Origin of the sequence: Halomonas pelophila (genome assembly GCF_040196315.1) — a bacterium.
GTDB lineage: Bacteria > Pseudomonadota > Gammaproteobacteria > Pseudomonadales > Halomonadaceae > Halomonas > Halomonas pelophila.
In genome coordinates this window covers 113,423-198,783 of sequence record NZ_JBEGCI010000008.1, presented here as the reverse complement: position 1 = coordinate 198,783, position 85,361 = coordinate 113,423, and the positions used below count along the sequence as shown (strand labels likewise).

Annotated in this window: 77 protein-coding genes and 1 pseudogene (1 of these 78 cut by a window edge); 41 read left to right on the top strand and 37 right to left on the bottom strand. The window is 68.4% G+C overall.

The features are described from left to right. On the top strand, window positions 1-439 hold a 439-nt coding region (locus ABE957_RS11050), incomplete at its 5' end, for a transposase (protein ID WP_349758747.1). A 150-nt stretch (window positions 440-589) separates the two neighbouring features. Further along, the gene (locus ABE957_RS11045) at window positions 590-1,273 is read left to right on the top strand and encodes a TetR/AcrR family transcriptional regulator (protein ID WP_349758746.1); all 684 of its coding nucleotides are present in this window, start codon (window positions 590-592) and stop codon (window positions 1,271-1,273) included. On the opposite strand, the gene ABE957_RS11040 is transcribed toward ABE957_RS11045, so the two are convergent. Beyond that, window positions 1,260-2,636 carry an NCS2 family permease gene (locus ABE957_RS11040; RefSeq protein ID WP_349758745.1) on the bottom strand — a complete coding sequence of 459 codons (1,377 nt, stop codon included), beginning with the start codon at window positions 2,634-2,636 and terminating at the stop codon, window positions 1,260-1,262. The two genes, ABE957_RS11045 and ABE957_RS11040, sit on opposite strands and share 14 nt — an antisense overlap. A 216-nt stretch (window positions 2,637-2,852) precedes the next feature. Between ABE957_RS11040 and hrpB the strand changes: the two genes are divergently transcribed. Then, window positions 2,853-5,396: an ATP-dependent helicase HrpB gene (gene hrpB / locus ABE957_RS11035; protein WP_349758744.1), complete on the top strand. Its 2,544-nt coding sequence runs from the start codon at window positions 2,853-2,855 to the stop codon at window positions 5,394-5,396. 31 nt (window positions 5,397-5,427) lie between these two features. Here hrpB and ABE957_RS11030 read toward each other — a convergent pair whose 3' ends face one another. After that, entirely contained in the window at window positions 5,428-8,253 is a 2,826-nt protein-coding gene (locus ABE957_RS11030; protein WP_349758743.1) for an HAD-IC family P-type ATPase, read from the bottom strand. Window positions 8,254-8,425: 172 nt separating this feature from the next. Between ABE957_RS11030 and ABE957_RS11025 the strand changes: the two genes are divergently transcribed. The 3 genes from ABE957_RS11025 to ABE957_RS11015 all read left to right on the top strand — a co-directional run bounded on the left by ABE957_RS11025 (window position 8,426) and on the right by ABE957_RS11015 (window position 10,765). After that, a complete protein-coding gene (locus tag ABE957_RS11025) occupies window positions 8,426-8,905 on the top strand; it encodes a YchJ family protein (RefSeq protein ID WP_349758742.1) in 480 nt (159 codons plus the stop codon). Between the two features lie 136 nt (window positions 8,906-9,041). Beyond that, complete coding sequence (gene rluF / locus ABE957_RS11020) at window positions 9,042-10,121, top strand: 23S rRNA pseudouridine(2604) synthase RluF (RefSeq protein WP_349758741.1); 1,080 nt, start codon at window positions 9,042-9,044, stop codon at window positions 10,119-10,121. 44 nt (window positions 10,122-10,165) lie between these two features. Continuing rightward, a complete protein-coding gene (locus tag ABE957_RS11015) occupies window positions 10,166-10,765 on the top strand; it encodes a DUF938 domain-containing protein (RefSeq protein WP_349758740.1) in 600 nt (199 codons plus the stop codon). Between the two features lie 34 nt (window positions 10,766-10,799). Here the strand turns inward: ABE957_RS11015 and ABE957_RS11010 are convergent, their stop codons facing one another. The 8 genes from ABE957_RS11010 to ABE957_RS10975 all read right to left on the bottom strand — a co-directional run bounded on the left by ABE957_RS11010 (window position 10,800) and on the right by ABE957_RS10975 (window position 16,087). Then, the gene (locus ABE957_RS11010) at window positions 10,800-10,991 is read right to left on the bottom strand and encodes a YgdI/YgdR family lipoprotein (RefSeq protein WP_349758739.1); all 192 of its coding nucleotides are present in this window, start codon (window positions 10,989-10,991) and stop codon (window positions 10,800-10,802) included. A gap of 37 nt (window positions 10,992-11,028) precedes the next feature. Further along, on the bottom strand, window positions 11,029-12,288 hold the full coding sequence (locus tag ABE957_RS11005) for a TRAP transporter large permease (RefSeq protein ID WP_349758738.1): 1,260 nt from the start codon (window positions 12,286-12,288) through the stop codon (window positions 11,029-11,031). Further along, window positions 12,285-12,851: a TRAP transporter small permease gene (locus tag ABE957_RS11000; RefSeq protein WP_349758737.1), complete on the bottom strand. Its 567-nt coding sequence runs from the start codon at window positions 12,849-12,851 to the stop codon at window positions 12,285-12,287. The genes ABE957_RS11005 and ABE957_RS11000 overlap by 4 nt, the downstream gene beginning before the upstream one ends. Continuing rightward, a complete protein-coding gene (locus tag ABE957_RS10995; protein WP_349758736.1) occupies window positions 12,852-13,847 on the bottom strand; it encodes a TRAP transporter substrate-binding protein in 996 nt (331 codons plus the stop codon). Between the two features lie 82 nt (window positions 13,848-13,929). Continuing rightward, window positions 13,930-14,418, bottom strand: a complete 489-nt coding sequence (locus ABE957_RS10990; protein ID WP_349758735.1) for a GNAT family N-acetyltransferase — start codon at window positions 14,416-14,418, stop codon at window positions 13,930-13,932. A 28-nt stretch (window positions 14,419-14,446) separates the two neighbouring features. After that, window positions 14,447-15,292 (bottom strand): deoxyribonuclease IV, encoded by an 846-nt coding sequence (nfo, locus tag ABE957_RS10985; protein ID WP_349758734.1) that lies wholly within the window; start codon window positions 15,290-15,292, stop codon window positions 14,447-14,449. 116 nt (window positions 15,293-15,408) lie between these two features. Next, window positions 15,409-15,657 carry a DUF2188 domain-containing protein gene (locus ABE957_RS10980; RefSeq protein WP_349758733.1) on the bottom strand — a complete coding sequence of 83 codons (249 nt, stop codon included), beginning with the start codon at window positions 15,655-15,657 and terminating at the stop codon, window positions 15,409-15,411. 181 nt (window positions 15,658-15,838) lie between these two features. Next, entirely contained in the window at window positions 15,839-16,087 is a 249-nt protein-coding gene (locus ABE957_RS10975; RefSeq protein ID WP_349758732.1) for a hypothetical protein, read from the bottom strand. 184 nt (window positions 16,088-16,271) lie between these two features. Between ABE957_RS10975 and ABE957_RS10970 the strand changes: the two genes are divergently transcribed. Together ABE957_RS10970 and ABE957_RS10965 are read left to right on the top strand one after the other, a co-directional pair. Then, complete coding sequence (locus tag ABE957_RS10970; RefSeq protein WP_349758731.1) at window positions 16,272-17,234, top strand: GlxA family transcriptional regulator; 963 nt, start codon at window positions 16,272-16,274, stop codon at window positions 17,232-17,234. A 246-nt stretch (window positions 17,235-17,480) separates the two neighbouring features. Continuing rightward, window positions 17,481-17,768, top strand: a complete 288-nt coding sequence (locus ABE957_RS10965) for a hypothetical protein (protein ID WP_349758730.1) — start codon at window positions 17,481-17,483, stop codon at window positions 17,766-17,768. A gap of 97 nt (window positions 17,769-17,865) precedes the next feature. Here the strand turns inward: ABE957_RS10965 and ABE957_RS10960 are convergent, their stop codons facing one another. Further along, entirely contained in the window at window positions 17,866-18,750 is an 885-nt protein-coding gene (locus ABE957_RS10960; protein WP_349758729.1) for a LysR family transcriptional regulator, read from the bottom strand. A 105-nt stretch (window positions 18,751-18,855) separates the two neighbouring features. Here ABE957_RS10960 and ABE957_RS10955 point away from each other — a divergent pair, with 105 nt between their 5' ends. The 9 genes from ABE957_RS10955 to ABE957_RS10915 all read left to right on the top strand — a co-directional run bounded on the left by ABE957_RS10955 (window position 18,856) and on the right by ABE957_RS10915 (window position 27,165). Continuing rightward, a complete protein-coding gene (locus ABE957_RS10955; RefSeq protein WP_349758728.1) occupies window positions 18,856-19,737 on the top strand; it encodes a HalD/BesD family halogenase in 882 nt (293 codons plus the stop codon). Between the two features lie 77 nt (window positions 19,738-19,814). Next, on the top strand, window positions 19,815-21,098 hold the full coding sequence (locus tag ABE957_RS10950) for a M24 family metallopeptidase (RefSeq protein WP_349758727.1): 1,284 nt from the start codon (window positions 19,815-19,817) through the stop codon (window positions 21,096-21,098). A gap of 217 nt (window positions 21,099-21,315) precedes the next feature. Beyond that, window positions 21,316-22,803: a CoA-acylating methylmalonate-semialdehyde dehydrogenase gene (locus ABE957_RS10945; RefSeq protein WP_349758726.1), complete on the top strand. Its 1,488-nt coding sequence runs from the start codon at window positions 21,316-21,318 to the stop codon at window positions 22,801-22,803. Window positions 22,804-22,961: 158 nt separating this feature from the next. Next, a complete protein-coding gene (locus ABE957_RS10940) occupies window positions 22,962-23,378 on the top strand; it encodes a VOC family protein (RefSeq protein WP_349758725.1) in 417 nt (138 codons plus the stop codon). A 317-nt stretch (window positions 23,379-23,695) separates the two neighbouring features. Continuing rightward, window positions 23,696-23,992 (top strand): 4-fold beta flower protein, encoded by a 297-nt coding sequence (locus ABE957_RS10935; RefSeq protein WP_349758724.1) that lies wholly within the window; start codon window positions 23,696-23,698, stop codon window positions 23,990-23,992. A gap of 98 nt (window positions 23,993-24,090) precedes the next feature. Then, window positions 24,091-24,867 (top strand): hypothetical protein, encoded by a 777-nt coding sequence (locus tag ABE957_RS10930; protein ID WP_349758723.1) that lies wholly within the window; start codon window positions 24,091-24,093, stop codon window positions 24,865-24,867. 130 nt (window positions 24,868-24,997) lie between these two features. Further along, window positions 24,998-25,771: a hypothetical protein gene (locus tag ABE957_RS10925; RefSeq protein ID WP_349758722.1), complete on the top strand. Its 774-nt coding sequence runs from the start codon at window positions 24,998-25,000 to the stop codon at window positions 25,769-25,771. Between the two features lie 488 nt (window positions 25,772-26,259). Then, window positions 26,260-26,541: a hypothetical protein gene (locus ABE957_RS10920; RefSeq protein WP_349758721.1), complete on the top strand. Its 282-nt coding sequence runs from the start codon at window positions 26,260-26,262 to the stop codon at window positions 26,539-26,541. A gap of 147 nt (window positions 26,542-26,688) precedes the next feature. Next, on the top strand, window positions 26,689-27,165 hold the full coding sequence (locus ABE957_RS10915; RefSeq protein WP_349758720.1) for a YbhB/YbcL family Raf kinase inhibitor-like protein: 477 nt from the start codon (window positions 26,689-26,691) through the stop codon (window positions 27,163-27,165). 91 nt (window positions 27,166-27,256) lie between these two features. Here ABE957_RS10915 and ABE957_RS10910 read toward each other — a convergent pair whose 3' ends face one another. From ABE957_RS10910 to ABE957_RS10840, 15 genes are all read right to left on the bottom strand, one after another. Further along, entirely contained in the window at window positions 27,257-28,720 is a 1,464-nt protein-coding gene (locus ABE957_RS10910) for an alanine/glycine:cation symporter family protein (protein ID WP_349758719.1), read from the bottom strand. A 376-nt stretch (window positions 28,721-29,096) separates the two neighbouring features. Further along, the gene (locus tag ABE957_RS10905; RefSeq protein WP_349758718.1) at window positions 29,097-29,300 is read right to left on the bottom strand and encodes a putative motility protein; all 204 of its coding nucleotides are present in this window, start codon (window positions 29,298-29,300) and stop codon (window positions 29,097-29,099) included. Window positions 29,301-29,393: 93 nt separating this feature from the next. Next, on the bottom strand, window positions 29,394-30,236 hold the full coding sequence (locus ABE957_RS10900; RefSeq protein ID WP_349758717.1) for a nitrilase-related carbon-nitrogen hydrolase: 843 nt from the start codon (window positions 30,234-30,236) through the stop codon (window positions 29,394-29,396). A 147-nt stretch (window positions 30,237-30,383) separates the two neighbouring features. After that, window positions 30,384-31,268: a glycine betaine ABC transporter substrate-binding protein gene (locus ABE957_RS10895; protein WP_349758716.1), complete on the bottom strand. Its 885-nt coding sequence runs from the start codon at window positions 31,266-31,268 to the stop codon at window positions 30,384-30,386. 147 nt (window positions 31,269-31,415) lie between these two features. Beyond that, window positions 31,416-32,297, bottom strand: a complete 882-nt coding sequence (locus tag ABE957_RS10890) for a glycine betaine ABC transporter substrate-binding protein (RefSeq protein ID WP_349758715.1) — start codon at window positions 32,295-32,297, stop codon at window positions 31,416-31,418. 187 nt (window positions 32,298-32,484) lie between these two features. Further along, the gene (locus ABE957_RS10885; RefSeq protein ID WP_349758714.1) at window positions 32,485-33,216 is read right to left on the bottom strand and encodes an ABC transporter permease; all 732 of its coding nucleotides are present in this window, start codon (window positions 33,214-33,216) and stop codon (window positions 32,485-32,487) included. Window positions 33,217-33,220: 4 nt separating this feature from the next. Further along, the gene (locus ABE957_RS10880) at window positions 33,221-34,399 is read right to left on the bottom strand and encodes an ABC transporter ATP-binding protein (protein ID WP_349758713.1); all 1,179 of its coding nucleotides are present in this window, start codon (window positions 34,397-34,399) and stop codon (window positions 33,221-33,223) included. Window positions 34,400-34,491: 92 nt separating this feature from the next. Next, entirely contained in the window at window positions 34,492-35,157 is a 666-nt protein-coding gene (locus ABE957_RS10875) for an ABC transporter permease (RefSeq protein WP_349758712.1), read from the bottom strand. Between the two features lie 358 nt (window positions 35,158-35,515). After that, a complete protein-coding gene (locus ABE957_RS10870; RefSeq protein ID WP_349758711.1) occupies window positions 35,516-35,896 on the bottom strand; it encodes a DUF6482 family protein in 381 nt (126 codons plus the stop codon). A gap of 46 nt (window positions 35,897-35,942) precedes the next feature. Beyond that, entirely contained in the window at window positions 35,943-37,289 is a 1,347-nt protein-coding gene (locus tag ABE957_RS10865; RefSeq protein WP_349758710.1) for an MFS transporter, read from the bottom strand. Between the two features lie 5 nt (window positions 37,290-37,294). Further along, window positions 37,295-38,323, bottom strand: coding sequence for a 4-hydroxy-2-oxovalerate aldolase (gene dmpG, locus ABE957_RS10860; protein ID WP_349758709.1), 1,029 nt, complete (start codon window positions 38,321-38,323; stop codon window positions 37,295-37,297). A 10-nt stretch (window positions 38,324-38,333) separates the two neighbouring features. Further along, complete coding sequence (locus tag ABE957_RS10855; protein WP_349758708.1) at window positions 38,334-39,245, bottom strand: acetaldehyde dehydrogenase (acetylating); 912 nt, start codon at window positions 39,243-39,245, stop codon at window positions 38,334-38,336. Window positions 39,246-39,288: 43 nt separating this feature from the next. Continuing rightward, entirely contained in the window at window positions 39,289-40,077 is a 789-nt protein-coding gene (locus tag ABE957_RS10850; RefSeq protein ID WP_349758707.1) for a fumarylacetoacetate hydrolase family protein, read from the bottom strand. A gap of 18 nt (window positions 40,078-40,095) precedes the next feature. Continuing rightward, entirely contained in the window at window positions 40,096-40,872 is a 777-nt protein-coding gene (locus ABE957_RS10845; RefSeq protein WP_349758706.1) for a glucose 1-dehydrogenase, read from the bottom strand. Between the two features lie 2 nt (window positions 40,873-40,874). After that, window positions 40,875-41,891 (bottom strand): flavin reductase, encoded by a 1,017-nt coding sequence (locus ABE957_RS10840; protein WP_349758705.1) that lies wholly within the window; start codon window positions 41,889-41,891, stop codon window positions 40,875-40,877. A gap of 231 nt (window positions 41,892-42,122) precedes the next feature. On the opposite strand from ABE957_RS10840, the pseudogene ABE957_RS10835 reads away from it, so the two are divergent. Both ABE957_RS10835 and ABE957_RS10830 read left to right on the top strand, forming a co-directional pair. After that, window positions 42,123-43,559, top strand: a pseudogene (locus tag ABE957_RS10835) (coniferyl aldehyde dehydrogenase); the annotation flags it as partial. Then, on the top strand, window positions 43,556-44,338 hold the full coding sequence (locus ABE957_RS10830; RefSeq protein ID WP_349758704.1) for an enoyl-CoA hydratase/isomerase family protein: 783 nt from the start codon (window positions 43,556-43,558) through the stop codon (window positions 44,336-44,338). The pseudogene ABE957_RS10835 and the gene ABE957_RS10830, both read left to right, overlap by 4 nt. A 164-nt stretch (window positions 44,339-44,502) precedes the next feature. Here the strand turns inward: ABE957_RS10830 and ABE957_RS10825 are convergent, their stop codons facing one another. The 4 genes from ABE957_RS10825 to ABE957_RS10810 all read right to left on the bottom strand — a co-directional run bounded on the left by ABE957_RS10825 (window position 44,503) and on the right by ABE957_RS10810 (window position 50,680). After that, a complete protein-coding gene (locus ABE957_RS10825; protein ID WP_349758703.1) occupies window positions 44,503-46,098 on the bottom strand; it encodes a DUF1302 domain-containing protein in 1,596 nt (531 codons plus the stop codon). A 212-nt stretch (window positions 46,099-46,310) separates the two neighbouring features. Further along, window positions 46,311-47,705 (bottom strand): DUF1329 domain-containing protein, encoded by a 1,395-nt coding sequence (locus ABE957_RS10820; protein ID WP_349758702.1) that lies wholly within the window; start codon window positions 47,703-47,705, stop codon window positions 46,311-46,313. A 398-nt stretch (window positions 47,706-48,103) separates the two neighbouring features. After that, on the bottom strand, window positions 48,104-49,195 hold the full coding sequence (locus ABE957_RS10815) for an aromatic ring-hydroxylating dioxygenase subunit alpha (protein WP_349758701.1): 1,092 nt from the start codon (window positions 49,193-49,195) through the stop codon (window positions 48,104-48,106). 135 nt (window positions 49,196-49,330) lie between these two features. Continuing rightward, on the bottom strand, window positions 49,331-50,680 hold the full coding sequence (locus ABE957_RS10810; RefSeq protein ID WP_349758700.1) for a spinster family MFS transporter: 1,350 nt from the start codon (window positions 50,678-50,680) through the stop codon (window positions 49,331-49,333). Between the two features lie 205 nt (window positions 50,681-50,885). On the opposite strand from ABE957_RS10810, the gene ABE957_RS10805 reads away from it, so the two are divergent. The 5 genes from ABE957_RS10805 (at window position 50,886) to ABE957_RS10785 (ending at window position 58,144) form a co-directional block, all read left to right on the top strand. Beyond that, window positions 50,886-51,974, top strand: a complete 1,089-nt coding sequence (locus ABE957_RS10805) for an MBL fold metallo-hydrolase (RefSeq protein WP_349758699.1) — start codon at window positions 50,886-50,888, stop codon at window positions 51,972-51,974. A 44-nt stretch (window positions 51,975-52,018) separates the two neighbouring features. Next, window positions 52,019-53,752, top strand: coding sequence for a class I adenylate-forming enzyme family protein (locus ABE957_RS10800; RefSeq protein ID WP_349758698.1), 1,734 nt, complete (start codon window positions 52,019-52,021; stop codon window positions 53,750-53,752). 212 nt (window positions 53,753-53,964) lie between these two features. Beyond that, window positions 53,965-55,746 carry an FAD-binding protein gene (locus tag ABE957_RS10795; RefSeq protein ID WP_349758697.1) on the top strand — a complete coding sequence of 594 codons (1,782 nt, stop codon included), beginning with the start codon at window positions 53,965-53,967 and terminating at the stop codon, window positions 55,744-55,746. Then, window positions 55,743-56,501 carry a glucose 1-dehydrogenase gene (locus ABE957_RS10790; RefSeq protein WP_349758696.1) on the top strand — a complete coding sequence of 253 codons (759 nt, stop codon included), beginning with the start codon at window positions 55,743-55,745 and terminating at the stop codon, window positions 56,499-56,501. The genes ABE957_RS10795 and ABE957_RS10790 overlap by 4 nt, the downstream gene beginning before the upstream one ends. Before the next feature lie 26 nt (window positions 56,502-56,527). Next, window positions 56,528-58,144, top strand: a complete 1,617-nt coding sequence (locus ABE957_RS10785) for a FadD3 family acyl-CoA ligase (protein ID WP_349758695.1) — start codon at window positions 56,528-56,530, stop codon at window positions 58,142-58,144. Between the two features lie 158 nt (window positions 58,145-58,302). On the opposite strand, the gene ABE957_RS10780 is transcribed toward ABE957_RS10785, so the two are convergent. From ABE957_RS10780 to ABE957_RS10770, 3 genes are all read right to left on the bottom strand, one after another. Next, a complete protein-coding gene (locus tag ABE957_RS10780) occupies window positions 58,303-58,431 on the bottom strand; it encodes a hypothetical protein (protein WP_349758694.1) in 129 nt (42 codons plus the stop codon). Between the two features lie 127 nt (window positions 58,432-58,558). Continuing rightward, complete coding sequence (locus ABE957_RS10775) at window positions 58,559-60,955, bottom strand: efflux RND transporter permease subunit (RefSeq protein WP_349758693.1); 2,397 nt, start codon at window positions 60,953-60,955, stop codon at window positions 58,559-58,561. 2 nt (window positions 60,956-60,957) lie between these two features. After that, window positions 60,958-61,971, bottom strand: coding sequence for a WD40/YVTN/BNR-like repeat-containing protein (locus ABE957_RS10770; protein WP_349758692.1), 1,014 nt, complete (start codon window positions 61,969-61,971; stop codon window positions 60,958-60,960). 266 nt (window positions 61,972-62,237) lie between these two features. On the opposite strand from ABE957_RS10770, the gene ABE957_RS10765 reads away from it, so the two are divergent. The 6 genes from ABE957_RS10765 (at window position 62,238) to ABE957_RS10740 (ending at window position 68,737) form a co-directional block, all read left to right on the top strand. Continuing rightward, entirely contained in the window at window positions 62,238-63,437 is a 1,200-nt protein-coding gene (locus tag ABE957_RS10765; protein WP_349758691.1) for an acyl-CoA dehydrogenase family protein, read from the top strand. Between the two features lie 31 nt (window positions 63,438-63,468). Beyond that, on the top strand, window positions 63,469-64,506 hold the full coding sequence (locus ABE957_RS10760) for a 2Fe-2S iron-sulfur cluster-binding protein (protein WP_349758690.1): 1,038 nt from the start codon (window positions 63,469-63,471) through the stop codon (window positions 64,504-64,506). A gap of 125 nt (window positions 64,507-64,631) precedes the next feature. After that, the gene (locus ABE957_RS10755; protein ID WP_349758689.1) at window positions 64,632-65,402 is read left to right on the top strand and encodes an SDR family NAD(P)-dependent oxidoreductase; all 771 of its coding nucleotides are present in this window, start codon (window positions 64,632-64,634) and stop codon (window positions 65,400-65,402) included. 21 nt (window positions 65,403-65,423) lie between these two features. Continuing rightward, entirely contained in the window at window positions 65,424-66,521 is a 1,098-nt protein-coding gene (locus tag ABE957_RS10750) for an alkene reductase (protein WP_349758688.1), read from the top strand. 165 nt (window positions 66,522-66,686) lie between these two features. After that, a complete protein-coding gene (locus tag ABE957_RS10745; RefSeq protein ID WP_349758687.1) occupies window positions 66,687-67,799 on the top strand; it encodes a helix-turn-helix transcriptional regulator in 1,113 nt (370 codons plus the stop codon). Window positions 67,800-67,909: 110 nt separating this feature from the next. Continuing rightward, window positions 67,910-68,737, top strand: coding sequence for an SDR family NAD(P)-dependent oxidoreductase (locus ABE957_RS10740; RefSeq protein ID WP_349758686.1), 828 nt, complete (start codon window positions 67,910-67,912; stop codon window positions 68,735-68,737). 89 nt (window positions 68,738-68,826) lie between these two features. Here ABE957_RS10740 and ABE957_RS10735 read toward each other — a convergent pair whose 3' ends face one another. Together ABE957_RS10735 and ABE957_RS10730 are read right to left on the bottom strand one after the other, a co-directional pair. Continuing rightward, the gene (locus ABE957_RS10735) at window positions 68,827-69,582 is read right to left on the bottom strand and encodes an SDR family NAD(P)-dependent oxidoreductase (RefSeq protein WP_349758685.1); all 756 of its coding nucleotides are present in this window, start codon (window positions 69,580-69,582) and stop codon (window positions 68,827-68,829) included. A gap of 87 nt (window positions 69,583-69,669) precedes the next feature. Next, a complete protein-coding gene (locus ABE957_RS10730; RefSeq protein WP_349758684.1) occupies window positions 69,670-70,461 on the bottom strand; it encodes an enoyl-CoA hydratase in 792 nt (263 codons plus the stop codon). 145 nt (window positions 70,462-70,606) lie between these two features. Between ABE957_RS10730 and ABE957_RS10725 the strand changes: the two genes are divergently transcribed. From ABE957_RS10725 to ABE957_RS10680, 10 genes are all read left to right on the top strand, one after another. After that, on the top strand, window positions 70,607-71,389 hold the full coding sequence (locus ABE957_RS10725) for an SDR family oxidoreductase (protein ID WP_349758683.1): 783 nt from the start codon (window positions 70,607-70,609) through the stop codon (window positions 71,387-71,389). A 50-nt stretch (window positions 71,390-71,439) separates the two neighbouring features. Next, window positions 71,440-72,459 (top strand): OB-fold domain-containing protein, encoded by a 1,020-nt coding sequence (locus ABE957_RS10720; protein WP_349758682.1) that lies wholly within the window; start codon window positions 71,440-71,442, stop codon window positions 72,457-72,459. Between the two features lie 12 nt (window positions 72,460-72,471). Further along, window positions 72,472-73,605 (top strand): acyl-CoA dehydrogenase family protein, encoded by a 1,134-nt coding sequence (locus ABE957_RS10715; RefSeq protein WP_349758681.1) that lies wholly within the window; start codon window positions 72,472-72,474, stop codon window positions 73,603-73,605. After that, the gene (locus ABE957_RS10710; RefSeq protein ID WP_349758680.1) at window positions 73,577-74,017 is read left to right on the top strand and encodes a MaoC family dehydratase; all 441 of its coding nucleotides are present in this window, start codon (window positions 73,577-73,579) and stop codon (window positions 74,015-74,017) included. Before ABE957_RS10715 ends, ABE957_RS10710 begins: the two co-directional genes overlap by 29 nt. Continuing rightward, on the top strand, window positions 74,014-75,192 hold the full coding sequence (locus tag ABE957_RS10705) for a lipid-transfer protein (protein ID WP_349758678.1): 1,179 nt from the start codon (window positions 74,014-74,016) through the stop codon (window positions 75,190-75,192). The genes ABE957_RS10710 and ABE957_RS10705 overlap by 4 nt, the downstream gene beginning before the upstream one ends. 10 nt (window positions 75,193-75,202) lie before the next feature. Beyond that, window positions 75,203-76,369, top strand: a complete 1,167-nt coding sequence (locus ABE957_RS10700) for an acyl-CoA dehydrogenase family protein (protein WP_349758676.1) — start codon at window positions 75,203-75,205, stop codon at window positions 76,367-76,369. Window positions 76,370-76,525: 156 nt separating this feature from the next. Continuing rightward, window positions 76,526-78,043, top strand: coding sequence for an FAD-dependent oxidoreductase (locus ABE957_RS10695; RefSeq protein ID WP_349758674.1), 1,518 nt, complete (start codon window positions 76,526-76,528; stop codon window positions 78,041-78,043). A gap of 57 nt (window positions 78,044-78,100) precedes the next feature. After that, a complete protein-coding gene (locus ABE957_RS10690; RefSeq protein WP_349758673.1) occupies window positions 78,101-79,312 on the top strand; it encodes an acyl-CoA dehydrogenase family protein in 1,212 nt (403 codons plus the stop codon). Continuing rightward, on the top strand, window positions 79,309-80,448 hold the full coding sequence (locus ABE957_RS10685) for an acyl-CoA dehydrogenase family protein (RefSeq protein ID WP_349758672.1): 1,140 nt from the start codon (window positions 79,309-79,311) through the stop codon (window positions 80,446-80,448). Before ABE957_RS10690 ends, ABE957_RS10685 begins: the two co-directional genes overlap by 4 nt. 52 nt (window positions 80,449-80,500) lie before the next feature. Continuing rightward, window positions 80,501-81,583, top strand: coding sequence for a dienelactone hydrolase family protein (locus ABE957_RS10680; protein ID WP_349758671.1), 1,083 nt, complete (start codon window positions 80,501-80,503; stop codon window positions 81,581-81,583). 109 nt (window positions 81,584-81,692) lie between these two features. Here the strand turns inward: ABE957_RS10680 and ABE957_RS10675 are convergent, their stop codons facing one another. Both ABE957_RS10675 and ABE957_RS10670 read right to left on the bottom strand, forming a co-directional pair. Then, entirely contained in the window at window positions 81,693-83,828 is a 2,136-nt protein-coding gene (locus ABE957_RS10675; RefSeq protein WP_349758670.1) for an oxidoreductase, read from the bottom strand. A 135-nt stretch (window positions 83,829-83,963) separates the two neighbouring features. Beyond that, window positions 83,964-84,809, bottom strand: a complete 846-nt coding sequence (locus tag ABE957_RS10670) for an alpha/beta fold hydrolase (RefSeq protein ID WP_349758669.1) — start codon at window positions 84,807-84,809, stop codon at window positions 83,964-83,966. Window positions 84,810-85,252: 443 nt separating this feature from the next. On the opposite strand from ABE957_RS10670, the gene ABE957_RS10665 reads away from it, so the two are divergent. Beyond that, window positions 85,253-85,361, top strand: the beginning of a protein-coding gene (locus ABE957_RS10665; protein ID WP_349758668.1) for an SDR family NAD(P)-dependent oxidoreductase. The gene runs 626 nt beyond the window's last position; the window shows 109 of its 735 coding nt (coding positions 1-109); the start codon lies at window positions 85,253-85,255; its stop codon lies off the right edge, out of view.

Genomic DNA, 85,361 nt, shown 5'->3' with positions numbered 1-85,361 from the left:
CCTCCAGCAGGCGATAGAGGAGCACCTCGACCAACACGATCATCTGAAGCGTGACCGTCGGTTACTGGCCAGCATCCCCGGGATCGGTCCCTTGCTGTCCACTCGGCTGGTGGCTGCCCTGCGTAGTAGGGCGTTCAAGAGCGCTCGGCAGGCAGCAGCCTTCGTAGGCCTGGTGCCCATGCACCACGCTTCAGGCCACTCGGTCGAGAAGAAACCGCGCCTCACGAAGATGGGTAGCGCCAAACTGCGGCAGCAGCTCTACATGGGGGCTGTGGTGGCCCTACGGCACAACCCGGACATTGAAGTGCAGTACGCGAGATTACGCAGAGCGGGCAAGCCGACGATGACAGCCTTGGGGGCCGCTATGCGCAAATTGGTACATATTGCTTTCGGCGTCTTGAAGTCACAAACCGAATATCGGCCACAACCAACTCAATGAGGTTTGCGGCAGGTCAGGAGAGACGGTATCTCCTCGTCGACTTGCCTTCGCTCTTTCTCCGTTGACGGTATTTCATGCCGAATTGCCTTGTGGGGCGCCTCTCAGGCAAGCTCAGGGCCGAAACGTCCGTGTCGACAGCAGCGAGGGCCCATGGCCAAGGCAGAACACCCCAGCGAGCAGGAAGGCGGCGCCATCCGCCGGCGCAACGAGCAGGCGATCCTGGCGGCCGCGGAGCGGGTCTTCGCCCGGCACGGCTATCGGGGGGCGAGCCTTCAGGCGATCGCCGAGGAGGCGGGCCTGCCGAAGTCCAATGTCCTCTACTACATGGGCAGCAAGCGCGAGCTCTACGTTCGCCTGCTCGAGCGGATGATGGAGCGCTGGAACGTGATGCTCGATGATATCTCCGCGGAGGACGACCCGGCCGAGGTGCTCTCCGCCTTCATCCGCTCCAAGATGCAGATGTCGCGCCGTCACCCCGAGGGCTCGCGGCTCTTCGCCAGCGAGATCCTCGGCGGGGCGCCCTTTCTGCAGGAGTATCTGAGCGGCGAGCTGCGCGACTGGGTGCAGAGCCGCGCCGCGGTGTTTCGCGAGTGGGCCGACCGGGGCCTGATGGACCCGGTCGACCCGGTCTGGCTGATCTTCCTGATCTGGTCCTCGACCCAGCACTACGCCGACTTCGAGGCCCAGGTGCTGGGCATCACCGGCCGTGAGGCGCTCGACGACGACGACCTCGAGCACATCACTGACTTCCTGACTCGGGTGGTGATCAAGGGCTGCGGGGTGAAGCACCCCGCGGCCCGCGGCGAGGAGCCGGTGCCCCTCACTGGGCGGTGAGCAGCATCAGCACCGAGAGCGCCGCGGAGACCCACATCGCCGGCTTGATCTCGCCGATGCGTCCGGTCAGGGCCTTGATCAACACGAAGCTCATGAAGCCGAAGGCGATGCCGAGGGTGATCGAGTAGGTCAGCGGCATCAGGATGATGGCCAGGAAGGCCGGCAGGGCCTGATCGAAGTGGGCCCAGTCGATCTTGGCGATGGGCGCCATCATGAACAGCCCCACCAGCACCAGGGCCGGGGCGGTGGCGACGCCGGGCACCAGCGACAGCAGCGGTGACAGGAACAGGAAGGGCAGGAAGAGCAGGGCGATGACCACGGCCACCAGGCCCGTGCGTCCGCCCTGGGCCACGCCCGCGCCGGATTCGATGAAGGTCTGGGCGGCGCTGGTGCCGAGCGGCGCGGCGATCATCGAGGCGAAGGCATCCACCGTCATCGAACGCTTGAGGTTGCGTGGGTTGCCGTCCTTGTCCTTCAGATCCGCCGACTCCGACAGCGCCATGAAGCAGGAGAGCGCATCGAAGAAGTTGGTGAACAGCATCACGAAGATGAACGGCAGATAGGCCACCTTCAGGGCGCCTAGGATGTCGACCTGCATCACGGCGCCGAAGTCGGGCCAGGCGGCCAGGCCGTTCCAGGCCACCATCACCTCGTCGCCCCACAGCCGGCCCATGGGCGCGGCCATCAGCGTGGTCAGGGCGATGCCCATGATCAGGGCGCCGTTGAAGCGCAGGATCACGAACACCCCGGTGGCCACGAGGCCGAGGAAGAAGGTCGCGAGGCTCGCGTCCATGTGGCCCAGGGTGACCAGGGTGGCGTCGCTGCCGACGATGAAACCGGCGTTCTGCAGGCCGATGAAGGTGATGAAGAGCCCGATGCCGCAGGTGATGGCGTAGCGTAGCGACAGCGGGATGGCCTCGATGATCGCGCGGCGCACGTTGAACATCGCCAGCACGGCGAACATCACCCCGGACCAGAAGACGCAGCCCAGCGCCACCTGCCAGGTCAGGCCGGCGCCCAGCACCAGGGTGTAGGTGAAGAGCGCGTTCATGCCCATGCCCGGCGCCACCAGGATGGGATTACGGGCATAGAGCCCCATGGCCAGGCTGCTCATGAAACTGATCAGTACCGTGGCCGACAGCGCCGCGGTGAAGGGGATGCCGGCGTCCGAGAGCACGGCCGGGTTGACGACGATGATGTACATGCCGGCCAGGAAGGTGGCGATCCCGGCCAGGATCTCGGTCTTCAGCGTCGAGCCGCGGCGGCTGACGCCAAACCAGCGGTCGAGCAGCGGTAGCCCGTCGCTTGGGGATGAGGGCGCGTGAGGGCGCCCATCGGCGCGGGTGGTGGAGGTCTGTGGCATACCGAAACCTATTGTTGTTGTGGTCGGGGGCTTGTAGCTTACAATTCCTGACCTATCGGTCAGGTTGCGAGGATCCAGACTAGTGCCGGATAAGCTCGCCGGCAAGCCGGCCACACGAATCGACTTTCAACGACGCTCGCCCCCGCGTGAGGCCAGAGACCCCGGGGCCTGGGCGAACGAACAGACCAACGTGAACGAACCAACCAGAGTGAATGCATGACGCGCGTTGACGACCCTTCCCTAGCCGCCCTTCCCATCGACGCGCGGCTGGATGAGATCCGGGCTGCCCTGGCCGCCCAGTCGCGGGCGCTGCTGGTCGCCGATCCCGGCGCCGGCAAGACTACCCGGGTGCCGCTGGCGCTGCTGGACGCCGACTGGTGTCGTGGCGGCCGGCTGCTGCTGCTGGAGCCGCGGCGGGTGGCGGCGCGGCTGGCGGCCGGCTTCATGGCCGAATCGCTGGGCGAGCGGGTCGGCGAGACGGTCGGCTACCGGATGCGCGGCGAGAGCCGGGTGGGGCCGACCACCCGCCTCGAGGTGGTCACCCAGGGCGTGCTGACTCGCATGCTTCAGGAGGATCCCATGCTCGAAGGTGTCTCGGGCGTGATCTTCGACGAGTTCCACGAGCGCAGCCTGGAGGCCGACCTGGGGCTCGCCCTGACCCTCGATGCCCAGCAGGGCCTGCGCGACGACCTGCGCCTCTTGGTGATGTCGGCGACCCTGGACGTCGACGCCCTGCTGGGCGTGCTCGGCGAGGCCACGCCGGTGATCGACTGCCCAGGGCGCAGCTTTCCCGTCGAGACCCGCCATCGCCCGCTGCGCCCGCGCGAGGACGCCGCCCGCCAGCAGGCCGCGGCGGTCCTTGAGTCACTGGACGAGGCGCTGGATGAGACGCTCCCGGACAAAGACAAGTCGGGCGACGCCCTGGTGATCCTGCCCGGGGTAGGGGAGATCCGCCGCCTGGCCCGGGAGCTCGGGGCCCGGGCGCCGGGGCTTGCCGTCATGGAGCTGCACGGCCGCCTGCCGCTCGAGGCCCAGCGGCGCGCCCTGCGCCCGGATCCCGACGGCCGCCAACGGGTGGTGCTCGCCACCGCCATCGCCGAATCGAGCGTCACCGTGGACGGCGTGCGCCTGGTGATCGACGCGGGCCAGGAGCGGGTGCCGGTCTTCCAGCCGCGCACCGGACTGACTCGGCTGGAGACGCGCCGCGTCAATCGGGCCAGCGCCGACCAGCGCCGCGGCCGCGCCGGTCGCCAGGGCCCGGGGCGCTGCGTGCGGCTGTGGGCCGAGGAGCAGCCGCTGATCCCCCACGGCGAGCCGGAGATCCGACAGGCGGATCTCTCTCCGCTGGCCTTCGAGCTGGCCCGCTGGGGCATTACCGAGCCGGGCCAGCTTTCCTGGGTGGCGCCGCCGCCCGCCGGGGCACTGGCGGCGGGGCGCGCGCTGCTCGCGCGCCTCGGCGTGCTGGACGACGCCTCTCATCTCACCGCCCTGGGCCGCGCCTGCGTGCGCTGGCCTACCCATCCGCGCCTGGCGGTCATGCTGGAGCGCTCGGCCGAGCTCGAGGCCCGGCCGCTGGCCTGCGCCCTGGTGGCCGCCCTGGAGGGGCGCGACCTCGATCAGGAACGCGACCTGGAGCGGGCGCTGGCCACCCGGCTGGCTGCGCCGAAGGAACATCGCCAGTGGCATCAGGAGGCCCGGCGCCTGGCGCGCATCGCCGGAGTCGAGCTCTCTAAGGCGGGAGGCGGCGCGATCCGCCTGGCGCCGCTGGGCGAGCTCTTGGCGCTGGCCTACCCGGAGCGCATCGGCCAGCGCCTCGAGCCCGGGCGCTTTCGCCTGGCGGGCGGGACGCTGGCGACCCTGCCCGAGGCGCATCCGCTGGCCCATGCGCCCCTGCTGGTGGCCGCCGAGCTCGACGGCGAGGCGAGCGGCGCGCGCATCTTCCGCGCCGTGGCGCTCTCGCCCGAGCGGCTGGAGGCGCTCTACCCGCAGACTCGTGAATGGCGGGCGAGCCTCGAGTGGTCCGACGCCCAGGGCCGGATGCTCGGCGAGCAGGTGAGGGGGCTCGATGCGGTGGTGCTCGAGCGTCGGCCGCTTCACCGCCTGCCGCCGGAGGCCGTGCGTGCTGCACTGCTGGCGGCCCTGCGGCGTCGCGAGCGGCTGCCCTTCGACGACGAGGCCGAGCAGCTGCGCGGTCGGGTGGCGCTGCTGCGCCGACAGCTGAATCGCGACGCGTGCGATGAGGGGGGCAGCGAAGGGCAGGATGCCTGGCCGGACTGGTCGATGTCGGCGCTGCTCGAGACCCTGGAGGCGTGGCTCGGGCCCTATCTGGACGGTGTGAGTCGCCTCGAGGCGGTGGAGAAGCTGCCGCTGGCGCGCATTCTCACCGATTCGCTGGCCTGGCCGCTGCGCGCGCGCCTCGACGAGCTGGCGCCACTGCGCCTGGCGGTGCCCAGCGGCGCGAGCCACCGGCTGGACTACAGGCCGTGCCTGGAGGGCAAGCCCCCGGTGCTGGCGGTCAAGCTGCAGGAGTGCTTCGGCTGGCAGGGCTCGCCGCGCGTGGCCGACGGCCGCGAGCCGGTGCTACTGCACCTGCTCTCGCCGGCGCGTCGGCCGCTGCAGGTCACCGCCGACCTCGCAAGCTTCTGGGCCAATGGCTACCCGGAGGTGCGCCGCGAGATGCGCGGCCGCTACCCCAAGCACCCCTGGCCGGAGGATCCCCTCGCCGCCGAGGCGACGGCGCGAACCAAGCGGCGCAGCTGAACCCGGCACAGCTGAACCCTGCGCAAGCGACTCAGCGGGCCTCGGCGCGCTCATCTTTTTGCTTGTCTTTTTGTGCGTCTTTGCGGGCCGAGGCGCCGCTCTCATGACCGCTCTCATGACCGCGATCATCAAGGGCCTCGCGCCGACGATGCAGGCGGCGCCGCACTCCCTTCTCCAGCTCCACCGAGAGGAAGATCGCTACGGCGACGGCGAGGATCGCCAGCCAGTGGTCGAGCCCTAGGGCGGCGCTGCCGAACACCCGCTGCATGATCGGCAGGTAGGTCCAGCCGAGCTGCAGGACCATCACCAGGGCGATGGCGATCCACACCGGGCGGCTGCCGAAGAGCCCTTGAAGGGAGAAGCTGCTGCGGTGCATGAAGCGGCTGTTGATCAGGTAGGCCGCGCAGCCGGTGACCAGCATGTTGACGGCCGCGGCGCGGGCCAGCTCGATGCTCGTGCCCTGGCCGTTGAAGAGCCACGAGAAAACCCCGAACACCCCGAGCAGCAGCAGCACCGAGACGAACACCACCCGCCACAGCAGGAAGAGGTCGAGCAGCGGGGCGCTCGGGTCGCGAGGGCGTCGGCGCATCAAGTCACTCTCGCCCGGCTCGAAGGCCAGCGCCAGGCCGAGTGTCACCGCGACCACCATGTTGACCCACAGCGCCTGCAGCGGGGTGACCGGCAGCACGCTGCCGGCAAGTACCGCGATCAGGATCGCCAGGCCCTGGGCGCCGTTGGTGGGCAGCAGGAAGGTGATGGTCTTGCGGATGTTGTCGTAGACCTTACGGCCCTCGCGGATGGCGCCGACGATGGTGGCGAAGTTGTCGTCGGCCAGCACCATCTCGGCGGCCTCCTTGGCCGCCTCGGTGCCCTGGATGCCCATGGCCACGCCCACGTCGGCACGCTTGAGCGCCGGGCCGTCGTTGACGCCGTCGCCGGTCATGGCGCAGACGCCGCCGCGGGCCTGCATGGCGGTGACCAGGCGCAGTTTGTGCTCGGGGGAGGCGCGGGCATAGACGTCGACCTCGAGGATGACCTCCTCGAGCTCGGCGTCGGACATCGCCTCGATCTCCCGCCCGGAGAGCGCCCGCTCGGTGTGCAGGAAACCGAGCTGGCGGGCGATGGCCTGGGCAGTGACGGCATGATCGCCGGTCACCATCACCGGGCGGATGCCGGCGGCGAGGCAGTCCTTCACCGCGGCCACGGCCTCGTCCCGGGGCGGGTCCTGCAGCCCCACCAGCCCCAGCAGCACCAGGCCGTCCTCGGCATGCTCGTCGGCCAGCTCATCGACGCCCTCGGCCCGCTTCTCGGCCAGGGCCAGCACGCGAAGTCCCTGGGCCGACAGCGCGTGGAGATGCGCCTGCCACTCGTCGCGGTCCAGCGCGACGTCCCCGTCCGCGGTGCGCACCCGATGGCAGCGCTCCAGCAGGCGGTCCGGGGCGCCCTTGACCAGCAGCCGCGGCTCGCCGTCCATCGCGTGGAGGGTGGCCATGTACTGGCGCTCGGACTCGAAGGGGATGGCGTCATGGCGGTCGTGATGGCCGCGCAGTTCTCCGGCCTCGAGGCCGGCCTTGGCGGCGGCCACCACCAGGGCGCCCTCGGTGGGATCGCCGTGGATGCGCCACCGGCCTTCGTCCCGGGCGAGCTCGGCGTCGTTGCACAGCACGCCAACCTTGAGGAAGTGGCGCAGGGCCGGGGCGTCGTCGAGGTCGAGGGGTTCATCGAGCGCCTCGCCGTCTTGCACCCGGTGGAACGCGCCCTCGGGCGCGAAGCCGGTACCCTCGAGGCGAAACTCGCCCTCGGGCAGGCGGATCGCCCGTGCGGTCATCTCGTTGCGGGTCAGGGTGCCGGTCTTGTCGGAGAAAATGGTCGAGATCGAGCCCAGGGTCTCCACCGCGGGCAGGCGGCGGATGATGGCGTTCTTTCGCGCCATGGCCTGCACCCCTAGCGCCAGGCCGATGGTGACGATCGCCGGCATGCCCTCGGGGATGGCGGCCACGGCCAGCCCCACGGCGGCCATGAACATGTCGCCGAGGGGCTCGCCATGCACCAGCACCCCGAAGGCCGCGGTCAGCATCGCCATCACCGTGATGATCAGTCCCAGGGCGCGTCCGGCGCGGTCGAGCTGGCGCAGCAGCGGCGTTCTGAGCGTCTCGACCCCGCGCAGCAGCTCGGAGATGCGACCGATCTCGGTGCGTTCGCCGGTCGCCACTACCAGCCCCCGGGCGCTGCCCTGGACCACCAGGGTGCCGGCATAGGCCATCGAGCTGCGCTCGGCGAGCTCGCTATCCGCGTTCACCGCGCCGATCGCCTTGTCCACCGGGGTGGACTCCCCGGTCAGCGCCGCCTCCTCGTCGCGCAGCCGCTTGGCCTCGAGCAGGCGCAGGTCAGCGGGCACCCGGTCGCCGCTCTCCAGCAGCACGATGTCGCCTGGCACCAGGGCCTCGGCGTCGACCTCATGGCGTCGACCGTCGCGCAGCACCTGGGCGCGCGGCGAGAGCATGTCGCGGATGCTGTCCAGCGCCTGCTCGGCCTTGCCCTCCTGGATAAAGCCGATCAGCGCGATGATCAGCACCACCCCGGCGATGGCGACGGCGTCCAGACCATGGCCAAGCCCCAGGCTCGCCAGCGCGGCGACCAGCAGGATCAGCATCAGCAGGTTGTTGAACTGGGCCAGCAGGCGCCGCCAGGCGGGCCGCCCCTGGCCCTGCTGAAGCCGGTTCGGCCCGTGTTTCGCCAGGCGGTCGCGGGCGTCATCTTCCGAGAGCCCATCCTGGGCGGCGTCGAGTTCCGCCAGCGCCTCCTCGGGCGAGAGGGCATGCCAGTGGCGGTCGTGGGCGGGGGTGTGACGGGTCATCCCTGTCCTCCTTGCGTCGGCGTGAGGGTTGCTGCCCTGACAGGTGTACCACACTCCATGCTGCAGTGCGGTAATCGTGATCAGTCGCCGGGCTTTCTGGCAGGACGTGCCCGGGGGAGGGATCCGCGTCCCACGAGATGGCACAATGGCGCCCTTTGCCAGGAGACCCGCCATGACCTCCACCACGCCCCCCGATCCGGCCTGCCCCTGCGGCAGCCAAAGGCCCCTGGCCGAGTGCTGCGGCCGCTATCACCAGGGCGAGCCGGCGCCGAGCCCCGAGGCGCTGATGCGCTCGCGCTACAGCGCCTTCGCCCTCGATCTCACCGACTACCTGCGCGAGACCTGGCATACGAGCACGCGCCCGGCGAGCCTGCCTGCCGACGACGCCACCCGCTGGCGGCGCCTGGAGATCCTCGACCACGACGAGCAGGGCGATCACGGCCGGGTGCACTTTCGCGCCACTTTCCAGGAGGGCCGGCGCTGGGGCGTGCTGGAGGAGGCGTCGCGCTTCGTGCGCGAAGGCGTGTGCGAAGAGGCGCGCTGGTACTACCTCGACGGCGAGCCCTCGGTGACCCGGCTCAAGCCCGGCCGCAATGATGCCTGCCCCTGCGGCAGCGGGCGCAAGTTCAAGGCCTGCTGCGGCCTGGGCTGATCGCCATGCCCTTTACGACAGGCGGCGCGCCCGACCGCGCGACTGGCCGCCGGGCGGGGCAGCCCTTACACTGCCCGGTCCAGCGGCCGTCCGCTCACGGCTGATTTCTTCTCTTCTTCCCCTCGGTAGTGATCTCATGGCCCAAGACCTCTCGAAGCGCATCAACAAGTACATTCGCGAGAGCGGGATGTGCTCTCGGCGGGATGCGGACCGTTATATCGAGCAGGGCAACGTCACCATCGACGGCCGGCGCGCCACCACCGGCGACCAGGTCTTCCCGGGCAGCGTGGTCAAGGTCAACGGCCAGGTCGTGGAGCCCCTGGAGGAAGAGGACCTGGTGTTCATCGCGCTCAACAAGCCGGTCGGGATCGTCAGCACCACGGAGTCCAGCGAGAAGGCCAACATCGTCGACTTCGTCAAGCACGGCGCGCGCATCTTCCCCATCGGCCGCCTGGACAAGGATTCCCAGGGCCTGATCTTTCTGACCAACAACGGCGACCTGGTCAATCGCATCCTGCGCGCGAGCAATAACCACGAGAAGGAGTATCTGGTCACCGTCAACAAGCCCATCACCGACGACTTCCTCGCCGGGATGAGCGGCGGCGTGCGGATCCTCGGCGAGACCACCAAGCCGTGTCGGGTGGTCAAGGAGTCGCGGTTCGTGTTCAACATCACCCTGGTGCAGGGGCTGAACCGCCAGATCCGGCGCATGTGCGAGGTGTTCGGCTATGAGGTGGTCAAGCTCGAGCGCATCCGCATCATGAACGTCTCGCTCAAGGGCCTGGCGCTGGGCGACTGGCGTGATCTGACCGAGAGCGAGGTGGCGACGATCCTGGCCCAGACCGAGCATTCGTCCTCCCAGGCCCAGACGCCGGTCAAGGCCAAGAGCAAGCCCCAGGCCAAGCCCAAGACCCCGAGCAAGCACGGCGGCGGCAGGGCGACGCCGGCGAGCCCCGGCAAGGGCGCCAAACGCGGTGCGCCTGGCAAGGCCGGAGCCTCCGCCAAGCGAGGCGCGCCTGCCAAGGGCGCCAAGCCGGCCAAGGGCGGGGCTGCCAAAGCCGCCGCCGGCAAGGCGCCACCCCGTCAGGCCAAGGGCAGCAAGCCGGCGCCCGGTGGGCGCAACGTCAAGAGCAAGGCCGCGTCGAAGCCGTCGCGCGCGACCGGCCAGCGCCAGAAGCCCGGCAACGCGGCGCGCAAGGCGCGGGGCAAGAAGTAACCACCGATCGATCATCGCCAGCGCGCGATCAGTCAGGAGGCAGCATGAACGATGAGCGACTCCAGAGCCCCGCCGCGGCGCGCAATCGCCAGCCGATCCTCGAGGTGCTCAAGGCGGTGCTGCCGGATACGGCGCGAGTGCTGGAGGTGGCCAGCGGCAGCGGCGAGCACGCCGTTCACTTCGCCGGCGCGATGCCGGGCTGGACCTGGCTGCCCAGCGACCCCAACCCCCATGCGCGTCGTTCGATCGAGGCCTGGCGCGCGCACTCGGGCTTGGCCAACCTGCACGCGCCCCTGGCGCTGGACGTGACCACGCTCTGCCCGGCGGAGCAGCTTGATGCCATGGTGGCGATCAACCTGCTGCATATTGCGCCCTGGGCGGTCGGCGAGGCGCTGCTCGACTGCGCCGGGCAACGACTGCCCTCGGGCGGCGTGCTTTTCCTCTACGGTCCCTTCACGCGCGAGGGACGCCATACGGCGCCCAGCAATGCCGCCTTCGATGCCGACCTGCGACAGCGCGACCCACGCTTCGGCATCCGCGACCTGGCAACGGTCGTCGAGGCGGCCGCGGCGCGCGATCTCGTCCTCGAGCGGGTGGTGGAGATGCCCGCCAACAACCTCAGCCTGATCTTTCGCCGGGCCTGACGTTCAGGCGCGGTACGGGCCTAACGTTCAGGCGCTACTCCGGGAGCTCGCCCGGCACCCGATACTGCACGCCCTGTGCCTCGCGCTCCTCACGCGTCGTCGTCTCGTCCTCGGCGGGCACGCCCCACACGGTCTCCCGGCGGCCGTCCTCCCAGGTGTAGGTGGTGCAGCCGGCCAGCAGGCCGAGGGCGAGCACGCCGGCGACCAGGGGTAGCGTTCTAGGCATCGAGGGGTTCTCCTTGACGTGAGGTTTCCCGGCTCTCCTAGCCTGAGAGGCCGAGCAGTATCGGGACGTAGACCACCATCAGCAGCACCGCGATCAGCCCCAGCAGGTAGGGGATGATGGCGCGGGTGATGCGCTCCAGCGGCAGCTGGGTGACTGAGGAGGCCACGTAGAGGTTGATCGCCACCGGCGGCGTGATCATGCCGATGGCCAGCCCCACCACGATGATCAGGCCGAAGTGGATCGGGTCGATGCCGAGCTGGGTGACCAGCGGCAGCAGCACCGGGGTGAGGATGATCAGGGCACTGGCGGTCTCGATGAACACCCCGGTGAGCAGGATCACCGCCACCACCAGCAGCATGATCACGTAGGGATCGGTGGAGATCGACAGCACCGACTGGGCGATGGCGCCGGGCACCTGCCAGCTGGAGAGCGTCCAGCTGAGCACCGCCGAGGTCGCGATCACCAGCATGATCACCGAGGTGGTGATCGCCGAGCGGATCAGGATGCGATAGACGTCGGCGAGGCTCAGGTCGCGATAGACGAACAGTGACACCATCAGCGCGTAGTTGACCGCCACCACCGCGGCTTCGCTGGGCGTGAAGATGCCGGAGAAGATGCCGCCGAGGATGATCACCGGCGTGGCGAGCCCCCAGCTGGCGCTCTTCAGGGTCTGCCAGATGGTTGCCAGCGAGAAGGCCGTGCCGCGCGGGTAGTTGCGCCGGTAGGCCTGGACGATGGCGATGGTGGCCAGGCCGACCCCCATGGCAAGCCCGGGCAAGAAGCCGCTGAGAAAGAGCTTGGAGACCGACTGCTGGGCGATCACCGCATAGATGATCATCGGCACCGAGGGGGGAATCACCACGCCGATGGTGCCGCTGGCGGCGATCAGGCTGGCCGCCGAGGCGGGCTCGTAGCCCTTCTTGCGCAGCTCCGGCACCAGGCTCGAGCCCACGGCGGCGGTGGTCGCGGCCCCCGAGCCGGAGATGGCGGCGAAGAACATGCCGGCGCCCACCGAGACGATCGAGAGCCCGCCCTTGAGGAAGCCGAACAGCGCATCGGCAAAGTCGACCAGCTTCTCGCTGACCTTGCCCTGGGCCATCAGGTCACCGGCCAGGATGAACATGGGCACCGCCACCAGGGCGAAGGAGTTGATGCCCTGGAACATCTGCTGGGTGACCACCATCAGCGGCACGCCCTCGGCCTGCAGGGCCAGCAGGGTGCTGGCGCCGATGGCCAGGGCGACCGGCACGCCGAGCAGCATGAAGACGAAGAACAGCACGAAGAGCAGGGCGGTCATGCCGGAGGCTCCTCGCAGGGGCGGGGCTGGTCGTCACCGCCGGGATCACCGTCCACGTTGCCGGTGACGATCAGGCCGACCAGGTCGACCAAGGCGTACCAGGCCATCAGCGCGGCGCAGAGCGGCATCACGGCATAGACCCAGGTCATGGAGAGGCGAAGCGAGGCCGACTTCTGGAAGCTCTGCACCTGCATGTACTCCCAGCCGATGATCACCAGGGCGATCATGAAGCCGAGCACCACGAGCACGGCGGCGAGGCGGGCGAGCCGCTGGAGCCGGCCGGGCAGGGCATCGACCAGGAAGGTCACGGCGATATGGCGGCCACGCTGGAAGGCCAGCGTGGCGCCGAGGAAGGTGATCCAGACCAGCAGGAAGCGGGCCACCTCCTCGGTCCAGCCCACCGCCTGGAAGAACACTCGCGAGACGATCTGCAGCGTGATCACGCCGATCAGCGCCGCCATGCCTGCAAAGACCACGGGGCGAAGGGCGGCGTCGATGAGGCGCTCGGTGCGGTGCAGGAACGTCAGCGCGGCGGTCAGCACGGACAGGAGCGGACGAGACACTTACTTCAGCGCCTCCTGGATGCGCGGCAGGTAGTCGCCGAACTGCTCGCCGTACTGCTCATAGACCGGCGCCACGGCCTCCTGGAAGGCGGCGATATCCGGCTCCTCGACGATCTGCATGCCGGCCTCGCGCAGCGCCGCCAGCTGGTCGGCTTGCATCTCGGCATTGACGCGCCGCTCGTGCTCGGCGGCTTCCTGGGCGGACTCGGCCAGCACCGCCTGGGCCGCCTCGGGCAGCTGGCTCCAGGCCGGCATGCCCATCACGAAGATCGCCGGGGCATAGGTGTGGCGCGACAGGGTCATGTGCGCCTGGGTCTCGTAGAGCTTGAAGGAGTGAATGACGTTGACCGGGTTCTCCTGGCCGTCGATGGTGCCCTGCTGCATCGCGGTCAGCGCCTCGGTCCAAGCCATGGGGATGGCGTTGGCGCCCAGCTCGCGGAAGGTGTCGACGTAGACCGGGTTCTCCATGACGCGGATGCGCAGGCCGTCGATGTCAGAAGGCGAGGTCACGGCACGCTCGCTGTTGGTCAGGTTGCGAAAGCCGCGCTCGGCATAGGCCAGGCCCTTGAGGTTGACCTCGGCGAGCTTATCGAGGAGTTCCTGGCCGATCGGGCCGTCCAGCACCTCGTAGGCGGCCTCCGGGGAGGGGAAGAGGAAGGGCAGCTCGAACACCGCCATCTCCTCGACGAAGTTGGCCACCGGGCCGTTGGTGATCACGCCCATGTCCACGGCGCCGATCTGCATGGCCTCGAGCAGCGTGCGCTCATCGCCCAGGGTGGCGTTGGGATAGAGCTCGATATCCACCTTGCCCTGGGTGCGCTCCTCCACCAGCGTCTCGAACTTCTCGGCGGCGATATGGAAGCCGTCCTGCTCGTTGACCACGTGGGCCAGGCGCAGGGTGATCGGATCCATGTCGTCGAACTCGGCGGCCTGGGCGCCGACCGTCACGGCCAGCGAGACGGCGAGTGCCAGCGTCGTGCGTGCAAAACCTTTCATTGTCGTTTTTCCTTTTTGTGTCAATTGCTTGCTGAGCATGCCCGAGGCCAGTGCCGAGGGTCAACTGGGCTTCCTTGCCGGCTCACAGCAGCCGGTACATCACATGGGCATCCACTGGACCCAGCTCGGCATGGCGGAAGGCGCGGGGCAGGGTGCCGATGATCTCGAAGCCGTGGTGCTGCCACAGCCGGATGGCGGTCTCGTTGCTGGACACCACCAGGTTGTACTGCATGGCAACGAAGCCCAGCTGCCGCGCCAGGGTCAGGGAGTCCTTGCACATGTCGCCGGCGATGCCCTGACCCCGGGCGTCTTCGGCCACGAGGTAGCCACAGTTGCAGACATGATCGCCGGGACCCGGCTGGTTGGCCTTGAGGGTGTAGGACCCGGTGAGGCGGCCCCCATCGTCCACGGCCACGCGCACCGCGCGGGGCAGCTCGACCCACAGGCGGTGGGCGTCCTGTTCGCTGATGTCGCGTGGCACGGCATAGGTCTCCCCGGCGCGGAACACCGGTTCGAGAATGGCCCAAAGGGAAGCCCAGTCCTCGGGCTGGTAGGGGCGGATACGGATCATTCGGGGGTGGCTCCTTGCCGGGCGGGTATCAATTGGCCTGCTGCTCACGCAGCCAGGCGATCTCCTCGGCCCAGATTGAAGGGTCGATGGTCTCGAGGATCATGGGGATGCCTTCGATGCGCGGGTCGCGCATCAGGGTGGTGAAGGCGGTCAGGCCGATGTTGCCCTGGCCCAGGCTGTGGTGGCGATCCACGCGGCTGCCGAACTCGCTCCTGGCATCGTTTAAGTGCATGCCGCGCAGGTAGTCGAGACCCACCACCCGGTCGAGCTCGTCGAGGGTGGCGGTGCAGGCCGCTTCGGTGCGCAGGTCGTAGCCGGCGGCGAAGGCGTGGCAGGTGTCGATGCAGACCCCGACGCGCGTCTTGTCGTCGACCTGGTCGATGATCTCGGCGAGGTGCTCGAAGCGCCAGCCGAGGTTGCTGCCCTGGCCCGCGGTGTTCTCGATCACCGCGGTGACGCCGTGGGTCTCGGCGAGCACCTGATTGATCGACTCGGCGATGCGGGCGAGGCAGTCGCCCTCGCTGATCTTTCTCAGGTGGCTGCCGGGATGGAAGTTGAGCAGCGAGAGCCCGAGCTGCTCGCAGCGGCGAAATTCCTCGAGGAAGGCGGCACGCGACTTGGCGAGCCCCTCGGCCTCCGGGTGGCCCAGGTTGATCAGGTAGCTGTCATGGGGAAGGATCTGGCCGGGGCCGAAGCCGTGCTCGTCACAGGCCGCACGAAAGGCCGCGATGGTCGCGTCGGCCAGCGGCTTGGCCTTCCACTGCCGCTGGTTCTTGGTGAACAGGGCGAAGGCGTCGGCGCCGATCGCCACGGCCCGCTCGACCGCCTTGTCGACTCCTCCCGCCGCGCCGACATGAGCGCCGAGATAGTTCATGAGTGCTCCCCTCACCGTCTAGATCAGTGATGCATGATGAAGGGGAGTCTACCGCAGCCGCCTTGCCAAGGCATGGCCGATCGCCTGGCGGTAGGCAGGATCAGGCGTGCGGCGCCTCAGTGGCGCCGGGTCGAGCTCTGCCGGCGCGCCTTGGGCCGGTCCGCGGAAGCCTCGTTGGGGGCCGTCCTGGAACCGTCCTCGTGATGGATGATCAGTACGGTCTGCTGGTTGAAGCTGACCTGACGGCCGTAGGCCTCGGCGGCTTTCTTGGTGGCAAAATGCCGGCTGGCGCGCTTGCTGCCGTGACGGTGAACGCTCCATCCCCCCTTGGGATTGGGGGCCACGTGATGCGTCGATGAAGGCATGAAAGTCGTCCCTCCTGGGCGGTAGGGCTACCGAATGGGCACAACCTTCAGTATAGCGCTCCCCGGGGCCGCGAGCGGACGGCCAGATGACTCGCCCGCGTCATGCGCTTGCCGACCCGCGACATCCGCCGGGTGAGGCGCCCGGCGTCGGCGCGGCCTTCCCGTGGGCCCGGCCAGCGGGTCATACGAAGTCGGAATCCTGCGTCCTGACGGTGAGCGATTCTTCCTCCCCGGGGACCGTCACGGCGAACTCGCCACCGCCCAGGTGGGTGACCGCATGACCCTCGCGGGTCCGGAAGGCGGGGAGGCCGCTGCCGGTCGCCCCGGCATGCTGCAGGTCGGAGAGATCGCGGACGCTGACGAACATGTCGATGAAGTATTCGTTACCGGCCTCATCGAAGGCCAGGATGGTTTTCTCGTGATCGGACACGGCGACGCCTCGCGTTGGGATATCTGGCGTTCAGTCTAGCCGCCGAGCGACCCCTGGCGCGAGGGGGTGGGCCCTCGCCCCGTGATCGCCTGCCGCACAGCGGGTATCCTCTTCGCCGTGGACACGCATATCGGTCGCGCGCCCTGTTGTCGAAAGGGGCCGATCGTTCGAAAGGAGTCGCACCTTGCGTCTGGACTACCATGGGCTGCTGCCGGAAGCCGTCGGCTTCCTGCTGCTGCCGCGCTTCTCGATGATGGCCTTCTTCTCGGCCGTGGAACCGCTGCGCATCGCCAACCGCATCGCGGCTCGGCCGTTGTTCGACTGGCAGCTGATCAGCGAGAACGGGGCGCCGGTCACGGCCTCCAACGGCATGACCCTGCTCGCCGATCGCGCCATCGGCGAGGTGCACCACCTGCCGTCACTGGCGGTGTGCAGCGGCTTCGGCCCGGAAGACACCCTGAGCCGCCCGCTGATGGCCTGGCTGCATCGCCTGGACCAGGCCGGCTGCGTGCTCGGCGGCCTCGATACCGGGTGCTTCCTGCTCGCCGAGGCGGGCCTGCTGGAGGGCGAGCGGGTCACGCTGCACTGGGAGAGCCTGCCGGCCTTCCAGGAGCGCTTCCCGGCCATCGAGACCTCCGATGAGCTCTTCGAGCTGGGCAAGCGGCGCTTTTCCTGCGCCGGCGGCACGGCCGCCATGGACATGGTGCTGGAGGTGATCGCCCGCCGCCACGGCTCGCGCCTGGCCATCGATGTCTCGGAGCAGCTGATCCACGAGCGGATCCGCACCCGGCGCGACCTGCAGCGCATGTCGCTGGCTCGGCGCCTCGGGGTGCACCACCGCCGCCTGATCGAGGCGGTCGCACTGATGGAGCGCCACCAGGAGACGCCGCTGTCGCTCGCCGAGGTGGCCAGCCGCAGCGGGGTGTCGCTGCGCCAGCTGCAGCGCCTCTTCGAGCAGCATCTCGATAGCTCTCCCAGGGCGTGGTACCTGAAACTGCGGCTCGAACGCGCCCGTCACCTGCTGGTGGAGACGGACATGGAGGTGCTCTCGGTGGGGCTGGCCTGCGGCTTCACCTCCGGCTCCAGCTTCGCCCGCGCCTTCAAGGCGCACTTCGGCGTCTCGCCGCGGGTGGCGCGCCGCCAGTAGCCGCCGGGTGTCGCCACCAAGCGTCCGCTGCTCTTCCTCGCCGTCGATCTTCCCCTCATGTCGGTCACTCCCCCTCGTCGTGTCAGGAACTCTCGCCGTCGGCGGGGGCGTCCCTTGGCGAGCGCCGATGATCTCCCTTGGGGATCGAGGGGTTGCGTTATGTCTAATATTTGAACAGGTTGTGTATAGTATTCGTATAGCATGATGAATGCATACAAGTGCCATTCACTGAATGAGAGGTTCACCATGAAACGCATCGTGACCACTGCTTCAGCCCTGACACTGATGATGATGTTGTCGGGCGCCGCCCTTGCGGAGCACCACAACGAAGAGATGCCGAACGGCGTCGACTCCGCCAACGAGGTCAGCGAGGCAGCGACCCCCGACGATGGCATGCTGAAAGACGGTGCCGTGGTTGAAGAGGGTGGCGTCGACAGCGCTAACGACGTCGACGTTGATACGCCGGAAGACGCGTCCCTGGACGACGATGAAGTCGCCCCGGACAGCGGCGTGGATACGGCTAGCCAGGAGTAGTCCTCCGGCCAGCCTGCGCTGATCATCACCCCCGGCATCGCCGGGGGTTTTTCGTTTCTATCTCTCAGCGATTTCTCGACCCCGTCTGCGCCCTTGCTCAGCCTTCGCCCGTCACGTATTCGAGCGACTCCAGCGAGTCGGTGCCGGTGACGATCGCCTCCAGCTCGTCGCAGAAGGCGGTGAAGGCGTCGCTGGAGGCGCCCGGCGTGCGGTGCAGTTCGATCTCGACGTAGCCAAGCGCCGGCAGGCCCTCGTCGTCGCCAACGATGCGACAGCCCTCGGGGATGCTGCGCGGCGTCTTCACGGTCACCGCCAGCCCGGCCTGGACCGGCAGGTTGTTGCCGGTGGGCGACTGGCTGGCGTAGCGCACGTCCCAGCGCCGCTCCGAGGCGCCCAGCGCCGCGAAGGCGTGGGCGCGAAAGGTGCAGCCCTCGTGGTTCAGGGCCAGCGGCAGGGTCTCCCAGTCGTCGATCGAACGGCCTTCGGCCACCACCCAGACCATCTGCTCGCGTCCCAGCAGCCGGCCGGTGTGGGTGGGTCCGTGACGCACCACCAGGGCGACGTCCAGCAGCCCCTCCTGGAAGTCGTTGACCAGTGAGCCGCTGATGCCGCACATCACCTCCAGGCGCACCTCGGGGAAGCGTGCGGCGAAGCGCGGCAGCAGCTCGGGCAGGTAGGTGCTGGCCTGTTCCTCCGAGGTGCCCAGGCGAATCAGCTCGCCCTGGCGATCCACGCCCATCACCTGGCGCGCCTCGTCCTGCAGCTTGAGGATATGGCGGGCATAGGGCAGCAGGCGGCCGCCGGGCGTGGTCAGCACCACGCTGCGGCTGGTGCGCTCGAAGAGCATTTCGCCCATCTGCTCCTCGAGACGCTTGATCTGCAGGCTGACCGCCGACTGGGTGCGGTGCAGTACCTTGCCGGCGGCGCTGAAGCCTTCGCACTCGGCCACGGTGACGAAGGCGCGGAGCAGGTCGGTGTCCATGATCTATGAGCCTTTGCAATGCGTTGTATCTTAACCATTCATTTCTATTATTAAACTCGGCTGACTACCCTGTCCAGACGTTATGAATCAGGCAGGAGACTCGCCATGCAAGACGCCCTCATTCAGGAAGACGACGCCTCACTTCACGGCTTGATCGACCTGGAGCGCTACCCGATCCACCACCTCGAGAGCGAGCGCGGCCGCGAGATGATTGCCGAGTGCCGCCGCCAGCTCGGTCACGACGGCTGCGTGGTGCTCAAGGGCTTCGTGCCGGATGAGGCGCTGGCGCGGCTGGAGCGCGAGACCGAGCGTCTCTCGCCGGAGGCGCACTACAACCAGACCGAGACCAATCCCTACAACAGCGCCGGCGATCCCGACCTGCCGGCCAGCCACCCCAAGAACCGCTTCGACGACCGCACCAACGGCTTCGTCGCCGGTGATCGCATCGACGACGACACCATCATCCGTCGGGTCTACCAGCACGACGGCTTCCAGCGCTTCATCGCCAGCGTGGTGGAGCAGGAGGAGATCCACCCCTATGCCGATCCGCTGGCGGGACTGGTCATCAACGTGCTGCGCGAGGGCTGCCAGCACCCCTGGCACTACGACACCAACGAATTCATCGTCACCATGATGACGCGCCAGTCCCACGGCGGCGGTCGCTTCGAGTATGCCCCGGGCATCCGTAGCCCCGAGGGCGAGAACTTCGACGAGGTCGAGAACGTCATCGACGGCGACCATTCGCGGCTCAAGTCGCTGGATCTTCAGCCCGGCGACCTGCAGATCTTCTTCGGCCGCTACTCGCTGCACCGCGTCACCCCGGTGGAGGGCGACAAGGAGCGCCACACGGTGATCTTCGCCTACGCCAAGGAGCCCGGCTTCATCGGCCGCCCGGAGCGCGCCCAGCGCATCTTCGGGCGCATGGCCCCGGTCCACGAGCGCCTGCTCGAGGAGGGCATGGAGCGCAGCGACGCCTTGGCCGACTGAGGCCATCTTCCGTGTCGCCGACAAGCCGGCGGCGACTCCTGTGACGCCCTCGACCCTTTCCAAGAAGAGACCCTGACATGAGCATCGTCGATTTCGAGAAGCTGACCGACCACGAGCCGGACCAGATCCCGGTGATCCCCTCGGCCCCCATGGCCAACGGCGACAGCATCCCCACCGCCTTCGACCCCAGGCAGCTGCGGGCCGGCCGCCTCGAGCGCCTGCGCGCCATGATGGCCGAACAGGGCTATGCCGCAGTGGTGCTGTTCGACCCCTATAACCAGCGCTACGCCACCGGCTCGCGCAACATGTTCGGCTACTTCCTGCGCAACTCCACCCGCTATATCTACGTGCCGCTCGACGGCCCGGTGATCCTTTTCGAATACCCGGGCAGCGCCCACGTCTCGACCTGGCTCGAGACCATCGACGAGGCGCGCACCTCCAAGGTGGTGTGGTCGGCGGTCAACCAGCGCGACAACCTGTCGTCCGACCCCTTCGGCATCGAGATCGCCGAGCTGATGGAGGAGCACGGCCGCGGCAACAGGAAGATCGGCCTGGATCGCTGCGCCCTGAACCTGGCGCGCTCGCTGGAGGCGCAGGGGCTCGAGGTCTACGACTGCATGCAGGACACCCTGCACTGCCGGCGCATCAAGACCCCGGAAGAGATCGCCTGCCTCGCCCAGTCCATGGCCGGCGCCGAGGCCGCCGTGGCCGAGGTGGAAGCCGCCATCAAGCCCGGCGTCACCGAGAACGACCTCTTCGCCACCCTGTACGGCAACATCATCAGGCAGGGCGGCGAGTTCATCGAGACGCGCCTGCTCTCCTCGGGTCCGCGCACCAACCCCTGGTTCAACGAGGCGAGCGACCGGGTGATCCGCCCCGGCGAGCTGGTCGCGCTGGACACCGACACCATCGGCTGCCACGGCTACTACTCCGACTTCTCGCGCACCTTCCACGTCGGCCCGGGCAAGCCGAGCGCCTACCAGAAGAGCCTCTACCGCATGGCCTATGACCAGGTGCACCACAACATGGGCATCCTCAAGCCCGGCATGAGCTATCGCGAGATCGCCGAGAGCGCCTGGAAGATCCCCGAGCGCTTCCTCGACCGCCGTTACCCGTCGATCATCCATGGCGTGGGCATGCACGGCGAGACGCCGCTGGTCGCTCACCACATGGACTTCGACCGCTTCTCCAAGGACGGCATCCTCGAGCCCGGCATGGTGGTCTCCGTGGAGAGCTACATCGGCGAGGTCGGCGCCGCCGACGGCGTCAAGCTGGAGGAGGAGGTGCTGGTCACCGACACCGGCATCGAGAAGCTCTCGCGCTACCCCTTCGACGAGGCCCTGCTCGACCGGGAGGTCTGAGACGACTTCCTCGATATCAGCTCCGGCAGGGTAGGGCCTCCGGAGGCAACCCGACTCCAGGGCGCTGTGAACCCGTCCATGGGCGCTACTTTTGACGTCCATGGTCAAAAGACCCTTTCGTCGTCTTGCCCCCGGGCCCCTTCCTTCGGACCTCTGAGAGCACAGCATCAGCGGGCGGTGTGATCGCCCGACGTTCCGATTGATAAAGAGAGACCCCATGACAGACGTGAACCACTGGATCGCCGGCGACCGCGTGGCCGGCGAGCGCAGGATCGACGTGTTCAACCCGGCGACCGGCGAGGCGATCCGCCGCGTCGCCCTGGGCGATGCGGCCACCGTGAAGCGCGCCATCGCCGCCGCCCGCGAGGCGCTGCCGGCCTGGCGCGACCTGCCGCCCGCCAAGCGTGCCCAGGTGATGTTCCGCTTCAAGATGCTGCTCGAGCGCGAAGCCGACGAGATCTGCCGCCTGGTCGCCGAGGAGCACGGCAAGGTACTCGAGGACGCCATGGGCGAGCTCAAGCGCGGCATCGAGAACGTCGAGTACGCCTGCGGCGTACCGGAGCTGCTCAAGGGCGAGTACTCCCACAACGCCGGCCCCGGCATCGATACCTGGTCCAACCACCAGCCGCTGGGTATCGTCGCCGGCATCACGCCGTTCAACTTCCCGGCCATGGTGCCGCTGTGGATGTACCCCATGGCGATCGCCTGCGGCAACGCCTTCATCCTGAAGCCCTCCGAGCAGGTGCCCTCGGCCGCCATCAAGATGGCCGAGCTGCTCGACGAGGCGGGCTTGCCGCGGGGCATCTTCAACGTGGTGCACGGCGACCGCAAGGCCGTGGAGGCGCTGATCGACGCCCCCGACGTGCGCGCGCTCTCCTTCGTCGGCTCCACCCCGGTGGCCAAGTCCATCTATCGCCGCGGCGCCGAGAACGGCAAGCGCGTGCAGGCCCTCGGCGGCGCCAAGAACCACGCCGTGGTGCTGCCGGATGCGGATCTGGACAACGCCGCCAGCACGCTGATCGGCGCCGCCTTCGGAAGCGCCGGCGAGCGCTGCATGGCGATCTCCGTGGCCGTCTGCGTCGGCGACGACACCGCCGATGCCCTGGTCGACCGGCTCGCCAGCGAGGCCCGCACCCTCAAGATCGGCCCGGGCACCGAGAAGGGCCTCGACATGGGCGCGCTGGTCAACGCCGCCCATCGCGACAAGGTCGCCGGCTACATCGAGCAGGGCGCCTCCGCCGGCGCTGAACTCGTGGTCGACGGCCGTACCCACCCGCTGGTCGAGCAGTCGCCGGGCTACTTCCTCGGTGCCACCCTGTTCGACCGGGTGACCCCGGAGATGGGCATCTACCGCGACGAGATCTTCGGTCCGGTGCTCTGCGTGGTGCGCGTGGACACCTATGAGGAGGCTATCGCGCTGATCAACGCCCACCAGTACGGCAACGGCACCTGCGTGTTCACTCGCGACGGCGAGGCCGCACGCCGCTTCGCCGATGCCATCGAGGTCGGCATGGTCGGCATCAACGTGCCGCTGCCGGTGCCGGTGGCCTTCCACAGCTTCGGCGGCTGGAAGGAATCGTTGTTCGGCGATCTGCACGCCTACGGCCCCGACGCGGTGCGCTTCTATACCCGCCGCAAGGCCGTCTCCCAGCGCTGGCCCGAGCGCAGCGCCCAGGAGAGCGCGCAGTTCAGCTTCCCCTCCTGAACGCGCTGATTGGCCGAGAGCGGCCCAGCACCATGCCCGCCCCGGCAAGCCGGGGCGGGCGTTTTCGTGCGCCATCACCGGACCTGACTTGTGCCGCCTAGCCAGGCCAACCACCCTGAAGGCGTGATATATCAGGCCACGGTGAGGGAGCAGGCCGCATGAATCCCAGAATCAGCATGATCACCCTCGGCGTCAGCGATCTGGCGCGCTCGATCCGCTTCTACGAGCAGGGCCTGGGCCTGCCGCGCATGGACTCGCCCCCGGAAGTGGCCTTCTTTCCTCTCAACGGCAGCTGGCTGGGCCTGTATGGCCGCGAGGCGCTCGCCGAGGACGCCGGCGTGCCGGCCGAAGGAAGCGGCTTTCGCGGGGTTGCCCTGGCCCATAACCTCGGCTCCGAAGCGGAGGTCGATGCAGTCATCGCCCAGGCGGTGGCCGGGGGTGCCGCTCTGGTCAAGCCCGCGCAGCCGGTCTTCTGGGGCGGCTATTCCGGCTACTTCGCCGACCCCGACGGTCACCTGTGGGAGGTGGCCTTCAACCCCTTCTGCTGGATCGGGCCGAGTGATGGTCTCTCTTAGGCCCATCGCCCGCGGGCCTTTCACCTGATAAACCAAGTGCCATGTAAATCGATGCGAAAGCACGCTAGATTAGGTAGCACTTAAGCATTGATCCCCCAGGGAAGGGGGCGTGATCCACCCCAGGTCACGGCTGCCAGGAAGGTGGTGCCAGCCAAGGCATTGCCCGGCGGTAGCGTGGGGCGGCATTTATCGGCACAACATTTGTAGGGTTGTTGTCTGGTTTCGACCCAAAGCTGCCCTGCCGGAAAAGGCAGCGTGTGCGTTCATCCGTATTATGCCGCACGCACGATAATCTGTGTTAGCTGCTAGGAGAGAACATGACTGATTACATCTACAACTCGCGTGGCGCTGCCGTTGGGTTTATTCGCGGCAAGTACATTCATGACATGCACGGTCACGCCGTTGGTCAGCTTAACGGCACTCATGTTCACAAGCTGTCTGGCAGCTACGTGGGCGAGCTTCACAAGGACATGGTCGTCAACAAGCACCTTGGCAATTACGGAAATATTGGAAATCCGGGCAATCCCGGCAATCCAGGAAGCCCGGGCAACCCGGGAAATCGTGGCTCCGTGAACTACGGATACCCGGATGTTTTTGATGAGCTTCTGAAGTAATGGTGAGCGCAGCTAACCAGGCGCTGCAGCCGACCGCTTACTCGCTGCGCTCGCAAGCGTCGGCTGAGCTTCGGCGTTAGCTTCTTGGGGGTGTCATCGTGCAAGTTTGTAAGTTGTGTAGATCAGGTACAGATATAAAAAAATCGCATGCAATTGCAGATTCTGTATTTAAGAGGATATTCAGAGTCAACTCTGGAAAGGCAATTGCATTTTCTAGGGATGAAGAGGATGTTTATTATAGTAGCGATAGCTGGTGGGATAATCAGCTTTGCGGAGAATGCGAGGACCGTTTGAATGAAAAATATGAAAGGTACTCTCTCCAGGTTTTAAGGGCCCAGAAGGGGGTGTTCAATAGGTCAGAGCATAGACTGATTTTTTCAGACGTAAATTTGCATAAATTAAACATGTTTTTATTGTCGATATTTTGGCGTGCTGCCAACTCAGGGCATGTCGCATATAAAAATGTGGTTATCCTTGATGGGGATAACGAATATTTAAGAGAGGCATTGCTAAGTGATAGGCAGGTCCCGATCTCAAGGATTTCAGTAAAAATTGAAAGACTTATAGATAAAACTCGCGAGGGTGGCTTTAGCTTGAAGCAACTGAAAGATATTGTTATATCGCCATTTTGTAGAATTTATGGGGCGGATAAAACAAAACATATATCGGTGTGCTTTGTATTTGAGGGGTTCTTTGTTCAGGTATTCGTGCCGGGATTAAAGCTAAAGCAAAGGGCGGCTGCAGGGGTGATACATAAGTCTCAAAGATTTTTGTCGGTTCCATATCTACACTTGTTTGATATTGAAGAGGTTGTGGAGCTAATGGTAGATGGCTATTGCAAGCATGCGGAGGGTAAGTCAAATATAAAAATCTAGAATCGGGTCGAGTTGAGCCATTTAAGCTGAATTTTGCTTGTGCCTAATGCCAAAATCTTCGCTTTGCTGAAATGATCTGCTTGCTCTAATCATTAGGATTTTTCGAAAGTGCGTAAGGAGGGGGTGAGGTTTGAAAAAAATTGAAATTCTTTCAGGAGACATTGACGCGGGAAAATGGGAAATAGATGACGACGGCATTAAGAAAGGCAAATACGTCGTTAAGTTTGTATTGTTCCATGAGTTCGTTTCCCTTGAGAAGGTAGAGGAGGCGGGCAGAAAGATCCACATAACTGCCTCCCTTGGCTCCGGCCAAAAATTTAACGCTGTGATGAGCCGATCTGCATACAATACTCTCTATACAAATTTTGTCAGGAAAGGGAATAAGCCAACAGGCACAGCGCTTCCACTCAGTAAATTTTCAATGTTGGAGGTATCGATTCTTGCGGTAGTCGTTATATTTGTCGGTGCCACTGCAGTGTCTTCTATGTTTGGAGAAGACCAGGGAGGCTCTGGAGAGCCCGCAAACGGCTTGGGTCAAAGAGTAAGTAAAAACCAGGCTTACGATATGGAGAAACTGCCTGAAAAAGACAAGGTTGTTCTCTGTAAAAAATATATAGGCTATATCTTCTCTCGGCCCACTGATATTATCAGTCATGACAGGACAGATGATGCTGGTCTTATTTACGTCAGTTACATAAGGCAGAATGACAACACTCTCTGGAAAAATGTCTGTGACGTCAATTCGAGAGATATTGTCTGGGCTGGATGGATGAAAGGTGCTGGAGAATGGGGTCGTTGGCGTGAGGAAGATCGCTCACAACTTGTTTACAATTCTGATGAGAATGCAGTTGAGTTTACTGTACCAATGTATGAAGAAAAGTTGGTCGTTCCGCTTAGCCAGTAGGTATATTTAAACCCCTCACTCGCTGTCTTTATCTACATGGCATAGTCAGGGAGGTCGGCCCCGAGCGGTGGTGTGAGATTAGGTTCGCCCTTGGCTTGTAGCACGTAGGGAGTCACATCACAATCAGGCCGTTCTCAATGTCGGCTCTTGGCCGTTTGCTGCCGTCATCTAACTCGCGGCAAGGAACAAGGTGCTGTCCGTTTTCCATCGCGCGTTCCCTTTCCTCCAGCGAGTCGTCTATGAGGGATTTCTCTCACGAATAGCGCGGCTCTCGCCATTCTCCCTCGGGCTGCCTCAATGACGTTTTCCATGCTCCTCCCCGCCCCGAGGCCGAGGCGGTGGCGGGTAGGGCGGCCTATCTTTGGGCTAGCCACGACGACGGCGGCGCCTCGATGCCTCCGACCGTGCCGGGATGGTCCGGGCCCGGTCGGCAACCCCGGTCGGTCGCCGTCGGGACGTGGCGTGTTGCGTCAGAGGAGCAAGAAACGATGGCAACGCTGATCGTGTTTCATGACGTCGAGGATGGCGAGCATTGGGCCAAGGCCTGGAAGCCAGGGCCGGGCAGCCGGCATGAGATGTTCGCCAAGGTCGGGGTCACCGCCCGCACGTTCAAGAATCCCGAGCACCCGAACTCGGTGGGGCTGATCCTGGAGGTGTCGGACATGGAGCGCTTCCAGGCCTTCATGGCCACCGACGAGGTCCGGCAGGCCATGGAGGAGGACCGGCTGAAGGTCGAGACCATGCGCATGCTCGGCGAGTTCACGCCCTGATCCGTCCCTGCCGCGAGCGGAGAGAGGACTTTAGCTTTTCGCGGGTTGAATAAACTGCCTTTGACCATCACCCACTGGTGAAGGCGTCGTGGCCTGTGCCATGGCGCTCGCCCGTTTCTCACATGTCTTTCAGAGGAGGTTGCCCTCATGGCCTTTGCACCCTCGAGCATGCAGCTCACCAGCTCCGCCTTCGTCAACCACGAGGCGATTCCCACCCGCCACACCGGGGAAGGGGAGAACGTGTCGCCGGCACTTGCCTGGCGCGACGCGCCCGAGGGCACCAAGGGCTTCGCGGTGATCTGCCACGACCCGGATGCCCCGCTGGTGAACGACGGCAGCTACGGCTTCGTGCACTGGCTGCTCTACAACCTGCCGGCCGATGTCACCGCGCTTGACGAGGCCACCACGCTGGGCACCAGCGGCGTCAACGATACCGGCAGCCTCGGCTACGGTGGCCCCATGCCGCCGGAAGGCCACGGCGTGCACCTCTACTACTTCTGGGTGCTGGCGCTGGATACGGTCACCGAGCTGCCCGAGGGGCTGACCCTGCCGGAGCTGCTTAACAAGCTCGAGCCGCACCTGCTCGGCATGAACCGCCTGGTCGGCAGCTATCGCCGCGACTGATCGCCACGCCCGGCGACGCGCTTGTCGCTCCCCCCAACGAAAACGCCACGGCTGAGCCGTGGCGTTTTTCGTTTCCGGAACGGTGACGCGATCAGCCGCGCTTGCCGCTACCCGGCCAGGCCTTGCGGTCGACCTTGCCGGCCAGCTTGGGGAACTGGTCGGGGTCGAAGCTCGGCTCCTGTCCGGCCTTGAGCTGGCGCTCATAGTCGCGGAACAGCGCGAAGGCGACCGGCGAAAGCAGCAGGATGGCCACCAGGTTGATCAGCGCCATCAGACCCATGGAGAGGTCGGCGAAGCTCCAGATCGGCTTGAGGCTTGCCACCGCGCCGATCATCACCATGGCCAGCACCGCCAGGCGATAGATCAGGATGGCCAGCGCCGCGCGCTTGGGACCGGCCAGGTACTCGATGTTGGACTCGCCGTAGGAGTAGTTGGCGATCACCGAGGTGAAGGCGAACAGCAGGATGGCGATGGCGATGAACTGGCCGCCCCAGTTACCGACCTGCTGGGAGAGGGCGATCTGGGTCAGCTGGATGCCGTTGGCCTCGTCGCTCGCCAGAAGCTCCGGGCCGGCCATGATGATGATGGCGGCGGTGGCGGTGCAGATCACCAGGGTATCGAGGAAGACGCCGAGCATCTGCACGAAACCCTGGGCGGCCGGATGGTTCGGGTGCGTGGAGGCGGTGGCGGCCGCGTTGGGCGCCGAGCCCATGCCCGCCTCGTTGGAGAAGAGCCCGCGCTTGATGCCGTTCATGATCGCCTGGGCCACGGCGTAGCCCATGGCGCCGCCGGCGGCCTGCTCGAGGCCGAAGGCGCTCTTGATGATGGTCATGATCGCCGCGGGCAGCTCCGAGGCGTTGAGCATCACCACCACCAGGGCCAGCAGCAGGTAGAGCACCGCCATCAGCGGCACCACGAGCTCGGCGACCCGGGCGATGGACTTGAGGCCGCCGAAGATGATCGGCGCCACCACGACCACCAGCGCCACGCCGACGCTCCAGGTGGGCAGCGAGAAGGCTTCCTGCATGGCCTGGGCGATGGAGTTGGACTGCACGCTGTTGAAGGCCAGGCCGAAGGCGATGATCAGGCAGACCGAGAAGGCCACCGCCAGCCAGCGCAGGCCGAGCCCGCGCTCGATGTAGCGGGCCGGGCCGCCGCGGAAGGTGCGGTCGCCATGGTCGACCTTGTAGGCCTGGGCCAGGGTGGACTCGACGAAGCTGGTGGCCATGCCGACCAGCGCGGTCATCCACATCCAGAAGATCGCGCCGGGGCCACCGAAGTAGATGGCCACGGCCACGCCGGCCAGGTTGCCTGTGCCGACCCGGGCCGCGAGGCTCGTGGAGAGCGCCTGGAAGGAGGAGATGCCGCCATCCGATTCGCGGGAGTGGCGCAGCAGGCCGAACATGTGGCCGAAGTAGCGGAACTGGATGCCGCGGGTCATGACGGTGAAGTAGAGGCCGGCGCCGATCAGCAGGTAGATCAGCAGGCTGCCCCAGACCAGGCCGTTACCGGCGGCCACGAGGTCCGTGAAGAACGAGGGGAGGGTGAGGTCCATGGTGTCGAGTTTGCCCGTATGCGCTATGAATTCGGGGCGTCATTCTTCATGAATGGGCGGAAATGGCAAGGATCACTGAAAATATCGTCATTCACATGGAGATATTTCGTCAATCGGCGGACGACATCAGGTTAATGCTGTTGTGGGCGTATTCGAGGCCGAGAGAACGCTGGTCGCATTGTGGGGCGAGGTAAAGGTGACACGAACGCGGCAAGATCGTCGCAAGAACGCGGCAGGACCGCGAAAAGCACGCCTGCCGATGGAGCGGCGCTGGCGGTTCGGGGGGAGGGGAGAGGGGCGTGAGGGGCGATCTCGTCGATCAGGGCGAACGAGGCAAGCAACGACTCGCGCCGCCGGGCGGCGGCGCGAGTGGGGATCAGGCGTAGGTGTTGATCTGGGTGCCGACGCTGCCGTCACCGGCGAGCTGCGGGTTGGCGGATGCCGACTCGAGCAGGGCGGTGACCTGCTGCTGCTGAGTGTCCAGGGCCTCCTTGAAGATCTTCATCTGGGCCTGCTGGGCGGTCTGCGCCTGCGACAGCGCCTGGGACTGTGCGACGACGTTATTGACCGAGGTATCCATTCGACATTCCTGTATGAGTGGGTTCCGCTACCACGCTAGCAGTTTCCGCCCAGGGCGGAAAGTCGTCTCGACGGCGGTCGTGCGCCGCTCAGCTCAGCGATAGCCTGCCATCAGGTCGCGCACCAGCGGGGTGTCGGCGTCGCGATGGGTCGGCAGCTCGAAGCGGGCCCGTGCGATGGCGGTGCGCGAGAGCGTCGCCTCGATCAGCATCTCCCGATCCTCGGCCTGGGCGAGGATCTCGCCCCGCGGCCCGAGGATGCGCGACCCGCCCCAGAAGTGGCTCTCGCCCTCGGGGCCGTAGCGGTTGGCCATGATCACCGGGGTGCCGTAGGTCATGGCGTAGAAGTGCAGGTTGACCGCCCAGTTCTGCTCGTTGGAGAAGTCCTCGCTGACGATGCCCGAGGCCGAGTTGATCGGCGCGCAGAGCACTGTGGGCCTTGCCAGCAGGGCGGCGTGCACCAGCCCCGGGTTCCACAGGTCGGCGCAGATCAGCGACGTTGCCGACCAGCCCGGCTGCACGGTGCCCTGGGTGAGCTCGCTGCCGTGGGTGAAGAGCTTGCCCTCCTCGAGGCCGCCGTAGGTGGGCAGGTTGAGCTTGCGGTGCACCGCCTGCAGCTCGCCGTGCTGGAGGATCGCCAGGGCGTTGTAGTACTCGCCGGGGCTCGCCTCCTCGACGAAGCCGACCACCGTCTGCATCTCGCCGGCTTCCCGGGCCAGATCGGTCAGCCGCGGATCGTGGGCGGGACAGGCCAGCTCGATCACCTGGTTGCCGAGGCTGTAGCCGGTCAACGAGAGCTCCGGGAACACCAGCAGTTCCAGCCCGGCGTGGCGGGCCTGGGCGATCATTTCGCGGTGGCGCTCGAGGTTGGCATCGACATCGCCCAGGGTGGCGTTGATCTGGGCGGCGCCGACACGCAGGTGGTCCTGATAGTGCATGGTCGAGTCTCGCTGTTAAGGGCGGGAAGGGGAGAAGCCGCGGATCATCGCACCCACGTGGTGGCGCTTCAAGGTGGCCGGCGGCGCCACGCAGGAAGGCCGCCCGCGGGCGGCCTTCGGTCGTCAAGCGCTGCGATCGTGTTGCGATCAGAGCAGCTCGTGGGTCGCGAGGAAGTCACCGGCGACCTCCTCGATGCTCTCGCGCTCCACGTCGACCCGGGCGTTCAGGGCGGCGATGGTCTGATCGTCGAACAGCTCAGACAGGGCGTTGAGCTGATCGGCGAGCTTGGGGTTGGCCTCGAGGGTCTCCTCGCGCACCACCGGCGTGAGGGCGTAGGCCGGGAAGAAGCCCTGGTTGTCCTCGAGCACGCGGAAATCGAACGCGGGGATGCGGCCGTCGGTGGAGAAGACCAGGCCAACGTCGACGTTGCCATCGCGCAGGGCGGAGTAGATCAGGCCGGTGTCCATGCGCACGATATCATCTCGGCCGACGCGAAAGTCGTAGGCCTGCTGCAGCGGGCGCCAGCCGTCCTGGCGGGAGTAGAACTCGGTGTCCAGGCCGAAGGTGAGGTCGGCGTCGTCGTTGATGGCCGCCGCGAGGTCGTCGAGGGAGGCGATGCCCAGACGCTCGGCGCTCGCTTCGCGCATCGCCAGGGCATAGGTGTTGTTGGCGTCGGAGGGCTCGAGCCAGATGATGTCCTTATCGGCGTCCAGGGCCTTGACGCGCTGGTAGGTGGCCTCGGCCGAGAGCGACTCATCGACGTCGTTGTAGACGATCAGCGAGGTGCCGGTGTACTCCCAGTAGAGGTCGATCTGGCCGTTCTCCTGGGCCTGGCGCAGCACGCTGGAGCCCATGCCATCGAGGGTCTCCACCTCGTAGCCGAGGGCGTCGAGATACTGGCTGGTGATGCTGGAGAGGAGCAGCTGTTCGGTGTAGTTCTTGCCGCCGACGGTGAGTTCATCGGCGTGGGCGGTGCCCAGCAGCAGGGCCGGGGCGAGGCAGAGCGCGGAGAGCCTGTGCGGCAGTCGCATTTGCGGAGTCCTTTTCCATAAATGGACTCCCAGCCTGACACGAGGGCCGCCCGAGGCCAACTATTCTTTGGGCGGCCCTCTCTCATCCTTCGGGCGGCACGCCACCCGGACGACCCTGGCGAGTCGCCCGAGCGGCGCCGGCACCGTTCAGAGCAGGTCGTGCTCGTCGAGGAAGTTTTCGGCGACGCGCTCGATGGTCACCTTCTCGACGTCGACCTGGGCGTTGAGATTGGACATGGTCGAGTCATCGAGCAGGCCGGAGAGGGTGTTCATCTGCTCGGCGAGCTCGGGATTGGCCTCGAGGGTCTCCTCGCGCACCACCGGGGTCAGGGCGTAAGCCGGGAAGTAGTTCTGGTCGTCCTCGAGCACGCGGAAGTCGAAGGCCGGGATGCGGCCGTCGGTGGCGAACACCAGGCCGACCTCGACCTGGCCGTCGCGCAGCGCCTGATAGACCAGGCCGGAATCCATGCGCTTGACGTCGCCGCGGCCGACGCGGAAGTCATAGGCCTGCTGCAGCGGGCGCCAGCCATCCTCGCGGGCGTAGAATTCGGCGTTCAGGGCGAAGGTCAGTCCTTCCTCGTCGTTGACCGACTGAGCCAAGTCGGAGAGGGTCGCGATGCCGCGCTCCTCGGCGTCATCCTCGCGCATGGCCAGGGCGTAGGTGTTGTTGGCCTCGGAGGGTTCGAGCCATACCAGGCCCTTCTCGGCGTCGAGCTTCTTGACGCGGGAATAGGTCTCTTCCGGCGAGAGGCGTTCGGTGACGTCGTTGTAGTTGATCAGCGAGGTGCCGGTGTACTCCCAGTAGAGATCGATCTGGCCGTTCTCCTGGGCCTGGCGCAGTACCGCGGAGCCCATGCCGGAGCGCTTCTCGACGTCGTAGCCCAGGGCGTCGAGGTACTGGCTGGTCATGCTGGCCAGTATCTGCTGTTCGGTGAAGTTCTTGCCGCCCACCACGATCTCGTTGGCCTGGGCGGCGGTCAGGCTGCCGGCCAGTGCCGCGCCGGTGAGCAGGGTCATCAGAGTCTTCATGGAGTCGCTCCTTGTTGTGATTTCTGGGTCGTGTTGAATTTGTGATTTCTGGGTCGTGTTGAATCGGTCTTACTGAATCTGTCGGACCGAATCGGTCCTGAAGCGTTGACGCCAGATGCTTCGGTTGTCGGTGCTTCGGTTCTCGATGCTGCGGGTCTCGCTGCGTCCTGGCGCTGCGCCGGGCGTATCAGGCCCGGCTCGGGTTCACCCCTCGCGGCACCACCAAAAAGGCGGTGATGGCGATGAGCATGTCGACCACGATCGCCAGCAGCGCCGTGGGGATCGCGCCGGAGAGCATCATCACCGGGTCGTAGAGGTCGATGCCGGTGAAGATCAGCTCACCCAGGCCGCCGGCCCCGATCAGGAAGGCCAGCGGCACGGTGCCGACGTTGATCGCCAGGGCGGTGCGGATGCCGGCGAAGATCACGTAGAGGGCGTTGGGCAGCTCGACCTTCAGCAGGCGCTGGCCGGGCGACATGCCGATGCCCGCCGCGGCCTCCTTGAGGGCCGGCGAGACCCCCTTGAGGCCAGTGTAGGTGTTGCGGGTGATCGGCAGCAGCGTCGCCACGAAGAGCCCGAACACGGCGGGCACGGTACCGATGCCCAGGAAGCTCATCGACAGTGCCAGCACAGCAAGCGTGGGAATGGTGGTGCCCACGTTGAGCACCTGCATCGCGGATTCGGCGACCCGGGCCATGCTGGGGCGCGACAGCAGGATGCCCAGCGGGATGGCGACGAGGATCGCCAGGCTGCCGGAGATGGTGGTCAGCCACAGGTGCTGCACCGCCAGGTACTGGATGTCCGGCAGGTAGAAGATGAAGTCGTCGATCACGCCGCTGGATTGGCTCCAGATGCCGGCCATGAAGACGGCCACAAGCACCAGCAGGCGCATGGCCCCGGAGAGGTTCAGCGTCGGCATGGGCTTACTCCTCGCTGGCCGATGATGACGGTGACGCCTCGCCGACCGTGTCGTCGGCTCCGGAATGGGCACGGTAGCGCGAACCCAGGTGGTGGGTGATCGAGCGCTGGGTGATCTGACCGACGATGCGACCCTCGTCGTCGACGCAGGGCACCCAGGTCATGTCGTTGGAGAACATCAGCGAGGCGACCTTGCGCAGGTCGTCGTCGAGGCTCACCACCACCGGCACGCTCTGGAAGTGGTCGCGGCAGTGACCCTTGGTGGTGCGGGCCACGGCGGCGCTGACGATGCCCACCGGCTGTCGCTTGGCGTTCACCATCACGATGCTGGTCTGGTAGCCGTAGTCGTCGATGCGCGCAAGCGCGGTCTCGAGGGTGTCGTCGGGGCGCACCAGGCCAATCTCGTCGCTGGCCAGGTCGCGCACCTTGACCAGGTTGAGGCGCTTCAGCGCCCGGTCCTCGCCGAGGAAGGACTCGACGAACTCGTTCTTGGGGGCGGCGAGCAGCTCGTCGGGCTCGGAGTACTGCACCAGCTTGCCTTCGCGGAAGATGGCGATGCGATCGCCCATCTTGATCGCCTCGTCGATGTCGTGGCTGACGAACATGATGGTCTTCTTGAGGTCCTGCTGCATCTTCAGGAACTCGTCCTGAATCACCGCCCGGTTGATCGGGTCGATGGCGCCAAACGGCTCGTCCATCAGCATCACGGGCGGGTCGGCGGCCAGCGCCCGGGCCACGCCGATGCGCTGCTGCTGCCCGCCGGAGAGCTCGCTCGGGTAGCGCTTGAGGAAGGCGTCGGGCTCCAGCGCGATCATGCGCATCATCTCCCGGGCGCGCTCCCGGTACTTCGCCTTGTCCCAGCCCAGCAGCTTGGGCACCACGGTGATGTTCTCCTCGATGGTCATGTTGGGGAACAGGCCGATCTGCTGGATCACGTAGCCGATGCTGCGGCGCAGGTCCTGGGTATCGAGGCTGGTGGTGTCTTCGCCGTTGATGAACACCTTGCCCGAGGTCGGGCGGATGATGCGATTGATCATCTTCAGGGTGGTGGTCTTGCCGCAGCCGGAGGGGCCGAGCAGGATGCAGATCTCGCCGCTCGGGACCTCCATGCTGATGTGGTCGGCGGCGGTCACGGCGCCCTTGGGCGTGTCGAAGACCTTGGTCAGGCTATCGAGTCGAATCATGTGGCGGTCCTTGTCTGGGCGGCCTCGTCGGGGCGGCCGTCTTGTCGGGTCGTCAGCGGATCGGGCGGGCAGAGCGTGGCGCAGGTGACGGCTCAGGCTGTGGCGGCGGCGCGGTCCATGCCCTTGGGCGTCAGGCGCTTCTGCAGCGCCAGCAGCGAATAGTCGACGATGATCGCCAGCACGCTGACGGCCACGGCGCCGATGATCAGCTGGCGCGGATCGGACTGGGAGATGCCGCGACTGATGAAGGTGCCAAGACCCCCGGCGCCGATGTAGGCGGCGATCGCCATGACGCCGATGTTGAGCACCACGGCGGTGCGAACCCCGGCCATGATCACCGGGACGGCCAGCGGGATCTCGACCATGCGCAGGCGCTGGTTGGGACTCATGCCGATGCCGCGGGCGGCCTCGCGCAGGGCCGGGTCGACGTTGTTGATGGCCGTGTAGGTGTTGCGAATGATCGGCAGCTGCGAATAGAGCAGCACCGCGATGACCGCCGGCAGGTAGCCGATGCCCTGACCGATCAGCGAGAGGATCGGGATCATGATCCCGAACAGCGCGATGGAGGGGATCGTCACGATGATCGAGGCGATGTAGAGCACGGTCTTGGCCGCGCGCTCGTTCTTGGTGATGGCAATACCGATCGGCACCCCGGTCAGGGTGGCGATGCCGACGGCCACGCCCACCAGCGAGATGTGCTCGACCGTGCGGGATAACAGGAGCTCCAGGTTATCCAGCGCGTACTGAAACAGTTCCAATCGACGTCTCCTTTCTTCTTTGCCTCTGATGCCGGCCCGCGCCAACGCTCGGGGCGGCCGGGGAGTCGTGCGGCGTCGGCACCGCGTGCAGGGCAGTGTCAGGGTCTGGGGCGCGAAAACCGGCGTAGCGTATCAGAGTCACATAGCCAATTGTTATTGATATGAATGACGATCCAAAATGCCAATTATTGGTAATGGTGATGCTGACCCCGAAAGGCGGGGGTTGGCATGAGAATAGGGGCAAGGGGGCCATCCGGCTAGCCGAAGGCGCCCGAGGGAGGAGGCAAGGGAAGCCGGGCAAGGCAGCCGGTTGAGGCAAACGGTTGAGGCAAACGGTTGAGGCAGATCGCGAGAAGGGCTAGCGGGTCTGGAAGGCCACCCGGGTGCCGTGAGCCAGCACGCTCTGCGGGTCGCTCTGGGTGGCGGGCAGGCCGATCATCTCGTCGGTGATCTCGGCCCAGGTCAGCACGCCGTGGGTGATGCCGAGCGGCAGCAGCGCCCGGCTCACCCACTGGGTGCCGGTGAAGCGCCGGGCCTGGCCGTTGGCGTCGACCAGCTGGCTGACGCCGTGGGCATGGTGCAGGCGCACCAGGTAGTAGCCCTGGTCGATCGAGCGCACCTCGACGGTGGGCGCCTCAACAGACGGCTCAACGGCCGTGTGAGCCCGGCTGACCCGCAGCCAGTCGCCGAGGGCCTCGAGGGTCACGCGTTCGGGCAGTGGGGCAGCGCTTGCCGACATGCGGGTCTCCTTGTCTAGCGGGGCGGCAAGCAAACGCTAACCCCGGCTAGCGCAATGAACAAGATGCGGCATCCCCTCGGTGCGCCGTCGGTGCGGCCTCGAGACGCGCTACCTTGTGCAGGAAGCCCATGGCGATCAGCGGCGTCAGCACGCAGAACAGCAGCGCATAGCGCAGCGAGGCGTCGCCCAGCGACAGGCTCAGCAGGTCGCTGATGGCGCCGATGGCCAGCGGCCCCAGGCCCACGCCGAACACCGTCACCGCGACGGTCTGGATGGCCAGCGCCGTGGCGCGGGCATCGGGCGCCACCAGGTGGGTGATGTGGCTCAATACCGGCCCGACCCACCACACGGCGAAGAAGCCGTTCACGCCGCACCACAGCATGGCCACAGGCACCGGCAGCTCGCCCAGCATGATCCGCGCGTCGCTGGGCCAGAGCAGGTAGGCCAGCATGGCGACGATGCCCACCAGGTGGCCGATCTGCGGGATGCGCAGCCGCCACACCGGATGACGGCCGACCAGGCGGTCGGTGACCCAGCCGCTGAACAGCATGCCCAGCGCCGCCGAGCCGCCGCCGATCACCCCGGCCAGCAGCCCCGCCTGGCGCAGCTCCAGGCCATGGATGCGCACCAGGAAGGTGGCGTTCCACATGCCGTAAGCGTTGGCCCCCAGGGTGGTGATGGCGCTGGCGATGATCAGGGTGCGAAAGGCGGGCTGGCCCCACAGGCCGCGCACGCTGCCCAGCATGCTCTGGACGGGAAGCTCCAGGCTGGTCGGCGCGTCCCAGGTGCCGCGACGCGGCTCGCGCACCAGCACGCCGAGCAGCAGGGCGAGCCCCAGCGCAGGCGTGCCGATCACCATGAAGGCCTGGCGCCAGCCGTACTGCTCGACCAGCCAGGCGCCCAGGCTGAGTGCCAGGATGGCGGCCAGGGTCGGCGCGGTGGTGAAGCAGCTGATGGCGAAGGCACGCCGCCGCGGCGGATAGAGGTCGGCGATCATCGACAGCGACGAGGCCGTGACCGGCGCCTCGACCACCGCCACCAGCATGCGCGCCAGCACCAGCACGAAAAAGCCGGTGGAAAGCCCGCAGAGGATCGTCGCCAGCCCCCAGCAGAGCGCGCACAGGCCCAACAGCCGGGTGCGCGGCACGCGATCGGCCTGGCGGCCGGCGATCAGCGCGAAGACGGCGTATACCGCGGCGAAGGCCAGTCCGGAGACCAGCCCCATGGCGGTGTCGCCGACCCCGAACTCGCGCTGGATCGGCCCGATCATCACCGCCAGCACCTGGCGGCCGATGAAGTTGTCGGTATAGAGCAGGGTCAGCAGCAGCAGCAGGCCGTGGCGCCGCCAGGGCGACGCTACGGGACCCGCCGCGACGGAGGCGGAGGCGGTCATCGGCGCTATCCGGCCTGGCGTTCGCGGGCCATGGACATGGCGGTGTCGTCGATCATGTCCTCCTGGCCGCCCACGGTGCCGCGCCGGCCGAGCTCGACCAGGATGTCCCGGGCCGGCACGCCGTACTTCTTCTCGGCGCGCTGGGCGAACAGCAGGAAGGAGGAGTAGACCCCGGCATAGCCCAGCGTCAGGGCGTCGCGGTCCAGCCGGATCGGCTGATCCATCAGCGGCACCACCAGGTCCTCGGCGACGTCCATCAGCGCGAACAGGTCGACGCCGTGGGTCACGCCCATGCGCTCCAGCACCGCCACGAAGACCTCCAGCGGGGTGTTGCCGGCGCCGGCCCCGAGGCCCGCGGCCGAGCCGTCGATGCGCGAGGCGCCGGCCTCGATGGCGGCCAGCGAGTTGGCGACGCCCATGCCCAGGTTGTGGTGGCCGTGAAAGCCGATCTCGGTGGCCGGGTCGAGCTCGCGACGCAAGAGGTTCAGTCGCTCGCTGACGTCGTCGGGCAGCATGTAGCCGGCGGAGTCCGTGCAGTAGATGCAGTTGGCGCCGAAGGCCTCCATCAGCCGCGCCTGCTCGAGCAGCTGCTCCGGCGAGATCATGTGCGCCATCATCAGGAAACCGACGGTATCCAGGCCCAGCCGGCGCGCCATGCCGATGTGCTGCTCGGCGACGTCGGCCTCGGTGCAGTGGGTGGCGATGCGGATGGTGGAAACGCCGAGGTCCTGGGCCATGCGCAGGTGATCGACGGTGCCGATGCCCGGCAGCAGCAGGGCGGAGACCCGCGCCTGCTGCATCTTCGGGACGACCGCCTTGAGGTACTCCTCGTCGCTGTGGGCGGGGAAGCCGTAGTTGAGCGAGGCGCCGCCCAGGCCATCGCCGTGGGTGACCTCGATCAGCGGCACCCCGGCCCGGTCGAGGCCGGTGGCGATGGCGACCATCTCGTCGAGGCTGATCTGATGCCCCTTGGCGTGCATCCCATCGCGTAGGGACATGTCGTGCAGGGTGACGCGCTTGCCGTGCAGGTTCATGGTGCGCTCCTCAGGCGGTGACGGGGGTGAGGTCGAGATTGCCGCTGGCGAGCTCGGCGGCGAACATCTCCGCGGTGCGCATCGCCGAGGCGGTCATGATGTCGAGGTTGCCGGCGTAGGTGGGCAGGAAGTCGCCCAGCCCCTCGACCTCCAGGTAGACCGAGACCTTGCGGCCGTCGAACACCGGGCCGTTCTTGAGCCGGTAGCCCGGCACGTAGCGCTGCACCTCCTCGATCATGGCGTGGACCGAGTCGGTGATCGCCGCCTGGTCCGGGTCGTCGACGGTCAGGCAGTGGATGGTGTCGCGCATGATCAGCGGCGGCTCGGCGGGATTGATCACGATGATCGCCTTGCCACGCCGCGCGCCGCCCACCTGCTCGACGGCGCCGGCGGTGGTGCGGGTGAACTCGTCGATGTTCTGGCGGGTGCCCGGGCCCACCGAGCGCGACGACACCGTGGCGACGATCTCGCCGTACTCCACCGCCTGGACGCGACTCACTGCGTTGACCATGGGGATCGTCGCCTGGCCGCCGCAGGTCACCATGTTGACGTTCATGGTGCCATTGCCCAGGTGCGCCTCGAGGTTGACCGGCGGCACGCAGAAGGGGCCGATGGCGGCCGGCGTCAGGTCGATCATCAGCACGCCCTTGGCGTTGAGACGGCGCGAGTTTTCGGCGTGGGCATAGGCCGAGGTGGCGTCGAAGGCGATCTGGATGCCGTCCTCCTCGACGTGGGGCAGCAGGCCGTCGAGGCCCTCGGCGGTGGTCTTCAGGCCCATCTGGCGGGCTCGCTCCAGGCCCTCGGAGGCGGCATCGATGCCGACCATCCACACGGGCTCCAGCAGGGGGCTGCGGGCCAGCTTGTAGAGCAGGTCGGTGCCGATGTTGCCGGAGCCGATCAGGGCACAGCGGATCTTGTTCATGGGGGGTGACCCTCCAGTCAGGGGATGGCGAATCGGAAGTTCGTCAGGCGAAGGCGATCGCGCAGTCGCCAAGGCCCTCGATGCTCAGGTGGAAGCGGTCGCCGGCCACCACCGGGATCAGCGGCGCCAGGGCGCCCGAGAGGATCAGTTCACCGGCGCGCAGCGGGATGCCGTAGCCGCCCAGGGTGTTGGCAAGCCAGGCGACGGCCTCGGCGGGATGACCCTGGACCGCGGCGCCGGTGCCCTGGCCGACGCGCTCGCCGTTGCACCAGATCTGCATCTGCGCCGCCGCCAGGTCGAGTTCGCCCGGCGCGCGGCGGGTCTCGCCGATCACGAAGACGCCGCAGGAGGCGTTGTCGGCCACGGTGTCCTCGATGCGGATGCGCCAGTCGTCGATGCGTGAGTCGACGATCTCGAAGCAGGGGCTCACCCAGTCGGTGGCAGCCAGCACGTCGTCACGGCTGATGCCGGGACCGATCAGATCGGCCTTGAGCATGAAGGCGATTTCGCCCTCGGCGCGGGGCTGGATCAGCCCGGCCTCGGCAAGCGAGACGCAGGCGCCGGGCGGGTAGTGCATGCGGTCGGTGAGAAAGCCGAAGTCCGGCTGGTGGACGTCGAGCATCTCCTGGACGGCGCGGCTGGTGACGCCGATCTTCTTGCCGATCACGCGCTCGCCGTCGGCCTCGCGGCGCGCGAGCGCATGCAGCGAGATGCGATAGGCGGCGTCGATGCCGAACTCGCCGTGGCGCGTGGTCAGCGGCGTCACGCTGCGGGCCTGCTGGAGGGCGTCGAACAGCTCGTCGCCCAGCGCCTCGATCAATGCGGAATTCATGATGGGTCTCCTCGAGGATCAGCCCGGCCAGACGCTGCCTTCGGCGCCGCCATCGACCTCGATGACCTTGCCGGTCACCCAGGCGGCGGCCGGGGTGGCGAGATAGAGCGCGGCGGCGGCGATGTCCTCCGCCTCGCCCAGGCGCTGCAGGGGCGTGTTGCGCGCCATGCCCTCGAGCATCTCGGCGGAGGCGGCGTTCTCGAGCGCCGCGGTGCGGATCGGCCCCGGGGCGATGGCGTTGATGCGCACGTCCGGCGCGAAGTCCTGGGCGAGCAGCCGGGTGAGCTGCGTCAGCGCCGCCTTGGCGGTGCCGTAGGCGCTGAAGTGGCGCTGGATGTAGCGCGCCGCCCCGGAGGTGATGTTGATGACGTTGCCGCCGCCCGCCTCGCGCATGTGCGGCACGCTGAGGCGAGTCAAGGCGTAGGCGGAGGTGACGTTGAAGTGCAGCACCTGGTCGAGCTGCTCGGGCGTCATCTTCAGCGGGTGGCTGGGGCCCGAGCCGCCGGCATTGTTGACCAGGTGGGTGAGCCGGCCCATCTCCTCCCGGGTGCGGGTGATCAGCGCCTCGCGCTTGGCCTCGTCGTTGACGTCGCAGCGGATCGCCAGGGCGCGGCGGCCCAGCGAGCGCACCTCCTCGGCGACCGCCTCCACGTCGGCCAGGGTGCGCGCCGCGCAGACCACGTCGGCGCCGGCCTCGGCGTAGGCCAGGGCGATGGCCCGGCCCAGGCCGCGCCCGGCGCCGGTTACCACGGCGACCTGGCCGTGCATGGTGAAGCGATCGAGAATCGTGCTCATGGTCATGCTCCTTCCTGCAGGGTCGAGTGGGCGGGGCGCACCTCGGCCATCGACCAGAGGTCGGGCAACCCCGGGTCGCTGTCGGTGATCAGCCGCTTGAGCAGCAGCTTCAGGGCCAGGGTGTCGCCCGGCCCCAGGCGCGCGGCGATCTCCTCCTCGACCGCCTTGGCCGAGGCGATCTGGTGCAGCGCCAGGTCGCGCCCCTCGCCGGTCAGCCGGTAGCGCAGCGCCTCGCCGTCGCGCTCGACGGCCGCATAGCCGCGGGCCGACAGGGTGTCGAGGTCGACCTGGGTGACCGCGGCGCCGGTGTAGTCGATGAAGCCGTTGAGCTCCTCGAGGGTCAGGCCGTCACGGATCACCAGCACCGAGAGGATGAAGAACGCCGTGTCGTCCAGGGGCGTGGTCGGCTGCTGCCGGCGCAGCTGATAGAGCATCTGGAAGTGGGCGCGGCCCAGCAGGTAGCCCATCAGGTCCTCGGTGTAGCTGCACTCCGGCGGCGGCGTGCTCTGGGTCAGCCGCGGCGCCTGGCGGGGCTTGCGGGCGGTCAGCGCGTACTGGCCGCTCTGGAACACCAGCGGCGGCAGCTCGCTCTGATCGAAGGCCAGCACCTCGCCGACGAAGATCACGTGATCGCCGCCGTCGTGGGTGAAGACCGTGCGGCACTGGAAGCGCGCGGTGCAGTCGTGCAGCAGCGGCGCCTCGGTGACGCCGCTGTCCAGTGCCGTGTCGGCGAACTTGTCCTCGCCGCGGGAGGCGAAACGATTGGAGAGCGGCTCCTGATCCACCGAGAGCACGTGCACGTTCCAGTGCCCCGACTCCTCGAACACCGGCAGGCTGTTGGCGTTCTTTGCCAGGCTCCACAGCACCAGCGGCGGGTCCAGCGACACCGAGTTGAAGCTGTTGGCGGTGATGCCGACGGGGGTGCCATCCGCGCCGCGAGCGGTAATGATGGTGACCCCGGTCGTGAAGGTGCCCAGGGCGTTGCGAAAGGCGTGGGTGTCGAAATGACCGTGACTCATGGAGGGGCTCCTGCCGGTTGTCGTCATCGGAGTATCGTTGCCGCGCCGGGCCGGCTCATCGTCTTTCCGGACTAACCCCGGCGGCGCGATGCGCCGCCACGGCGTCGTCCGATCGGACGACGCCGTGGCCGGCCAGGGTCGCTACAACGTAGGCTGAGGTGAGGTCCCGGTCGGTACGACCGGCCATCGACACCCCCCAATCGACAACAATCACACGCATCGAGAAAGGAGCCTGGCATGGTGGGAACGAGTCACGTCGATGACATCGCACGGCTGCGCGAGGGGCAGCAGGCGGCATTCACGGCGGCCGGCGAGGTGCCGATCGAGGAGCGCCGGCGGCGCCTGCAGCAGGTGATCGACCTGCTGGTCGAGTATCACGAGCCGCTCGTCGAGGCGATGGACGCCGACTTCGGAGGGCGCCATCCCGGTTATTCGCTGATGAACGATATCCTCGGCTCGCTGGGTTCGCTCAAGCACGTCCGCGACCACGTCGAGTCCTGGATGCAGCCCGAGGCGCGCACGCCCTTCGCGCCCTTCGACCAGCTCGGCGCCGAGGCCTGGGTGATGTATCAGCCCAAGGGCTCGGTGGGCATCATCGGCACCTGGAACGCGCCGCTGTTCACCCTGCTGAGCCCGCTGGCCTGCGTGCTGGGCGCCGGCAATCGCGCGGTACTCAAGCCCTCGGAGCTCGCGCCGCGCACCGCCGAGGTGCTCGCCGGGGCCGTTGCCGAGCGCATCGACCCGGCGATCATCGGCGTGGTCACCGGCGGGGTGGAGGTCGGCGCCGCCTTCGCGGCCGAGCCCTTCGACCACCTGGTGTTCACCGGCAGCACCGCGGTGGGGCGCAAGGTGATGGCGGCGGCCGCTCCCAACCTGGTGCCGGTCACCCTGGAGCTGGGCGGCAAGTCGCCGGCGATCCTCGGGCGCAGCGCCGACCTGACCGAGGCGACCCGACGCCTGGCCCTGGCCAAGTCCACCAATAGCGGCCAGCTCTGCATCAGCCCCGACCTGCTCTACGTGCCGCGCGAGCGCCTGGAGGAGACCCTCGAGGGGCTCCAGGCGGCCTACGCCGGCTTCTACCCCCGCGCCGCCGACAACCCCGACGTGGTGCCGATCATCAACGACGCGCACCTGGCACGTCTCGACGGCTACCTCGACGAGGTCACCCGCGCCGGCACCCGGGTGGAGACGACGCCGGATGAGCCGATCGTCGAGGACGGCCGCCGTCGCCCCCTGCGGCTGGTCGTCGATCCGCCCCGGGACAGCCGCCTGATGCACGAGGAGATCTTCGGGCCGCTGCTGGTGGTACTGCCCTACGACGAGATCGACGGCGTGATCGACGAGATCAACGCCCGCACCCGGCCGCTGGCGCTCTACTACTTCGGCGAGGAGGCCGATGAGCAGCGCCGGGTGCTGGGGCGCACCCTCTCGGGCGGGGTGACGATCAACGATGCGCTGATGCACGCGGCGATGCATGATGCGCCCTTCGGCGGCGTCGGCGCCTCCGGGATGGGGCACTACCACGGTCGTGAGGGCTTCAAGGCGTTCAGCCACATGCGCACGGTGTTCCGCGCCGTCGATGACGACCCGCGTGCCGACTGGGGCGTCCTGCCGCCCTATGGCGAGAGTTTCTACGCGGCCATGAAGGCCCAGGTGGTGTCGGAGTGAGCGGGCTCGAACGCGAGGCGGCGCCCCTGCCCGAGACCCTGATCGGGCGCCGCGACGGCGCCCTGCTGCGCCTGACGCTGAACCGTCCCGGCAGCCTGAACGCCCTGGATAAGGCGCTCTATCATGCGCTCGCCGACGCCCTGGCAGCGGCCGAGGCCGACGACGAGATCGACGCGGTGCTGATCGACGGGGCTGGGGAGAGCTTCTGTGCCGGCAACGATCTGCACGATTTTCTCGCTGTCGGCGACCGGGACGAGGCGCTGGCCGCGCCGCGCCGGCTGCTCGAGGCGCTGGCGGGCTTCTCCAAGCCGCTGATCGCCCGGGTGCAGGGCCACGCGGTGGGCATCGGCACTACGCTGCTGCTGCACTGCGACCTGGTGCTTTGCCGAGACGATGCGCGTTTCGCGCTGCCCTTCACCCGGCTGGGGCTGGTACCGGAGGGCGGCAGCAGCCTGCTGCTGCCGGGGCTGGTCGGCCATCCACGCGCCTTCGAGTGGCTGGTGATGGGCGAGCCCTGTGACGCTGAGGAGGCCCGGCGCCTGGGGCTGGTCAACGCCGCCCTGCCCGGTGAGGCGCTGGACGTGGCCGTCGAGCGCTACCTGACGCGGCTGCTGGCGCTGCCCCAGGCCGCGGTGCGCCGGAGCAAGGCGCTGCTGCGCGCCCCGCGCCGGGAGGCGCTGGCGGAGGTGATGCATGATGAGCTCGACGCCTTCGCCGAGCGTCTTGCCAGCGACGAGGCCCAGGCGGCCCTGCGGGGCATGCTGGAGGGACGACGCTAGGCCGGCACCTGTCAGATACTCGACACCGGACCCTATCTCGACACCGGAGACGAAAAAGGGCGACGCCGCGGCGTCGCCTTTTTTTGTGCCATCAACCTTCGTGGCATAAAAAAACCCACCGACCGCGTCGGTGGGAAATACAGCACCACGTCAATGTACGGGGATCAGAAGGCCTTCTTGACCACCAGGGAGAGGATGTCGCGGTCGGTCAGCAGGCGCTGGGACTCGGGATCCTCGGTTTCGGCGCCGCCGAAGAAGGCGTTGTAGTTCAGGCCGGCCTGCAGGCCCGTGGGGCGGTGGGTGAAGTTGGCGCTGACGCTGGCGCGCTTGTCGCCCTCGCCGCCGACGCCGCCGGTCAGGGTGCGGCCGCTGATCTGCTGGGAGTAGCTGATCGGCACGCTGAGATCCCAGGCCTCGCTGATGCCCGGATAGCTCAGCGACAGGGTGGTGGCGAAGGCCAGGCCGTGATTGGAGAAATAGAGCTCATCGGTCTCCGGAGCCATCGCCTCGGGCAGGGCCTCGGTGCCCTCTATACGGCGAGCATCGGCGTCCAGCACGTTCACATAGGCCACCTCGGCGAGCAGCAGCGCGCTGTCGGCGAACGGCGTGCGGCCGATGTTGTACATGGTGTTGAGGTTGGCCTGAAGGATCTCCGCCCGGGTGGGCGAGGGAACGGACTCACCAAAGAGCTCGGTATCCACCAACACCGGTGCCCCATCCTTGTAGGAGAGCTCTCCGGCGATCGAGGCCTTGCCCATGGCGGTGGTGAAGGTGGCGCCGATCAGGTCGACGTCGTCGAAGTAGCGCACCCGATAGCTGTTCTCCAGGGGGTTGATATCGGTAAGCGGAATGCGGTCGTGGTAGTTCAGGTAGTAGAGACCCACCTCGGTGTTGAGGCTCAGCCGGTAGCGGGCGCCGACGCCCCACTGGCCGAAGTCGTCCGGCTCGTCGGTGCCTACGCGAACACCAAAGGAACAGCTGCCGCCGATGAAGGGCCCGAGGCACTCGCCGCCCCGGCCGACCACGTCGCTGGAGCTTAGGTAGGCGCCCGGCTCGGGGACGATGGTGCGATGCCAGCCATACTGGGCGTGGGCGAGCAGAGAGAGGTCGTTGCCGATCTGCATCTGCATCGACACCTGATCCTCGGGGAGCAGGATGTCCTTGACCTCGGTGCCGGCGATGTCCGACTTGGTGCCGTCCACCGGCCCCTGGGCGATGGAGATGCTGGGCAGGAACAGCGCTTCGCCCCAGGAAACCACCTGCTTGCCCACGCGGAAGTTGGCCAGCACATCATCGCCGAAGGTCTGGGTGGTGTAGCCGTAGAAGTCGAGCAGCCGCGAGTAGCCGCCGTGATAGCGCTTGGCCGCGTCGGTGAACTCGCTCGGGTCGCCGGCGTAGTTGACCGGGCCGTCGTTGGGCGTTGAGCCGTGATAGACATCGTCGTAGAAGGTACTGGCCGAGGCCACCACCCCCGTGCGGCCCTTGTAGAGCCGCGATTCCACCAGCAGGCTCAGCCGGTTGGAGGTCAGGTCGCCCTGGTCGAAGTTGTTATTGCCGTCGTTGCCGCTGGTGAAGTCCTCGAGCTCGCTGTCCCGATCCTCGAGGCGCGAGGAGAGGGTATAGGTGGCGGTGGCCTGCCAGTCCAGGTTCACGCCGCCGCCCAGGTCGACGGTCTCGCCGGCCAGCACCACGGGCGAGACGCTGGCCGCCATGATGGCGGTCGCGAGGGGATGGGCACGAAGCGATCGGAGCATTGTCATTGTTCTTCCCTTGCCTGAATGAGGTGTCGTGTCGCCGATGATGAGGTAGTGATCAGGGTCGCCATTCCGCTGGCAGTCGGCCTTCCGTGCTGCGATCTATCGCCGCATTCCTCCTCGCCCCGAGGCACCGATGGCGCAAGGGACGATGGGAAAGGAGACCGGGTCCTGACGGGGAGGGCAGGCGATGCCTGCCGTCCCCTAGCCTTGAAGGATCAGAAGCTGTTGGCGCGCAGCGAGGCGGGCGTGAACATGTCGGGCGTCAACTGGCCGCGATTGAGAATCGGGCCCTTATCCAGATCCTGGAAGAGGTTGTAGGCGACGTAGCCGCCGGAACTCAGATCCTGATAGAAGCTGGTGCCGGCGTGGAAGGATTCGACGTCCGGCAGGTAGTAGTAGTTGACGTAGCCGTGCTGGACGAGCTCGCCGCGGGTGTCGTAGTAGTCGGCCATCAGGCCGTGCCAGCTGTCCTCATCGATGTACAGCACGCGCTTGCCATACTTGTGGCGATAGTCGCTCTTCAGGTTGCCTTCCAGCACCCAGACGCGACGCAGCTCGTAGCGCATGAAGTCGGGGTTCGGGTGGTCGGGCTGGAGCAGGGTATCGTAGCTGACGTCCTCGCCATGCAACCGATAGGTGTTGATCGGGACATAGATCTCCTGCTTGCCCTTGAGCGACCAGTTGTAGCGAATGGGCGCGCCATTCATCAGACGATCCTGGTCGATGGTGATCTTGCCCCCGGTGCCGGCGGCAGGGGTGTCGAAGCCGTATTCCGGCAGCTGACGCACGCGTCGCGTGCCGGGATTGTAGTTCCAGGCCAGGCGATCATCGGTGAAGTTGACGGGCTCGGAGGAGACCGAGGTGGAGCCCTTGTCGCGGGTCGGCAGCAGCGTCTTGGTGTTGGCGTAGGCCATCACGCCTTCCATGGGCTCGCCCAGCTCGCTGGGCTCGGTGACCACGTTGAGGCCGAGGTAGCGCGTCTGGCCCCAGGTGATGGTGCCGCTGGCGCTGACCTCGGCGATGTCGCGCTTCTCCATGACCTCGGTGTAGGCGCGGTAGGGGAAGTTATGGTTGGCCAGCACCTTCAGGGCCTGGTCTGACCCGTCGGGAATGGGGAAGGGCACGGCTCCCTTGTAGCCGGTGAAGCCGAGCCCGTTGTCGATGAGGCGGGCATCCACGGCGTTGAGCTTGGCGATATCGCAGACCTCGTCCGGATAGCGGAAGATGCGCTTGCCGTCGTAGACCGGGATCTCGTAGCTCTGCGGGTAGCGCTCGAACATCGCCCTCTGCCCCTCGGTCAGGTGCTCGGCGTGTTCCTGCCAGTTGGCGCCGGTGATCACCAGGCGCGGCGTGTCGCCGGCGAACGGGTTCACCGGGTGCTGGCCGACGTGGGGGGTATAGCTGCTGACGCCCGGCAGCTTGCCCAGCCACTCGCCGGTGAAGGGCGGAATGGTGCCGTCGGCATTGCCGGCGGCGTTGCCGCCCAGGCAGGTGAGCTCGTTACCGAGCTTCTGTGCTTGCTGAGGAGACACCTGGGCCTGTGCCGCGCCGACGGTGAGCGACAGGGCAAGCGCAGAGGTGAGAGAGCCTAGCAGGTACTTGTTCTTCATGCTTCCTCCTCCCGGGAGATGGGAAATCAGTGAGAATGCCTTCTTGTTGTTGTGTCTGAATGATTGCGTGCCTCTGGCGCTGCGACCTCGTCCTTTCAGACTAAGTGCGACATTTTTATGTCGGAGGGAAATGCAGGTAGTTAAGGGCTAATTGATCGACCGCTAATAATTTGATCTACGGTCGATATTGCCGGTTGAGATAGCCGGAATAGCGATTGCCGATTCACCGGATAAGACGGCCGAAAACCTGACCCATCAGACGGCGAATGGCGCCGGAATATCACCTAAAAGGCCAGCCACGACGAGCGAGAATGGCGGACGATCGCCGCAGCGCCGGAGAGGAGTTTCCGGCGCCTTCATGCGTGAGGGTGTGGCGTCATCGCGCCCGGCCGAGGGGCTTAGCCGCTGTAGGCGGTGGCCCCGCGGGGCACGTAGACGCCCTCGCACTGATCGAGGAACTCCTGGACGCGTTCGCGCGGATTGTAGAACTGCTTGTACCATAGCCGAGCCTTCATGAAGGGGCCGTCGCTGGGGATGAACATGCCGTTGAAGCAGGGCGCCTTGTTGGTCCAGACCTCGAAGTCCTGCATGAAGGCCAGCAGGCTGGCGTGCTGGAACTGGCGGGCGGCGATGGTGTCCTGCACCGTCACCTTGTCGCTGTCGCTGGGCGACTTGACCAGCAGGGCGTGCCACACCTTGATGGTGCCGTCCTCGATCGGCGTGTGGGTGATCATCAGGATGCTGTCGTAGTAGCCGGTCAGGTGCGAGATCAGCACGCCGGGGCCGTGATAGCTGGTGTCGGTGTGCAGGATCGGGCTGCCGCCGTCCTCGCGGACCAGGGTACGGTGCGGGCCGCACTGGCGCTGGGTGGCGACGTGGCCGCGGAACTCGTTCTCGTAGCGCTCGACCGTCGAGCCGTGGATGGGGCCGAGGTGGCCGTAGTCGCAGATGTTGTCGATGACCTCCTGGGGGTGCTGCTCCAGGGTGCCCAGGTCGTCGAACTGCCACTGCACCCAGGCCGGGTCGTGCCACTGCGGCAGCGACGGGTGATCCCACTGGGGCTCGCCGCCCTCCGGGTCGTGCCAGATCCAGATGGCGCCGAGGCTCTCGGTCACCGGCCAGGACTTGATGCAGGCGGTCTTGGGAATCGGGCCGTCGTGGTACGGAATGTCGTCGCACTGGCCGTCGGGGCCGAAGCGCCAGGCGTGATAGGGGCAGCGGATGCTGTCGCCCTCGACGTTGGTACCGCCGCCATCGATGATCACGTAGGAGGTGTCGTTGCGCGCCGCCAGGTGGGTCTTCATGTGCGGGCAGTAGGCGTCGAGCAGCACGATGCGCCCGGTCTCCTGACCGCGGTAGAGGGCGAAGTCGCGACCGAAGAAGCGCAGCGCCAGCGGCTTGTGGGTGTTGACCTCCGCGGAGGTGGCGATCATGAACCAGCCCCGCGGGAAGGTGAAGTCACCGAGACGATAATCCTGGGAAGTCGCCATCTGATGCTCCTCTTGTTAGATGTGTTGGACGTATGGGATGGGTGGCGTGCCTGTCGAGTCGATTGTCGAGTCTGCCGCCGGGAAGCTCATACCCTGTTTGGACGATACGGCCCGGCCGGTCAGCTGGACGGCGCGTCACGTCCCCGACGCCGCCTGCTGAGCGGCCGAGGCGTCGCCCATTTCCCGGGTCCGCTGCTGGTAGTGAGGAATGGCGATGGCCAGCAGCAGCGCCGTCAGCAGCAGCAGGCAGAGGATGCTGGCCAGGGCGTAGCGCAGCCCGTCGGGGCCCATGGAGGCGGTGAAGGCGTCGCTGAGGACGCCGGAGAGCAGCGGCCCGAAGCCCGCTCCCAGCAGGGTGATGCCGAGGTTGAGCAGGGCCGCGCCCATGGCGCGCTGGTGGGCGTTGAGCATGTGGCTGGTGGCGGCATAGGCAAGCGACGGCCACCAGCTGTTGAAGAAGCCGAAGCCGGCGGCGAACAGCATGGCGTGCGGCACCCGCAGCTCGCCGAACTGCCAGGCGCCGGTGGCCGGCCACAGCACGAAGGCGATCCCCATGGGAATGCTGATCAGCACGCCGAGCAGCGGCATGCCGAGCTGCCAGCGGGTATCCTGGCGACACAGCCGGTCGCAGTACCAGCCGCTGAACAGCGCCCCTGCCGCCGCGCTCAGGCCGCTGGCGATGCCGAACAGCAGGCCGGCCTCGGCCATGCTGAGATCGTGGCTGCGCAGCAGGAAGGTCGGTGCCCAGATGCCGTAGCCGTAGCCCGCCATGCCCGCCATGCCGCAGGCCAGGCAGAGCAGGGCGAAGCCGCGGATCGCCATCAGCGTGCCGAGCTGCTGCCACAGCGAGGCATCCGGTCCGGCGGTGGCGCCCGGGGCGTCCTGGGCGCCGCGCTCGGGCTCCCAGGTCAGGCGCAGCAGCACGGCCAGCAGCAGGCCGGGGGCGCCGAAGGCCAGGAAGGTGACGCGCCAGCCATAGGTCTGGGCCAGCCAGCCGCCCAGCACCATGGCCACCAGCAGCCCCAGGTGCGGCCCCATCATGAACAGGCTCATGGCCAGCGAGCGCCGCTCGCGGGGGTAGAGATCGGCGACCATCGACACCGACGGCGCCATGCCGCCGGCCTCGCCGATGGCCACGGTCATGCGCGCCAGCAGCAGCTGCCAGAACTGCTGGGCCATGCCGCAGGCCATGGTCGCCAGGCTCCACAGGCCGCAGCAGACCGCCACCATGTTGCGGCGGTTGGCGCCGCGGTCGGCCATCCGCCCCAGCGGCACGCCCAGCATCGCGTAGAGCAGGGCGAAGGCGATGCCGGTCAGCAGGCCCATGACCGTATCGGAGGCACCGAACTCCTGCTTGATGGGTTCGATGACGATGGCGATGACGTTGCGGTCGATGAACGAGAACACATAGACCAGCGCGAGCAGCGTGAGGCTCAGGTGTGCGCGCCAGCCGGGCGCTGGCGCGGCTCGATCGGAAGCCGTCATGGATCACCTCGGGGGTAGCGGGAAGGTTTGAAGGGCCCGGAAGGCGCCTCGGGCGCCCAGGACGACGGCATCGTCGAATGGTCGACCTCGCCCCACATCGTCCTTTTGGACGTATTGGGATGAGGCCCGAGGCTTCTAGATTGACGATGACCCCAGGGCGGCAGGCCGCCAGGATGGGACGAGGATTCTTGACGGGAGAGACGGCATGACGGTCAGCGATGTGCAGCGCACCCACCGCAAGCGCCGGGAGCGAGAGGCCCTGGAGTACCCCTTCGTCACGCCGGCGGCCCTCGGCGAGGTGGAGACGGTCGCCGAGGGCGTGCTGTGGGCCCGGGTGCCGATGCCCATGTCGCTGGACCACATCAACGTCTACCTGCTGCGCGATCACGACGGCTGGTGGCTGGTCGATACGGGGCTGAACACCGCCCGGGGGCGCGAGGTGTGGGAGCGCCTCGCCGCCGAACGCCTCGAGGGGCTGCCGTTCAAGGCGCTGATCTGCACCCACTTCCACCACGATCACATCGGCCTGGCGCACTGGCTGATGGAACGCTTCGGCCTTCCGCTCTACATGAGTCACGGTGAATACTTTTCGATGCGGGCGCTGGCCAGCGCCCAGGCGCCGCCCCTGCCGGAGGACCAGCGCCACTTCTACGAACGGGCGGGCATGCCCGCCGACGACATCGACGCCATGTTCGCGGCGTTTCGTCACTTCGCCCATAGCCCGCCGCATCCCGAGGCCTTCCATCGCCTGCGCGATGACGACCGACTGAGCATCGGCGGGCGCGACTGGCGCGTCATCATCGGCGAGGGGCACTCGCCGGAGCACGTCTGCCTGTATGCTCCCGAGGATCGACTGCTGATCGCCGGCGACCAGCTGCTGCCGGAGATCAGCTCCAACGTGATGGTCAGCAACATCGAGCCGGAGGCCGATCCGTTGGGCGGCTGGCTGGCCTCCCTCGATCGACTGGCGACCCTGGCGCCGGACACCCTGGTGCTGCCCTCCCACGGCCCGGTGTTCCGGCAGCTGCCGGAGCGGGTGCGCCAGCTGCAGGAGCATCACGAGCGCCAATTCGTGTTGATTCGTGAGCTGGCCGAGCGCTCGCCGGGCTTCACCGCCTTCGACGCCATGTGCCGCCTGTTCCCCCGCGCCTTGCCCCCCACCGAGAAGCTCCTCGCCCTGGGCGAGGCGCTGGCCCATCTCGCCCTGCTGCGGCGGCGCGGGGAGCTCGTCAGGCGCCCGGGTCGGGACGTCGATGGCTTCTACCCGGCGACCGGCCCCGGGTCCGGCGACTGAGCGGCCGAGATTCGACGCAACGCTGATAAATGGAGACAACAATAATGTACGAGCGCATGCCCACCAGCGAGATCTACTCCCAGCTGACCCAGGCCGGGGCGCCCTTCGAACTCACCGAGGTGGAGGTGGCCGGGCAGCGCCTGACCGCCTACCGCCATGCTCCCGCCTCGCTGCCGGCGCTGCTGAATGAAGGCCGACGCCATGGCGACGCGATCTTCATGATCTATCGCGGCGAGCGCTGGAGCTTCGCGCGCTTCTTCGCCGAGGTCGACGCCCTGGCCGGCTGGTGGCACGCCCGCGGGGTGGTGCCGGGCGAGCGCATCGCCATCGCCATGCGCAACCGGCCGGAGTGGGCGGTGGCCTTCACCGCCGCCGCACTGCTCGGCGCGGTGCCGGCGCCGATCAACAGCTTCGGTCTCGGCAACGAGCTGCGCCAGGCCCTGGAGGATCTCGCGCCCCGCTGGCTGTGCTGCGACAGCGACCGGCTGGCGCGCCTCGAGGGCGACCCGGGCGTGGCCGACTGTGCCGTGCTGCGCCTCGGCGAGCCGGTGACCGAGGCGCCGGGCGTGGCGGTCCACGACTATGCCGATGCGGTGGCCACCCTGGTGGCCGCGCCGCCCGAGGTGGCACCCGCCGCCGATGATCCCGCGCTGATCCTCTTTACCTCCGGCGCCACCAGTCGCGCCAAGGGCGTGCTGTCGACCCATCGCGCGGTCTGCCAGGCGATGATGAACATCGACTTCATCGGCGCCCTGTCGGGGATGACCTCGCCCGAGACCGTGGCGCGCATCCAGCAGAGCGGCCTCTCGCCCACCACCCTGACCGCCGTGCCGCTGTTTCACGTCAGCGGGCTGCACGCCCAGCTGCTGAGCGCGCTGCGCCACGGTCGCCGGCTGGTGTTCCTGCACCGCTGGGACACCCGTGAGGCGCTGGCGCTGATGCGCGAGGAACGCGTGACCCAGTTCAACGGCGCGCCCTCCATGGTGCGTCAGCTGATCAACGAGGCCGACTTCGACGCCCCGGAGCTTCAGTCCAGCCTGATGGCGCTCGGCTTCGGCGGGGCGGGGCTGTCGGAGGACCTGATCGATTCGGTACTGGCGCGGCTGCCGAACAAGATGCTCGGCATCGGTTTCGGCATGACCGAGACCAACGGCGTGGGGGCGGCGATCTCCGGCAATCTGTTCGCCGCCAACCCGCGCAGCGCCGGGCTGATCTCGCCGCTGATGGAGCTGCGCGTGACGTCGCCCGACGGCACCGCGCTGTCCCACGGCGAGGTCGGCGAGATCTGCCTGCGCGGCGTGTCGCTGATGCGCGAGTACTGGGGCAACCCGCGGGCCACCCGCGAGACGGTGGTCGACGGCTGGCTGCATACCGGCGATCTCGGCTATCGCGACGAGGAAGGCTTCCTCTACGTGGTCGATCGCCTCAAGGACGTCATCAACCGCAGCGGCGAGAACATCGCCGCCGCCGAGATCGAATCCTGCCTGATGAGGCACCCCGCGGTGATCGAGGCCGCCGTCTTCGGCATCCCCGACCCCGATGCCGGGGAGGCGGTGATCGCCACCGTCAGCGTGCTCGACGACGAGGCGATCGACGCCGAGACCCTGCGCCGGCACGTGGCTGCCTCCCTGGCCGGCTACAAGGTGCCCGCACAGATCGTCGTGCGCCAGCAGCCGCTGCCGCGCAATCCCGCGGGCAAGCTGATCAAGCGCCGGCTGAAGCAGGCGTTCCTGGCCGAACACGATGCCGGCGAGGCCGCCTCTCCCACCTCGGCCTGACCCCGGGCCGCACGGCCCTAGTCCGCTCTGACGATGAGCCGCCGCGCGGCGGCTCGCATCATCATAGATACCGATCCGTTCCCTCGGCCGCCGCGATGGCCGGGGTGCCGTCCGGTCTTGCCTTGCGGCGGGCCGCGGCGACGCCGCCCCTGTCGCCACCCCTGTTCGGGCACGGACCCCAAGTAACGGACTCCATAAGGGAGAACAGCGCGATGACCTCACTGGCACAGTGCACAGACACCTTCGATGTCGTCGTGGTCGGCTCCGGCGCGGGCGCCATGACCTCGGCGATCTTCGCCGCCGACCAGGGGCTCTCGACCCTGGTGATCGAGAAGAGCGACAAGTACGGCGGCACCTCGGCGCTGTCGGGCGGCGGCATCTGGATTCCCAACAACCCGCATTTTCGCGCCAAGGGCGGGCATGACGGCCGCGAGGAGGCGCTGCGCTACCTGCAGGCCGCCACCGAGGGCCGGGTCGAGCCCGAGCGCCTGGACGCCTACCTCGATAACGCGCCGCGGATGATCGAGGAACTCGAGGCCTGCAGCCGGGTGCGCTACGCGGTCGCCGACAAGTACCCCGACTACTATCCGCACCTGCCGGGCGCCCTGGCGGGCGGCCGGACCCTGGACCCGGAGCTGTTCGACACCAGTGTGCTCGAGGAGGAGCTCGAGCACCTGCGCCCGGCCTCGCCCTCGACGCTGCTGATGGGGCGGATCGCCTGGACGGCCCGCCACGCCCACAAGGCCATGGCCCGCGAGCGAGGCTGGCGACTGATGATCCTGTGGCTGATGGCGCGCTACAAGTTCGACCTCAAGTGGCGCCGTCGCAGCAAGCGGGATCGCCGCTCGGCGCTGGGCCACGCCCTGGTCGCTTCGCTGCGCCGCTCGCTGATGGATCGCCAGGTGCCGCTGTGGCGCAACACCGACTTTCGCGAGCTGATCCAGGAGGAGGGGCGCGTCGTCGGGGTGGTGGTCGAGCGCGATGGCCAGACCTTGAATATCCGCGCCAAGCAGGGCGTGATCCTGGCCTCCGGCGGCTTCGAGCAGAATCCCGCCCTGCGCGAGCGCTACCTGCCCACGCCCAGCCGCCGGGAGTGGAGCGCCACGCCGCCCGGCAACAACACCGGCGCCGCCCTGGAGGCCGGGCAGGCGGCGGGGGCGGCCACCGCGCTGCTCGAGCGCGCCTGGTGGGCGCCGACCATCAGCGTGCCGGGCGAGGACAAGGCCCGCGGCGTGTTCGCCGAGCGCGCCTTCCCTGGAGCCATCGTGGTCAACGGCGAGGGACGGCGCTTCGTCAACGAGGCCGCGCCCTATCTCGAGTTCGTCGACGCCATGTACCGCGACAACGCGGCCACCGAAGGGAAGAGCATCCCCGCCTGGGTGATCTTCGACGGCCATTTTCGCTTCCACTACGCCATGGGCCCGCTGATGCCGGCCCAGATCAAGCCGGATAGCCGCCTGCCGGCCCAGTGGCGCGACCGCGTCTACTGGAAGGCTGACAGCCTGGCGGACCTGGCCTCGCAGATCGGCGTGGATCCAGGCGGTCTCGAGGCGAGCGCCGAACGCATCAACGACTTCGCCCGCACCGGCCAGGACCTGGACTTCGAGCGCGGCGGCAACGTCTTCGATCGCTACTACGGCGACCTGAACGTCACGCCCAATCCCTGCCTGGCGCCCCTGGCCAAGCCGCCGTTCTACGCCATGCGCCTCGACGCCGGCGACATCGGCACCAAGGGTGGGCTCTCGACCAACGCCCGCGCCCAGGTGGTACGCGAGGACGCCACGCCCATCGAGGGCCTCTACGCCATCGGCAACTGCTCGGCCTCGGTGATGGGCAATGCCTATCCCGGCGCGGGCTCGACCCTGGGGCCGGCCATGACCTTCGGCTACATCGCCGCCCGGCATATCGCCGAGCAGCGTGACGCAGTCCATGAACCGGCGTCGGCCGACGCCTTCGACGATGCATCCAGCGATGCAGCGGGAGGTGCCCGATGAGCGCGCGGATGCAAGGCAAGGTCGCGCTGGTCACCGGCGGCGCCAGCGGCGTGGGGCGCGCCGTCGCCACCCAGATGGTGCGCGAGGGGGCCCGGGTGGTGGTGGCCGATATCGACCGCGAGGCCGGTGAGGCGCTCGCCGATGCGCTGGGGGAGGCGGCCAGCTTCGTGGCCCTGGACGTGGCCTCGCCGGAGGACTGGCGGGCGGCCATGGCCGAGGTGGAGGCCCGCCACGGACGTCTCGATGCCCTGATCAACAACGCCGGCATCCTCCTTCCCGGCTCCATCGAGGAGGCGAGTCTCGAGGACTGGCGCCGGACCATGACGGTCAACGCCGACGGCGCCTTCCTGGGCTGCCAGGCGGCGTTGCCGCTGCTGGCGCGACAGGGCGGGGCGATCGTCAATCTCTCCTCGGTGGCCGCGCTGGGCGGTATCGACGACTACCTGGCCTATTCCGCCTCCAAGGGCGCGATCGCGGCGATGACCCGCACCATCGCCGCCCACTGCCGGCGGCGCAAGACCCGCATTCGCTGCAACTCCGTGCACCCCGACGGCGTGCTCACGCCGATGAGCGCGCGCGCCTATCCGCCCGGCGTCGATCCGGCGGACTTCACCATCGACCGCGATCCCATGCATCGGGTCTGCCTGCCCGAGGACGTGGCCGCGGCCATCGTCTTCCTGGCCAGCGACGAGGCCCGCGCGATCAACGGCATCGAGCTGCGCGTCGACAGCGGCCAGACGGTGATGAGCCTGTGAGTGAAGAGCCTAGGAGTGACGAATCCATGAATCGCAATGATCCGCCAAGCCACGATGACGCCGCGGCGCTCGAGGTGGCGAGCATTCCCGCCCTGGTGATGGCCGCCGCCGAGCGCTTCGCCGGCACCCCTGCGCTGGAGGCGCCGGGACGGCGCATCGACTACGCCGAGCTGCCCGAGGCGGCGCTGGCGGTGACCCGGGCGCTGATGACTCACGGCATCGACAAGGGCGACCGGGTGGCGATCTGGGCGCCCAACGACATCGACTGGGTGCTGGCGGCGCTGGGCATTCACCTGGCCGGGGCCGTGCTGGTGCCGCTCAATACCCGCATGAAGGGCGGTGAAGCCGAGGACATCCTGGCCCGCAGCGGCGCCCGGCTGCTGTTCTCGGTGGGGGACTTCCTCGGCGTCGACTACCCGGCGATGCTCGACGGCCGATGGCCGCAGAGCCTCGAGACTCTGGTGGTGATCGGCGAGGACGTCGCCGAGGCGCGGCCGGGTGTTCGCTCCCTGGCGGCCTTCCTGGCCGAGGGCGAGGCCGTCGATGAGGCCGCGGCCCGGGCCCGGGCGGCATCGGTAGGGCCCGAGGACCTCTCGGATCTGCTCTTCACCTCGGGCACCACCGGGCGTCCCAAGGGGGTGATGAGCGGCCACGGCCAGAACCTGCGCGCCTTCGCTGAGTACGTGCGGGTGATCGGCCTTGGCCGGGGCGATCGCTACCTGATCGTCAATCCCTTCTTCCACGCCTTCGGCTACAAGGCCGGCTGGCTCTCCTGCCTGCTGGCCGGGGCGACCATTCTGCCCCAGACCACCTTCGACGCCGACGCGGTCCTTGCGCGCATCGCCCGGGATCGGATCAGCGTGCTGCCCGGGCCGCCGACGCTCTACCTGTCGCTGCTGGCGCATCCGCGGCTGGCCGAAGCCGATCTCTCGAGCCTCAGGGTCGCCGTGACCGGCGCCGCCACCATTCCGCCGGTGCTCATCGAGCGCATGCGCGATGAGCTCGGCTTCGCGGTGGTGACCACCGCCTATGGCCTCACCGAGTGCGGCGGGCTGGCGACCATCTGTGATCCCGCCGATGCGGCCGAGACCATCGCCACCACCAGCGGCACGCCGATCGCCGGCACCGAACTGGCGATCCTCGATGAGGCGGGCCAGGCGCTGCCGGCGGGAGAGACCGGCGAGATCTGCCTGCGCGGCTTTCACGTGATGCAGGGCTACTTCGAGAATCCCGCCGCCACCGCCGAGGCCATCGACGCCGCCGGCTGGCTGCACACCGGCGACGTCGGCCGCTGCGACGCCGCGGGCAACCTGCAGATCACCGACCGGCTCAAGGACATGTACATCGTCGGCGGCTTCAACTGCTATCCGGCGGAGATCGAGGCGATCCTGGCCACCCACCCGGACATCGCCCAGAGCGCGGTCATCGGCGTACCCGATCCGCGCCAGGGCGAGGTCGGCTGCGCCTATGTGGTGCCACGCGCCGGCCGGGCCCTGAACGAGGCCGGGCTGATCGCCTGGGCGCGGGACCAGATGGCCAACTACAAGGTGCCGCGCCATGTTCGCCTAATGGAGGCGCTGCCGGTGAACGCTGCCAACAAGGTCGACAAGGCGCAGCTGCGAGGCGCCTTCGAGGCCGGCTGAGGGCGGCGTCGACCGGGCTCTCGGGCCCGTTCAGGACATCCTATCGACGCAAAGACCCGCGCCATGGCGCGGGTCTTTGCTGTTTGCGTGGGTCTTGGCGTGGATCTCGGTGCGGGTCTTGGGGTGAGAGAGGTCGGCGGGAGCTCTCGCGAATCCCTCTAGCGCACTCCGACAGCGGCCTGCCGCGGCGTCTCGAGAGGGGCATCGGCGCGGGCGTACTCCATGGCGCCGAGGATCACGAAGGAAAGGGCGATATAGACGGCGTAGCGTTTCCAGGCGCTGATCATCGGGCATCTCCGGCGAGCATAGGGGGTGAGCGTCGGCCAGGCGCCGAACGGCATCGATCGGGTCTCATGGTCCAACAAAAACGCCCGCCCCGAAAGGGGCGGGCGTGGGAGCCGATCCGCGCGCGGGTCAGATCGTGCCGGCGGAGGCGTCCAGGGCGTGCTTGTCCGGTGCGGCGGCACGCTCCCGCCGCTCGACGCCCAGCCAACTGGCCAGGGCGGGGAGCAGGAAGATCGCCCCCAGCACGTTGACCAGGAACATGAAGGCCAGAAGGATCCCCATGTCGGCCTGGAACTTGAGCGCCGAGAAGGCCCAGGTGCCCACCCCCAGCGACATGGTCACGGCGGTGAAGACCGCGGCGGTGCCGCGCTGCTCCATGGCGCGATAGAAGGCCAGGCGCAGGCTGGCCCCGTGGGCCTGCATCTCGTGCTGCAGTCGCTCGTAGATGTAGATGCCGTAGTCGACCCCCACGCCGACGCCCAGGGCGATCACCGGCAGGGTGGCTACCTTGAGGCCGATCCCCAGCAGCGACATCAGGGCGTTGCACAGGATGCACACCAGCATCAGCGGCACCACCACGCACAGCACTCCGCGCCAGGAGCGAAAGGTCAGCCAGCACAGCAGCGAGATGGCGGCGAAGATCGAGATCAGCATCTGCGCCTCGGCATGCTCCACCGCCTCGTTGGTGGCCGCGGCGACGCCGGCGTTGCCGCCCGCCAGGCGAAAGGCCACCCGCTCGCTGTCGTTCTCGGCGATGAAGGCATCGATCTCGCCCACCACGTGCTTGAGGGTGGCATCCTCGTGGTTCTCCAGGAAGACCATCATGTTGATGGTGTCGCAGCTGGCGGTGTTCAGCCCGTTCTCCGGATTGGCCGCGCCGCTGCCCGCGCGCAGCGCCATCGGCGAGCGCTGCAGGGTCTGCCAGCGCGGGTTGCCCTCGTTGTTGCCCGAGACGTGCAGCCGGGCGAGGCCCGCCACGGTGGAGACCGACTCCACGCCGTCCACGCCGCGCAGGTGGAAGTCGAAGCGGTCCACGGCGTTGAGCACCCCCCAGTCGAGGCAGGCGTCGGTGACGCCCTGGGGCTCGACGTAGACCGACAGCACGTCCATGCCGATCGAGTACTCCTGGATGATCCGCGCGTTGTCGCGGTTGTAGCGGGAGTCCTCGCGCAGCTCCGGCACGCCGGAGCCGATGTCGCCGGTCAGCAGGTGCCGCGACTGGTAGGTGCCGCCGGCGAGCAGCACCAGCATCACCGCCAGGCTCACCAGCGCCGGGCCCGGGCGCGCCAGGGTGGAGACGGCCCACCACAGGCGATGCGGCCGGTCGTCGTCGCCGCTGTCGGTGCGCGCCACGCGTTCCAGCGTCAGGTGCGAGAGGATGATCGGCATGAACATCTTGTTGGTGACGATCATCAGCGCTACCCCGAGGCAGGCGGTGACCCCCAGCTCATGGACCATGGGAATGTCGATCAGCATGATCACCAGAAAGCCCAGCGCATTGGCCAGCAGGGCCACGCTGCCGGGGACCGCCAGGGTGCGAAAGGCCTCCTCGGCGGCGTCGATCGGCGTCGCCCCGGACAGCACCTCCTGCTTCCAGGCGTTGGTCATCTGCACGGCGTGGGAGACGCCGATCGAGAAGATCAGGAAGGGCACCAGCACCGACATGGGATCGATGCCGTAGCCGATCAGCGGCAGGATGCCGAGCAGCCACACCACCGGCAGCAGCGCCACGATCAGCGCCAGCAGGGTCAGCTTGAGGGAGCGGGAGTAGACCCACAGCAGGATCGCGGTGATCAAAAAGGCCGCGATGAAGAACATCATCACCGTGGTAAGGCCCGCCATGACGTCGCCCATCACCTTGGCGAAGCCGATGATCTGTACCTCCACGTCGGGCCCGGCGAGGGTCTGGCGGAGGTTCTCGAGGTGCTCGGCGACGGCGGCGTAGTCGGTCGGCTCGCCGGTCTCGGGATCGAACTCCAGCAGCTCCGCCTGCACCATGGCCGCGGTCTGGTCGTTGGAGACCAGGTTGCCGATCTGGCCGGACTTGGCGACGTTGGAGCGCACCTTGGCCAGGTCCTCGGCGTTGGCCGTGAAGCGCGAGGGGATCACCACCCCGCCCATGAAGCCGAACTCGGTCACCTCGACGTAGCGCACCTCGGGGCTGAACAGCGAGCGCACCGTGGTGCGGTTGACGCCCGGGGTGTAGTAGACCTCGTCGTGGGCCTGCTTGAGGGTCTCGAGGAAGTCGGCGTTGTAGATGTCGCCCTCGCCCTGCCACTCCAGGCTGACCATGACGCGGTTGGCGCCGGTGAAGGTATCGGCGTGCTCGTGGAAGGCCTCCATGAAGGCGTGGTCCTGGGGAATCAGCTTGGAGAAGCCGGCATCGAAGCGCGTCTGGGTGGCCGAGAAGCCCAGCGCGACGGTCATCGCCAGGAACAGCAGGCCGAGGGGCTTGCGGGCGCGGATCAGCAGGCGCGCGGCGCGCCTGACCAGACGCATGGTGAGCGTGGGTGTGCGTGTCGACATCATCAGGCTCCGGCGTCAGATGCGAGGAGGGGGAGGGCGTTGGCGAGCTCGGCCTGCGACTGCCCGGCGATGCGCTGCAGGCCGTCGTTGCTGGTCAGCAGCCAGTCGCCGTCAGCGGTGAGCGCCAGGTCGGTCAGGGTCCGCTTGCCCTGGCGGCGCACCACCGAGAAGCTGCGTCCTCGGTCGTGGCTCGCCAGCACGGTGCCGCCCTGGCCTGCCAGCAGCAGGGTGCCACCCGGCAGCCTCAGGTCGGCGAACAGCGAGAGTGGCAGGTCCAGGGGCACGGCCTGCCAGCTGGCGCCGTGATCCTCGGAGCGGAAGACGTTGCCGCGCATCCCGTAGGCCACCCAGGTGGCCTCGCCGAGATGGCGGGCGCCGTAGAGCGAGCCCTCGTAGAAGGCGGGGATCGGCGCCCAGCTCTGGCCGCCGTCGAGGGAGCGAAACGCCGTGCCGGCCTCGCCGACGATCAGCCAGTGGCGGCCGTCTTCGGCGGGGCGGATCGCGTTGAGGTGCCAGTCGGTGTTGCCGGGAATCGAGACCGGCTGCCAGCTCAGCCCGCTGTCGTCGGAGGCAAGCACACGGCCGAAGGCGCCCACCGCCATCCAGCGTCCGGAGGGCAGCTGGGCGAGGTCCAGCAGGGGCACGCCGCGCTCGGTGTCGAAGGCGACCTCCTGCCAGTGACGGCCGCCGTCCTCGGTGCGCAGGATCCAGCCCTCGTGGCCGATGGCCAGGCCGTGTCGCCCGTCGTCGGAGAAGCGCAGCCGAGTGATCAGGGCGTGCCGCTGGGTCGACAGCTCGGCGCGCTCCCACTGCTCGCCGCCGTCGCGGGAGATCAGGATGTGGCCGAGCTCGCCGGCCGTCACCAGACCGGCGGCGGTCTCGACGATGGCGTTGAGCTGCATGTCGTGCACCGGAATGTGGGAATCGTCGAGCGCAGGCGTCGTTCGCGGCGAGAAGGCAAAGATGCCGGCGGCCGCCACGATCAGGGTGATCAGGAGTCCTACCGAAGTTCGCATGTCGTGCCTCACTTGTTGTTGTCGAGGGCCTCGGGGAAGGCGTCGCTTCCTTGTCGGATTATTGGCGACTCACAGCCGGTGACATCGTCCAAACGAGCTACGCCCGGTGGGGGCTCGGCGTTAGTCCGTATTGACGATGAGCAGCTGTCGGACGCGTGTAACGCTCAGCGTGCAGGTCGCCGCTCACCATCCGGAGGCGACGGCTGGTGCAGCATTCCGACAGCATGAAGAGGGTTCGAGAGATGGGTGTTCTGAGCGAGAAGCACATGACGGGCGCGCAGCATGAGGACTTCATGACCGTGGAGGCGGTCGAGCTGCTGAAGGCGGCTCGTGCGCTGGTGCCGCGCCTGGCCGAGCGTGCCCGGGAAGCCGAGGAGCAGGGCCTGGTGCCGAGGGAGACGATTCGCGAGATGCAGGAGGCCGGGCTGTTCCGCGTGCTCCAGCCGCGGCGCTGGGGCGGCTTTGAACTCGATCCGCGGGTCTTCTACCGGATCCAGATGACCCTGGCCGAGGGCTGCATGTCCACGGCCTGGATCTATGGCGTCATCGGCGTGCACAACTGGCAACTGCCGCTGTTCCCCGAGCAGGCCCAGCAGGAGGTCTGGAGTGAGGACAGCGCCACCCTGATCGCCTCGACCTACATGCCGGTAGGCAAGGCCGAGCCCGTCGAGGGCGGCTATCGCTTCTCCGGGCGCTGGGGCTTCTCCAGCGGCGTCGAGCACTGCGAGTGGATCCTGCTGGGGGGCCTGCTGCCCAAGCTGGGCGGTTCGGGCGAGCTCGAGCACACCACCTTCCTGCTGCCCCGCGCCGACTTCGAGATCGTCGAGAACTGGGACGTGCACGGCCTGCGCGCCACCGGCAGCCACGACATCGTGGTCGAGGACGCCTTCGTGCCGATGCACCGCACCCAGCGCACCAACAACCACAGCGACGAGGGTTGCCCGGGGCGCGCGATCAACGACGGCTGGCTGTATCGCATCCCCTTTACCCAGGTCTTCCAGCGCGCCGTCTCCTCGGCCTGCATCGGAGCGCTCGACGGCGCCATCGCGGCGTTTCGCGAGCGGGCCAGCGCCCATGTCGGCAAGCACGGCGCCAAGACCGCCGAGGATCCCAACGCCCAGCTGGCGGTCACCCAGGCGATGCTGACCAGCGACCAGCTCAAGCTGGTGCTGATTCGCAACTATCAGGACATCGCCGACCACGCCCACAGCGGCGAGGCCATGGACGTGGAGACGCGGCTGTTGCAGCGCGCCCAGTCCTCCCAGGTGCCCAAGGTGTGCGCCGAGCACGCCGACCAGCTGCTGCGCGCCTGCGCCGCCTCGGGGCTCTATCGCGGCAACCCCATCGAGCGCATCGTGCGCGATCTGCATCAGGCGCGCGGCCACATCGCCAACAACACCGATGCCTACGCCCGGGCCCACGGCGCGGTGCTGCTGGGGCTGCCCAACGCCGACCCCTTCGTCTGAACCTGCCTGCTCTGGTCACGGGAGAATCGCTATGGCCGCTTCGCGTTTCCAATCGCTGCGGGTGAGCCGCGTCATCGACGAGACCCACGATGCGCGCTCGCTGATCTTCGAGGTGCCGGCCTCGCTCGAGGCGGCGTTTCGCTATCGACCGGGCCAGTTCTTGACCCTGCGCCTGCCGGTGGGCGGGCGCACGCTGCTGCGCTGCTACTCGATGTCCAGCGCCCCGGGGCTCGATGACGCGCCCCGGGTCACCGTCAAGCGGGTCGTCGACGGCCGGGGCTCCAACTGGATCTGCGACCGGGTCCGCGCCGGCGACACCCTCGAGGTGATGGCCCCGGCGGGGCTCTTCGTGCCCGACTCGCTGGACGACGACCTGCTGCTCTGCGCCGGCGGCAGCGGCATCACCCCGGTGCTGTCGATTCTGCGCAGCGTGCTGCACCGGGGCCGCGGCCGGGTGCGGCTGATCTACGCCAACCGCGACGAGCGCTCGGTGATCTTCGCCCGGGAGCTCGATGAATTGCTGCGGGCCTTTCCCGAGCGCCTGCAGGTGATCCACTGGCTCGACTCGCTGCAGGGGGTGCCCTCGGTGCCCCAGCTGGCGTGGCTGGCCCGCTCCTGGGTGGGCGGTCGGGCCTTCATCTGCGGGCCCGGCCCCTTCATGGATGCGATGCTCACCGCGCTGGACGTGGCCGGCATGCCGGCCGAGCGGGTCCACGTCGAGCGCTTCCAGTCGCTGCCCGACGAGGACGAGGTCGTGACGGCGCCGCCCCAGGCGGCTCTGGCGCCGACGGTCGAGCAGGCGCAGATCGCCGTGGAGATCGGCGGGGAGGTTCATGAGTTCGCCTGCGGCGGCGAGGAGACCCTGCTCGAGGCGGCCGAACGGGCCGGCCTGGAGCTGCCGTACTCCTGCCAGGCGGGCATGTGCGCCTCCTGCGTCTGCCAGGTGGTGGAGGGAGAGGTCGCGCTGCGCCACAACGACGTGCTCGACCAGCGCGATCTGGACCGGCGCATGACGCTGGGCTGCCAGGCGGTACCCACCAGCGAGCGGCTGCGGGTGCGCTATCTGTGAGGGCGAAGGCCTAGTCTCCATGGACGATGGCGGCCGCCCGGCCCGGCCCTAGGGTGGACTCAGGCGATGGCGGCGGCTCGCCGCCGCCATAGCCCAACCATTGTGCACGGCAAGAGGGGGACAAGATGACGACGGATCTCAACGACCGGGTGGCGTTCGTGACCGGTGGCGGCAGCGGCATCGGCGAGGCCACGGCGCTGCTGCTCGCCGAGCGGGGGGCGCATGTGGTGGTCACCGGGCGTCGCCGCGACCCGCTCGATGCGGTGGTCGAGCGCATCCACACCGCCGGCGGTCGCGGCGAGGCGCGGGTGGTGGACGTCAGCGACGAGGCCGGCTTCGTGGCCGCCCTGGAGCAGGTCGCCGAGCAGCACGGGCGGCTCGACATCCTGGTCAACAACGCCATGGCCTTCAACTGGGGGCCGCTCGAGGAGATGACCACCGAGCAGTGGCACGAGAACTTCACCACCACCGTCGACGGCACCTTCTGGGGCACCCGTACGGCGCTCTCGCTCATGAAGGCGCGGGGCGGGGCGATCATCAACCTGGCCTCGATCTGCGGCGAGCTGGGTACCGCCTGGATGGCCGGCTACTCAGCCTCCAAGGCCGCGGTGATCAACTTCTCGCGGGCCGCCGCTGCCGAGGGCGCCGCCCACGGGGTGCGCGTCAACGTGGTGGTGCCGGCGGTGGTCGAGACGCCGGCCACCGAGGGCATGCTCGCCGACGACGCCACCCGGCGCAGCACCGAGAAGCTGATCCCCATGGGGCGGGTCGGGCGGCCGGAGGAGCTGGCCGCCGCCATCGCCTTCCTGGCCAGCGACGACGCCTCCTACATCACCGGCGCGACCCTGCCGGTGGACGGCGGCCGCGGGGCCGTGCTGATCACGGCGATCGACTGAGCGAGCCCGGGAGGAGATGGAATGACTACCTTGAACACCGAGGCCGCCCCGGCGGCGACCCGCGAGGCCCTGCTGGCCCCCCTGCGGCTGGGCGCGCTGTCGCTGCCCAACCGCGTGGTGATGGCGCCCATGACCCGCAATCGCGCCGAGGCCGACGGCGTGCCCAGCGACATTATGGTCGACTACTATGCCGAGCGCGCCGAGGCCGGGCTGATCATCGCCGAGGGTACCTGGCCCAGCGTCACCGGCCAGGCCTACTGCCGCCAGCCGGGCATCGAGACGCCGGCCCAGGTGGACGGCTGGCGCCGGGTCACCGAGGCGGTGCAGGCCCGGGGCGGACGCATCGCCCTGCAGATCATGCACGCCGGGCGCATCGGCAGTCGCCACATAAAGCCGGCCGGCGTCGAGACGGTGGCGCCCTCGGCGCTCCAGGCCGCCGGCGAGGTCTATACCGACGACGCGGGCATGCAGCCCTTCGATGCGCCCCGGGCGCTTGGCCGCGACGAGGTGCGGGGGGTCGTCGAGGAGCATCGCCGCGCCGCCCTCAATGCCCGGGAGGCGGGCTTCGACGCCGTCGAGCTGCACGTCACCAGCGGCTACCTGCCGATGCAGTTCCTGTGCTCGGGCAGCAATCATCGCGATGACGAATACGGCGGCAGCCTCGTGGGGCGGGTGCGCTTCGTGGTCGAGTGCCTCGAGGCCATGGCCGAGGCCGTCGGCGCCGACCGCGTGGGCCTGCGCATCAACCCCGGCAACACCTTCAACGACACCGCCGATGACGACCCGGCGGCGAGTCACGCCGAGCTGATTCGCCAGGCCGATGCCCTGGGCCTGGCCTACCTCCACGTGATGCGCTCACCGCTGCCGACGCTCGATGCCTTCGCCCTGGCCCGGGAGCGGTTTCGCGGGCCGCTGATCCTCAACGACGGCTTCGACCCCGACAGCGCCGACGCGGCGATCGCCGCGGGCGAGGGCGCGGCCGTCTCCTTCGCCCGCCACTTCATCGGTAATCCCGACCTCGTCCGGCGCATCCGCGACGGCCTGACCCTGGAGCGCTTCGATCGCAAGACCCTCTACACCCCCGGTCCCCGGGGCTACAGCGACTATCCCGTCGCCTGATGCGTTGGCCAGGCGTTGGCAGCGCCCAACGCCCGGTTTATGCTGACGTTCGCACTCTGGCGGGGCCACCCCGCATGATGGTGTGCCCCAAGCCGACAATGACAACGATACCGGGGTAGCAACTTGAGCACGCAACCACTGAATCTAGAGGCCTACGACAGGCTCTTGAGCGCCCTCTACGAGGCCTCCCAGGATAGCCACGCCTGGTCCGAGGCCCTGCAATTGATCCAGCAGGTCTTCGCCACCAACTACGTCACCCTGATCCTCAAGGTGCCCGAACATAATGAGATGGGCCTGATGGTCGCGGTCGGCGACATCGAGGGGGCCGGCACCATTCGCTACTTCCCCTACCAGCAGACCGCCACGCCCTTCGTCAACCAGCTCGCCGACAAGGTGTTCACCGTCGACGACATCATGAGCGAGCAGGAGTGGCGCGAGAGCTCCTATCGCCGCCACTGGTGCGCCCAGCACGACGCCTATCACGTCATGGGCGTGGACATCTCCACCCCCGAGGCCGGCCGCCTGCGCTTCCGCCTGACGCGTCCGGAAGCGGCACCGCCCTTCGACGCCGAGGATCGCCGCCTCTGCGAGATGCTGCTGCCGCACCTGCGTCGCGCGCTGATCATTCACAACATGCTCGACCGCAGCGAGTCGATGGGTTCGCTCTACTCCCAGGCTATCGATCGGCTGTCGATCGCCACGATCATCGTCGACGAGTCCGGCAAGGTCCTCGATCGCAACCCCTTCGCCAACGAGGTGCTGGGCAGTGGCGACGGCCTCAAGGTGGTCGGGGGGCGGCTGGAGGCCTTCTACCCGAGCGACAATAAGGAGCTGCGCCGGCTGATCCGCCAGGCCTTCGCCGACGACGACCAGGGCGGCGCGCCCAAGGTGCCCGAGGCGATGTCCATCACTCGCCCCTCCGGCGAGGTGAGCCTGGGGGTGGTGGTGGAGCCGATTCCCGGCAGCACCTGGGCGGCCGGCAAGGGTCAGCCGGCGGCGATGATCTACGTTCGCGATGCGGTAGGGCCCTCCCAGGCCAGCAGCGAGGTGGCGCGCAAGCTGTTCGGCCTCACGCCGGCGGAGACCGGCCTCTCGATGCAGCTGGCCAACGGCCTGTCGCTGGAGGAGGCCGCCGAGGAGCTCGGTATCCGTCGCAACACGGCCAGGGCACACCTGCGCTCGATCTTCTCCAAGACCGGCGTGCGCCGCCAGACCGAGCTGGTGCGCATCTTCCTCAACAGCATCGCGCCCCTGGGCAGGGAGAGCGAGGTGGTCTAGCGCGATTCACCTCACCGTCTCCGTGCTGGCCCGCCCTCGTCCGATTGCGGGATGTCCGGCCCCCCGCCGTCGTCGACCATGAGATGACCTTGTCGCATGGGAGACGACGGATGAGACCAGTAGCCTTCATCAGCGGCGCGAGTCGCGGCATCGGGCGCGAGACCGCCATCGCCTTCGCCCGCGCCGGCTTCGATATCGCCATCAGCGCCCGCACCGTGACGCCGGGGGAGGTGCATGCCCACGCCGTGCGCCACGCCGACGGGCGCGCCCTGGCGGGCAGCCTGGCCGACACCGCCGAGGCCGCTCGCGCCTTCGGCGGCGCGGTGCTGCCCCTGCGCATGGACCTGCTCGACGAGGCCTCGCTGCGCCAGGCCGCGCGGGAGGCGATCGGTCACTTCGGCCGCCTCGACGTGCTGATCAACAACGCCCTCTACCAGGGCGAGGATCTCAACCGACCCTTCCTGGAACTCGAGACCCAGACCCTGACCCGAGTAGCCCAAGGCTATCTGATCGCGCCCTTCCTGCTCGCCCGCGAGCTGGTGCCCACCATGCTCGAGCAGGGCGGGGGCACGGTAATCAACATCACCTCGGGGGCCGGCGAGTGCGACCCGCCGGTTCCGGCCGGGCAGGGCGGCTGGGGCTATGCCTACGGCGCCGGCAAGGCGGCGGTGTCGCGCTTGTCGGGGATCCTCGCGCGGGAGCTCGGCGAGCGGGGCATCCGGGCCTACACCGTCAACCCGGGGGTGGTGGCCACGGAGACCCTCGAGGCGACCCTCGGCGAGCAGGGCGTGCACGCCCTGGGCCACCGGGCGGCGCCGCCGACGCTGCCCGCAGCGGTGCTGCTGTGGCTCGCCACCTCGCCCGAGGCGCCGGCGCACCAGTACCGCACCCTGCACGCCCAGCCCTTTGCCCGCGAGCAGGGCATCGTCGTTGAGTGAGGCCTGAGGTTTCGCGACAAACGACGACGGGGCGGATCCGTCGTCCCGACCCCGGTGCCTCTGGCAACCGGGACCATGTTAGAGAGGCCTCAGGCCATCAGGCCGCCGCCGTTGAGGGCGTGCACCTGGCCAGTGACCCAGCCTGCCTCCTCGGCGGCCAGGTAGGCGACGCCGGCGCCGACGTCCTCGGGGCTGCCGGCGCGGCCCACGGGCGTGCCCTTGCGGGCCATGGCCTCGGCGCCTTCCCCGTTGTTCATGATGCCCAGCGATAGCGCGTTGACCGTCACGCCCTGGCGGCCGGTCTCCGCCGCCAGCTGGCGCACCAGGCCCACCACCCCGGCCTTGGAGGCGGCATAGGCGGCGATGCCCATGGGCACCCCGGCGCGCCAGGACTCCGAGGTGATGGCGATGACCCGCCCCCAGCCCTGCTCCAGCATGCCGGGCAGCACCGCGTGGCAGCCGTTCATCAGCCCGTAGAGGTTGAGGTCGATGAAAGGCGCCCAGTCCGCCGGCGAGGAGTCCACGAAGCGCCCATAGTTCATGCCGTTCGGGGGCACCCCGGCGTTGGAGACGTAGATGTCGAGCCCGCCGAAGTGGCGCCGCACCTCGTCGACCATCGCCTTGACCTGGGCGTGGTCGGTGACGTCGGCGGGCACGGCCAGGGCCTCGGCGCCCTCGGCGGTAAGGATCGCCGCCGCCTCCCGGGCGCGCTCGGGATAGAAGTCGTTGACGGCGATCCGGGCGCCCTGGCGCGCCAGGGTGCGGGCGATTCCCAGGCCCATGCCGCGGCCGGCGCCGGTCACCAGCGCCGTGCGCCCGGCCTGGGAAAACAGGGTCGTGCTCATCGCGTGCTCCTCTTTTTGTGACGATCCATCGGTGAAGGTCTGTCCTTGAGGATCAGCGGGACCTTCCGTGTGAACGGGCGGGGCGGCTCAGCGCCCCTGGAACTCGGGGTGGCGCTTGTCGAGGAAGGCCTGCATGCCCTCGCGCTGGTCCCGGGAGGCGAACAGCAGCGCGTTGGCCTTGCGCTCCAGCGCCAGGGCGCTGTCCAGCGAAGCGTCCATCCCGGCGAGGATCACCTCCTTGATCTGCTCCGCGGCCAGCGGCGGCATGCGGGCGATGCCCCGCGCCATGCCAAGGGCGGTATCGAGCACCTCGTCATCGGCGACCAGCTCGCTGACCAGCCCTGCGACCCAGGCCTCCCGGGCGGTGATCGGCTTGCCGGTCAGCGCCATCTGCATCGCCTTGGCCTTGCCCATTGCGCGCACCAGTCGCTGGGTGCCGCCGATGCCGGGCATGATGCCGATGCGGATCTCGGGCTGGCAGAAGCTCGCGCCCTCGCCGGCGACGATGATGTCGGCGAGCATCGCCAGTTCGCAGCCGCCGCCGAAGGCGTAGCCGCACACCGCGGCCACCACCGGCTTGGGGCAGTGGCGGATGGGGCCCCACAGCCGCTCGGTGTGGCGCTGGTAGATCTCGATGGGATCGGCGTCGATCAGCCCGGTGATGTCGCCCCCGGCGGCGAAGACCTCGCTGCCGCCGGTCAGCACGATGCAGCGGATCCCGGGGTCGACGCTCAGTTCCTGGAAGTGGCGGGAGAGCAGTTCCTGCAGCGGGAGGCTCAGGGCATTGGTGGCTTCGGGCCGGTTCAGGCGTACCACGGCCACGCCGTTGTCGTGGCGTTGCACGACGACGGACGGGCCTTTGAGAGGAATCTCGGACATCGGTCGATCTCGCGTAGTAGGGCGGGGCACTGGCTCGAAGTGTTTCCGCTCGGCCGGGTGACCAGCATCGTCCGTTCAGACGAAGAGCCCCACGTCAGGCGCCTCATAGACTGGATCCACAGCTTGGTGGAGAGGGGAGAACGACATGTCCATGGAGAGCGCGCTGCGCTTCGATGAACGGGTGGTGCTGGTGACCGGCGGGACGCGCGGTATCGGGGCCGGCATCGCCGGCAGCTTCCTGGCCGCCGGGGCGCACGTCATCGTCTGCGGTCGCAAGGCCCCTGAGGCGCTGCCCGGGGCGGGCGGTCGCGAGGCGGAGTTCATCGCCGCCGACGTGCGCGACGGCGACTCGCTGGCGGCGCTGTTCGACGAGATCGAGACTCGCTACGGCCGGCTCGACGTGCTGATCAACAATGCCGGCGGTAGCCCCATGGCGTCCGCGGCGGACGCCTCGCCGCGGTTCCACGAGGCGATCCTGCGGCTCAACCTCATCGCGCCGCTGCACGTCGCCCAGTGCGCCAACCGGCTGATGCAGAAGCAGTCGACCGGCGGCGCCATCGTCTTCGTCGGCAGCATCAGCGCGCTGCGCGCCTCGCCGGGCACCGCCGCCTACGGCGCCGCCAAGGCGGGCGTGCTGTCGCTGGTGCAGTCGCTGGCCGTGGAGTGGGCGCCGAAGGTGCGGGTGGTGGCGGTCAGCCCCGGGCTCGTGCGCACCGAGCAGTCGCACCTGCACTACGGCGACGAGGCGGGCGTCGAGGCCGTCGGTGCCACCATTCCGGCGGGGCGCCTGGCCGAGCCCGAGGAGATCGGCAACGCCTGCCTGTTCGTCGCCTCACCGCTGGCCGGCTATGCCAGCGGCTGCAACCTGCTGCTGCACGGCGGCGGCGAACGACCGGCCTTCCTCGATGCGCTCGGCGACACGCCGTGATCAATCAGCGGCCGCCCGCATCGGGGGGCCCGGAGATGCAGGAGACGACCTTGGCTGAACATGACTGGATGTCCGACGTGAGATCCCTGGTGGGCCGGCAGTACGGCCGCATCTACGCCTGGGATCGCGTCAACGAGGCGATGATTCGCCAGTGGTGCGAGATGATGGGGGTCGACAACCCCCTCTACACCGATACCGACTACGCCCGGAACACCGAGCACGGCGGCATCGTCGCCCCGCCGGCGATGCTGCAGGTGTGGTGCATGGAAGGCCCGGAGATGAACCACTATCCGCCGGGCTCCACCGACGAGGATCCTTATGAGGTGCTCAAGCTGATCGAGGCCCAGGGCTATCCCTCGGTGGTCGCGGTCAACTCCGAACTCGACTTCACGCGCTACGTCAGGGTGGGCGAGCGCCTCTACTACACCACCCGCCTCGAGGCGATCGGCGAGGAGAAGACCACCGCCCTGGGCACGGGCTTCTTCGTCACCCTGATCATGAGCTTCTTCTCCGAGCTCGAGGCTGGCGAAGACGAGAAGGTCGGCGAGATGCTGTTTCGCGTCTTCAAGTTCCGCCCCGCTGAGCGCCCGCAGACTCAGGCCGATGCCGTCGGCGAGCAGGCCAGCAAAGGCGAGAATGAGGCGGCGCCGGCGCCGATCCCCCGGCCCCGTCCCGGCATCAGCGACGATACCCGCTTCTTCTGGGAGGGCTGCCGCGATGGCGAGCTGCGCATCCAGCGCTGCACCGCCTGCGGCGAGCTGCAGCATCCGCCGGGGCCGGTCTGTTCGCACTGCCACTCCTTCGAGCTCGACAGCGTCGCGGTAAGCGGCAAGGGGCAGCTCTACTCCTTCGTGGTGATGCACTACCCCGAGGTGCCGCCCTTCGATACCCCCAACCCCATCGGGCTGATCGAGCTCGACGAGGGCGTGCGGCTGATCGCCGGCCTGGTCGACGTCGATCCCGGCGGCCTAGAGATCGGCCAGCGTCTGGAGGTCGAGCTGCGCCGCTTCGGCGACGACCTGACGCTCCCGTTGTTTCGGCCCGCGGCGGCTCGTGCCGACTGTGAATAGTCAGGAGGACTCATGGACTTTTCTTTGAACGAGGATCAGCGTGCCATCGCCGACATGGCCCGGGGCCTGTTCGCCGACCATGGCAGTGTCGAGCAGCTGCAGGCCTTCGAGGCCAGCGACGCGCCCTACATGGAGGCGCTCTGGCAGGACTGCCTGGAGACCGGCCTGCAGGCGCTGGCCCTGCCCGAGGCGGTGGGCGGCAGCGGCCTGGGCATCACCGAGCTGATGCTGGTGATGCAGGCCCAGGGCGAGGTGCTGGCCCAGGTGCCGCTATGGCGCCACCAGCTGGCCGCCGCCACTCTGGCGGAATTCGGCGACGCCGCCGACCTGCCGCTGGTGGAGGCCGCGGCCGCCGGCCATCGGCTCTTCACCCTGTCGCTGCACGATCTGTACGGCGGGCGCGGCCTCGGCCTGCGCGGCGAGCCCCATGCCGACGGCTGGCGGCTGACCGGCCGGGTCGGCACGCTGCCGCTGGGGGCCCAGGCCGCCGTGGCCCTGGTACCGGTCGCGCTCCCCGAGGGCGTGCGGCTGGTATGGCTGGATCCGCGAGATCCGAGCGTGCGCTGCCACGAGGGCGTGCTGACCCACGGCGAGACGGTGGCCGAGCTCGAGCTCGACGGCGCGATCGTCGCCGCCTCCCAGGTGCTGCCCGAGGCGGCGCTGGGTTGGCTCGAGGCGCGGGTCACCGTCGCCCTGGCGGCCCAGCAGCTCGGCGTCAGCGAGGCGCAGATCCGCCAGACCGTGGCCTACATCGCCGAGCGTCGCCAGTTCGACCGCACCATCGGCAGCTTCCAGGCCGTGCAGATGACCATGGCCGATGCGCAGATCGCCGTGGAGGCGCTGCGCTCGTCGCTGTGGCAGCTCTGCTACCGGCTCGACGCCGGCCTGGCGGCGCCCGCCGAGGCCCGCGCCACCGCCTACCTGGCCTGCGAGGCGGGCCATCAGGTCGGCCACAAGGCGCAGCACGTCCACGGCGGGACCGGCGTGGACCTGACCTACCCGATCTATCGCTACCTGTACTGGAGTCGTGCCCTGGGGATCGAACTGGGCGGCGCCAGTGCCGCTCTCGACAGCCTCGGCGACTGGCTGGCCCACCATGACACACTGGGATGGAAATATGACCTCGACGAACACCCGACGCTTTGACGACGTGCGTCCCGGCGAGACGCTGCCGGAGCTCGCGATCCCGATCACCGTGCCGCTGATCGCCGGTGGCGCCATCGCCACCCGGGACTACTTCCCCGGGCACCATGACAAGGACGCGGCCCGCGAACTCGGCTCGCCCCACGTCTTCATGAACATCCTGACCACCAACGGCCTGGTGCAGCGCTACGTCGAAGGCTGGGCCGGCCCCGGGGCGCGGCTCTCGGCGATGCGCCTCAAGCTCGGCGCGCCCAACTACCCTGGCGACACCATGACCTTCAGCGGCGAGGTGACCAGTCGCGACGCCGATCAGCGCCGCCTCGAGGTCACCTTCCAGGGCCGCAACGGCCTGGGCAAGCACGTCACCGGCACGGTCAGCGTCGTGCTGCCGGATCACAGGGAGGACACGCCATGATGGACGCCTCACTCGGCGGCCGGGCCGCCATCGCCGGCCTCGGCACCACCGAGTTCTCCAAGAACTCCGGGCGCACCGAGCTGCGCCTGGCCATGGAAGCGACCCTGGCGGCGCTCAAGGATGCCGGCATCGACCCCTCGGAGGTCGACGGCTTCAGCTCCTACTCCGTGGACAAGGTGCCGGAGTATGAGATGGCCCGCCTGCTCGGCTGCAAGCAGGTGCGCTTCTTCTCCCAGGTGCCCCACGGCGGCGGCGCGGCCTGCGCGCCGATCATGCACGCCGCCATGGCGGTGGCCACCGGCGCGGCCGACACCGTGGTGGTCTACCGGGCGATGAACGAGCGCTCCTGGTACCGCTTCGGCAGCGGCAGCTACGGCTTCGACTCCACGCCGATCTTCGAGAACGTCAACTACGGCTGGTACATGCCCCACGGCTTCCATACGCCGGCGGCCTGGGTGGGCATGTTCGCCCGGCGCTACATGCACGCCTATGGCGCCACCTCCGAGGACTTCGGCCGGGTGGCCGTGGCGGCCCGTGACTTCGCCGCCACCAACCCCAACGCCTTCTTCTACGAGAAGCCGATCACCCTGGCCGATCACCAGGCCTCGCGCTGGATCTGCGAGCCGCTGCACCTGCTGGACTGCTGCCAGGAGTCCGACGGCGCGGTGGCCATGGTGATCACCCGGGCCGATCGCGCCCGCGACCTGCCGGGCCAGGCGGTGACCATCAAGGCCGGCGCCCAGGGCATCGCCGACGGCCAGCAGGTGATGACCTCCTTCTACCGCGACGACATCACCGGCCTGCCGGAGATGGGCGTGGTGGCCCGCGAGCTCTATGCCCAGTCGGGGCTGGGGCCGGAGGCCTTCCAGACCGCGATCATCTACGACCACTTCACCCCCTTCGTGCTGCCGCAGCTCGAGGAGTTCGGCTTCGCCCGGCGCGGCGAGGCCAAGGAGTTCATACGTGAGGGCCATCATGCCCGGGGCGGCCGGTTGCCGATCAATACCCACGGGGGACAGCTCGGCGAGGCCTACATCCACGGCATGAACGGCGTGGCCGAGGCGGTACGCCAGGTGCGCGGCACCGCGGTCAACCAGGTCGACGATGTCGAGAACGTGCTGGTCACCGCCGGCACCGGGGTGCCCACCAGCGGCCTGATCCTGGGAACGGCATGAGGAGAACACCATGTTTGTCGATCTGACAGCCGAACAGCACGACCTGCGTTGCCGCGTGCGCGACTACTTCACCGGCCTGATGACCCCGGAGCTGCGCCAGCGGCTGCGCGGCAAGGAGGGCGGCGACGAGTTCCGCCAGGTGGTGCGCCAGATGGGCCAGGACGGCTGGCTCGCCGTGGGCTGGCCCAAGGAACACGGCGGCCAGGGGTTTGCGGCCACCGAGCAGCTGATCTTCTTCGAGGAGGCCAACATCGCCGGGGCGCCGCTGCCCTTCGTCACCATCAGCACGGTGGGCCCGGCGCTGATGGAGTTCGGTACCGAGCTGCAGAAGGAGCGCTTCCTGCCGGGCATCGCCGCCGGCGAGATCAACTTCGCCATCGGCTACTCCGAGCCCGACGCAGGCTCGGACCTGGCGACCCTCAAGACCTCGGCGCGCCTCGAGGACGATCACTTCGTGGTCAACGGCAACAAGCTCTGGACCTCGGGGGCCGACGCCGCCGACTTCATCTGGCTGGCGGCGCGCACCGATCCCGAGCGCCCGCGCCACAAGGGCATCTCGATCCTGATCCTCGATACCGCCGCCGAGGGCTTCTCCAGCACGGTGATCCCCACCTGCAGCAATCCCACCACGGCCACCTACTACGACAACGTGCGGGTGCCCCGTGAGATGCTGGTCGGCGAGCTGCACGGCGGCTGGCGGCTGATCACCTCCCAGCTCAACCACGAGCGGCTGGGGCTGGGCTCCTGGTCCGACAAGGTCGCGGGGCTCTTTCGTCGCGTCTTCCTGTGGGCGCGCAGCGCCGACGAGCAGGGCCGTCGGGCCATCGATCGCCCCTGGGTGCAGCGCGCCCTGGCGGAGTGCTACGCCCGGATCGAGGCCATGCGGCTGATCAACTTCCGCATCGCCGCGGATCTCGAGGCGGGGCAGATGGACGTGGCGCTGGCCTCGATCACCAAGGTCTACGGCTCGGAGTCCACCGTCGAGATCCTGCGTCGGTTGACCGAGGTGGTCGGTAGCGGGTCGCTGGTGCGCGAGGGCTCCGCCGCGGCGCTGCTGCTCGGCGAGCTGGAGTACGAGGTGCGCGCCGCGGTGACCCTGACCTTCGGCGGCGGCACCAACGAGATCCAGCGCGAGCTGATCGCCCAGTTCGGCCAGGGGCTGCCGCGCGGGCGGTAATCCATGAGCGGCCCGGGGGCAGGCCTTTGCAAAGGCGCTGTGAACACCTCCCTGGGCGCTACGTTTGCCATCCATGGCAAACGACCTTTGCGTCGACCTACGCCCGGAGCTGCCTTGATGGCACTCCGGGGATGCGTTGCTGAATGGAGAGGCATGATGAGCGACTACTCACCCGCCCGGCCGTGTCGCCTCGAGGCGGTGCCGGGCTGGGACATCGAGACCGACGTCGCCGTCGTCGGCTTCGGCGCAGCGGGCAGCTGCGCGGCCCTCGAGGCCCGGGCGGCGGGCGCCGAGGTGGCGGTGTTCGAGGTCGCCTCGGCGGGGGGCGGCAGCGCCGCCTGGTCCGGCGGCGAGGTCTATGTCGGCGGCAGCGGCGGCACCGAGGTGCAGCGCGCGGCGGACTTCCCCGACACCACCGAGGCCTTCGAACGCTACTTGACCATGGCCGGCGGACCGGCGGCCGACGCCGAGCGGGTGGCGCTCTATGCCCGCCACGGCGTCGAGCACTTCGAGTGGCTCAAGGCCCAGGACGTGCCCTTCAAGGGCACCTACCTGCCGGGCAAGTGGATCGAGCCGACCACCGACGATACCCTGCTGTGGTCCGGCAGCGAGCAGGCCTGGCCGTTTCGCGACCAGGCCGCGCCGGCGCCCCGGGGCCACACCGCCCGCCACGTCGGTTGGGGCGGCGGCAAGGTGCTGATGCAGGCGCTCTGCGAGCGGGCCGAGGAAACGGGCGCCCGGGTTCATGTCGGCGCCCGGGCGCTGTGCCTGATCGTCGATGCCGAGGGCGCGGTATGCGGCCTGGTGGTGCGGCTCGACGGGCGAGCGCAGTACGTGCGGGCCCGCGGCGGCGTGGTGCTGTGCGCCGGGGGCTTCATCACCAACCGCGCGATGGTGGAGCGCTTCGCCCCCGAGGCGCTGGCCTGCCGGCAGGTGGTCAGCGGCGGCCACGACGACGGCGTCGGCATCCGCATGGGCATCAGCGTGGGCGGTGCGACCCTCAACATGCAGGAGTTCTTCGCCACACTGCCGTTCTTCCCGCCGGAATCCCTGGTCAAGGGCATCTTCGTGAATACCCGCGGCCAGCGCTTCATCAACGAGGACTGCTACCACGGCCGGGTCGCGCACTATGTGCTGCGCCAGCCCGAGCGCAAGGCCTGGCTGCTGGTCGACAACGCCATCTTCGCCCGCCCGGTGATCGAGCCCGACATCGAGATCGCCGCGGTGGGGGAGAGCTGGGAGGAGGTGGCCCGCGAGCTCGGCCTGCCCGAGGGGGCGCTCGAGCACAGCGTGGCGGAGTTCAACCGCCGCGCCGCGGCGGGAGAGGATCCCGACTTCCATAAGGCCGCCGAGTGGCTGCGTCCGCTCGATGAGCCGCCCTTCGCCGCGCTGGCCTATTCGCCGGAGGACACCGACTTCCACGCCTTCACCCTCGGCGGGCTCGCCACGCGCCCGGAGGGCGAGGTGCTGGACGCCGACGGTGCCGCCATCGCCGGGCTCTACGCCGCCGGGCGCACCGCCTGCGGGCTGCCGCGCTGGGGCGAGGGCTACAGCTCGGGGCTGTCGCTCGGCGACTCCACCTTCTTCGGGCGACGGGCCGGGCGCCAGGCGGCACGACGGGCGGGCGCGGGGCTCGTCCATGCGGACGAGGCGTTGCCCTCGGCCTCCACCTAGGGTGAACACATGGCCGCCGGCCGCGGCCGGCAAGCGAGCACAACACAAGGGCAAGCCATGAACGATAACGATAAAGAGGCGTTTCGCCAGCAGGTGCGGGAGTGGCTCGAGGCCAACTGCCCGCCGTCACTGCGTACGCCGACCCCGGAAGACGAGATGGTCTGGGGCGGCAGCCGGGTCGAGTTCAAGACCGAGGACCAGCGCCTGTGGTTCGAGCGCATGCGCGATCGCGGCTGGTTCTGTCCGGACTGGCCCCTCGAGTACGGCGGCGGGGGCCTCTCGTCGGACGAGACCACGATCCTCGAGGGCGAGCTGCGCCGGCTGGGCTGCCGGCCGGCGCAGATCAACCTGGGCATCTGGATGCTCGGCCCGGTGCTGCTGGAGTTCGGCAGCGAGGAGCAGAAGCGTCGCCTGCTGCCGCCCATGGCCCGCGGCGAGATCCGCTGGTGCCAGGGCTTCAGCGAGCCCGGCGCCGGCTCGGACCTGGCCAACATCGGCACCACGGCGCGCGACGCCGGCGATCACTTCGTGGTCGACGGCACCAAGATCTGGACCTCCTACGGCGACAAGTCCGACTGGATGTATGCCCTGGTCCGGACCGACCGGGAGGCCTCCAAGCACCGCGGCATCAGCCTGGTGGTGCTGGACATGCACGCCCCCGGGGTGAGCGTGGCGCCGATCGATCTGATCAGCGGCAAGTCCTCGTTCTGCCAGGTGTTCTTCGACGGCGTCGAGGTGCCCAAGGAGAACCTGATCGGGCCGCTCAACGGCGGCTGGGCGCTGGCCAAGGCGCTGCTGCAGCACGAGCGCAGCGCGATGTCGAAGTTCGGCGAGTTCAGCCTGCCCACGCATTTTGACCTCATGCCGCTGATCCGCGACTACCTGCCCGAGGCGCAGACCCCGGCGGAGGTGGCCCTCGAGGCCCGCGCCAACGCCTGCGCCATGGAGGAGGCGGCCTACGGCCTGACCGTGCAGCGCATGACCGACGAGGCCCGGGCCGAGCAGGACGTCACCGGGCTCGCGGCGATCATGAAGCTGGTGCACACCGAGCAGGAGCGCGTGAAGTTCGAGGTGCTGCTCGATGCCATGGGCTATCGGGCCCTCGGTTGGGCGGGTGCTCCCTTCACCGACCGCGAGCAGGCCATCACCAAGGCCTGGCTCAACAGCTTCACCCAGACCATCGCCGGCGGCTCGTCGGAGGTGCAGCTCAACGTCATCGCCAAGCGCGTGCTGGGCCTGCCGGACGCGGGAAAAGGAGCCTCATCATGAGCCTGGTCTATTCCGAGGAACAGCGGCTGCTGGCCGATACCGCCCGGGACTTCCTCGCCGAGCAGAGCCCGGTGAGCGCCCAGCGCGCCCTGCGTGATCGCGGCGATGCCCTGGGCTTTTCGCCCGAGCTGTGGGCGAGCATGGTCGAGCTCGGATGGAGCGCGATCCCCTTCTCCGAGGCCTATGGCGGGCTCGAGTTCGGCGTCACCGGGCTCGGCGCGGTGTGCGAGGCGCTCGGCCATCACCTCAGCCCCTCGCCGATGGTCTCCAGCGTGGCGCTGGCCGGGGCGGTGCTGGAGCAGGCCGGTTCGGCCGACCAGCGCAACGACTGGCTGCCGCTGCTGATCCAGGGCGAGGCGCGCCTGGCCCTGGCGGTGGACGAGGGCGCTCGCCACGACCCGCGCCGCCTGGCGCTCTCGGCGCGTCGCGACGGTGACGGCTATCGGCTCACCGGCGAGAAGGTCATGGTGCTCGACGGCCACGGCGCCGATGGCTGGATTGTCGCCGCGCGCACCTCCGGCGAGCCCGGCGAGGCGGCCGGCGTGAGCCTCTTCCTGGTGCCCGCCGACACCCCGGGGGTGACGCTCACCCGGCTGTCGCTGATCGACGCGCGCAACGCCGTCAACCTGCGCCTCGACGACGTCACCCTCGAGGCGGGCTGCCGGCTGGGCGAAGAGGGCGAGGGGCTGGCGCCGCTGGAGGCCGCCCTGGATCGCGGCCGGGTGTGCCTGGCCGCCGAGATGCTCGGCGCCTGCGACGCCCTGTTCGCCATGACCCTGGAGTACCTCAGGACCCGGGTGCAGTTCGACGTGCCGATCGGCAGCTTCCAGGCGCTGCAGCATCGCGCCGCCTGGTTGCACGTCGAACTGGCGCTGGCTCGCAGCACCCTGATGGCGGCGCTGGACGCCCTCGACCGCGACGCCCACGACGCCCCGGCGCTGGTCAGCCTGGCCAAGTGGAAGGTCGGCACCATGGCCGACCGGGTCGGCAACGAGGCCGTGCAGCTCCACGGCGGCATCGGCGTTACCGACGAGCTCGATGTGGGGCTCTACCTCAAGCGCCTGCGGGTCGCCCAGGCGAGCCTCGGCGACGCCGACTATCACGCCCGGCGCTATGCCGAGCTCGCCCGTTCCTGATACCTGTTCTCGATACCCGTTCTCGATACCCATGCCTGACCTGGAGTCTACGATGTCCTTCTCTCTCAAGCTCTCGGCCTGGCTGCTGGCGGCGCTGCCGCTGGCCGCCCACGCCGAGGCCCCGCAGCCGATCCCGCTGCCGCCGGTCCAGTCGAGCACCGTGCTCGGCGAGACCACCCAGGGCGAGATCCGCTTCGCCTCTCATACGCCCTACGACTTCGACGTGCTGCTCGAGCATTTCGATGCCGCCCCCGCGACCACCAGCGTCGGCACGCTCTTCCTGCCCCATGGCGCCAGCGCGGAGGAGCCGGTGGCGGCGATGGTGGTGCTGCCTGGCAGCGGCGGCATCAAGCCGGGGCGCGAGATGGCCTACGGCGAGATGCTGAAGAACGCCGGCCACGCGGCCCTGGTGGTGGATTACTATCGCTCCCGCGGGGTCGCCGAGTCGGTGCCCTACGCGCTCAAGACCATCAACGTCACCGAGTACGACGTGGTGACCGATGCCTATGCGGCGCTGCGCGCGCTGGGCGAACACCCTGCCGTCGACGCCTCGCGGGTCGGAGTGATGGGCATGTCCTACGGCGGCATGGCCGCGCGCCTGGCCATGGATAGCCGCGTGCGCGCGGTACTGGGCGACGACCTGTCGCCCTTCGCCGCCCACGTCGACGTCTACGGGCCCTGCTTCCAGGACTACCGGATCGCCCGCACCACCGGCGCGCCCCTGCTGACCCTGCGCGGCGGTGAGGATGCCTCCAACGACCTGGTGGCCTGTGCGCGCCGCGAGGGGAGCCTGCGCGAGGCGGGCAGCGAGGTCGCCGCGGTGGTCTTCGCCGGCGCCGGCCACGCCTGGGAGAACCTGGAGCCGCGCCACGAGAACGCCTCGGCCTATGTCCAGGGCTGCGAGATGGTGTTCGACGATCGGGGCCTGCCGAGCGTCAACGGCCAGGCGCTGATCGGCCCGGAGCTGGCGCGGGATCGGAAGACGCGTTTCAGCCAGCGGCTCAAGAGCGGCGAGCCGTTCGCCGACTGCGTCAAGCGCGGCTATATCGTCGGCCGCGACGAGGCGGTCAAGCGCGCCTCCGACCGCGAGCTGCTGCGCTTCATCGACAAGACGCTGGCGCCGACGACCTCCTGATCCCGATCTGACTTCGATCACCCGTCCCGCAACGCTAACGGCCGCCCCGAGGGGCGGCCGTTAGCGTTGGCGCATAGGGTTGGTACAACGCAAAGCGGGATCGGCGGCCCTACACCGCCAGGCCGGCCTCCAGGCCACCGCGCATCGCGCCCTCGATATAGCCCAGCCGCTCACCATCGCCGATGGCGGTCACTGGCACCCCGGCGGCCTCGAGCGAACGGGCCAGGCGATCGTCGGGCTCGGCGCCGAGGGCCAGTACCACCGAGTCGCAGGCGGCCGCGTGCCGCTCGCCCTCGGCGTCCACGTAGTGCACCGCCGCCTCGTCGATGGCCTCGACGCTCACCTGCTTGTGCATGGCGACCTCGTGACGCTCGAGCCCGGCGAGCACCCGCCAGCGCCGCACGATGGCGATCTCGGCGCCGAGGTCGGGGCCGGGCTCCAGCACCGTGACCCTGCGGCCCCGGTCGACCAGGAACTCGGCCAGCTCGAGGCCGACCAGGCCGCCGCCGACGATCACCACCCGCTTGCCCAGCGGCATCCACAGCTTGGAGAGCTTCTGCATCGCCTCGCTGCTGCCGGTGATGCCGGTGAGGCTGCCGGACTTGAGCATCATGCGCTGGGTGAGGCTCAGCTTGCGCTTGGCGATCTCCTCGCCTTCGCCGGTGAGCACCAGGCGCAGCTCGTCACCGGACCAGACGTGGCGCGCCTCGGCCCCGGGCAGGCCCGGCGGGGCGCGCCGCGCGCCGCTGGCGACGATCACCTCGTCCGCGCCGAGCTCGGTAACCAGTTCGGGCGTGGCCTCGGTGCCCAGGCGCACGTCGATGGGCAGCTGGCGCACCTGGGCCAGCAGGTAGTCGAGCAGCGGGCCGTTCTCGGCGTAGGCCAGGGCGGCGAAGAACAGCGTGCCGCCCAGGCGCTGGCCACGTTCGACCAGCGTCACCCGGTGGCCGCGCAGCGCGGCGACCCGGGAGGCCTCGAGACCCGCCGGCCCGCCGCCGACCACCAGCACGTGGCGCGCGCGGTCGCTCTTGATCAGCGCGCGCTCGGCCTCATGGCCGGTCATGGGGTTGACCGCGCACTTGACCCGCTCGTTGACGAAGATCTGGCTAACGCAGGCGTAGCAGTAGATGCAGGGCCGGATGTCCTGGGGGCGATTCTCCTCGAGCTTCAACGGCAGCTCGGGGTCGGCCAGCAGCTTGCGGGCCATGGCCACGAAGTCGCAGCGCCCCGCGCCGACCGCCTCGTCGGCGACGTCCGGCTCCAGGCGGCCCACGGCGATGACGGGAATGCTCAGCGCTCGGGTGAACTGCTCGGCCCAGTCGAGAAAGCCGGCCGGCTGATGCACCAGCGGGGCCTCGGTGAAGGCGTCGCCGCGGTTGACGTTGGCATAGGCCGAGACGCTGACCGCATCGACCCCCGCCCGCTCGGCCAGGCGCGCCACGGCGAGGGCGTCCTCCAGGGTGATGCCGCCCGGGGTGCGCAGCTCCTCGGCGTCCAGGCGCAGCCACAGCGGGTAGTCTTCGCCGACCCGGGCACGCACGGCGGCGATGATCTCCAGCAGCAGCCGGGCGCGGTTCTCGAGCGAGCCGTTGTACTCGTCGTCGCGCTGGTTGAAGTAGGGCGAGAGGAAGCCGGCGATGATGTAGGTGTGGGCGGCGTGGAGCTCCACGCCGTCGAAGCCGGCGCGCTTTGCGCGCTCGGCGGCGGCGGCGAACCACTCGACCATCTGGGCGATGTCGTCGTGATCCATCACGCGCAGCTTCACGCCGCCGCCCTCGCGGCCCTTCGAGGAGCTGATGAAGACGCCCAGCTCCTCGCGGGTCAGGGCGTTAAACATGTCGGTCTTCGAGGCCGGCGGCATCGAGGGCACCCACAGCTCGCGTCCCTCGGCCATGTCGCGCACCGCGGTCTTGCCGGCATGCTGCAGCTGCATGGCGATCTTCGCGCCGTGGCGGTGGACCCGCTCGGCCAGCCGCGTCAGGCCGGGCAGGAAGGCATCGGAGGAGACGCCGACCTGGTAGGGCTCTGCGGTGCCGGCGGGGTAGGCCACCGCGCAGACGCCCATGGTCAAGAGGCCGGCGCCGCCCCGGGCGCGCGCCTCGTAGTAGGCCTGGATGCGCTCGCCGCAGTGGCCGTCGGCCTCGGCGAAGTTCGAGCCCATCGGCGCCATGACGATGCGGTTCTTCAGCGCCAGGTTGCCGATGCGGCCCGGCGAGAGCAGGTGTCGGTAATTGTTCTTGGTCATCTTCTTGGGTCCCTCTTGTCCCGGAAGGGAGGGGCCGCCGGCATGTGCCAGCGGGTTCCAGCCCGGCGAATCCATCATGTCGTCGTCCCCGTGCGTGCCACCGATCCGCTCGACCGGCGCCGTCGCGTGGCGCCTTCACCCATGATGCAGGAAGTCGAGGCAGGTGCGGTTGAAGAGCGCCGCGTGCTCGACCTGCACCCAGTGGCCGCAGCGGTTGAGCATCACGAAGCGTGCCTCGGGGGCGTGGTCGAGGAACTTCTGCGCGCCGCCCACCGGGTTGAAGCGGTCATTGGTGCCCCAGAAGCCCAGCAGCGGGCAGGTCAGCTCGCCCAGGCGCTCGGTCATGTCCGGCACCATCATGGTCGAGAAGAGGTTGGCCGGCTGGCTTGGCGCCACGGCGGCGCGCTCGGCGAGCAGAGTGTCGTCGAGCTGGGAGCTGTCGTAGAGCTGCAGGGTCATCACCTCGCGCATCTCCTCTACGCCCATCGGGCCACGGCCGAACACCTCGACCATGCGCTGGATGCCCTCCATCTCGAAGTAGGTCTCGCGGGCCTCCACGCCGCCCGGGGCCATCAGGATCAGCCGCTCGACGCGTTGCGGATGCGCGAGCGCCTGGCCCAGGGCGATGGCGCCGCCCAGCGAGTTGCCGAGCAGGGTGCAGCGCGCGATGCCCAGCGCCGAGAGGAAGCCGTTCACCGCGTCGACGAAGAAGTCGAGATGGTACTCGACGTCGGCCGGCTTGTCGGAGCGGCCGAAGCCCGGCAGGTCGAGCACCAAGTTGCGAAAGCCCGCCTCGGTGAAAGCGGGGTAGTTGCCCTTGAAGTTGCTGTAGCCGCTGGCGCCGGGGCCGCTGCCGTGCAACCACACCACCACCGGGGCCTCGCCCTCGTCCAGCTTGCCCTCGTCCAGATAGTGCAGGCGCAGGCCGCTAGCGAGGCGTACGTAGTGCCCTTCCGGCAACGGTAGATCCTGTGTGGCCATCTCGCTTCCTCCTCGTGGTGTCGTGTGCCACGAACCATCGTCAGTGCCGGCCCCATGAGCGGCATCGTCCGTTCAGACCAGTTGCCCGAGCCCTCTCTGCTGGGCGCCGGGGGCAGGTCGAAGTGAGGTTCCTTTGCCATGGGTGAGGCGAATTCGCCGAACGGGCTGGCCATGGATGGCCAGCACCGGTCCTGCAAGCGGAGCAGGATGCGAGGGCGCCGCAGGGCAAAAGGTAGCGCCCAGGGAGGGGTTCACAGCGCCCTCACGATGGTCCGGCACTCCGGGGCCTGCCGCCGGAAAAGCCCTGGCGAAAACGCCTTGAAACGCCCGCTTAGTCTTATCGGACGATTTGCCGGGCCGCGGCTTCTTCGATGATGGGCGCCATAGAAGGGGCCGTTCCCCCACGGAGCGGCCGGTCCAGCGCAGATTCGGAGGACGACGAGATGCAGCATCGAGGCAAGGTGGTAGTGGTGACCGGCGCCGGCCAGGGGATGGGGCGAGCCATCGTCGAGCGCTTCGCCCAGCAGGGCGCCAGCGTGGTGGCGCTGGACA

Coding starts and splice junctions, on each gene's coding strand:
- ABE957_RS10770 (WP_349758692.1), bottom strand. CDS start 61,971: ATGCGAACTTCGGTAGGACTCCTGATCACCCTGATCGTGGCGGCCGCC.
- ABE957_RS10775 (WP_349758693.1), bottom strand. CDS start 60,955: ATGTCGACACGCACACCCACGCTCACCATGCGTCTGGTCAGGCGCGCC.
- ABE957_RS10840 (WP_349758705.1), bottom strand. CDS start 41,891: ATGAGTCACGGTCATTTCGACACCCACGCCTTTCGCAACGCCCTGGGC.
- ABE957_RS10855 (WP_349758708.1), bottom strand. CDS start 39,245: ATGAACAAGATCCGCTGTGCCCTGATCGGCTCCGGCAACATCGGCACC.
- hrpB (WP_349758744.1), top strand. CDS start 2,853: ATGACGCGCGTTGACGACCCTTCCCTAGCCGCCCTTCCCATCGACGCG.
- ABE957_RS10675 (WP_349758670.1), bottom strand. CDS start 83,828: ATGACCAAGAACAATTACCGACACCTGCTCTCGCCGGGCCGCATCGGC.
- ABE957_RS10785 (WP_349758695.1), top strand. CDS start 56,528: ATGAATCGCAATGATCCGCCAAGCCACGATGACGCCGCGGCGCTCGAG.
- ABE957_RS10755 (WP_349758689.1), top strand. CDS start 64,632: ATGACGACGGATCTCAACGACCGGGTGGCGTTCGTGACCGGTGGCGGC.
- ABE957_RS10780 (WP_349758694.1), bottom strand. CDS start 58,431: ATGATCAGCGCCTGGAAACGCTACGCCGTCTATATCGCCCTTTCCTTC.
- ABE957_RS10905 (WP_349758718.1), bottom strand. CDS start 29,300: ATGGATACCTCGGTCAATAACGTCGTCGCACAGTCCCAGGCGCTGTCG.
- ABE957_RS10990 (WP_349758735.1), bottom strand. CDS start 14,418: ATGATCCGTATCCGCCCCTACCAGCCCGAGGACTGGGCTTCCCTTTGG.
- ABE957_RS10980 (WP_349758733.1), bottom strand. CDS start 15,657: ATGCCTTCATCGACGCATCACGTGGCCCCCAATCCCAAGGGGGGATGG.
- ABE957_RS10670 (WP_349758669.1), bottom strand. CDS start 84,809: ATGGCCACACAGGATCTACCGTTGCCGGAAGGGCACTACGTACGCCTC.
- ABE957_RS10870 (WP_349758711.1), bottom strand. CDS start 35,896: ATGTCGGCAAGCGCTGCCCCACTGCCCGAACGCGTGACCCTCGAGGCC.
- ABE957_RS10915 (WP_349758720.1), top strand. CDS start 26,689: ATGGCCTTTGCACCCTCGAGCATGCAGCTCACCAGCTCCGCCTTCGTC.
- ABE957_RS10810 (WP_349758700.1), bottom strand. CDS start 50,680: ATGACGGCTTCCGATCGAGCCGCGCCAGCGCCCGGCTGGCGCGCACAC.
- ABE957_RS10880 (WP_349758713.1), bottom strand. CDS start 34,399: ATGATTCGACTCGATAGCCTGACCAAGGTCTTCGACACGCCCAAGGGC.
- ABE957_RS11010 (WP_349758739.1), bottom strand. CDS start 10,991: ATGCCTAGAACGCTACCCCTGGTCGCCGGCGTGCTCGCCCTCGGCCTG.
- ABE957_RS10695 (WP_349758674.1), top strand. CDS start 76,526: ATGAGCGACTACTCACCCGCCCGGCCGTGTCGCCTCGAGGCGGTGCCG.
- ABE957_RS11040 (WP_349758745.1), bottom strand. CDS start 2,636: ATGCCACAGACCTCCACCACCCGCGCCGATGGGCGCCCTCACGCGCCC.
- ABE957_RS10955 (WP_349758728.1), top strand. CDS start 18,856: ATGCAAGACGCCCTCATTCAGGAAGACGACGCCTCACTTCACGGCTTG.
- ABE957_RS10950 (WP_349758727.1), top strand. CDS start 19,815: ATGAGCATCGTCGATTTCGAGAAGCTGACCGACCACGAGCCGGACCAG.
- ABE957_RS10935 (WP_349758724.1), top strand. CDS start 23,696: ATGACTGATTACATCTACAACTCGCGTGGCGCTGCCGTTGGGTTTATT.
- ABE957_RS10680 (WP_349758671.1), top strand. CDS start 80,501: ATGTCCTTCTCTCTCAAGCTCTCGGCCTGGCTGCTGGCGGCGCTGCCG.
- ABE957_RS10765 (WP_349758691.1), top strand. CDS start 62,238: ATGACGGGCGCGCAGCATGAGGACTTCATGACCGTGGAGGCGGTCGAG.
- rluF (WP_349758741.1), top strand. CDS start 9,042: ATGGCCCAAGACCTCTCGAAGCGCATCAACAAGTACATTCGCGAGAGC.
- ABE957_RS10995 (WP_349758736.1), bottom strand. CDS start 13,847: ATGAAAGGTTTTGCACGCACGACGCTGGCACTCGCCGTCTCGCTGGCC.
- ABE957_RS11045 (WP_349758746.1), top strand. CDS start 590: ATGGCCAAGGCAGAACACCCCAGCGAGCAGGAAGGCGGCGCCATCCGC.
- nfo (WP_349758734.1), bottom strand. CDS start 15,292: ATGAACTATCTCGGCGCTCATGTCGGCGCGGCGGGAGGAGTCGACAAG.
- ABE957_RS10735 (WP_349758685.1), bottom strand. CDS start 69,582: ATGAGCACGACCCTGTTTTCCCAGGCCGGGCGCACGGCGCTGGTGACC.
- ABE957_RS10865 (WP_349758710.1), bottom strand. CDS start 37,289: ATGACCGCCTCCGCCTCCGTCGCGGCGGGTCCCGTAGCGTCGCCCTGG.
- dmpG (WP_349758709.1), bottom strand. CDS start 38,323: ATGAACCTGCACGGCAAGCGCGTCACCCTGCACGACATGTCCCTACGC.
- ABE957_RS10885 (WP_349758714.1), bottom strand. CDS start 33,216: ATGCCGACGCTGAACCTCTCCGGGGCCATGCGCCTGCTGGTGCTTGTG.
- ABE957_RS10910 (WP_349758719.1), bottom strand. CDS start 28,720: ATGGACCTCACCCTCCCCTCGTTCTTCACGGACCTCGTGGCCGCCGGT.
- ABE957_RS11025 (WP_349758742.1), top strand. CDS start 8,426: ATGACCTCCACCACGCCCCCCGATCCGGCCTGCCCCTGCGGCAGCCAA.
- ABE957_RS11015 (WP_349758740.1), top strand. CDS start 10,166: ATGAACGATGAGCGACTCCAGAGCCCCGCCGCGGCGCGCAATCGCCAG.
- ABE957_RS10900 (WP_349758717.1), bottom strand. CDS start 30,236: ATGCACTATCAGGACCACCTGCGTGTCGGCGCCGCCCAGATCAACGCC.
- ABE957_RS10710 (WP_349758680.1), top strand. CDS start 73,577: ATGACCTCGACGAACACCCGACGCTTTGACGACGTGCGTCCCGGCGAG.
- ABE957_RS10725 (WP_349758683.1), top strand. CDS start 70,607: ATGTCCATGGAGAGCGCGCTGCGCTTCGATGAACGGGTGGTGCTGGTG.
- ABE957_RS10805 (WP_349758699.1), top strand. CDS start 50,886: ATGACGGTCAGCGATGTGCAGCGCACCCACCGCAAGCGCCGGGAGCGA.
- ABE957_RS10940 (WP_349758725.1), top strand. CDS start 22,962: ATGAATCCCAGAATCAGCATGATCACCCTCGGCGTCAGCGATCTGGCG.
- ABE957_RS10715 (WP_349758681.1), top strand. CDS start 72,472: ATGGACTTTTCTTTGAACGAGGATCAGCGTGCCATCGCCGACATGGCC.
- ABE957_RS10690 (WP_349758673.1), top strand. CDS start 78,101: ATGAACGATAACGATAAAGAGGCGTTTCGCCAGCAGGTGCGGGAGTGG.
- ABE957_RS10890 (WP_349758715.1), bottom strand. CDS start 32,297: ATGAAGACTCTGATGACCCTGCTCACCGGCGCGGCACTGGCCGGCAGC.
- ABE957_RS10960 (WP_349758729.1), bottom strand. CDS start 18,750: ATGGACACCGACCTGCTCCGCGCCTTCGTCACCGTGGCCGAGTGCGAA.
- ABE957_RS10750 (WP_349758688.1), top strand. CDS start 65,424: ATGACTACCTTGAACACCGAGGCCGCCCCGGCGGCGACCCGCGAGGCC.
- ABE957_RS10850 (WP_349758707.1), bottom strand. CDS start 40,077: ATGAATTCCGCATTGATCGAGGCGCTGGGCGACGAGCTGTTCGACGCC.
- ABE957_RS10685 (WP_349758672.1), top strand. CDS start 79,309: ATGAGCCTGGTCTATTCCGAGGAACAGCGGCTGCTGGCCGATACCGCC.
- ABE957_RS10795 (WP_349758697.1), top strand. CDS start 53,965: ATGACCTCACTGGCACAGTGCACAGACACCTTCGATGTCGTCGTGGTC.
- ABE957_RS10705 (WP_349758678.1), top strand. CDS start 74,014: ATGATGGACGCCTCACTCGGCGGCCGGGCCGCCATCGCCGGCCTCGGC.
- ABE957_RS10800 (WP_349758698.1), top strand. CDS start 52,019: ATGTACGAGCGCATGCCCACCAGCGAGATCTACTCCCAGCTGACCCAG.
- ABE957_RS10760 (WP_349758690.1), top strand. CDS start 63,469: ATGGCCGCTTCGCGTTTCCAATCGCTGCGGGTGAGCCGCGTCATCGAC.
- ABE957_RS11005 (WP_349758738.1), bottom strand. CDS start 12,288: ATGACCGCCCTGCTCTTCGTGCTGTTCTTCGTCTTCATGCTGCTCGGC.
- ABE957_RS10815 (WP_349758701.1), bottom strand. CDS start 49,195: ATGGCGACTTCCCAGGATTATCGTCTCGGTGACTTCACCTTCCCGCGG.
- ABE957_RS10825 (WP_349758703.1), bottom strand. CDS start 46,098: ATGACAATGCTCCGATCGCTTCGTGCCCATCCCCTCGCGACCGCCATC.
- ABE957_RS10820 (WP_349758702.1), bottom strand. CDS start 47,705: ATGAAGAACAAGTACCTGCTAGGCTCTCTCACCTCTGCGCTTGCCCTG.
- ABE957_RS11030 (WP_349758743.1), bottom strand. CDS start 8,253: ATGACCCGTCACACCCCCGCCCACGACCGCCACTGGCATGCCCTCTCG.
- ABE957_RS10945 (WP_349758726.1), top strand. CDS start 21,316: ATGACAGACGTGAACCACTGGATCGCCGGCGACCGCGTGGCCGGCGAG.
- ABE957_RS10920 (WP_349758721.1), top strand. CDS start 26,260: ATGGCAACGCTGATCGTGTTTCATGACGTCGAGGATGGCGAGCATTGG.
- ABE957_RS10790 (WP_349758696.1), top strand. CDS start 55,743: ATGAGCGCGCGGATGCAAGGCAAGGTCGCGCTGGTCACCGGCGGCGCC.
- ABE957_RS10965 (WP_349758730.1), top strand. CDS start 17,481: ATGAAACGCATCGTGACCACTGCTTCAGCCCTGACACTGATGATGATG.
- ABE957_RS10740 (WP_349758686.1), top strand. CDS start 67,910: ATGAGACCAGTAGCCTTCATCAGCGGCGCGAGTCGCGGCATCGGGCGC.
- ABE957_RS10730 (WP_349758684.1), bottom strand. CDS start 70,461: ATGTCCGAGATTCCTCTCAAAGGCCCGTCCGTCGTCGTGCAACGCCAC.
- ABE957_RS10895 (WP_349758716.1), bottom strand. CDS start 31,268: ATGCGACTGCCGCACAGGCTCTCCGCGCTCTGCCTCGCCCCGGCCCTG.
- ABE957_RS10845 (WP_349758706.1), bottom strand. CDS start 40,872: ATGAGCACGATTCTCGATCGCTTCACCATGCACGGCCAGGTCGCCGTG.
- ABE957_RS10700 (WP_349758676.1), top strand. CDS start 75,203: ATGTTTGTCGATCTGACAGCCGAACAGCACGACCTGCGTTGCCGCGTG.